Raw genomic sequence first — 111548 nt, 5'->3', positions numbered from 1 at the left:
GGCCCTCCGATACCAGAGAGCCGCGGCCGCAACGGATAGGATTCCGCAACTCACTCGCGCAGAGCTCCGGCGCGCTCGCGAGTCCACACCACTCGGCGAGCCGGATGCGGCGGCGTCGACGGTCGCGATCCAGGGCGCGCCTGAGGACGACGCCCCACGTGGACAGCCCTCGCCTGCTGGGTCCCGCGCCCGGAACATCGGAAAGAAGCTCATCGCGGTCGGCACACTCGCAGTCGCTTCCTCTTTCATGGTCGGCATGACCATCCCCGCGGCGACCATCGAAGCATCCAGAGCCGATACCAACGCACGGTTCTCCTCCACTCAGAACCTGGCGAGCGACGACATCCAGGCCTTCGTGGTGCCCGGGGACACCGCAGCAGTGGACCTTCGTCGGGAGAACGACTACAGCGTCTCATCGGCTCCGCAACTCGCAGCTGCCGCCGGGATCCGCTACTTCAACGGATCACTGCAGTCGGCCCCGGATGCAGACGTCCAGTGGCCGTTCCCCGTCAGCGTTCCCACGTCGTCCAACTTCGGACCTCGATGGGGACGGATGCATGAAGGGGCGGACTTCACGCCAGGGGAGGGCTCTCAGATCCGGGCCATCGCGGGGGGAACGGTGCGCATCGCGACCGAGAACGGCGGAGCTTTCGGGGTGACCGTCTACATCGAGAGCACCGTGGACGGCCAGACGGTGTTCAGTCGGTATGCGCACATGCTGAACGGATCGCTCGGCGTCCGCGAAGGCCAGACCGTCTCGGCGGGGACCGTGGTCGGAAGAGTCGGCAACACCGGCCGCAGCTTCGGTGCGCACCTGCACCTCGAGGTGTCGACGAAGAACGGCAAGCTCGACCCCGTCTCCTGGTTGCAGGAGAAGACGAGTGGATGAGCGGCGGGGTCCTCTCGTCGGTGCCGGCAGCGCGAGAACGGCACAGGAGACACCCCTGACCATACCGGCTCATCCGCGTGCGCCCTTCTCCTCGAGTCTTGTCCTTCTCGTGCTCTTGTCGATGCTGCTGATGCTCGGCGTCGCGTGCGCGACGGTCAGCGCGGCGCCTGTCCCTCCGACGGCGGTCTCAGCCTCCGGCCCCGACCCGACAGCCCACTTCGGAGCAGCCGACGATCCATCCGAGGTGGTCTCCGGGGCATCCGGGAAGGCGGCCACCTCGCCGGGCGAGGGACTGGGCGCCGTTGTGTGCGCGGTCGGAGTCCTCTGCGGTGCCCTGCTTCTCGTTGTCACCGCCCGATGGCGTCGGCCATCGTCGACGAAGGACATCGTGTGGAGGTTCGCCACAATCGCCCCCGTGCTCCCGCGGATAGGTGTCCGGGTGACAGCATCCACCCTGCTGCAACTCCGCGTCTCGCGGACCTGAGTTCCCGCGGTCCCCATCGCGTCGTCAGCACCCCGCCGTCGACGCGCGCCAACTGATCGTCGTCCCGGCGACCGCGCCAGCGCGGGCCGCGATGGCACCCGGCGCCGCAGCGGACTCGTTCTCTCCTTCGCACGTGATGTCGATACGCGTCCGTGAGGCGAGCGACTGTGACGCCCTTCCCACACGCGCACCTGAACAGGAACCTCCATGCACTCCAGATCCGCCGACCCACCGCCCGCCGCGGTCAGTACCTCGCGAGGACGTCGTCGATGTCGCACCGTAGTCGCCGCCATGTCGATGGCTGCTCTCATCGCGCTGGCGGGCTGCGCATCCAATGATTCCCTCTCTCAGCAGTATCGGGACGGCAACGAGAAGGGCTTCATCGCCGGTGACTTCCAAGTCATCGAGATCCCTGAAGCCGAGCGTGGTGAACCGGTCGAGTTCGAAGGCGTCACCGAGACCGAGGAGAACGTGTCGTCCGACGACTACCGAGGCGGGGTCCTCGTGGTGAACTTCTGGTACGCCGCGTGCGGGCCCTGCATCGTCGAGGCGCCGTTCCTCGAACAGGTCTGGCAGGACTACCGCGACGAGGGCGTGGCCTTTCTCGGGGTCAACACCTACGACCAGCCCGCGACTGCGTTGTCGTTCGCGAAGGACAACGGCGTCACCTACCCGAGTGTCATCGACGTGAACGACGGCAAGGTCAAGCTGGCGTTCGTGCAGGTGACGCCGATCCAGGCGACGCCGACGACTCTGGTGCTGGACCGCTCCGGGCGAGTCGCCGCCCGCGTGATCGGTCAGCTGGAAAGCCCGTCGATCCTCGCCACCCTCGTCGACGGCGTGCTCGAGGAGAAGATGCCGTGAGTCCCGGTGCACTCATCGTCGACGGCGCTCTCTGGCTCGCGCTCCCCGTCGCCCTCCTCGCGGGACTCGTCTCCTTCGTCTCCCCATGCGTGCTGCCGCTCGTCCCGGGATATCTCGGGTATCTCGGCGGAACGATCCCGCCCGGCACGGGGAGCCGCAGTCCGGCACGCCGCCGGTTGATGCTGGGGGTCACCTTGTTCATCGCGGGCTTCACCGTGGTCTTCGTGGTGGTGACCATCCTCGGAGGGACATTCGGATTCGTCCTGCTGCGATACGCGGACATCCTCACGCGCGTGTTCGGGGCGATCATCATCGTCATGGGACTCGTCTTCATCGGAGTCTTCAACATCGCCCAGCGATCCGTGCGCCTCCGTCTCGGCAACCGGGCCGGTCTCGTCGGAGCTCCGCTTCTGGGGTTCGCGCTCGGCGTCGGGTGGACGCCCTGCATCGGACCGACACTCGCGGCCATCATCTCGATGTCCTGGAACCTCGGCGACCCGGCACGAGCGGGCCTGCTCGGTCTCGCGTACTCGCTCGGTCTGGGCATCCCCTTCCTGATCCTCGCGGCGGGGTGGGGATGGGCGTCCTCGTCCGTGGCGTTCCTCCGACGCCATGTCCGCGCTCTCAATCTCATCGGTGGAGCGATGCTCATCGCCCTCGGGATCCTCATGGTCTCTGGGGCGTGGACGTCACTCATGTCCCAACTTCAGCAGGTGATCATCAATGTCCCGCTCCCGCTCTGACTCCCACACCGCAAGCGATCCGCTCCGACCAAGCGACCACGCTGAGACCGCCGCTGCGGCGGAGGTGACCAACCCTTCACTCAGCGTCGTCGGATGGCTGCGTTGGGGGTGGACCCAACTGACGAGCATGCGCACCGCACTGCTGCTTCTGCTTCTGCTGGCCATCGCTGCCATCCCGGGCTCTCTGTTCCCGCAGCGCAGCGCAGACCCGAACGGCGTCGTGCAATGGCGGCGGAACAATCCCGAGATGTTTCCTCTGGCAGACGCCCTCGGACTGTTCGACGTCTACATCTCACCGTGGTTCTCCGCCATCCACCTTCTGCTGTTCCTATCGCTGATCGGCTGCGTCATCCCACGCGCGAAGCATCACTATGTCGCGCTGCGCTCGCGTCCCCCGCGGACACCGTCGCGGCTGTCGCGACTTCCCGCCCATCGCGAACTGGTGGTCGCCGCGGACGGTGACGATGCGGAGCGTGTCATCGCCACGGCCTCCGACATGCTGAGCCGGTCCGGCTATCGCGTCGAACGCTACGACCAGCGAGGTTCCTTCTCCGTCTCGGCTGAGCGGGGCTACCTCCGGGAGACGGGCAATCTCGTCTTCCACGTCGCGCTGGTGGGAGTTCTCGTCTCTGTCGCCGTCGGCGGATCATTCGCTTATACCGGTCAGCGCGTCGTCGTCGAAGGAACGACCTTCGTCAACGCTCTCAGTGACTACTCGTCGTTCAACCCGGGGCGTTTCGTCGACGGCGCCGGTCTCGTTCCGTACTCGCTCACGCTCGACGACTTCCGGGTGGCCTATCGACTGCCGGGCACCCCCGGCGCGGGCCAGGCCGAGAACTTCGATGCGCAGGTCACCGTCCGTCAGCCGGGGCAGGAGGACAGCGAGCAGAGCGTGCGGGTGAACTATCCGATCACCGTCGCGAACGACCGCATCTACCTGCTCGGAAACGGGTATGCTCCGACGCTCACTGTGAAGAACGGCGACGGCGACATCGTCTTCAGCGAGTCGCAGCCGTTCCTCCCACAGGACTCGAACATGACGTCGCTGGGCATCATCAAGATCCCGGATGGCTTGCCGAAGCAGATCGGGCTCGTCGGCTTCTTCTACCCCACCCAGGGAACCCTCCCGTCCGGAGCATTCACATCGATCTATCCCGATGTCGTGGACCCGGTACTCACGTTCAACGTCTTCAGCGGCGATCTCGGAATCGACGACGGCACGCCGCGCTCCGTCTACACCCTCGACGTGAGCGGTCTCGACCAGGAGACCGGAGGCGACAGCGGTGTCGAATCGCTGGAGCTCCGTCCCGGGGACACTGTCGACCTCCCGAACGGGTGGGGATCTGTGACCTGGGAGATCGACGAGGAGATGCAACCGGTGAAGCGATTCGCGTCGCTGCAGATTCAACAGGATCCCAGCAGCGGGGGAGTGCTCGTCTTCTCCGTCATCGCGATGGCCGGCTTGTTCGCCGGACTGTTCGTACCACGGCGACGTGTATGGGTGAAAGCGCGCGCAGTGGAAGACGGCGTGCGCGTCGAGTACGCGGGCCTCGCACGAGGGGACGACCCGACGTTGCAGCGCGCCATCGATGAACTCGCACGCCGACACTCGACTTCGGTCGACGCACGACCCGCACCCGCTGACGACACAGACCATTCCCACGACTCCACCGAAAGGACCCCGTCATGACCGATCTCAGCCTTGACGGCATCTCCCTCCTCCTCGTCTGGACGGCGATTGCCACGTACGTTCTCGCCTTCGCGGCGTACACCATCGATCTCGCGCAACGCAGTGCGGTGTCGACCTCTGCGCCGGCGCGAACATTGGTCGCCGCTGGCGGGAACAGAGGCGATTCGCCGGAGCCCGCACCCCCTGCGAGCGCCGGGAGCGACGCGCACTCACCACGCCGGGTCTGGGCCCGGATCGGGACATCGCTGACCGTTCTCGCATTCCTGTTCCACCTCGGTGGAACGCTCGGCCGCGGTATCGCCGCCGAACGTGTTCCCTGGGCCAACATGTACGAGTTCGCGCTCACGGGGACGCTTCTCATCGTCGCCGTCTACCTCGTGGTGCTGCGGTTGTACGACCTGCGTTTCCTCGGAGCCTTCCTTCTCGGCATGATCGTGCTGCTCCTCGGCGGCGCGACACTCGGTTTCTATGTCGAGGTGGCCCCATTGATGGACCCGCTGAAGAGCATCTGGCTCGTGATCCACGTCTTCGTCGCCTCACTCGCCACGGCGTTGTTCGCGCTCGCCTGCGGAGTGTCGGTCACGCAGCTCATGCAGGGTCGTCGTGAGCGCCTTCTGGCGGCCGACTCGGTGATGCGCAAGGCGAAGAAATCCCCCCGCTTCCTCACCACGATCCCCTCGGCGGAGACTCTCGAGACTCTGGCCTACCGGTTCACCATCGTCGGATTCATGTTCTGGAGCTTCACACTCATCGCCGGAGCGATCTGGGCGAACGATTCGTGGGGGCGCTACTGGGGATTCGACGTCAAAGAGGTGTGGACTTTCGTGATCTGGGTTCTCTATGCGGGATACATCCACGCCAGGGCGACTCGGGGATGGCGCGGTTCCAGATCGGCCTGGTTGTCGATCGTCGGATTCGCAGCCGTGCTGTTCAACTTCACGATCGTGAACATCTATTTCCCCGGCCTCCACTCGTATTCCGGGCTCACCTCCTGACAGGCGGGGCCGCGGCGTTCGTCATACGTAGACGCCGCGGTCCTCCATGAAGCGCACCGGGTTCGTGTAGCCGCCGTTGATGTACACCTCGAAGTGCAGGTGGCAGCCGAAGGAACGACCGGTGTCACCGGCGTATGCGATGATCTGCCCGGACTCCACCCACTGGCCACGGCGAACGGCGATCCCGCCGGGCTTGATGTGCGCGTAGCCGGAGCTGACGCCCCCGCCGTGCTGAATGCGCACGTAGTTGCCGTAGTTCCCGTTGGCACCCGCGTAGTCGACCGTCCCCGAGTTGGCGGCGTAGATGGCCGCGCCACATCCGTTCGCCAGGTCGGCGCCATAGTGATAACTCGACGAGCAGCCCCGAGAGCCGCAGATGGGAGTCCGTGGTCCATAACTCGAGCTGCGCGCACCGCCGTGTGGTCGTACCCACCCACCCGATCCGGCCTGACCGCCCCCGCCGCTGCTGCCCCCGCTGTTGGCTGCGGCTTCGGCGGCCTCGCGCTCACGGCGCGCCTTCTCCTCCGCGGCACGCGCAGCGACGCCGGCTTGATACCCCGCGACCGTCTGGGCCGTGGTGTCTTGGAGCGCAGCCAGCTGGGCCTCCAACGTTCCGAGATATGCGGTCTGCTCGTCCAGTGCGGCCTGGGCGGCGTCCGCCGCATCCTGGGCCGCGATCATCTTCTGCTCCGCGACCTGCTGAAGGCGGTCGCGCTCGTCACGCGCGACCGCCGCCTGATCCGAGAGGGACTGAGCCGCGTTCTTGGATGAGATCGCGTCGTCATAGACAGCACGATTGTGTTGCATGAACTTGTCGAGCGTTCCCAGCCGGGACAGGAGTTCATCCGATTCGGCCGCCGAGCCCGAGAAGAAGAGCTGCAGCGCTGTATCGTCACCGCCGTTCCGGTAGAGCTGAGCCGCGAGCTGGCCGGCTTTGCGAGATGCCTCCTCCGCGATCACAGCCTGCTCATCAGCCTGCGCCTGCAGTTCGTCGGCAACGGTGATCGCGCCGAAGTACTCCTGCTGCGCCGTGTAGAACTCATCCGACGTCGCCTGAGCCGCGGCTTGTGTATCAGCGACATTCTGCTTCAACGACTGTATGAGTCCCTGGATGCGTTGAAGCTCAGCGCCCTTCGCTGCCTCGTTGTCTTTGGCGCGCTGCACGTCGTCCCAGGAGGGATACGTGGCGGCGTATGCGGCCGACACACCAGAGCCGATGCCGAAGGCGGCGAGAGCGACGACGCTCATCGCGCCGAGCCCGAAAAGGCTGCGACGGCCGATCGGCCGGTTCCAGAACTGTTCCCTCTCAGCCGCTGTCGGACCACAGCCGCAATCATCGGAAGCAGCCAAGGCGGCACGCTCAGCCTCGTCTGGGGTGGTGCTCATGAACAGCTCGTATCCTCGAGGTCAGCGTCGGGGACGCGTCGGCTGAACGCGTCCGCGACAACGGTCGGAGTGGAGTGGCCCGGGCGTATGGGGTCGATGGTCACGACGCAAAAATACATCAGCGTTCTCTGATGTGTCGCCACGTGGCGGAGTGTCGTCAACATAGACTCTTCACCGTGGAAAGCGGGACAGCGTCGACGGCCGAGAGCATGCTGTCTCCCGTCGACTCCGTTCGATTGTCCGAGATCATTCAGGGCTTCGCTTCGCCCGTGCGTCTACGAATTCTCAGCGCCGTTATGTACTCGCCACTCACGGTCGGTGAGCTGTGCGAAGCTGTGGGAGCTGGCCAGACCGCCGTCTCGAATCACCTCAAACTACTCCGTGAGCTCGGCCTGGTCGCTGGAACTCGCGACGGGCGCAACATCCGGTACGAGCTGTTTAACAGCGATGTATTGCAGCTCCTTGCCGACATGATTTCTCACCTCACCCCGAACTCGACTGACGACTGAGTGCAAAGGACCAGGGGCTGCTGAATCTGTCGGCATGAGATCTGCGGCCGCTCCTCGCGCAGATTGTGACGCGGACTCAGGCTCGCCCCCGATGAGCGAAATGCTCAACTACATCCACCCATGAGCGCGCGACCTGTTCGACGACTGCCAATGTCGCCGCTGTCGCTCGCTGGTCGCGACCCGCGTCGCGGTCGCCGCCGACGAGGTCACGGAATCGCCTGAGAACCGGACGCAAGTCACTGGGCGGAAGATCCACGATCCGCCGGACAGGTGGTCGACCGCTCGCAGCCAGCACGATCTCCCGAGGCTGGTCGATTTGGTCGATGAGCACCCTGCCCCGCTCACCCTGTATCTCACTTGGTCGTCGCGACGCTGTGATCTTGGAGTAGGTGACCTCGGCGATGAATTCCGGGTACGTCAGAAGCGCCGTTCCCACTCCGTCAGCTCCGGTGGGTAGTGAGAAGGTCCGACCGATGGCGTCCGACGGCTCACCGAACAGTCGTATGAGGGCTGCGATGGGATAGACGCCGAGATCTCGCAACGCACCCCCACCGAGCTCCGGGTCGAAGATCGCGGGTTTTTCGCCGGCAAGCACCTTGTCGTACCGGGAGGACCGCTGGCACAGCGCGAATGACACGTGGCGGACCGGCCCGATGACGCTGAGCCACTCCTCGATGAGGTCGAACCCCGGCTCGTAGACGGATCGCATTGCCTCCATCAGCACGAGGTCATGGGCCGACGCCCACTGCGCAAGAGCAACGAAACTCGCGGAGCGGGATACGGCGGGCTTCTCAACAAGGACGTGCTTTCCGGCATCCAGTGCATCGCACACCCACCGCTCGTGCGTGCTGTTCGGTGTGGCGATGTATACGGCGTCGAGACCGCTGTCATCCCACAACTCGCGGGGTGTGGAGACCGCCTTGGCGATGTTGTGCTCTCGGGCGAAGTCTTCAGCGCGTCCCTGGTCTCGCGAAAACGCGGTGCGGACTGAGACACCGCCGACCGCGGCGGCTGCGAGGGCGAGTTCACCGGCGATCCGACTGGTGCCGACAGTTCCGATGGTCAGCAAGAGTTCTCCGGGGCGGTGAGAGGAGCGCGCTTTGATGTCGGAGGCCGCTCCTCCCACCTCGCATTCACTTCGCGACGGCCGCCATCACATCGTCGAGGACCTTTTCGGCGTTCATGGTGCCGAAGTCCGGGGGCGAGATCACGAGCACCGGAACGCCGTCTGGGGCCTTCTTCTGCACGTCATTGAGTGCGAATCGGATCTGTGGGCCGAGCAGGATGGCCGTGGCGGTGTCGATGTGGTCGTCGAGTTCGACGAGGGGAACGGCCAGCACCTCCGTGGCCATCCCGCGGGCGTTCGCCGATTGGGTCAGTTTTACCTGCATGATTCCGGTGCTCATACCTGCGTTGCACACGAGGAGCAGTTTCATCGGGTTGTCCTTTCTCTCAGGCCGTCGTGGTGCCGGCGGTTCGGGCGGTGGGGGCGGCTGCGTCGGGAGCTTCGTTCGCGAGCTCCGCCGCATCGGCGGGGTTCGCCGGCGCGGGATCGTCGTCGGCTTTCTCCTCGGCGACCTTCTGCTTTTCGTAGACCTTGAAGAAGGGATAGTAGATGAGGACGTCGAGGAGGATGAGCCCGACGACGATGAGCGCTGCCTTCCAGTCGAGGGTGGAGAGGAGAGCGCCGACTGGAGATGGCATGTTCCAACCGCCGTCAGCGAACGTGCGGGAGATGAAACCTGATTCCATGAGTGCGTACACGATCCCGCCGTTGATGGGCATGACGAACACGAACGGGAAGAACAGGGTCGGGTTGTACATGAGAGGAAGGCCGAAGATCAACGGTTCGTTGATGTTGAACAGCGCGGGAACGGCGGACAGCCGACCGACCGTCTTGATGTGCTTGGACCTGCTCCACACGGCGAGGAAGGCGAGGCCCAGCGTCGCCCCCGAGCCGCCGATGGCCATGAAGGTCCACCAGAAGGGCTCGGTGAGCACGAATGGCAGGGCGACGGCCGCCGTGCCCGCAGCGAACGCGGCGGAGTTGGCGGCGAGGTTGCTGAGGAAGAACGGGGAGAGCGGTCCGGTGACGACGGTGTCGTGGATGCCGAACCACCACAAGATCATCACGATGAGGGCGAGGATGACAACTGCCCAGATGGTGTCGACGCCATCGATGACCGGCGCCATGAGGATGCTGATGAGATCGGGAAACGGAGCGCCTGAAAGCCATTCTGTGACTGCGGCGACGGCGCCCGCAGCAACGAGCACGATGGTGATGGGGACAAGGGACGCCAGCGATTCGCTGAGCGCCGGCGGGACGCCGTTGCCGCTGAGCTCGATGCGCCCTACGCGCTTGTCGTAGAGGAACCGGTAAAGCTCGAACGCTGCGATGCCGGAGACGATGGCGGTGAACAGGCCCGTGCCGCTGAAGTACTGCGACGCGATCGCTTCTTCCTCGTTCAATCCGACCATGATGAGGAACGTCGCCAGCGCCAGTGCGACAGGGATGAACGTGGTCATCTTGTGGTGACGAGCCAGGTAGAAGGCGAGACCGCCGGCTACATATACCGAGATGGCGCCGATGGTCGTGGCATAGATGACGTTCAACGCCGGGTAGGTGAAGTCGGCGACCGCCTGCCACCCTTGGAAGAACGACCTGCCGAATCCGGGATCGAGAGTGGTGAAGTCCACGGGTGGGCTGATGATGATGAGGGCGAAGCTGCCGATGGTGAAGAAGGGGATCAGGGTCAGAAAAGTGCTCTGGATGACCTTGATGTACTTCTGATTCGCGATCTTGTTCGCCGCCGGGGCGATCCACCTCTCGATGCCGGAGGTGATCCTGTTCATGACGCTCATCTTTGGGCTCCTTGTGAACTGATGTGGTTGGCGTACCAGACGAAGCTGTCCTTGGGGGTCCGCTCCAGGGTGTCGAAATCTACGTGGACGAGGCCGTATCTCTTCTCATAGCCGTTGATCCAGCTGTAGAGGTCCATGGTCGACCACACGAGGTAGCCCTGGACATCGCAACCGGCTCCGATAGCGCGCTGCATCTCGTCGATGAAGCCGCGCAGGTAGTCGATTCGATACGAGTCGTGGATCTCACCGTTCTCAACGACGTCGCGGTAACCGACACCGTTCTCGGTGATGATGACGGGAATGTTGGAGTACCGGTCGCGGAGTTCGACGAGGATCTCGTACATGGCGGCCGGGTAGATCTCCATGCCCCACGGATTCTTCTCCGTTGTCGGGTCCTCGTCCATCTCGAACCAGTCCTTCACCACGACCCGGTTCTCGCCGGACGCATCGCCTGTGTTGTTGGCGCGGAGATCGGTCTCCCCGGTGGTGTACGGCTTGACGAGGAAACGGTCGTAGACGTTGAGACCGAGGAAGTCGATGGTTCCGGACCGCAGGACGGATTCGTCGCCCTCATGGATGAAGGACATGTCTGTGCCATCCGCTTCGATCTTCTCCATGAACTCAGCGGGGAACGCCCCGAGTATCGCCGTGTCATTGACGCAGCGGTTCTGGAACAGATCCGCGAAATGCGCGGCTTGCTCGAATTCCGGCGTGTTCTCGAGAGTGTGGACGGGATAGCTGTCGCTGACCAGTCCTATCCGTCCGGGATAGCCGCCCTCCCGGAAAGCGGTGACCGCTGACGCCGATGCCAGCATCAGGTTGTACATCGCGTGCCAGCGGCGTCCGAGGTCGCGCACGTTCGGGGGGTAGTTGCCGATGGCGTAGGAGCACAGTGTTTCGTAGCCGGGCTCGTTGATCGTCATCCAGTGAGAGACACGGTCGCCGAGAGAGTCGAAGCAGACGGTCGCGTAGCGAGCGAACGCGTCGATGGTGGCGCGATTCTCCCAGCCGCCGGCGGCGAACAAGGTCTGAGGCAGGTCGTAATGATAGAGAGTGACGAGAGGCTCGACGCCGTGAGCAAGGCAGGTGTCGACGACGCGGGAGTAGTGCTCGAGAGCAGCCTCGTTCACATCTCCGGTGCCGTCGGGAACGACACGTGACCACGCGATGGAGAAACGGTACGCGTTCTGGCCACCCTCCGCCATCATGCGGATGTCCTCTTCGTAACGGTGATAGTGGTCGCTGGCGACGTCACCCGTCACAGGGTTGACGTTGTTCAGATCGCTGTGACAGAAGACATCCCAGCTGGACTTCCCCTTGCCGTCCTCGTCCCATGCACCCTCGCACTGATACGCGGCCGTAGCGCTTCCCCACAAGAACCGGGTCACGAGTTCACTCCGTTCGGGACGTTCGGTTCGCCGAGGCCTCCGCGGATTGCAGCGAGCAACGTATCGAGATCCTCCTCGGCCATATCTCCTTCGCAGATCACGTCGACAGCGGTGCCGGGAGTGACACCCAACGTCATGATGGCCAGAACGCTCGCGGCGTTGACCTCGCGGTCGCCGATCGCGAGGCGAGAAGACGAAGACAGCGACTTGGCGACGCGGGCGAGTTCGTTCGCCGGCCGCGCATGCAGTCCGCTCGGGTTGTTGACGACGACGGTGCCGCGCGCCTCCGCGGTCACGCGGACACCCCTGCCGCAGCCACACGGCTGTGAAGCTCGATGAGCTCTCCCGCGAGGTCGTTCATCAGCATCGCGGAGGTCAGGTGATCCTGCGCGTGGACGAGGATGATGTTGATCGGTACGGGATTGCCGAGCGCCTCCTGTTGGATGAGGCCCGTCTGGAGCTTGTGGGCGTCCAGGATCTGTGCCTGAGCGCTGTCCATCAGCTTGCTCGCGCCGTCGAAGTCGCCTTCGCGCGCAGCTCGAATGGCCAGAACGGCCTCCGACTTGGCATTGCCCGCAGTGGCAATGAGCTGGAACGCGACCTCGTAGTCCTCATCCATGATTTGCTCCTTCGATGCGGGGTCCGTCCGCCGCATCGGTCTAGCGTCGCTCTCCGAGCAACCCGTCCTCCAACACATCTACTTCCGTCAACGCGGAAATGGCGGGTGCAGGGGAGGGCGGGCATAGGAGAATCGAGGCATGCGATTGGCACGCCACGAAGCGCTCATAGATATTCTGCGCAGGGCACACGGCCCCGTCTCAGGCCCTGTTCTCGCCCGAGAGCTGGGCGTTTCCTCGCGCACGGTCCGTTCTGATGTGACGTCCGTCAACGCTCTGGCAGGTGCGCCCGTTATCGTTGCGGAACATCGGGGGTATACCCTCGACGGCTCGATTCAGGTGCCGACGCTCGCTCCGGATGACACCGCGACGGGGTCCGATGCACGAATCTTCGCCATCCTCCGCCGCTTGGCTCGATCCCCTCAGGGTGAGAGCGTGCATGAGCTGGCGTCGTCGCTGTTCGTGTCGGAGTCCACCATCGAGGCGGATCTCACGAAGGTACGCCCCCTGGTTCGCGAGTTCGACGTCACGCTGACACGGAACCGGGACATGGTGTCCCTGGCCGGGCGAGAGGTGGACCGGCGTCGATTGGTACGGCAGATGCTCCTTGGGTCGGCTCGCGGGGCGGCGTCTTCGAGTCTGGGGATCGTGATGAGGGAGTTGCGACGCTTCGACCTCGGTGACCTCGGAAAGATCCTTCAAACGAGCCTTGGCGCCGGGGGGATCGTTCTGCATGATTACGCACTTGCAGACCTGACCCTCCACCTCGCCATCGCACTAGATCGTTTCGCCGACGGTCAGACCAGTGAGGTTGAAGTCGGGGACGTCAAGCCGAGCGCTCAGATCCTCGACACGGTCGCCGAGCTGGCCGCACGTCTGCAGGAATCGCTCGGCATAGTTCTGCCTTCGTCGGAGAGGATCGCTTTCGCGGCACTACTCGAGTCGCGCACATACCCGGGGGCGAAGGGGCCCGATGGCGCCGTCGACGAGCACGTCGCTCTCGTACGCACCGTCATCAGCGATCTTTCCTCTCAGTACTTGCTGGACATCCATGACGAAGTCTTCGTCCTGAATTTGAGCATCCATGTGAAGAATCTTCTCGCCCGGGCCCGGACCGGGCACGAGGCGCGAAACCCGCTCGGCCCGGACTTCAAAGAGGGGCACCCGCTTGTCCATGAGCTGGCTGTCTTCGTCGCGAGCCGCATCGAGGAACTTGCGAACGTCACCGTCGGCGAAGAGGAGATTGTCTATCTGGCGTTGCACATCGGAGGATACCTGCAGCGGACCCTGGAAGACGCAGACCAGGTATCGGTAGCCTGCATAATCCCGGAGTATTACGGCTCTCAGGGGCGTTTCTTAGACCGGCTGCGCGTCGACCTGGGAGATACCGCCGCTTCGGTCGAAGCGGTGCCGTTGTCGCGATTGGATGTCCCGGCCTCGATAGGTGCAGATCTCATCGTGTCCGCCGTGCAGCAACTCGAAATCCACGGTGATGTGTCAATCGTCGAGGTGTCCCCGCTCTTGAGTAGATCGGACCTGGATCGGGTCAATGCGGCTGTCCGTGCGACGAGAGACCGCAAGAGCGCCGCCCGTATCCGATGGACATTGTCGGAGCTACTGGATCCGCGGTTGTTCCTGCGAGTGAAGTCGACAACGCGCGACGAAGCGCTCAGGATGATGAGCGAACAGTTGATCTCGCAGCGGATCGCACCTGGGCACTTCCTCGAAGACGTACGCAGCCGAGAGAGACTGTCCTCTACGGCTTTCCATGGCTCCATCGCGGTGCCTCATTCGATGAATATGGACTGCTTCCGCACTGCGATCTCCGTGCTCATCAGTGATGAGCCCATCGTTTGGGGCGAAAGCAACGTTCGCATGGTCGCGCTGTTTGCATTGAGCCCGACTGGCCGGCAAGTCTTCCGAGATGTACTGGATGCGTTCGTTGCTGTACTTGCCGAGCCGTCCCGCATCCAGCGAATAGTGGGTTCGGCCGACAACTACGAGCACTTCGTGGCTGCGGTGCTCGCAGAAACGGAGTGACCCGAGTGACAGGTCGACGGTCGACAGCTCAGACGCTGGTCGCACTCAGTCGCAGCACGGGGCCCGACCCCGCGCAGGGGACCGAGCAAGAGGCTGGCAGTACCGCCCGCATCGACAGAAGTTCCGGGTCGGCGTTTCCTCCGCTGGGGGAGTGGGGCCGTGGGGATTCTCCGAGATCGTGCACGATCCGACGGAGCTCGATTCTCGATCGGGAGAGCGCGTCGCCCGTCCTCATGCACTCGTGGAGGTCACGCGTCCCACTTGCGTTGTGAGAGTAGGCGCAGGCCGTTGAGGGCGACGATGACGGTTGATCCTTCGTGGCCGGCGACGGCGAGGGGGAGTGGGAGTGTTCCCACGAGGTCCCAGGCGATGAGCACTGTGATGAATGTCGCGGCGATGATGAGGTTCGCCACGACATAGCGGTGCGCGCGTCGAGAGATGCGGATGAGCTTCGGGATGGTGTCGAGTTCGTCGCGAACGATCACGACGTCGGCGCTGTCGAGTGCGAGGTCGGCGCCGTGCCCGCCCATCGCCACGCCTGTCGTCGCGGACGCGAGAGCGGGTGCGTCGTTCACGCCGTCACCGACGACCATGACGCGTTCGCCGGCGGTCTCGAGTTCTTGCACGATGCGTGCTTTGCCATCCGGCAGCAGCTCGGAGCGCACGTCGGTGACGCCGGTCGCCGCCGCGACGTGTTCAGCGGTCACGGCGTTGTCTCCAGTCAGCAGGATCGGGCTGGCGCCGGTGACCTCGGTCACGGCTGCCACGGCCCGCGACGCAGCGGGACGGACGGTGTCGACGAGCAGGATCGTGCCGATGAACTGCCTGTCGATGTGCAGGTCGACGGAGGTTCCTACCCTGTCGCGTTGCTGAGTGCTCCGCTCGACCGTGACGGTCGACCCGTCGAGTTCGCCGCTGACGCCCATGCCTGGGGTGGCGCGGAACGCATCCACGGGGGGCAGCTCGAGCGAGCGTTCCGTCGCGGCGCGGACGATGGCGCGGCCAAGCGGGTGCTCGCTGTATCGCTCAACGGCTCCCGCCATGCGGAGCACGTCGGACGCGTCGTAACCGTGCGCGGGGGTGATGTGGGCGACCTCGGGGTCGCCCTCGGTCAGTGTCCCGGTCTTGTCGAACGCGACGAGGCTGGTCCGTCCGAGACCCTCCATGACGGTGGCGGTCTTGACGAGCACACCGTTGCGGCCGGCGGTGGCGAGCGCGGCGAGGAGCGGTGGCATGGTGGAGAGCACGACCGCGCAGGGGGATGCGACGATCATGAAGGTGATCGCCCGCAAGAGCGCCGCCTCGAATCCCTCGCCGAACATCAGAGGGATGGTGAAGACGAGCAGGGTCGCGACCACGACCCCGATGGAGTATCGCTGCTCGACCTTTTCGATGAACAGCTGCGTCTTGGCCTTCGTCTCGGATGCTTCCGCAACCATCGCCACGATGCGCGCGACGACGGACTCGGACGCGGGGCGAGTGACCTCGACCGTGAGCGCGCCGGTGCCGTTCACCGTTCCGGAGAGAACGTCATCACCCATCGAGCGCACGACGGGGATGGATTCCCCGGTGATGGCCTGCTGGTCGACTTCGCTCGTGCCCTCGATGACCCGGCCGTCGGCGCCGACCCGTTCGCCGGGTCGCACAAGAATCCTGTTGCCGGGAACGAGCGCGGACGTGTCGACCACGCTGGTCGATCCGTCCCCAGCGAGCAGGGCGGCCCGTTCGGGAGCGAGGTTCAGCAGAGAGGATACGGAGTCCGCGGTGCGCTGCGTGACGATCGCCTCGAGCGAGCCCGACGTGGCGAAGATGACGATCAGCAGCGCCCCGTCGAACACCTGACCGATCGAGGCGGCAGCGATCGCCGCGACGATCATCAGGAGGTCAACGTCGAGCGTCTTCTCACGCAGTGCTCGCAAGCCGGCCAGGGCTGGTTCCCACCCCCCGGCGACGTAGCAGGCGAGTAGCAGCGCCCACCAGATCGCTGGAGGAGCGCCGAGCAGCTGGCTCACCCACCCTGCAAGGAAGAGCGCCAGCGACAGCGCCGCCCACCTGACCTCGGGGAGGCTTGCACCGGTGACGAGAATCGACGGCGGCTTCGCCGGTGACCGGCCTTGGCGACGGTCCGAGACTTCGGTGAGGGGAGCGCTCACGCCCCCTGCTCCGCGCCGGCGCTCTCGCGCACCGCCTTGGCGTTCGGGTGCGTGCCGTTGTGACCGGGTGTTTCCTCCATCGCGTGCTGCGCCTGGAACACCGCCTCTGAGACCAGTCGGCGCGCATGCTCATCGATCAGGCTGTAGAAGACGGTCGTGCCCTCGCGGCGGGCCCGGACCATCCGCCCCAGGCGAAGTTTCGCGAGATGCTGGGACACGACCGTGGGCGACTTGTCGACGATGTCAGCGATGTGGTTCACCGACAGCTCGCCCGCCCGCAACGCCAGGATGATCCGGATCCGCGTCGCGTCCGCGAGCATCCGGAACACCTCGGCGGCCACATCGACATACCCGCTCCGCTCATCAAATGTGCACGCCTTCTTACCTTCACGCATACGCACATAATACATGGGGGAGGAGAGGCTCGATGGCCTGCAGCGACGGAAATGGTACTCATGTAATCTGACATAATGTGCATTATCGGCGTAACCACGGGAGGCGCGAGAGGAGCGCTTAGATGGGCTCGTCGCGTGAACGGACAGGACGTCGAGATCGACTGGGACACCGCACGCCGCGCCAATCAGCAGAACTGGGACGACCGCGTGCCGCTGCATGAGGTGGCCTACGGACTCGATGCGTTCGACGATCCGTCGCACCTCAGCGACGTCGTCAGCGATGATCTGCCCGTCCTGAGGCGCTTCCTTCCGGACGGAACCCTCGAGGGGCTCGATCTGTGTCATCTGCAGTGCCATATCGGCACCGACACGATCTCGCTGGCGCGCTCAGGAGCCGTCGTGACGGGCGTCGACTTCTCGGCACCCGCGCTGCACACGGCGGCCGCCCTGGCGGATCGGACCGGAGTGTCGGCCACCTGGGTCGAGACGGACGTCCTCGATGCCAGGGCCGCCGTGTCCGGCGACTTCGATGTCGTCTACACGAGCATCGGCACGATCTGCTGGCTCGCCGACCTCGATCGCTGGGCCGCTCAGATCCACGACCTGCTGCGTTCCGGTGGCACGTTCTTCATTCGCGACGGCCATCCTGCGCTGCTCGCGCTCGACGAGGAGGCGCCCGAGCTGACGATCCGCTATCCGTACTTCGGGGACGGTCGCGCGCAGCTCTGGGACGATGACTCCACGTACGCCGGCGACGGGAAGGTCGCTCATCCGCGCACGTACGAGTGGCCGCACCCGCTGTCCGAGATCCTGGGCGCACTGCTGCGCGCGGGCCTGCGTCTGCTGCACGTCGATGAGGGCACGACCCTCCCGTGGCGGTTCAGCCAGCGCATGGTCGAGGTCCCCCGCGGTTTCGCCTGGCCGGAGGCCGAGCGGCACCTCGTTCCGTGCACGTACACGATCGTCGCGCGCAAGGACTGACTACGCCCCGACGTACTCCGCGAGGTGCTCCCCCGTGAGCGTCGACCGCGACGCGACGAGGTCGGCGGGAGCGCCTTCGAAGACCACGCGGCCCCCGTCGTGTCCTGCTCCCGGGCCGATGTCGATGATCCAGTCGGCATGAGCCATCACCGCCTGGTGGTGCTCGATGACGATCACGGTCTTGCCGGATTCGACGAGCCGATCGAGCAGTCCGAGGATGTTCTGCACGTCCGCGAGGTGGAGCCCCGTGGTGGGCTCGTCGAGGACGTAGATGTCGCCCTTCTCCCCCATCTGGATCGCCAGTTTGATGCGCTGGCGCTCTCCGCCCGAGAGCGTGGACAGCGGCTGTCCCAGGGAGAGGTAGCCGAGACCGACGTCCTCGAGGCGCCCCAGGATCGCCGCGGCCGCGGGCAGCTTCGCCTCGCCGTCCGAGAAGAAGACCCTGGCCTCGGACACGGGCAGATCGAGCACCTGGGTGATGTCCTTACCCGCGAGCGTGTACTCCAGCACCGCCGCCTGGAAGCGCTTGCCTCCGCAGTCCTCGCACGGCGTCTCGATCGTGTCCATGAAGCCGAGCTCCGTGACGATGACCCCGGCGCCCTTGCAGGTCGGGCACGCTCCCTCGGAGTTCGCGCTGAACAGCGCGGGCTTCACGCCGTTCGCCTTCGCGAAGGCCTTGCGGATGGGCTCGAGGAGCCCGGTGTAGGTGGCGGGATTGCTGCGACGCGAGCCCTTGATGGCTCCCTGGTCGATCGACACCACACCCTCGCGCTTCGAGACCGACCCGTGGATGAGGGAGCTCTTGCCGGATCCTGCCACGCCCGTCACGACCGTCAGCACTCCCGTCGGGATGTCGACGTCCACGTCCTGCAGATTGTTCGCGGTGGCGCCGCGCACCTCGATCACTCCGGTGCTCTCGCGGACGGATTCCTTCAGCTCGGCGCGATCATCCAGGTGCGCCCCCGTCTTGGTACCGCTCGCCTTCAACCCCTCGAGGGATCCCTCGAAGCAGATCTGTCCGCCGGCGCTCCCTGCGCCGGGGCCCAGGTCCACCACGTGGTCGCCGATCGCGATGGTCTCGGGCTTGTGCTCGACGACGAGCACCGTGTTGCCCTTGTCGCGCAGCTTCAGCAGCAGCGAGTTCATCCGCTGGATGTCGTGGGGGTGCAATCCGATCGTGGGCTCGTCGAAGACGTAGGTGACGTCGGTCAGCGAGGATCCGAGGTGGCGGAGCATCTTGATGCGCTGCGCCTCTCCCCCGGAGAGAGTGCCGGAGGGCCGCTCCAGGCTCAGATAGCCGAGCCCGAGCGTCACGAAGGCGTCGAGGTTGGCGCTCAGCGCCTCGAGCAGCGGCCCGGCGCCGACGAGATCGAGCCCGCGTACCCACTCGGCGAGGTCGGTCACCTGCATCCGGCACGCGTCCGCGATGCTGATGCCGTCGATCTTCGAGGACCGCGCCCCTTCGGTCAGGCGCGTGCCGTCGCACTCCGGGCAGGTGGCGAACGTCGCCACGCGCTCCACGAACGCGCGGACGTGCGGCTGCAGCGCATCGAGATCCTTGGAGAGCATCGCCTTGGTGATCTTCGGGATGAGGCCCTCGTAGGTCATGTTGATCCCCGAGATCTTGACCTTCGTCACCTCGCCGTAGAGGAAGAGGTGGCGCTGCTTGTCGGTGAACTCGGCGATCGGCTTGTCAGCGGGATAGAAGCCCGAGGCCGAGAAGCCCTTCACCATCCATCCGTCCGCGGTGTAGCCGGGAACCATGATCGCCCCCTCGTCGAGCGACTTCGACTCGTCGACGATCTGCGCGAGGTCCAGGTCCGACACCGCTCCCCTGCCTTCGCATCGCGGACACATGCCGCCGAGGTAGATCGCGTCCTTGACGATCTTCTTCTCGCCGCCGGGGCCGGTCATGACCCCGCTGGCCTTCTGGGTGGGGATGTTGAAGGAGAAGGCCGTCGGTCCGCCGATGTACGGCTGACCGAGCTTGCTGAACAGGATGCGGAGCATGGCGTTCGCATCCGTGACGGTCCCGACCGTCGAGCGCGGATTCGCGCCGAGTCGCTCCTGGTCGACGATGATCGCGGTGGTCAGTCCCTCGAGGACGTCCACGTCGGGACGCGGAACGGACGGCATGAACCCCTGCACGAAGGCGCTGTAGGTCTCGTCGATCATGCGCCGCGACTCCGCGGCGATGGTGTCGAAGACCAGCGAGCTCTTCCCGGACCCGGAGACGCCGGTGAACACGGTCAGGCGGCGTTTCGGGATGTCGACGCTGACGTCCTTCAGATTGTTCTCTCGGGCGCCCTGGACGCGGATCAGGTCATGTCCGTCTGCGGCATGGGTCGTCATGGTGGTCCCTCGATTCGGTGGCGGCGGTCTCAGCCGGCCTGGTTGATGCGGAGGAGGTTGCCCGCGGGATCGCGGAATGCGCAGTCGCGCACCCCGTACGGCTGGTCCATCGGCTCCTGTACGACGTCCGCACCCGTCGCGACGAGACGGTCGAACAGCGCGTCGAGGTCGTCGCTGGCGAGAGTGAGAGCGCTGTAGCTGCCCTTGGCGATGAGCTCGAGGATGGTCTGACGCTCAGCATCCGTGAGGCCGGGGTCGGTCGCAGGCGGATGCAGCACGATCGAGGTGTCCGGCTGGCCCTCCGGACCGACGGTCAGCCAGCGCAGGCCGTCGTAGCCGACGTCGTTCCGCACCTCGAAGCCGAGGGCGTCGCGGTAGAAGCCGAGGGCGGCCTCGGCATCCGTGTGCGGGAGGAATGCGTAGTGGATGCTGATCTTCATGGGTTCAGGTTAGGTGCGCGTCGGTGCGGGGTGCTTCTTGATTCCTGATCGGTCGGACGACCTGCTTGGCATGGAAGGACGGGATCCCATCCGTGGTGACTGCGCGTTCACGGTACACGCTGGGTGGGACACCGACCAGTTCCGTGAACCGGGTGCTGAAGGTCCCGAGCGACGAGCAGCCGACGGCGACGCACACCTCGGTGACGCTCAGGTCGCCGCGCCGCAGCAGCGCCATGGCCCTCTCGATACGGCGTGTCATGAGATACGAGTAGGGCGATTCGCCGTAGGCATCGCGGAACCTCCGGCTCAGGTGACCGGCCGACATGTGCACGCCCCTGGCCAGAGCCTCGACATCGAGGGGTTTCGCGTAGTCGCGGTCGATGCGATCACGCACGCGCCGCATGACGACGAGCTCACGCAGTCGAGCGTCGAGGTCCGTGATCACTCCTAAATGGTGACATGGCGGACGGTGTCGTGGTGTGACGGACCACGACGTGGGCACGCGATCCTCCCCCACGGCGACGCTGCGGGGCGCTACTCTGTGCTCATCCCTCACAGGGTGTTCTCAGAAAGGGTCCCAGCCATGTCTGATTCTCTCGCCGCCGAGGCGAAGTCCGTGTTCAAGTCCCTCCGGATCACGCTCGCCGTGTCCGGTGTGATCGCGCTCATCGCAGGCATCGTCCTGCTGGTGTGGCCGGTGAAGTCGGCGGTCATCGTGACCGGCATCTTCGCCACCTACCTCGTGATCGCCGGTCTCGTCTACATCGGGCTCGGCATCTTCTCGCACCGCAAGGGCGGATGGGCGCGCGTCGGCCACATCGTCCTCGGCATCCTGTACATCGTCGCCAGCGTGATCGCCTTCGCGAATCTCGGTGCCGCCGCCGCGACGCTCGCACTGGTGGTGGTGATCTTCATCGGCATCAGCTGGATCGTGGACGGAGTCGTCGCGCTGAGCCTGCTCGGCCAGGACGGCTCTCGCGTCTGGACGCTGCTCTACGCGCTCCTCAGCATCATCGCGGGAATCGTGGTCCTCTTCTCCCCGCTCTACGCCGCAGCCGTGCTGTGGCTGGTGTTCGGCATCTCGCTGGTCGTGCTCGGCATCGTGCAGATCGTGCGCGCCGTGACGATCGGCAAGGACTCCCGGGTCGCCTGACGGCCGTCGCCACGACCGGCTCCCCCGACGCCGGTCGTCCGAGAACGACGAGAGCCCCGTCCGATCAGGACGGGGCTCTCGTCATGCGCGTGCGATCACTCGGCCGCGAACCCGCCGACGTCGCCGACGAGGCGGGTGTTGTCGGCGGGAACGGGCTCGACGGCCGCCTTGGCGACCTCGGCCGCGAACTCGGACACGTTGTAGAGCTTGCCCGCCGACTCGCGACGCTCCGCGATCGCGCCGGGGTTTGCCCGCTCGAGCAGCGTGGCGGTGATGGTGCCCTCGATCATGTCGCCGGACACGACCGTGAATCCGATCCCCTTCTCCGCCAGCCCGGGGATCCGCTCGCGGAGGGCGTCCTCGCCCGCGCGCTTCGACAGCGCGACCGGCTCGTACTCGGGCATCGTCGGAGTGGTGCGGATGAAGTGAGCCTGGTGGCTCGTGACGAACACGACGCGCGAGCCGTCGCCGAGCAGCGGCGTCGCGGCCTCCAGCACGGAGACCTGGGCGTCGCGGTTCAGGGTGAGGGCGTAGTCCGCCGCCATGCCCGACTCCATGCCGCCCGACGCGTTGAGGACGAGGACGTCGAGGCGACCGAACTCGGCCCGGACCGCGTCGAGCATCTCGGCGACGGACGAGGGGTCGGTCAGGTCGGCGCCGACGACGAGCACCCGACGCCCGAGCTCGCGCAGCTGCGTCGCGAGCTTCTCGGCCCTGGGCGCCTTGTTGCGGTAGTTGATGACGACGTCGGCGCCCGCCTCCGCGAGATAGCGGACGGTGTCGGCGCCGATGCCCCTGGACGATCCGGTGACAAGCGCGACCTTGCCGTCGAGAGAACCTGCGGGAAGAACGTCGGTCACGGTGACTCCTCGTGTGCGTGAAGCGCCGTGAGCGCACGGCCGCTCCAGACTATCAATCGGGCGCCGGGGCACCCGGAGCGCGTCTCGGCTGCGTGGTAGGTTGACCGCAAGGAGGCAGCATGAACGACTTCGGCACGTTCGTCCAGTTCATCGACCAGTGGGCCTGGGTCGGGTGGCTGGTCCTCATCGCCCTCTTCCTCGTCATCGAGATGCTGACCCTCGACTTCACGTTCCTGATGCTGAGCTTCGGCAGCGTGGCGGGTCTGGTCACCGACTTCGTCGGCGTCCCCGTCTGGGTCCAGGTGCTGATCGCCGCCGCCGCCGCGGCCCTGTTCATCCTCTTCCTGCGCCCTCCGCTCATCAGACGGCTCCATCGCGGCGAGGATCCCACGAAGTCGAACGTCGACGCGCTGGTGGACCTCCGGGGCATCGCTCTGCAGGACGTCACCCAGATCTCCGGACAGGTGAAGCTGAGCAACGGCGACACCTGGACCGCCCGCACCTCCACACCCGTTCCGATCCCGCAGGGCTCGCCGATCGTCGTCACGACGATCAACGGGGCGACCGCGACCGTCCGTCCCATCAACGACTAGGAGAATCCGTGAACGACTCCTCGTTCATCCCCGCAGCGATCGGCTGGATCCTGGTCATCGCGATCATCATCTTCGTGGTGGTCACGCTGGCCCGATCGATCCGCATCATCCCCCAGGCCACGGCCGGCGTAGTGGAGCGGCTCGGTCGGTATCACAAGACCCTCACGCCCGGCCTCAACATCCTGGTGCCCTTCATCGATCGCCTTCGTCCGCTGATCGACATGCGCGAGCAGGTCGTCTCCTTCCCACCGCAGCCGGTGATCACCGAGGACAACCTCGTCGTGTCGATCGACACGGTCGTCTACTTCCAGGTGACCGACGCCCGTGCCGCGACCTACGAGATCGCCAACTACCTGGGCGCGGTCGAGCAGCTCACGACGACGACGCTCCGCAACGTCGTCGGTGGCCTGAACCTCGAAGAGGCGCTCACCAGTCGCGACAACATCAACGGCCAGCTCCGGGTCGTCCTCGACGAGGCGACGGGCAAGTGGGGCATCCGTGTGGGCCGTGTCGAGCTCAAGGCGATCGACCCGCCCGTCTCCATCCAGGACTCGATGGAGAAGCAGATGCGCGCCGAGCGAGACCGGCGCGCCGCGATCCTCACGGCGGAGGGATCCAAGCAGTCGCAGATCCTCGAGGCCGAGGGACGCCGACAGGCCGAGATCCTCCGCGCAGAAGGCGACAAGCAGGCGGCCGTCCTGCGTGCCCAGGGCGAGGCGGAGGCGATCCAGAACGTCTTCACCGCGATCCACCAGGGGCAGCCGGACGACAAGCTCCTCGCCTACCAGTACCTCCAGATGCTGCCGAAGATCAGCGAGAGCCCGTCCAGCAAGCTGTGGATCGTCCCGAGCGAGCTCACGGAGGCGCTGAAGGGGATCGGCAGCGCCTTCACCCCGAAGCCCGGCCAGACTCCGACGAATCTCCCCGGCGCGTGACGCACCCGTACTTCGAGAAGACGCGACACCCTCGAGTCCTCGCCCATCGCGGTCTGATCACCGCGGCGGGCGAGGACTCGGGCGTCTGGGAGAACTCCGCCGCGGCGTTCGCCGCAGCCCATGCGGCGGGCGTCGAGTACATCGAGACGGACTGCCGGGTGACCGGCGACGGCGACGTGGTGCTGTTCCACGACGCGACACTGGAGCGTCTGACGGGTGATCCACGTGCCGTCACGGAGGTGCGGACGCGCGACCTCGCAGCGATGTTCGCCGATCACGGAGGCCTGCTCACCGTCACCGAGGCGCTGTCGTCGTTCCCCACGGCGCGGTTCAACATCGATGTGAAGACGGATGCCGCCGCAGAGCCGCTCGGTCCGATCCTCGCCGACCATACCCACCGGGTGCTCGTGACGAGCTTCTCGGACGCGAACCGGCGGGCGACCGTCTCAGCCACGCTCCGCGCCGGGGCCGCGATGCGACCGGCGACGTCCGGCGGCACACGGACGATCGCCGCCCTCCGGGCGTACTCCGCCGCCCGCCTCTCCCCCGCTCGCGTGCTGCAGGACATCGACGCGCTGCAGATCCCGGAGAAGAGGGGTGCGCTCCGCGTCCTCACCCCGTCGCTGCTCCGAGCCGCGCACCGGCGCGGCGTGGAGGTGCACGTATGGACCGTGAACGACGAGTCGACCATGCGGCGTCTCGCCGCTCTCGGCGTCGATGGCGTGGTCACCGACAGGGCCGACACCGCCCTCGCCGCCTTCTCTCGCTGAGGTCACCGGCCCGCCCATACGCGTTCGCGCTGGGATTCGGCTGTGAATCATGCCGAGAACGCGCCCGCGTGGATGAAGCGCACAGGCTGGAGCGTTATACCTGACAGCGACGAGAGGACCACACAATGGCAGATCGCAGCCTGCGCGGCATCCGACTCGGCGCCCAGAGCCTACAGAGCGAAGAGGGCGTCGTGTTCATGGAGCGCCGTGAAACCACCTATACCTGTGACACCTGCGGCCACGTCACGAACCTGATGTTCGCGGCCGACGCGGAACCGCCGCAGACGTGGGAGTGCCGTGCTTGCGGCGCGGACGCCCGATTGAACGTCGACGGCCAGGCCGTCACGCTCGACACGGCCGACGAGAAGACGGCCCGCACGCACTGGGACATGCTCATGGAGCGCCGCACCCGTGCCGAGCTCGAGGAGCTCCTCGAGGAGCGCCTCGCGTTCATCCGCGCCCGTCGCGGCGCCGGCGAGGACCCGACTCGGGAGAAGATCGGGGCCTAGCGCCTGCGGCCGCGCAGCCACCCGAAGGCCAGCGCGACCAGACCGCCCCAGAACAGCACCAGTTGGATCCAGGGGCCCAGAACCACTCCCCCGGTGAGGCCGGAGCGCAGCTCGACATCCTCGAGCAACGCTCCGGCCTCTCCTGCGTCCAGACTCGACACAGTCGCGCCATCGGGCCTTATCACCTGGCTGGTTCCCACCGTCGAGATGTTGACGACGCTGCGTCCCGTCTCGATCGCGCGCATCCGCGCGAATGCCAGCTGCTGCAGATTCTCGTCCGTGCCTCGGAAATCCGCGTTGTTCGTCTGGAAGACCAAGACCTCTGCGCCTTCCCCGACGCCGGCGTGGATCACATCGTCGTAGATGACGTCGAAGCAGATCGCGAGACCGACCGCCACTCCGTCGACGTCGATCACGGGGTCGTTGGTCCCCGGCGTGTAATCGCGCTGCAGGAGCCCGATGAGGTCCGGCGCGAGGGCGTTGAAGAACGCCCGATCCGGCACGTATTCGCCGAAGGGCACGGGGTGGCGCTTGTCGTGGCTCTGCTCGGCGAAGCCATCAGCGGTCCAGAGCATCGAGGTGTTGAAGAAGCGGCCGTCTCGCTCGGTCGCGGCGTTGGCGAGCAGCGGAGCATCCATCCGAGCCGCCACCGACGTCATCCGACGCGCGATCCCCTCCGCCTGGAAAGGGTCGTAGTCGAGCGAGCCCTCCGGCCAGACCACGAGATCGACATCCTCTCCGTAGAGCGGAACGGTGGCCGAGGTCTGCGCCTGCACGATCGAGTAGTCCTCGCGCACGTCGAAGTAGCCGCTGGGTCCGTTGCCCTGCACAGCTGCGATGCGCATGGACCCGCTCACGTCCGTGGGGAAGAGCGGCGTCACCACGAGAATCACGGCGACGACCGCCGGTGCGAGCAGCATCGCGGGTCGGCGCCACTCGCGGGTGCGCACCACCTCGATGAGCATCGCGACGAGGAACACCATCAGGAAGCTCAGGCCGCCGATCCCGATCCACGACGTCACCGGAGCGAGCGGGCTCTGCGCCTGGCTCATCGCGAGTCGCGCCCAGGGAAACCCCCCGTAGGGCCACGATCCGACGAACACCTCGCGCCCCACCCACAGCGCCGCGACGACGGCCGGGAGCACCAGCACGCGACCGGCGCGACCGGTCATGGCCCGAGGCAGCCACCGGTAGGCCAGGGTGATCGGGATGAGAGCGATGGCCGTGAGTCCGCCCTCGACGACGCTGAGCGCGGCCCACGGAACCGGTCCCAGGTACCGCGACGTCCAGGAGACGAGCAGACCGAAGAAGAGCACCCCGTAGACGCCGCCGACCAGCAGCGCTCCCCCGGCCCGGCGTCCGATCATCGCGAGCAGGAGCAGAGCCGTCGCAGGGAACGCCAGGATCCAGATCGCGGCTTCGGGGTACGCGAGATCCATCAGGAATGCGGCCGCCGCGGCGCTCAGCACCGCGGCCCAGAGCGGCAGCAGCGGGCGCGTTCGAGCGTCGGTGTCGGACATCGATCCCATCCTCACATCGACGAATAGGCGACGATGCCGCGCCGGACGCCGTCGAGCGCCGTGCGGGCGTTCCGCGCCAGCGCGCCGTCCTCGGCCACGATCGAGAGCTGGTCCAGCAGGTCGATCGTCTGCTTCGCCCATCGCACGAAATCACCGGCGGCCATGTCCGCGTCGACGAGGACGCGATCGAGGGAGCCTCCCCTGGCCCACGCATGCATGGCACCCGCGAGGCCTGCGGCGAGCGGCTCCGTGCCCGGCAGATGATGGTCCTTCTCGAGGTCGTCCAGCTCCGCCCACAGGGTCGTCGTCTTCTCGTACGCCGAGCGGAACGCACCTCGCGGAAGACCCCGCTCGCCCGAGTTCGCCTCGTCCCGTCGCGGCTCGTACACGAGACAGCACGCCATCGCGGCGAGGGAGGGAGCGTCCAGCCCCTTCCACAGGCCCTGGCGCAGCGATTCCGCGACCAGCAGGTCGCGCTCCCCGTAGATGCGGCGCATCGTGCGTCCCGCAGCGGTGAGTCGCGTCTCGTCCCCGTCGCGGTCGAGGTAGTCGAGAGTCTCCAGAACCTCGACGACGCGGTCGAACACGCGCGCCACCGTGCCGGTGCGGTTCTCGATCTGACGGCGGGTGCGGTCGGTCTGACGCTTGAGCTTCCAGTACCTCTCGGCCCAGCGCGCGTGTGCTTCGCGATCAGGGCAGCGGTGGCAGCCGTGCCGCTGCATCCGGTTGCGAAGCGTCTGGATCTGCTTCAGGCGCTTGTCGCGACTGACGCGCGACGCCTGCGCATCTTGTCGGTTCTTCTTCTCGAGGTCGCTGAGCTCTCGGCGGATCGAGGCGTAGTCGAGGAAATCGCCGTGCTCGCAGGCCATCGCGGACGCGTAGCCCTCGAGCGACTCCTCGGCCTCCCGGACCTGGCGGGCGAGACCGACGACGGCGCGGTCCGCCTGGAACTGGGCGAACGACGATTCGAGGATCTGGCGTGCCCGCACCGTGCCGAAGAGATCGATGAGATTCACGGCCATGTTGTAGGTCGGCCGGAAGCTCGAGTTCAGCGGATACGTGCGGCGGGAGGCGAGCGCGGCCACGGCCTGCGGGTCCATGCCCTCCGTCCACTGCACGACGGCGTGCCCCTCGACATCGATGCCGCGGCGCCCGGCACGTCCGGTCAGCTGCGTGTACTCCCCCGACGTGATGGCGACCCGCGCCTCCCCGTTGAACTTCTCCATCTTCTCGAGCACGACGGTGCGCGCCGGCATGTTGATGCCGAGCGCCAGCGTCTCGGTCGCGAACACCACCTTGACCAGCTTCCGCTGGTAGAGCTCCTCGACCACTTCCTTGAACGCGGGCAGCAGTCCGGCGTGGTGCGAGGCCACACCGCGCTCGAGATTGTCCAGCCACTCCCAGTATCCGAGGACGCCGAGGTCCTCGTCCTGCAGCGTGCGCGTGCGATCTTCGACGATCGCGCGGATCTCCGCACGCTCCTCGGTCGAGGTGAGTCGCAGGCCCGATCGTCGCACCTGCTGGACGGCCGCATCGCATCCCACACGACTGAAGATGAAGAAGATGGCCGGGAGGAGATTGGCCCGCTCGAGGAGCTCGATGACGTCGGGACGATCCATGCGCTCGATCCGGCGCACGTTGGCCGACCGTACGGGGCGACGTCCGCCGCGTGGCGGGCGCTGAGCCTGTCGACCGGCGTGGCGGTTGCTGCGATAGGACTGCGCCTCGCGATTGCTGTTGTAGTGCGAGCCGGTGAACGAGCGGATGCGCATCAGCTCCTGGTTCACCTTCGCGGTCGCGAGACCCGCTCGGTCGTCGAAGAGCGGCAGGAGATCGTCGCGCACGAGCACATGCTGCTCGAGCGGCACGGGCCGGATCTCCGAGACGATCACCTCGGTGTCCCCGCGCACCGTGTCGAGCCAGTCGCCGAACTCCTCGGCGTTCGAGACCGTGGCGCTGAGCGAGACGAGCCGGACGTGCTGCGGGAGGTGGATGATGACCTCTTCCCACACGGCGCCGCGGAACCTGTCGGCGAGGTAGTGCACCTCGTCCATGACGACGTAGCGGAGGTCGCGCAGCGCGGCGGAGTCCGCGTAGATCATGTTGCGCAGCACCTCCGTCGTCATCACGACGATGCGGGCGTTGCCGTTGATGTTGGTGTCGCCCGTGAGCAGACCCACGTCGTCCGGTCCGTAGACGTCGACCAGCTCGCGGAACTTCTGATTCGACAGCGCCTTCATCGGCGTCGTGTAGAACGCCTTGTCCCGCGGCGTCTGCATCGCGAGGTGGATCGCGAACTCGCCCACGATGGTCTTCCCCGCACCCGTCGGCGCGGCGACGAGCACGCTGTGACCTCGTTCGAGCGCGTGACAGCCTTCGATCTGGAACGGGTCGAGCTGGAAGCGCTGCTTCTCGGCGAACGCCGCCGTCTCGGGCGTCGTGGCGGCTTCACGTGCGGCGGCGTAGCGCTCCGACGGCGAGCTCACGCGGCACCGGGGACGAGGCCGGCGGCGTCCTCGCGCTTGCGCTTGCGACGGTCGAACAGCATCGACACGAGGGTCGCCGCGAAGTACAGCACGATCATCGACGCCATCAGCAGCAGCATCGAGAACACATCGGCGGGCGGAGTCGTGATCGCGGCGAAGATCGTGCACACCAGGATCGCCACGCGCCATCCCTTGAGGATCTCCCGACCGGAGACGACGCCGGCGAGATTCAGGGCGACGAGGAAGACGGGGAGCACGAAGGCGATGCCCACGACGATCAGGAACTTGAAGACGAAGTCGTAGTAGCTGGAGTAGTCGAAGAACTGGGCCATCCCGGTCGGGACGAAGCCCGCCATGATCTCGATGACGTGCGGCAGCACGAAGAACGCGACGGTGCATCCGCCGAAGAAGAGCGGGATGGCCGCACCGAGGAAGCCCCAGGTGTACTGCGTCTCCTTCTTCGTGAGCCCCGGCATGATGAAGGCCCACACCTGCCAGAGCCAGACGGGTGCGGAGATCAGCAGGCCGATCGCGAAGGCGATGCGCATCCGCAGATCGAAACCGCTCGTCACGGTCGTGAAGTTCAGACCCGTGTACTCACGGCCCTGCTGCTCTGCGATCGTGCGGATCGGAACGGACAGCAGCTCGATGATGGGCTCCGTCACGATGAACGCGATGATCATGCCGACGACCAGAGCGGCTGCGCCGATGAACAGTCGCTTGCGCAACTCGATCAGGTGCGCGCCCAGCGACATCCGCCTGTCGCGGCCCACAGCCTCCTGATCGGCGGAATCCAGAGCCGACACGGATTACGCGGATCGAGGTGGCTGACCCGGGTCGGTGTCGCGGATCGACGCCGTCGTGTCGGGTGCTGCCGTCGACGGTGCGGCCGGTGCGCCCGGTGTCGCCGCGTCGCTGGCGTCGTCGTTCTTCATCGCCTTCATCTCGCCCTTGAACACCCGGGCGGACTGACCGAGGCTCTTCGCCAGCGCAGGCAGCTTCGCAGCACCGAAGAGCAGCAGGATGACGGCGAGGATGATCAGCAGATGTGGCCAACCGAAAGCGCCCATGATTCTCCTTCGTCGTTTTGTAGAGTCTAACCGGCGTCGTCGTGGTCCGGGTCGCGATACAGGGCGAGTCCCGCCGCAGCCCAGTCGCGGGTGGCCGATCGCGCGATCTCCGGGTCGAGGACCTCGAGGGCCCCGCCGAACTTCGCGGCGAGGCGCTTGATGCCGCGCGGATCCGCCAGATGCAGCCGCGCGGTGACGATGCCGTCGGCCACGTCGGCGTTCGCGCCCGTGAGGAAGTCTCCGAGCAGCGGAGCCATGCGCTCGGGGACGCGGACACGCACCTCTCCCTCGTCCTCTGCCACCGAGAACGCCTCGGGCACATGGTCGCCGGCGTGCGTGATCGGGATGTCGGTCAGACGCGGGTCGCTCACGCGGTCGAGGTGGAAGGTGCGCATCGCCCGCCGCATGTGGCACCACCCCTGGAGGTACCACTGCGCGTTCGTGATCAGCACCTGCACGGGGTCGACCGTTCGCGTGGTCGGCTGCGCGTCGGGCGCCTGGTACGTGAACGAGACGGCAACGCCGTCCTGGACGGCCCGCGACACGACCTGACGCACCTCGTCGACGGCGCTCGGCGCGACGACGACCTGCGCCGGGGCGTCCGCCGCCCCGCGGGACAGCTTGGAGATGAGGCCGCTCACCAGGCCCGAGTCCGAGACCGCCGGCACCGCGGCGACCATCTGCAGGCCGGCGAGGAGGGCCGCCGCCTCCCGCGCGGTGAACCGGGGGACCCGACGGAGGGCCACGTCGTTCGTGATCTCGATGACGTCCTCCTCATCGAGGAGATCCCAGTTGATGTCGAAGAGCTCCTGCGGCTGCTGCCAGAATCCGGAGTCGCCGGGGAGGCCGATGACCGTCAGCTTCTCGACCATCTGACGCATCTCGCTGGGCGTCACGCCGAACTCCTCGGCGGCCTCGGAGAGCGACACCTGTCCGTGCTCGAGCAGGTACGGGACGAGCGTCAGGTAGAGCCGCACCCGATCCGCGGCGAGGAGCGGTCTCGTCGATCCGGTCATCTCGGGCCGCCTTCCTCGGAGTGTGTCGCGACGACCGACGTGAGACGGGCCACGACCGCGTCGCGGAGGGCCGCAGGTTCGACCACGCGCACCTCGGGGCCGTACGACGCCAGCTCGTCGGCGAGGATGTGGAGGTCGACGAACGGCACGTGGATGCCCTGCACGGCCGGAGTGGCACGGCGACCGAGACGCAGCGAGGCCTCCGTGCCAGGAGTCACCTCCAGCAGCGCGGAGTTCTGCGCGGCGACGCGCTCGAGTCCGGCGAGGGCTCGCTCGCCCGCTCCGTCGCGAAGCGTCGCCGGGAACGTGCGAGCCGTGATCGCGACATCGCCGACGATCCGGCTGAGCAGGAACATCCGATCGGCATCGAGGTCGATATCGACGCCGAAGACATGCCAGCGCGCCTCGTAGTCCACGAGAGCCAGAGGGCGGATGCTGCGGCGTCGCGGCGCGTCCTCCCCCGGCTTGAGGTAGTCGAAGGAGACGACCCTGCATCGTTCGATCGCGTCCTGGAGCGGGGCGAACGCGGCGTCGCGAGCGGTGATCCGCGGCGCGAACCCGATGATGGGCTCATCGCCGTCGATGCCCAGCGCGCGGATCTTGCGCACACCGGCCTTCGCGTCCCCCGAGGCGGACTCGGCGCTCCAGACGCTGCCGGCGAGCTGGAGGACAGCGAGTTCGGCGGCGGTGAACTCGATGTCCCCGGGCAGATCGTATTCCGCCTGCGGAATGCGATAGCGCGCTTCGCGGAGATCGTTGGGGTCGGCCGGGTCCCCGATCGTCTCCACGGGGACGCCGAGCGCGCGCAGCTCGTCCTTGTCGCGCTCGAACATCTTCTCGAGCGCGTCGGACCGTGCACCGGCATCCGCTCGCTGACGGTATCCCGAGACGTTGTCGAGGATCTGCTGCTTGGTCAGCCCGATCTCCGTGGCCATCAGCGCCACCACGAGATTCGTGAGGCGCTCCTCCGCGGGAATCCGGGCCGCCATCACTGCTCCGGAACCGGAACGATCCCCAGGATGTCGACGACGATCGCGGTCGCGGGGTTGCCCTCCGCGGCGGGGACCACCACGAGCAGCTGCGATCCGACGGTCGCGCCGACGAGCTCCTGGGCGGCCGGGCCGATGTTGGCCTCTGCACCCCACGTGGTGGAGGTCACGGTCTTGTCGTCCCACCCGACGGCGGTGATGTTCGTCACGATCGTCGAGCCCTTCTCGACCTTCGGGCCATCGCCCTCGATCAGCGTCTGCGTGACAGCGGACGTCGGCGCGTCGGCATCGGGGATGATGATTCCCGGCGTCCCGTCGGGTGCCCGCACCACGGTCGGGAGCCCGCGGGCGTCGTTGAACTGCAGAGCCCCCTCCGCCTTCGCGAGGTGCACATCGAGGACGTCGAGCACGGCGACGATGTTCTCGCCGTCCTCCAGCCCGAACGCCTCGACGTTGTTCTCCCCGAAGTCCTCGGGGGTCAGGACGGCGACCACGCGACTGCCGCCCGTCGCGCACTCGAGCACGGTCTCGAGGCCCGGCGACCGCTGCGACCAGTAGTCGATGCTCTGCACTCGGCTGAGGTCGCCGTTGAACTCGGACTCGTACAGCTTCTCGCCGCTGTCGCCGCCGAAGAACGCGATGTCGAGGACCATCGGCTGGAATGCCGAGGTGAGCGGCTCCCCGTCGCCGGTGACGACGTCGGCGAACGCGGTCTCCGATGCCTTGACCGGTCCGAACACCGTCACGTCAGGAGTCTCGCCCAGCTCGCCCTCGACGGTGACGGAGTCCTGGACCGACGACGAATCGGCCGCGCGATCGCACGCCGCGCCATCGAACGTCGGAGCCGAGCTGCATCCGGTCAGAGCGAGGACGGCGAGGCTGAGGGTTGCCAGAACGGCGGACGTTTTACGCACGCGCTCCAGTCTATTCCGTCGTCGCGTCCGATTCGCGCGACGAGGCCGCCAGGCGTGCCCCGTCCGCGGCCTTGGCGGCTTCGCGCGCGCGCTTGCGGAGGTTCTTGTCCGTGATCTCGCGGTCGCCCACGGCACCGGGAGTCCACTGCTCGACGTCCGCGTCGCCGTAGCTGCTCTTCGACGCACGGCGCTTCACCGACGGAGCGATCGTGTCGGGAGCCAGCCGTCGGGCGGTGAGCAGGAATCCGGTGTGCGCGACCATCCGGTGGTCGGGTCGCACGGCGAGCCCCTCGACGTGCCAGCCGCGCACCATGGTCTCCGACGCCTCGGGCTCGGTGAACAGGCCGGTGCCGCGGATGTATTCGGCCACGCGGGACAGCTGCGTGGCCGTCGCGACGTAGCAGAGCACGACGCCGCCCGGCGTCAGCGCCTCGGCGACGGCGTCCATGCACTCCCACGGAGCGAGCATGTCCAGCACGACCCGGTCGACGGTTCCGGCGGCGTACTGCGCGGGCAGCTCCTCCGCGAGGTCCCCCACCACGACCTCCCAGGTCGAGGGAGCCTCCCCGAAGAAGGTCGCGACGTTGGAGCGCGCGACCTCGGCGAACTCCTCGCGGCGCTCGAACGACGTCAGCCGCCCCGCCGGGCCGATCGCGCGGAGCAGCGAGAGCGACAGCGCGCCCGACCCGACACCGGCTTCGACGACGATCGCGCCGGGGAAGATGTCGGCCTGCATGACGATCTGCGCGGCGTCCTTGGGGTAGACGATGGCGGCGCCGCGGGGCATGGACATCGCGAAGTCGCGCAGCAGCGGACGCAGCGCGAGGTACTCGTGTCCCGAGCTGTTGGCGACGACGGACCCGTCGGGGAGCCCCACGAGGTCACGGTGGCGCAGGACGCCGTGGTGCGTGTGGAGCTCGCCGCCCTCTCGGAGCGTGACGGTATGCAGACGGCCCTTCGGACCCGTCAGCTGCACCCGGTCGCCCTCGCGGAACGGACCGCTCGGTCGCTGGGCGGTGGTCGTGGTCATCGGGTGACTCCCGTCATGGCGTTCTTGCGGTCGAACAGGTCGATCAGGTCGGCGGCGCTGCGCCCCTGCAGGGTCGGCCAGAGCTCGTGGGCTCCGACGTCGTCGAGGGACACGATGTGCGGAACACCGAGAGTCACCGCGCCCGAGGCGATGCCGGCTCGCAGACCGGTCGGCGAGTCCTCGATCACGACGGCGTCGGCGATGTCGATGTCGAGGAGCGCCGCCGCGTGCAGGTAGGGCTCGGGATGCGGCTTCGGGTTGACCACGTCGTCGCCGGCGACGACGATGTCGAACGCGTCGAACTCGATCAGGTCCACGACGCCGAGCGCCATGCGTCGGAGGGACATCGTCACGAGACCGGTCGGGATGCCGGCGCTCCGCAGGTCGGCGAGCAGCTCCCTGGCGCCGGGGCGGAACGGCACCCCGCGCGTGCGCAGCGACTCCTGGACTCCGTCCGTGAGGAGGGAGACGATCGCGTCCGCGTCCATGTCGACGCCGGCGTTCTGCAGGATGATCGCGCTGTCGATCAGGCCGTTGCCGACGAGCTGCAGCGCGTCCTCGTCGGTCCACGTGCCGCCGAACGACTCCACCAGCGCCGTCTCCGCCGCCATCCAGTACGGCTCGGTGTCGACGAGGGTTCCATCCATGTCCCAGAGGATCGCGCGGGGCTGTCTGCTCACCGGTCCATGTTAGCCGTGGCTCCGCCCGCCGCCCGCGCGGGCGGACTAGCCTGGAGGGATACCGATACGGAATCCACGAAGGGAGCCCATGATGGATGTTCTCGGTTCGCGCATCGTCATCGCCGCCTTCGATGGCTGGAACGACGCCGGTGAGGCCGCGAGCGGCGCGATCGCCGCCCTGCGTGCGACGTCGGAGTACGACCTCGTGCACTCGATCGACCCGGAGCTCTACTTCGACTATCAGTACACGCGTCCCTCCACGAAGATGGACGCCGAGGGCCGGCGTCAGCTCACCTGGCCGGAGGCGGGTCTCTGGCGCCCGCGCGATCCCGGCCCCGGTCCGGAGTTCTGGGTGCTCACCGGTGTCGAGCCCGCTCGCACATGGCAGGCGTTCGCCTCCGAGTTCATCGACGTCGCCCTGCGCGACGACATCACCGGTCTCGTGACACTCGGCGCCATGCTGTCCGACGTGCCGCACACGCGTCCCATCTCGATCTTCGCGTCGAGTCAGAACGATCAGGTCCGCGAGGCGCACGGTCTCGAGCGCTCGCTGTACGAAGGCCCCGTCGGCATCCTCAGCGTCTTCGAGCACTTCGCCGAGAGCGCCGGCATCCCGACCGCGAGCCTGTGGGCCAGCGTGCCCCACTACGTGGCCTCGGCCACTCCCTCGCCGAAGGTCACTCTCGCTCTGCTCGACCGCCTCGAGGAGCTCACCGGCGTCGACGTGGCCAGGGACCATCTGCGCACCGAGGCCGCGGCCTGGGAGGCCTCGATCGACGCCGCCGCGGCCGACGACGAGGACATGACCGAGTACATCCGTCAGCTGGAGCGCACGCGCGACACGTGGGACTCTCCGGATGCGTCGGGCGATGCGATCGCCCAGGCGTTCGAGCGCTACCTGAAGCGCCGGGGAGACGAGCCGGGCGACCGCAAGCGCTGAGCGGCGCGTCCGCCCGGATCAGGCGGCGATGACCCCGGTGCCCAGCAGGATCAGCAGGACGGTGCCGAGCGCGATCCGGTAGATCACGAACGGCAGGAAGCTTCGCTTCGAGATGAAGTTCATGAAGAACGCGATCACGGCGAGAGCGACGACGAAGGCGACACCGGTCGCGGCGAGCGTGTCGCCGAACGAGAAGAACGATGGCTCGTCCCAGCTCTTGAAGACCTGGTAGAAGCCGCTGCCGAAGACCGCGGGGATGGCGAGGAGGAACGCGTACCGCGCAGCCGCGGCGCGCTCGTAGCCGAGGAACAGACCCATGGTGATCGTGCCGCCCGAGCGCGAGACGCCGGGGATCAGGGCGAGCGCCTGGGCGAACCCGTACGCGACGCCGTGCGGGTAGGTCAGCTGGTCGAGCCGACGGCGCTTCGCTCCGACGTGGTCGGCGACGCCCAGGAGGATGCCGAACACGATGAGCATGATCGCGACGATCCACATGGATCGGAATACGGTCTCGATCTGGTCCTGGAAGAGCAGACCCAGCACGACGATCGGGATGCTGCCGATGATGATCATCCATCCCATGCGCGCGTCCGGGTCGGTGCGCGGCGCCTTGCCCGTGAGCGACCGGAACCACTGCGTGATGATCCGGACGATGTCGCGCCAGAAGAAGACGACGACCGCCGCCTCGGTGCCGATCTGCGTGATCGCGGTGAACGCCGCTCCCGGGTCCTCGCCGGAGGGCAGAAAGGTGCCGAGGATGCGCAGGTGCGCGCTGGACGAGATGGGCAGGAACTCGGTGAGTCCCTGGACCAGGCCGAGGATGAGCGCTTCGAAGAGATGCATGGGGAGAGCCTTCTGAGTAGGAGCCGCGCGACAGAGGAGGGCTCAGTACGTGCGCAGCAGATCGGCCAGCACCCGCTGACCGAAGACAAGCGATTCTACGGGCACGCGCTCATCGACCCCGTGGAACATGCCCGTGAAGTCCAGGTCGGCCGGCAGCCGCAGGGGCGCGAAGCCGTACCCGGTGATGCCCAGAGCAGCGAGCGCCTTGTTGTCCGTGCCCGCCCCGAGCAGGTACGGGATCACGGGGACTCCCGGGTCGTGCCGGCCGAGAGCTCCCACCATCGCCTCGACGAGATCCCCCGCGAAGGGCGTCTCCATCCCGATGTCCCGCACGACCGTCTGGATCTCGATGTCCTCGCCGACGATGCTCTGCAGCTCGGCGAGCACCTCGTCCTCGGTGCCGGGGATGACCCGCACATCGATCAGGGCCTCCGCGCGCTCCGGGATGACGTTGTGCTTGTAGCCGGCGGTCAGCGCCGTGGGGTTCGCGGTCGTGCGGAAGGACGATCGCAGGAACGCCTCGGCGGGACCCGCGGCGGAGGCGAGCGCATCCGGGTCGTCGAGCGATCGCCCGGTGAGGGCGCTCAGCCCCTCGAGCAGCGCCTCGGTCGTCGGAGTCAGCCGGATCGGCCATCGGGTGCGCCCGATGGCCGCCACCGCCTCTGCCAGACGCGTCACCGCATTCTCGTCGTGCAGGCGACTGCCGTGACCGGCGCGTCCCTTCGCGACGAGGCGGATCCAGATGAGCGCCTTCTCCCCCACCTGAAGCAGGTAGGCGCGTCTGTCGTCCACCGTGATGGAGTACCCGCCGACCTCGCTGATCGCCTCGGTCGCGCCGGCGAACCACTCGGGGCGGTCGCGCACGACGAGCGCTGATCCCTCGACGCCGCCGTTCTCCTCGTCTGCGAAGAACGCGACGATCAGGTCGCGCTCCGGCTGCTCTCCCGCCCGGAGGATGTCGGCGATGGCGGTGAGGATCATCGCGTTCATGTTCTTCATGTCGACGGCGCCGCGTCCCCACAGCATCCCGTCCTCGATCAGGCCCGCGAACGGATCCACCGTCCAGTCCTCGGCCATGGCCGGGACGACGTCGAGGTGGCCGTGGACCACGAGCGCCGGCTTGCTGCGATCGCGTCCAGGGATGCGCGCCATGACGTTCGTGCGTCGAGGGACCGGCTCGTAGTACTCGACATCGAGACCGAGGCCCTCGAGGTAGGCGCCGACGTACTCCGCGGCCTCCCGCTCCCCCGTGGCGTTGCCGCCGCCGAAGTTCGACGTGTCGATGCGGATCAGGTCGCTCGCGATGCGGGCGACCTCGGGGGACGAGGGATCGGTCATGGGATCCAGGCTATCGAAGCCGCTCGGCGCGCCCGGGCGACGCCGTCGGTTTCGGGGTGCCCGTCCGCCCGTGCTAATGTAAATCCTCGTTCGGCAACGAACATCCAACACCTGCGCGGGTGGCGGAATGGTAGACGCGCTACGTTGAGGTCGTAGTGCCCGTAAGGGCGTGGGGGTTCAAGTCCCCCCTCGCGCACGAATGGAAAATGGTCTCTGATCAGGAGTTTTATACTCCGGGTCGGGGGCCATTTTCGTTGGAAGTGCTAGAAAAAGTGCTAAGCCTCTGGATGATGTGCCCCGTGCGGGGCCTTGCAACCTCCGGGGATGACTCTCGGCTGCCCGGCGCGGCCTGAGAAGATAGGGGCATGACCGAGGCAGCAACCCGAGCGATCGAGATGGCCGATGCAGGTGAAGTGTTGACTCTGCAGCGGGCCGCTTACGCGACCGAGGCGCAGTTGTACGGCGACCCGTTTCTGCCTCCACTTGTCCAGTCGCTTGAAGAGCTTCGAGACGAACTCACGAGCAGTGACGGACTGGTCGGGGTTGCGAGCGGTCGGATTGTGGCGTCTGTGCGGTGGGTGGTCGACAGCGATGTCGTGCGTATCGGCCGGTTGATCGTCGCGCCCGACCAGCAACGTCAGGGGTGGGGCACCCGGCTGCTGAACCTTGCTGAGCGTGAGGCCGGTGCGAGGACTGCGGAACTGTTCACCGGGCATCTGAGCGAGGGGAACATCCGTCTCTACCAGCGTGAGGGGTATGTCGAGTCTCGCCGCGAGAGGATCAACGACGATCTTGAGTTCGTCTATCTGACGAAACCGCTCCGGTAGCTCTGGGGTCACGTTCCTCGGAGATGGTTGGCGAAGCGGTCTACGGCCGACCTCTGCATGGTCGGGGTGACGTGGGAGTAGATGTTCATCGTCGTGGTGATCGTTGAGTGCCCCAAGCGCTCTTGCACGACTTTGGGGTGCTCGCCGAGTTCGAGTAGCAGGGTCGCGTGGGTGTGACGGAGCCCTTTGATGGTGACGCGGTTCATGGTGTCGTACTTCTTGGTGAGCCAGTTCATGCGGCGATCCCAGCGGCTGGTCATCGCGTCGGGTGAGCGGAGCTTGCCGTCGTCGTCTCCGAAGATGTAGGCGTCGGCCTTGGCGAGGGTGAACGAGAGTTCTGCGCGGGCGACCTTGTAGGAGGCGAGCACTTTCAGGGTGTCTTCGTCCACGTCGATCACGCGGGCGTTGCCGGTCTTCGTGGTCTTGGTCTTCGTCCAGTCGTCGGTATCGACCGCGCGGCGGATGCTGACCCGCATCGTCTTGGTGTTGAGGTCGCTCCATTTCAGGGCGAGGGCTTCGCTTCTGCGCATGCCCGTGTAGGCGATGAGGCGCCACAGCGGGAACAGTTCGTCTTCTCGCTCGTCGCGGTTCCAGGTGAGGAACAGGGTGAGCTGGTCGGCGCTCCAGGTGACGATCTCGGGTTTCTGCGCCCGTACCTCGCTCGTGGTCGGCGGCTTGACGGTGCGCTTCTTCTTTGCCGGGTTCACGGTCAGGTGTCCGTCGTCTATCGCGGCGTCGAGGATCGCTCCGAGCACGACATGCACCTTGTGAACCGAGTTCGCAGAGAGGGGTTTGCCCTTGCCGTAGGTGTCTTTACGGCCGGACTTCTCCAAGTCGCGGTAGTGGCGGGCTATCCTGGTGGCGGTGAGCTTGTCGAGCCGGATCGTGCCGAGCTGGGGCTTGATGTGGTTGCGGATGATCTTCTTGTAGCCCTTGATCGTGGACGCCGCGAGCTTCAACCCTGCCGCCCACTCGTCGGCGTATACACCCACGGTCGGCACCTTGTTCCCGAACTTCTCGTTCTGCTTGCGCTGCTTCAACGCCTCCTGCAAGGCATCGTTCGCCTCGTCGGTGCTCGTGAACCCGGAACGGGTGAGACGGCGCGATCCCATCTCGGGATACTCGGGGTCTTTGAGCACGTAGATCTGGAACCGCCACCGCTTGCCCTTGTCCGTCTGGTATTCCTGGATTGAGCCGGGCTGCCGGGAACGAGATCGACGCTGCTTCTTCTCACCCCCGTCGCCCTGCTCCGGCGCGGACGGCTTCTTAATGGTCATGACAAGCTGCTCCTCGCGGTCGTCGTGCCGGGCTGGTGGGTGTCGGCGTAGTTGTCGATGTAGTCGGCGGCGTTGAACACGCGCCCCTCCGGGTCGAGTTGCACGCCGCGCTCCCGGATGATCCGTGCGCGGGCTTTCGCGGCGTCAAGCCGTTCTTGGTAGGCGGCGATGGTCTTGGGGTGCGCGCTGGGCCTCTCCGGGTCATCCTTGCTCGGGGCGGTCATGCCCGCGAGGGTGGTTTCGAGGTGGTGGATACGGTCGGTGCAGATCACCCATTCCTGCTGCCAGTAGTTGAACAGCCCCTCATCGGTGAGCACGAGTTCGCCGCGCATCCACCGGTCGATCTCCTCCGGCTCGAACTCCTCGGGCACCCCGGTGAGCGTCGTCTGCCCCTCGGGTGGTGTGAGGAGGGCGGCGGGGGTGGTGCGCAGCAGGTACGCGATGACGGTGAGGTCGTCCACGTCTACCCGGCGATCCCCGGCCTCCAGTTTGCTGATCCCCGACGGGGAGAGCTTGCGGCCCGCGGCGGCGATCCCGTCGGAAAGCGTGCGCAAGTCCATGCCGATCGCCTGCCTGGCGGCGCGGATGTTGTTCGCGACGTGCGTGTTCGTGAGTCCTGCGGGGTTGCCCCGCACCCGTTCTGTTTCCATACAAGAAATCTACACTGCGATACTTGACAGCGCAAGACCCGTGGATCTATTCTGGTGGGCACCTTCTCGCGCGTGGATTGGAACGGATGGTGTGATGATGCGGCAGAGCACTCTCGATATGGAAGACCTGCGCAAGCGGCGCAGCCTGGTCATCACCCGCAAGGAAGCCGCCGAAGCGCTCGGCGTCGATCCGCGCACGATCACCACGAGCATCAACGAGGGTACGATCCCGTCGGTGAGGCTTGGCCGTCGGGTCGTGATCCCGCGCGAGAAGTTCCTCGCCCTGTTCGCCGACGACACCCCGGGCCGCGAGTCCTGAACGCCCCCCGGGTGCGGGTGTGCCGATTCGGCACCGCCGTGCCCTGGGCACGGTCAGGGTGCCGCGGTAGACTAAGAGTTCAGGAACGGAGGAACAGCCGATGAGCCAGACCATCCTGACTGCCCCTGCCCCGCAGGCCCGGCCGGACTACACGGGAATCTCCGATGCCATGCTCTACGACATCGCCCGCCACAACGCCTCGGTACTGTCCGCAGGACTGCTGAACCTGGCCCGCAACGCCAAGGACGATGAGGACCGTGGCCACTGGGTTGCCAGGCGTCGCCTCGTAAAGCAGCAGGCGCGCGTGCTGAACCCGGAGGATCGGGCCGAGATCATCGCGCAGAACGAGGTGTGGCGACTCGAGAACCTCGCCCTCCCCGCCGCTGCATGACCGAAACGGTCGGCAGCAGTGCCTGGTTGCGCCGGGTCTTCGAGGAGGAGGCCCGGGATGACCTGTTCGCAGGTCACGCCCCGCAAGAGCAGCCGGTGCTCGTGCTCCTGGGTGGGCAGCCCGCAGCGGGCAAGACCCGCGCCCAGCACGCGATCCTCGCCGAGCACGTCGCGGATGATCTGGTCGAGATCACGGGAGACGACCTCCGCGAGTACCATCCCGACTTTCGGCGGCTCGCGACCCGGGCCCCGTTCGAGATGCCCGCGGCGACCGCTCCCGTCTCCGGCGGCCTGGTGAAGCTCGCTCTGGATCACGCCCTGGAGCGGCGGTACTCGGTGTTGTTGGAAGGCACCTTCCGCGACCCGGGCATGGTCACCGGCACCGCGACCCGGTTCGCGGAAGCCGGATACCGGGTCGAAGTCGTCGCCGTCGCGACCCCGGCTCCGGTGTCGCGGCTGTCGGCCGAGATGCGATCTCTCGGCGACGGCCCGAACGAGCCCGGCCGCTGGACACCGCCCGAAGCACACGAAACCGCCCTCGCCGGGTCGGCCGGGGTGCTCTCCGCTCTTGAAGCGCTCCCGCACATCGCGCGAGTGCGGGTGTTCTCCCGCGAAGCCCAGCTTTTCGACAACCAACGGGATGCCGCCGGGGAATGGGAACGGGAGCCGGCCGCCGCGCACACCCTCCGGCACGAGCAGCAGCGCCCGCTGCCACCCGGCACGGCCGCTCAGTGGTTGAAGGACTACTCATCCGTCTACGCGCGAGCGAAACGCAGACCGGGCTACCTCGGCGCGCAGACTGTCCCGACGTATGCTCGCCTGCAAGACGATGCGGCGCAGATGCTCCGTATCCTCTCCGGCCGGGCGATGGCACCGGAGTTCCTGCTCCACGAGCATCAGCGCCGCCAGCTCGATCTGGAACATCGCCTCCCTTCCGGCACGTTCCCGCCGAGGCCACCCCGCGACCTCGGACAACCGACTACGGGCGAGCGTCACGGTGTCGACCGGCGCGGCCCGAGCCTCGGCAGATGAGGGAACGCGCCCGCAGCCGTTCCACGTGCGAAAGCCTGCTGTTCGCAGCGCAGACCTACAGGCTGAGGCCTGGCCCCGGCCGGTGAGGGGTCGCGGGGTCGTGGGTGCGTGTCGTGTCACGCAGTTGCCGCGCTCGCGCTTCCCGTGCCTCCTTCGCAGCCTTGACAGCGGCGGCGCGGGCGTCGAGGTACTGCCCGGCCTCCGTGGGAGTCATCGCGGTGAGCTTCGCGGCTTCGGCGCGGTCGCGCCGCGCTTTCGCCGCCCAGGTGGCGGCGTCACGGGCTGGCATGTTGAGTTCAGCGCGCACGGGGTCGGTTCTGACGCGCTCGGCCCCGTAGACGAGCGCGGCGAGCCGCTGTCTCGCCCTCCGCTGCTCGGCGTCTACTGTTTGGAGGCGTTCACGTGCGGCGGTCGCGTTCTGGTCAGCTTGGGTGATGCGCGGATCGGTGTCCGTGCGGTGGGCAGCTGCGGCGTCTGCCCACTGCTCGATGTTCCCGGTGTAGAGCGTGCTCGGGTTTCCCCATTCGCGGGTGAGGCGGGCGCGGGCAGCAGTGAGTTGGTGCTGTGCGGTGGCGTGCTCTTTCCGGGCGCTCCGCCGTGCGAACAGCCCCGCTGCCCGCATGCGCTGCCCGGCCCGCTCCTGCGCGTCGGCCAGGCGCAGGACTCCCTGTGCGTCCGTCAAGGCCGCTGCTCGGAGCGGGCCGTGGATGCTCTCGCGCAGCTGCTCAGCAGCCTGGGTCGCCGCCTGCGCGGTGGTTTCGACGTCGGCGCGTTCCTGCTGGTGCTGCGCGCTGAGCCGGTCGAATCGCTCCGCGAACTCCGCGAACCGGGCGGCGCGCTGCTCGGCCTGCTCGGCACGCTCGGTCAAGCGTCCAATCGCCATGCGCACCCGCCGCGCCGGGCCGTCCGCGACGAGGCCTGCGACTGCTTCGGCGGCGCGCTGGGTGGCGTCTTCGAGGCCGCGGTCGGCGCGGTCGCGCTCCATCGCCGCCACGAATTGCGCCCGCGCGTCCGCTTCGCTTCCCGCGGCGACGTGCAGCAGGTTCGTCTCGCGCCCGCGCGTCATGCCGACGTAGACGCTCGCGGCGCTGGCCTGGTCGGTGAGGAGCGTGTGCGACCCGGTGACGGTCGTGCCCTGCACGCCGTAAGAGGTGGCCGCATAGGACAGGTGGGCGTGCTCAGACACATAGTCGGCAGGGAGGCGGACGGTGCGCTGCAGCTTCCGCCCGTTCCCCACCTCGCGCAGGCTCAGCGATCCATCGTCTGCGACGTGCTGCACGATCCACTGCTGCCGGTTCGCGACGCCAATGCTGGTGTTGTTCTTGCGGGTTTGGATAAGGTCACCCGCGCCGATGGGGAGGCCGTCGCTGCCGTCCACGGTCGCCGTGTCGTCGACCTCACCGCACGCGACTCGTTCGTCACGGATACTCGAGTTCACGGTACGGGCCTCGTCGTTCGTACTGACGGCGACCGTTTCGCCGTTGTGCCGGTAGCGGGCGATCTGCTCCCTGGCCTCGTCACTGCTCGCATGGAGGCGCACCAGCCCCAGGGCTGCGAGCTGGTCGAACACCTCGCCGGGGTTCTTCCCGTCGCGCATCCGCAACGTGAGGTCGGCGTAGGCGGGGTCGGTGAAGCGGTGCACCTCGGCCATGTCGAACGTGCGGCCCCGGAGCTGCGCGGCCATATCGAGTACCCCGCCGCGCCCGACTGCGGCGAGCTGCGCGCGATCTCCGACCAGCGCGACCGTCGCCCCGGCTTCGGCGCACACCGTGAGCAGGGCGATTGCGGTGTCTTGGTCGAGCATTCCGGCCTCGTCCACGATCACCCGCTCGCCGCAGGCGAGCCGAGCGTCTTGGGAGGGTCCGCGATAGGTGCGTCCGGTCTCGGGGTCGGTGTCGCCGGGGGTGAGGCGCGTCCATACGCCGTCATCGTTCCAGCGCCATCCGTGCGCGTGCACGAACGCCGCCACGCTCGCGGCGGGTACGCCGAGTTCTTCATGCGCGACCTGCGCGGCGCGCAACGTCGGTGCCACCACCCGCGACGGTCTGCCGCGATGCGCCGCGACTTCAATTGCGACACCCAGCATCGTGGTCTTGCCTGCGCCTGCTGCGCCCTCCACGATCACGAGCGGATCGGGAGATGCGACGGCGGCAGCAGCTTGCTGCTGCCCCGCATCGATACCGCGCGCCTGCGCCGCCTCGCGCACGTCGGGGTGCCGCGGCTCGCGCTTCGGCACTCGTGCGGCGATCAGGTCGCGCAGCTCGGCCTCGGCCTGCACGACGCGCACAGAGGTGAGATGCGCCACATGCTCGGGTGTCGCAGCGCCAGGGGCGAGCACGGAGAAACAATCTTCCAGCGCCAGCCACGTCGCAACGGTGATGAGGTCGCGCAACTCCTGACCGGTTGCGCGCACCCCGGCCTCGGTGATGATCTGCGTGGCGTGCTCCTGCACGGTGTGCCGCGTCCACGCCGAGCTGCCTGCCGCGCAACGGTCAAGTGCGCGCGATGCGATCTGCTGCACCGACAGCTCATCCAGCGCAACCGGCTCGCGGGGCGTGGCCCGTCGCAGGGTCGCGGGGTCGTAGCCGGCCTCTCGGAGTTCGGTGAGCCAGGCTTCTTCTTCGCGCAGGGTCGTGGGCTTCTTCGCAGGCCGCTCGTGCGCCCATGCCTGCGCCATCAACCGCGACGAGACGACCGGCCCCATCGTCTCGCCGGAATGCGCGGCCTCCCATTCGGCTTCGAGGCGTTCCAGGTTCCGGCGCACCTGCTCGCCGCGCTTACTCATCAGGTGGTTATACGGCTCCAGTTCGACCACTTCACCGGTGACGGGATCGAGGGTGAGGCCGTGCCGATCCAGCACCTCCGCAAGCTCAGGATGCGCCGCGATCACCGCGGTGCCGAGGGCTCGGATCGCGCCCTGCTGGCGGAAGACCGCGGCGGTATCGAGCGCCCGCCACTTCCCGGCAGCCCACACCCTCGTCCCGATCTGCATGTGGATGTGCCGGTGCGGGTCACCGGCCCGGGAGGTGCGGTGCGTGATGCCGACCACCTGCATATGCTCGACCGGCATCACCTCCTGCTTGCCGCGTGGGCCGACCCGCGTCACCGAATGCAGCGCCAACCACCGCCGAATCTCCGCCAGCGCATCCTGCTGCGCACGGTCCAACGCCTCAGATACCTCGGGGTGCAGCGCTGCGGCGATCGACAGTGATTTCGGGCCATTGATCGTCATCTCCGCGAATCTGGGCGACCCCAAGCGATCCTGCCCGGCGAGACGTGGCGTGCCCATCCGCTCACCCGTATCCGGGTGGATCCAGTCCACCCACCCGGCGTACTCCTCGTTCGACAGCGGCCGAACCTTCACCGCCGTTCCGCTCGCGTCGAGCACGGCGTACGCGATGCCTGCTCCGTCGCTGAGGTAGTAGTCATCGGCGCGGCTGCGGTCGGCCTCGACATAGCGCATCGCGTCGGCTCCGGTGCCCCGGAACAAGATCACGCCGCCATGCATGAAGCTCACCACCTGATGTTTCTACTATAGAAACTAGTGTATCTACCATGGTAGCATACGTTCATTCAGAAGGAACATTCAGAAGGAACATTCAGAAGGAACATTCAGAAGGAACATTCAGAAGGAACATTCAGATCGAAACCAGGGGTTCATTCAGAAGGAAACCGGGTGTTCGGAGTCGTGGTGTCGGAGGGTTAGGTCAGTTGCAGGGTGGTGATGCAGGTCGGGTCGTCACTGTTCATCGTGGAGATGTCTGCCGTTCCCGCCTGGCCGTCGTATTCCACGGTGAGGGTCGCCGTTGTGCCGCGGGGTACCCAGATGCCGATGAAGCCATTGTCGTAGGTCTGCCGCACCTCGTCGACGAGCACTTCACCGTCATCGCCGGTGAGCGTGACCTGAACCGCAGCATTGGCGAGCTCACCGAGGCAGGTGGTCAGGCTGTGGAAGTAGCAGTCGTGGGTTTGATCTCGGTAGGGGGCGATCGAGATGTATACCTCGTCATCGGGCATCGGCAGCTGTGTTTCGCGTTCTTGGTCATCGGTGAGGACGAGTGCATCCGGCTGCACGGACGCGATCAGATCGGCGGGGCGGTCAGCGACGGGCATCGTGTCGAGCCGTTCGATGACCTGCGCGGCATCGAGGCCGTCCAGGTCGTGTGCCGCCAGGAAGTCGTTGTCGACTGATTGAGTGCCCGCCGAGGGCGAATCAGATTCGGGTGAAGACGTCGTCGTGGAGCATGCGGTGAGAACGAGACCGGAGACGAGCATGACGGTCGCGGCGACAATCAGCTTCCGTCGTCGCGGAGTGGTGAGGTGAGACATGGCGTGATCCTTCGAAGAGTGATGGGGGTTGGCGCCGGGGCTGTCGCCCCGGCGCCAACCGGGATGACCGGTCGATCAGAGGGTGGCGAGGAGGTCTTGCATCTGCTGGATCTCGGTGGTCTGGGCGTCGATGATCGTCTGCGCGAGCTCGACGGCGTCAGGGTTGCTGCCGTCGTCGACTTGCGTCTGGGCCATCTCGACCGCTCCCTCGTGATGGCCGATCATCTGCTCCAGGAACAGCTTCGACGCCTCGGTACCGTCAGCTGATTCGAGGGCGGCGAGATCATCCTCGGTCATCATGCCGTCTCCGTGATCCATCCCGTCCGTCTGGTGCTCTTCGGGGTTCACGCCCCAGGCGTTCAGCCAGCCCTGGAGCTGTTCGATCTCGGGACCCTGGGCGGCTTTGATCGCCTCGGCCAGTTCGACCACCTCGGGGTAGACGCCGTCCTTGGCGAGGACGATGTCGCTCATCTCGATGGCCTGCTCGTGGTGGACGATCATCATCGAGGCGAACATCACGTCCGCATCGTTGACGTCCGCCGCCTGTTCGGACGAGCCGTGATCCATGCCCGGCATCGAGTCTTCCCCGCTTCCGGTCGAGCATCCAGCCAACGTGAGGGCAGCGGAGAGGGCGAGTGCTGCGGTCGCCGCAGTACGAAACTTCATGAGTGTTCTCCAGTATCTACAGTCGCTTCGGTGACGCGGCGCCCGCAAGGGTCGCCGCGTTAGTGAGTGAGTGAGTGAACCGGTAGCTCTGGTGTGCGCCGGTTCATCTCTCGATCACGTGCGACTGATACAGAGAACGTGTAACAACGGCGCCCTGCTCACCTGCCTGTCAATGCCGCGCCACACGAGCAACGGTCGGGGCACGGTACGCATCCACCCCGGAAGGAGCCGCGGCGGTAGCAGGACCAGGAGGACCAGCAGCAGCGCAAGCACGCATGCCATCGCCATACCGAGATGATCGCCAGCACCGCAGTCCGCGCATGAGGCACCGGGATCGCCGAGCGCACCATTGGGCTCGTGATCACCGACCGCGCCGTGATGGGCTGCGCCTGCATCGACGACAGAAGCCGATACGACGGCCGGCGCGTGGGCGGCAGGGGTTCCGTGCAGGTTCAGCGTGTGCATCGCTAGCAGTCCGAAGATGATGGTCGCTACCAGCAGACCTCCGAGCACCACGCACTGGAAGAAGCCCCGGAGGCCCTTCCTGCCGCGCGCTGCTGCCACTGATGCCACGCACCCCAGTTTACGGGCTCCGTGTGGATCGAGTCTGCGCCGGAGCGGTCGGGAGCGACCGAGGCTGCTGGACCCGCGGGGTACTGGACGGGTGGCTGGGCTACCAGACTCAACCCGAATGGAATACCCCAGGGGGGATATGGTTGGAGGTGCAGAAGTGGTTGAGACCGTCAGGAGGACCCGATGCGTTTGTTTGCGATCCGCGACTTCCGGCATCTGTTCAGCGCGCAGATCATCGCATTGTTCGGTACCGGGTTGGCGACCGTCGCTCTCGGCCTGCTGGCCTACGAACTCGCCGGCGCGAGCGCGGGGGCGGTGCTCGCGACGGCGCTGACGATCAAGATGGTCATGTACGTCCTGATCGCTCCGCTGGCGGCGGCCTATGCCGACCGCCTCCCGAGACGGATGTTCCTGACCCTGCTCGATGTGGTGCGCGCGATGGTGGTGCTCGCGTTGCCGTTCGTCACGGAGATCTGGCAGATCTACGTCCTCATCGGTGTCTTGCAAGCAGCCTCCGCGGCATTCACGCCGACATTCCAGGCAGTCATCCCCGATATCGTGCCCGAGGAGTCCGACTACACCCGGGCGCTGTCCGCGTCGCAGGTGGCATACACGATGGAGAGCCTGCTCAGCCCGGTTCTGGCTGCGGTGGCCCTGACGTTCATGACGTTCAACTGGCTATTCGTGGGCACCTCGGTGGGCTTCGTGCTCTCCGCCATCCTGGTGCTCTCCACTCGCATCCCTAACGCTGCCCCGAGTGGGCAGGCGGGCGCCTGGAACCGCGTCACCTCGGGCATGAAGGTCTTCTTCTCCACTCCGCGCCTGCGCGGCGTCATGGCCCTGAATCTGGTGGTCGCCGCAGCCGGATCGATCGTCGTCGTCAACACGGTCAACTACGTTCGAGATCAGCTCGGCGGCACGCAGGCCGACGTCGCCTGGATGCTCGCAGCCTCCGGCGGCGGCACACTGCTGGTCGCGCTGTTCCTGCCACGCGTGCTCGATCGGATCGCCGAGCGGGTCGTCATGATGACCGGTGCCGTCGTGCTGCTTGCCGGCGTGTTGGCTGCCGTAGCGATGACCGCCGCCCAGGCGATCTCCTGGACGATCACGGCACCCATCTGGGTCGCCATCGGAGGCGGCATGGCCTTGATCGTCACGCCCACCGGACGGGTGATTCGCGGCTCGGCTCCCAAGCCCGAACTCCCTGCAGCCTTCGCAGCACAGTTCTCACTGTCCCACCTGGCTTGGCTCGTAACCTACCCGATTGCCGGATGGGTCGGCACAGCGTCCGGATTCACTCTCGCATGGTCGATCCTTGCGGCTCTCGCCATCACCGGCGCCATCGCGGCGCAGATGCTCTGGCCCCGCGAGAAGGGAACGAAGGCCATCGTCGCCGGCACTGACGCAGAAACGGCGACGGGCGACCCGGCGCTCCGTGAGGAGACCGAAGCCGCCGAAGGCACCCTCGCGGCATCCCAGTGCTCCTGCGTGCGCACCGCGTGAGCACGGAGCTGGCGGAAGGGGCATTGGTTCCGGGGATCGCGGCATGATGCTCGATGTGGTGCGGCAATCCGGCCTGTGGATCAGGTGCGGGTCGGCGCGGAAAGCACCTTCACGCTCGACGCGGCGATCGCGGAAAGTGAGGGGTAGCCGTTGATCTCGCACTGCGGGCACGGCGGGAACGACAACAGGCGCGGGGCGCGGGTCCCGCCGGTCTAGGCCGCGGCCGCCTCCGCATACTCCCGAACTCCGAGGCACTGGAGACCCTCGCCTACCGCTTCGCGATACTCGGATTCATCTTCTGTACGTTCACCCTTATCGCCGGGGTGATCTGGGCGAACGAGCCGTGGGGACGCTACTGGGGCTTCGGTTGGCGCCGCACGAAGTCCGCCGGGCTGTCGCTGATCGAGTTCGCCGCGGTGCTGTTCACCTTCGCGATCGTCAACCTCTTCTTCAAAGGCCTGCACGCCTACTCCGGCATCAGCTAAACACCGGGCGACACACCCACATCGAGCCGACAACGGAGCTGCGCGGTGCTGGCCACGACCAGTTACTGGACCGATGCAAGCGGCAATCCGCGCGCCGCTGCTCGAATCGGCGAATTGTCAGTATGTCAGCGTTTACTGTATAGTTCAGTGCATGCTGACTATTGCTTCACGCCTCGACGTCATGAACCGGCTCGGCCGGGCCATGGCAGATCCGACGCGCTCCAAGATTCTAATGACTCTGCTCGACGCCCCGAGTTATCCGGGTGTGCTCTCCCGCGAACTGGAGTTGACGCGCTCGAACGTGTCCAACCATCTTACGTGCCTGCGTGACTGCGGGATCGTGGTCGCGGAGCCTGAGGGGCGACAGACGCGGTATGCGATCGCGGATCCGCACCTTGCCGCGGCGCTCGTCGCGCTGGTGGATGTGACGCTGGCTGTCGATGAGCATGCGCCGTGTGTGGACTCGTCGTGCACGGTGCCGGGCTGCTGCGGTGCGGGGGCGGACGCGTGAGCGCGGCGTGCGGCTGTGAGCACGAGCCTGCCACTGCGGCGGAGGATGAGACCGAAGAGGTGGAGCGGCCCTGGTGGAGGGACCGTGGGATCATGGTGCCGGTCTTCTCCGGTGTCGCGTTCCTGGCTGGTCTGATCCTTGAATGGTCCGGGCTCGAGATCCCGGCGCTCGTACTGTTCTGGATCGGCCTGCTGCTGGGCGCGTCGACGTTCACTCCTGGCGCGATTCGGAAGCTGTTCAAGGGCAAGCTCGGGATCGGGCTGCTGATGACGATCAGCGCGATCGGCGCGGTCATCCTCGGCTATGTGGAGGAGGCCGCTGCTCTGGCGTTCTTGTACTCGATTGCTGAGGCGCTTGAGGACAAGGCGATGGACCGTGCCCGTGGCGGCCTGCGGGCGCTGCTGAAGCTCGTGCCGGAGACGGCGACCGTGCTGCAGAGCGGCGTCTCTGCGCAGGTGCCGGCGAGGGAGTTGACGGTCGGCCAGGTCATGGTGGTCCGCCCGGGCGAACGGATCGCAACCGACGGGATCGTCCGCTCTGGCCGCTCAAGCCTGGACACCTCGGCGATCACCGGGGAGTCGATCCCCGTCGAGGTCGAGCCCGGGGACGCGGTGTCGGCCGGCGCGATTAACAGCTCCGGCGTGCTGGAGGTCGAGGCGACTGCGGCCGGTACCGATAACTCGCTTACGACGATCGTGGAGTTGGTCGAGAAAGCGCAGACGGAGAAGGGCGAGCGTGCGCGTCTCGCGGACCGGATCGCCCGCCCGCTCGTACCCGGTGTGCTGATTCTCGCAGCGCTCGTCGCGATCATTGGGTCACTGCTGGGCGACCCGGAGGTATGGATCACTCGTGCGCTCGTCGTGCTGGTAGCGGCCTCTCCGTGCGCGCTGGCGATCTCGGTGCCGTTGACGGTCGTTGCCGCGATCGGCGCGGCGAGCAAGTTCGGCGTGATCATCAAGTCCGGCGCGGTGTTCGAGCGCTTCGGCACGGTCCGGCACGTCGCGGTCGACAAGACCGGCACCCTGACCCGTAACGAGCCCGCGGTCACCGCGGTCCTCACTGCGAACGGCATTGCCGAGGAGCAGGCGCTGGCTTGGGCGGCGGCTCTGGAGCAGCACAGCACGCATCCCCTTGCGGCGGCGATCACCGCTGCAGCCCCGGGTGTTCCCGTGGCCGCGGATGTGACCGAGCAGGCCGGGCACGGCATCGACGGCACCGTCGATGGCGCTCGTATCACGGTCGGCAGCCCCCGCTGGCTCGACGCCGGCGAGCTCGGCGACCGGGTTGCAGGGCTTGAGGAGCAGGGCATGACTGTCGTGATCGTGCACCGCGACGAGGCACCGGTCGCGGCGATCGGCGTCCGCGACGAGCTGCGTCCGGAAGTCCCCGAGGTGGTCCGCACGCTTGCGGATCAGGGCGTCGGCATGACGATGCTCACCGGGGACAACGCCCGCACCGCTCGTGCGCTGGCTGCGCAGGCCGGGATCGCTGATGTGCGCGCGGAGCTGCGCCCTGAGGACAAGGCGACCGCGATCGGCGAGTTGTCGAAGGCGGGATCGGTCGCGATGATCGGTGACGGCATCAACGACGCCCCGGCCCTGGCGTCCGCGGACATCGGCATCGCGATGGGAGCGACCGGCTCCGATGCGGCGATCGAGTCTGCGGACGTGGCCTTCACGGGTCATGATCTGCGGCTCATCCCGCGGGCGTTCGATCACGCGCGGCGGGGCCGGCGGATCATCAACCAGAACATCATCCTGTCCCTGCTGATCATCACCGCACTGCTCCCGCTCGCGCTCTTCGGGGTCCTGGGGCTCGCGGCTGTCGTCCTGGTCCACGAGGTCGCGGAGGTCATCGTGATCCTCAACGGCCTGCGCGCCGCACGCACCCGCACACCACGAATGGAAAGCTGATGCTCGCAACCATCGGGTCGGCGATCGGCCTGTTCGCGGCGACCAACATCGACGACATCGTCGTGCTCACCGTGCTGTTCCTCGCCTCCAGCCGGGGAAAGCCGCGACCGTGGCAGATCGTCGCAGGCCAGTACCTCGGGTTCATCACACTCGTCGTGATCAGCGTGATCGCCGCGCTCGGTCTCACGATCGTCCCGGACGAATGGGTCGGCTTCCTGGGTCTGATCCCGCTCGGCATCGGCATCTGGACGCTCATTCGCGGCCTGCGCCGTAACGGCGACGACGATGATGACGACTCCAAGATCACCGCGGTCGGACTATGGGGGGTCGCCGGGATCACGATCGCCAACGGGGCCGACAACATCTCCCTCTACACGCCGATCTTCCGCACCAGCTCGCCCGGCGACGTCGCGGTCATGATCGTCGTGTTCCTGATCCTCGTCGCCGTCTGGTGCGCTGCCGGGCGACTGATCGGCACCCACAAGGCCGTCACCGAAACGCTCGAACGTGTCGAGCACTGGCTCGTCCCCGTCGTGTTCATCGGCCTGGGCCTGTTCATCCTCATTGAATCCGGCGTTATCGTCCGTCTCTTCGAGGCCCTCGCATGACCCCGGACACGAATACCGACGTTGAGTCGGCATCGGCGTCGGGAGAGCGTCCGCAGAGAGGACGCTGGCGGCTCACTGCCTGGGCGCTTCTGATCGCAGTGGTCGTCGTCGTGATCGATCAGGGAACGAAAGTGTGGGCCGAGGCCACCCTGTCGGAGCACGAGCGCATCCCGCTGATCGGCGACCTGCTGGGCCTTCAGCTCGCGTACAACCCCGGCGCGGCGTTCTCCTTCGGGGAGAGCTTCACCTGGGTGTTCACTCTCATCGCCGTCGCGGCCACGGCCACCGCGATCGTGTTCGCGTTCCGGGTCCGACGCCCCGGGTGGGCGATCGTGATCGGTGCGCTCGGCGGGTCAGCCGCCTCGCATGCCGGAGACCGGCTCTTCCGCCAACCAGGATTCGCCCAGGGCCACGTCGTGGACTTCCTCGCCTACGGCAACTGGTTCATCGGGAACATCGCCGACATCGTCATCGTCACCGCCGCGATCGCCGGAGCGCTCCTGACGCTTCGCAGCAACGAGAACTGAGAGGACCATCATGGAGATCACACTGCAATACTTCGACGGCTGCCCGAACTGGGAGGTACTCGACCACAGGATCGCCGAAGCACTCCACGGGCGCACCGATGCAAGCATCATCCGTCAACGAGTCGGGACCACGGAGGAAGCAGTTCGTCTCGGGTTTCACGGTTCCCCGACGATCCTCATCGACGGCATCGACCCGTTCGCCGAACCAAGCGCGCCCGTCGGACTCGCCTGCCGCGTCTTCCGGACACCGAACGGGCTTGCCGGGTCACCGACCCTCGAACAGCTGCATGCGGTGTTCTCTGAAGCGCGTAGCTGAGCATCGCGAGTTCCCGGGCCCGCGCAGCTCGGCGTGCGCCCGAAAAAGTGCTAGCGAAAGTGCTAAGCAACCTGTAGCTCGGGGTAGCTCGGTGGAGTTATCCACAGTTCACGTGCTGTAGATCGTTGACTTTATGCGGCAGAACGTCATACCGAGATTCGCGGCGCGAGGGGGTCGAGATCAGTTCAAGTCCCCCTCCGCGCACAGGATGAGCCCCGGAAGATCGTCAGATCCTCCGGGGCTTTCTCGTTCCCCGGGCTCTAGACGGCGCCGACGCCGAACACGAGTCCGAGGACGTACGTGATGGCCGCCGCACCGAATCCGATCGCGAGCTGGCGGAGCGCGCGGCGCAGGGGCGGACCGCCCGAGAGGATGCCGACCATCGCGCCGGTGCTGAGGAGGGCGACGCCGACCAGGACGAGTGCGACGATCACGGCCGTCGCGCCCTGCAGGCCGAAGATCCACGGCAGCACCGGGATGATGGCGCCGGAGGCGAACAGCAGGAAGCTGGAGACGGCCGCCATCCAGTCGCTTCCGACGATGTCGTGATCGTCGGCGGCGTGCACGCGGACCGGACCGGTGGCGGTCCGCTCCACACCGGCGCGCGCCGCCGCGACGATGCGCCGCGCCCTCTCCAGCGCCTCCTCCTGGCCCAGTCCCCGCGCTCGGTAGACGAGGGCCAGCTCGTTCTCGTCGATGTCGAGGTCGGCCGCTGACGCGTCCGCGTCGTCGTTCGCCTCGGTCGCCGCGAGCAGCTCGCGCTGAGAGCGCACGGAGACGAACTCCCCCGCACCCATCGACAGCGCGCCGGCGAGGAGACCGGCGATCCCGCTGAAGAGCACGAAACCCGAGCTCACTCCTGTGGCCCCGATGCCGAGAACGAGGGCGAGGTTGCTGACAAGGCCGTCGTTGGCCCCGAAGACGGCAGCGCGGAAGGAACCCGAGAGCCGGCGACGTCCACGAGCCGCGAGTCCGCGGACCACTTCGTAGTGGACCTTCTCATCGGCGCGCATCGCCGGCGTCGCATACTGCTCCGAGTCGTACGGCGAGCGGGCCTCTGCGGACTGCGCCAGCGCGAGCACGAAGATCGAACCGAAGCGGCCGGCCATCCACCCGAGCAGACGCGATCGCACCCCCGCGCGCGGCAGACGCGTCGGCTCCGCACCGAGCAGGTCGAGCCAGTGCTGCTCGTGGCGGCGCTCGGCGTCGGCCAGGCTGAGCAGGATCTCCCGCTCCTCCCCCGATCGACGTCGGGCGAGGTTCTGATAGACGGTGGCCTCGGCTCGCTCCTCGACGAGATAGCGCGCCCAGCGGCGACGGTCGGCGGCGGTGGGTTCAGCGGCAGCGGGGGCTGTCATTCGTTCTCCTGGGGACGGGCGACCGGGCATCCACCTCGGTCGGGCAACCGTTCAACGCTAGCCTCGGCGGGTCGTCGAAGGCCTGCGGAGAGCAGGATTGCCAGCTTTTCGGGGCTCCGAACGCCCCGCGGCCGCGCCGCGTCTCAGGAGCGGACGCGCTTGCGCAGCACGTCGATCCGCGACTGCAGCTGCGTCACCGTCGCCTGCGCGACAGCGGGGCCGCCGCAGATGCGTCGCAGCTCCGCGTGCACCGCCCCGTGCGGCTCGCCCTTCTGCCGGGCGTACAGGCCCACCAGGCTGTTCAGCAGCTGTCGCTGCTCGCGCAGAGTGCGGTGGAGCGGCGCCGGGAGCGTCGTCGTCTCGGTGGGCGGCGCGGTGGCCTCGCGGGCCTCCCGCAGCCGGGACTGACGCGCCTGACGCTGCATGAGGAGCTCATGCACGTGCTCGGGTTCGAGGAGTCCCGGGAATCCGATGAACTCCTCCTCCTCCGGCGTCCCGGGCTCGGCGAGCTGCCCGAACTCCTGCCCCTCGAAGACCACGCGATCGAAGTGCGCGACGGACGACAGCGCCTGGTAGCTGAACTCCTGCGTCAGCGCGTCGGAGGTCTCCTCCTCGCGGTTCGCGCTCTCGAGCAGGGAGTCCTCGAGGCCGTCGTCGTCCTTCGACTGGCGGTCGAGCGCATGATCGCGCTGCTTGTCCATCTCGTTCGCGAGGCCCATGAGCACCGGCACCTGCGGGAGGAAGACGCTCGCCGCCTCGCCGCGACGGCGCGCCCGCACGAAGCGCCCGATGGCCTGCGCGAAGAACAGCGGAGTCGACGATGACGTGGCGTACACGCCCACCGCCAGTCGCGGCACGTCGACGCCTTCGGACACCATGCGGACGGCGACCATCCATCGCGCATCGCTCGCGCTGAACTTCTCGATGCGCTCGGATGCCGTCGCATCGTCGGACAGCACGACAGTCGGCTGCTGCCCCGTGATGCTGTGCAGGATCTTCGCATAGGCCCGGGCGACGGTCTGGTCGGTGGCGAGGACGAGGCCCCCGGCGTCCGGGACGTGATGACGGATCTCGGTGAGTCGCCGGTCGGCGGCCGACAGCACCGCCGGCATCCACTCCCCTTCGGGGTCCAGCGCCGTGCGCCAGGCCTGCGACGTGACGTCCTTGGTGTTGTCCTGACCGAGATGCGTCTCCAGCTCGTCACCCGACGTCGTCCGCCAGCGCATCTTACCCGCGTACATGTGGAAGAGCACGGGCCGGACGACGCCGTCGGCGAGAGCCCGGCCGTAGCCGTAGTTGTAGTCGGTGCGGGAGATGCGGGCGCCCGACTCGTCGGGGTGGTATTCGACGAACGGGATCGGCGCCGTGTCGCTGCGGAACGGCGTCCCGGAGAGCAGGAGCCGCCTCCGGGCGGGTCCGTACGCGTCGCGGATGGCGTCGCCCCAGCTGAGCGCGTCGCCGCCGTGGTGCACCTCGTCGAGCACGACGAGCGTCTTCGCGTCCTCGGTCAGGTGGCGGTGCACGGATGACTTGGCCGCCACCTGCGCGTACGTCACCACAGCGCCGTGGTAGTGACGTGCGGGAGCCCAGTCGCTGTTGCGGAAGCGCGGATCGAGACGGATGTGCACTCGCGCCGCGGCGTCGGCCCATTGCGTCTTGAGATGCTCCGTCGGCGCGACGACGATGATCCGATCGACCTCCCCCATCCGCATGAGCTCGACGGCCAGGGTCAGCGCGAAGGTCGTCTTGCCTGCGCCCGGGGTGGCGGCGACCAGGAAGTCGCGCTGATCGGCCTGGAAGTACTGCTCGAGCGCCTCCTGCTGCCAGGCGCGCAGCTTGTTCGCGGTTCCCCATGGGGCTCGCTGGGGGAAGGACGGAGAAAGCATCGAGACAACGATAATCGCTGCCGCCGACACCGGGTGCGTCCGACCGCACGGCCGCGCGCGCCGCGCGACCCGGCTGCCGCCCGAGTAGGCTCGGTCACTGCGCCGACCCTTCGCTGTGCGGCGCTCGTTCGTGAAGGAGAGCTGGATGACCGACCAGGATTCGACCCGGACCCCGTACGTCGCCAACGAGACGCCGCACCCGTGGCGGCGGTTCGTGGCGGTCGGAGACTCGTTCACCGAGGGCATCGGAGACCCCGATCCGTCGATCCCCGGCGGGCACCGCGGGTGGGCGGACCGGGTCGCCGAGGTCCTCGCACAGGACGTCGACGACTTCGCCTACGCGAATCTCGCCGTGCGCGGCAAGCTCATCGCCCAGATCGTGCACGACCAGATCGAGCCGGCCGTCGCACTCCGCCCCGACCTGGTCTCGATCTGCGCGGGCGGGAACGACGTGATCCGCCCGGGGACGGACCCCGACGCGATCGCCTCCCAGCTCGAGGACGCCGTGGCGCGCCTCTCCTCGACCGGCGCGGCGGTTCTCCTGTTCACCGGCATCGACACCGGGTTCACCCCGGTGTTCCGCCCCTTCCGCGGCAAGGTCGCGATCTACAACGAGAACGTGCGCGCGATCGCCGACCGTCACGACTGCATCGTCGCCGATCAGTGGGCGCTCAAGGTCGTGCAGGACATGCGCTTCTTCGACGACGACCGGCTGCACTTCAACGCGCTCGGCCACCACGAGGTCGCTCGTATGGTGCTGCGGGCCCTCAACGTCCCGAACGATCTCGAGTCGATGCAGCCCGAGCCCCTGCCTCTGCGCTCCTGGCGCGAAGCGCGGAGCGAGGACCTCGGCTGGGCGCGGGAGCATCTCGTGCCATGGGTGCTGCGCCGCCTGCGCCACCAGTCATCGGGCGATCACATCGCGGCGAAGCGTCCGGAGCCCGCGCCGATCATCTTCCCCGAGCCGCGCTGATCAGCCCCGCTGATCAGCGCTCCGACAGCGCCCACAGGGCCACCGCGGCAGCCGAGGCGACGTTCAGCGAGTCGACGCCGCCGTGCATCGGGATCGTGACCACCGAGTCGGCCCGGGCGAGCGCCTCCGCACTCAGGCCGTAGCCCTCCGACCCCAGCAGGAGGGCGACGCGGTCGGGGCGTTCGCGCGCGTAGGCGCGGAGGGACACCGCCTCGTCCGCGAGCGCGAGTGCGGCGATCCCGACACCCGCGGCCCGCAGCTCGGCGGCCGCGTCGTCCCAGTCGGTGATGCGCGTCCACGGCACCTGGAACACCGTGCCCATGCTGACCCGTACGCTCCGCCGATACAGCGGGTCCGCGCAGCGGGGCGAGACGAGCACGGCATCGGCCCCCAGTCCTGCAGCCGCCCGGAAGGCTGCGCCGACGTTGGTGTGGTCGCCGATGTCCTCGAGGATCAGGATCAGCGACGCGCGGTCGATGATCGACGCGACCGGGGGCAGCGGCGGGCGGTGCATCGACGCGAGGGCGCCCCGGTGGACGGCGAAGCCGGCCACACCCTCGGCGACCTCGTCGGGGACGAGGTACACGGGGACTTCGAGATCCGACATGATCTCCCGGATGCCGTCGAGCCACCGCCGCTGCACCATGACGGCACGCGGGCGGTGCCCGGCCGCGACAGCGCGCGCGATGACCTTCGCCGACTCGGCGATGTAGAGCCCGCCGGCGGACTCGGTCGTGCTCCGCAGGGCGACGTCGGTCAGGCCGCGGAAGTCGTCGAGTCGCGGATCGTCGGCGTCGGTCACTGTCAGGATGTCCACCTGCCCACTCTGCCACCCCCCCCGCCGCGGGATCTCGGCCGTCCCGCACGCCGTAGACTCGATGCAGGGAGGTCCGGTGAGCGATTCGAGTCAGGGCGAGCTGTCGGCCACCGTCGCTCGCACCGCCGAACTCCTCCGGGGACGCCGCATCGCCCTCCTCACGGGTGCGGGCATCTCCACCGATTCCGGCATCCCCGCGTATCGCGGCGAGGGGGCTCGCACACGGGCGGATCCCATGACGATCCAGCGCTACCTCGGCGACGAGGCGGCCAGGCGCCGCTACTGGGTGGGCGGGCACCTGGGGTGGAGGGCGTTCGCCCGGGCAGAGCCGAACCCCGGTCACATCGCACTCGCCGGCATGGAGGCGTCCGGCCTCGTCAGCGGTGTCATCACCCAGAACGTCGACGGCCTGCATCTGCGCGCCGGGAGCTCGCACGTCATCGAGGTGCACGGGACGATGCGCAGGGTGACCTGCCTGCACTGCGGTCAGGTCTTCGATCGCCGTGACATCGCCGCGCAGATCGAGGATCTCAACCCGTGGATCACGGTCCCGGAGAACGTCCGGCTGGGCCCGGACGGCGACGTCCTCCCCGAGTCCACCGACGGCTTCGTCGTCCCGACGTGCACGGTCTGCGGCGGGATGCTCAAGCCCGATGTGGTGTTCTTCGGCGAGTACGTCCCGCAGGACCGCTTCCGGGCCGCGGAATCCCTCCTGCGCTCGAGCGACGCGATGATCGTCGCCGGGTCGTCGCTGGTCGTGAACTCCGGCGTGCGCCTCGTCGAGCGCGCCCGCCGCCGCAGCATCCCGCTCGTCATCATCAACCGAGAGCCGACCCGCGCGGACGTCTGGGCCGATGTCACCATCGCCGCCGGCACCAGCGACGTGCTCCCCGCGATCCAGGAGATCCTGCAATGACCCTGCTCACGCTCGTCCGTCACGGTCAGACCGACTGGAACCTCGCTCGACGCATCCAGGGGTCGACGGACATCCCGCTGAACGACGAGGGACGCGCGGATGCGCGGACGGCGGCCGGGCGGCTCGCCGGATCGGTCCACCATGCGATCTACGCCAGTCCCCTGCTGCGGGCCCGGGAGACGGCGGAGATCATCTCCGCCGAGCTGGGGCTCGAGCCTCCCGTCCTCGTGCCTGACCTCCGTGAGCGGGAGTTCGGCGAGGGCGAGGGTCTGCTCGTCTCCGACTACATCGGGCGCTACGGCGACTGGTCGGCTCCCGTTCCCGGAGCCGAGACGCTCGAAGGCGTCGCCGAACGCGCGCTGAGCGCTCTCGACGAGATCGCCCGGGACTCCCGGCGACGCTCGACGCCCGCTGCGGAGTCCGTGATCGTGGTCGCGCACGGCGGCGTCATCCGCGCCCTGATCGACCACGTCTCCGGGGGCACGCTGCCCCGCATCGGCCAGGTCATCGCCAACGGATCGGCGCACCGCTTCGAGGCCTCGCCCGGATCGCTGCGTCTGCTCGAGCAGACCGTCCTGGTCTGAACGCGCCGCCGGTCACTCGGCGCGGGCGAGCACCGATCGCGCATGGCGCAGCACGGGTTCGTCGATCATCCGCCCCTCGAAGCGGAACACTCCCCGCTCGGTCTCCGAGGCCTGGAGGACCGAGCGCGCCCACTCCACCGTGGACGCGTCCGGTGCGTAGGCCCCGCGGATCACCGGCACCTGGCGCGGATGGATGCACGCGGTGGCAGCGAAGCCCGACGCCGCGGCGTCCTCGGCCTCGCGTCGCAGGCCCTCGACGTCGTCGATGTCGATGTGCACGGCATCGATCGCGGACTTCCCCTGAGCGGCGGCTTCGAGGAGCACGTGCGACCGTGCATGGCGCGCGATGTCGCGGTATCCCCCGTCGGGGAACCGGCTCGACGTCCCGCCGAGGGATGCCACCAGATCCTCCGCGCCCCACATCATGGCGACGACCCGCGGATGCGCCGCGATCCGAGAGGCGGACCGGATGCCGCGGGCAGTCTCGCAGAGTGCGATGACGGAGTAGTCGTCGTCGAACGCGGCGAGGCTCTCGGCGTCGTCGGTCTTCGCGACCATCACCGTGCGGAATCCCGTGCGCGCGAGTGCGGCGAGATCGGCGGCGAAGTCGTCCGTCGAGGAGGCGTTGACCCGCACGACGACACGCGCCGGGTCGAGGTCGGCGGCGACGATGTTCTCCCTCGCCTCTGCCTTCGCCTCCGGCCGGACGGCGTCCTCGAGATCGAGGATGACCGCGTCTGCCTTCTCCAGAGCGCCGCGGAAGCGCTCCGGCCGGTCTGCCGGACAGAACAGCAGAGCCGGTCCGAGCGCCGCGATCATCGCTCGCCTCCCTCGGGGAGGCATCGCACGAGGACCGATCGCGTGGCTGTCGCGACGACGGTGCCGTCCTGATTCCGTCCGGTGTGCCCGATCGTCACGATGCCCTGGCCCGGTCGCGAGGCCGAGAGGCGCTTCTCGATCACGACGCTCTCGGTGTAGAGGGTGTCGCCCGCGAAGACGGGATGCGGGAAGGTGATGTCGCCGAGACCGACCTGAGCCACCAGGGTCCCCTGCGTCAACTGGGCGACGGACGAGCCCACCATGGTCGACAGCGTCCACATCGAGTTGATCAGCCGGGCGGAGAACGGCTCCTGCCCGTCTGCGAACGCCGCGTCGAGGTGAAGCGCCTGCGTGTTCATCGTCAGAGTCGTGAAGAGGACGTTGTCCGCCTCGGTCGCCGTTCGACCGGGGCGATGGACATACCGTGCGTCCGCGTCGAACTCCTCGAAGTAGAGCCCCCGCTGGACGATGTCGTGCCGCTCGGTCATGCTGCCACGCTACCCGGCGAGGCCCAGGGCGCGAGCGATCACCAGCAGCTGGACCTCCGTCGTGCCCTCGCCGATCTCGAGGATCTTCGAGTCGCGGTAGTGACGGGCTACCGGGAACTCGTTCATGAAGCCGTTGCCCCCGAAGATCTGGGTGGCGTCCCTGGCGTTGTCCATCGCGGCCTCGCCCGCCACGAGCTTCGCGATCGCCGCCTGCTCCGCGAACGGACGGCCGCCGTCGCGCAGCCGCGCCGCGTGATGCCACGCGAGCCTCGCCGTGTGCACCCGGGCCCGCATCCTCGCCAGGGTGAACTGCGCGTTCTGCCGCGTGGCGAGGGCGCTGCCGAAGATCGTGCGGCTCTTGGCGTACTCGACGGACGCCTCGAGGCATCCCTCCGCCGCACCGGTCGCCAGCGCGGCGATCGCGATCCGTCCCTCGTCGAGGATGCTGAGGAAGTTGCGGAACCCGCTCCCCCGCGTCCCCAGCAGGTTCGTGAGCGGGACGCGCGCGCCGTCGAAGGTGAGCGGATGCGTGTCGGACGCGTTCCACCCCACCTTGTCGTAGGGCGGCTCGACGGTGAAGCCGGGTGTGCCGTTCGGCACGATGATCGTCGATATCTCCTTTCGCCCCTCCACGACGCCGGTGACCGCGGTCACGGTGACGAACCGCGTGAGCGGGGTGCCGGAGTTGGTGATGAACTGCTTCGTCCCGTCGATCACCCAGTCGTCGCCGTCCTGTCGCGCCGTGGTCCTGGTCGCACCCGCGTCGCTGCCCGCCTCGGGCTCCGTCAGTCCGAACCCCGCGAGCGCGCGACCGGCGAGGAGATCCGGAAGGAGCTCCTCTTTCTGCGCGTCGCTGCCGAAACGGAAGACCGGCATCGCTCCGAGGCTGACTCCTGCTTCGAGGGTGATCGCGATCGACTGGTCGACGCGTCCGAGGGCCTCGATCGCGATGCCCAGCGCCATGTAGTCGCCGCCCTGTCCGCCGTACTCCTCCGGGAAGGGCAGGCCGAAGAGTCCGAGGTCGCCCATCTGGGTCACCACGTCCATCGACAGCGTGTGCGTGCGGTCGGCCTCGTACGCCTGCGGGGCGACGACGCTCTCGGCGAAGTCGCGCACCATCGACGCGAGCTCCCGCTCCTCGTCGGTCAGCTGATCCATCATCCGTTCTCCTCCGTCGTCATCCGCACCACCGCCTGATCCCGTCGGACCTGGTCGCCCACCGCCACCAGGACCCGCACCCTGCCGTCCCGCGGGGCGAGCACCGGGTGCTCCATCTTCATCGCCTCGATCGACACGAGCGGCATCCCGGCGGTGACATCCGTCCCGTCCTGCACATGCACCGCCACGACGCTGCCCGGCATCGGCGCGAGGCCCTCGTGCCCGCCGCCGGCGGCGGCACCGCTCCGGTCGGCGAGGCGCCTCAGCATCCGTCGTCTGCGGTCCAGGGGTCGCAGGCGCACGCTGCTCCCGTCGACGCCGACCCAGACCGCCCCGTCCTCGTCGGTCGCCACGCGACCCCGCGCGGCGACCGACGACGACGGCGCGTCGTGCACCTGCCCGTCGTCCGTCTCGAAGGCCAGCGAGGTGGACTCGCGATCGCTCAGCGTCTGCCAGACCGCGCCGGCGCGCGCAGCCGCGCGCTCGCTCGACCCCGCGGCGCCGGACGCCAGCACGTGGGCGCGGGCCGCGGCCAGTGCAGCGGGAGTGGGCGGTTCGCCGCTCACCGGCAGAAGCGTCTCGATCAGGCCGGTGTCGAGATCGCCGGACACGACGCGCTCGTCGCGGCAGAGGCGCCGGAGGAACGCGATGTTGGTCTCGACTCCCAGCACGACGGTCCGGCTCAGCGCCTCGTCGAGACGCCGCAGCGCGGTCGCCCTGTCGTCCGCGTGCGCGATGACCTTGGCGATCATCGGGTCGTAGAACTCCGTCACGACGGAATCCGTCTCGACCGCCGCGTCCACCCGGACACCCGTCGGCGCGTCGAAGAGCAGCACCCGACCCGTCGAGGGCAGGAATCCCCGTTCGGGCGACTCCGCGTACACGCGCGCCTCCACGGCGTGCCCGTGCAGTCGAGGAGCCGGCGGAAGGTGGTCGCCGGCCGCCACGGCGATCTGCATCGCGACGAGATCGAGGCCGGTGACCTCCTCGGTGACGGGATGCTCGACCTGCAACCGGGTGTTCATCTCGATGAAGAAGAAGTCCTCGGGGCGGTCCGCATCGACCAGGAACTCGACGGTGCCTGCGCCGACGTAGTCGACGCTGCGTGCGGCGTCGACCGCGGCCTCGAGCAGTCGCTCCCTCGTCGCCTCGGGGATGCCGGCCGACGGGGCCTCCTCGATCACCTTCTGATGCCGTCGCTGCAGGGTGCACTCGCGCTCGCCGAGGGCGATGACGGACCCGTGCACGTCTCCGAAGACCTGCACCTCGATGTGACGGGGCCGTCGGATGAGTCTCTCCACGATCACCGCATCGTCGGCGAACGCCGCCGCGGCGATGCGGCGCGCCGATGCGAGGGCTCGGGGCAGGTCCGACGCGTCGTCCACCACCTCCATGCCCTTCCCTCCGCCGCCGGCGCTCGGTTTGATGAGCAGCGGGAATCCGACGGATGCCGCCTCCTCGGCGATCTCGGCGTCAGACAGCCCCCTGGCGTCGAACCCGGGGACGACGGGCACCCCCGACCGCGAGACGTGGTCGCGCGCCCTCGCCTTGTCCCCCATGATCTGCAGGGCCGCGACCGACGGGCCGATGAAGACGATGCCCGCCTCGGCGCAGGCGGTCGCGAGCGACGCGCTCTCGGACAGGAATCCGTATCCCGGGTGGATCGCGCGCGACCCGGTGGAACGTGCCGCCGCGACCACCGCATCCACATCGAGATACGAGGACGATGCGGCCGCGGCGCCGATGCGCACCGCCTGATTTGCTTCCCGCACGTGCGGCGCGTGAGCGTCGGCATCGCTGTAGACCGCGATGCTCCGGATGCCCGAGGCGCGGAGCGTGCGGATGATCCGGCGCGCGATCTCGCCGCGATTCGCGACGAGGACGGTGTCGAGCTGCGTGAGGTCGGTCATGTCCGTCACATCCTGAAGAGGCCGAAGTTCGGATCCGGAAGCGGGCTGCGCGCGACGACGTCCAGCGCCAGACCGAGGAGGTCCCGCGTGTCGGCGGGATCGATGATGCCGTCGTCCCACAGGCGCGCGGTCGCGTAGTACGGCTCGCCCTGGGTCTCGTACTGCGCGCGGATCGGCGCTTCGAACTCCGCCCGCTCCGCGGCGCTCCATCCCCCGCCTTGAGCGGCGAGCTGATCCTCCTTGACGGTGCCGAGCACGGATGCCGCCTGCGCACCGCCCATCACGGAGATGCGGCTCGCCGGCCACGTCCAGAGGAAGCGGGGCGAGTACGCGCGGCCGCACATCGAGTAGTTGCCCGCGCCGAAGGATCCGCCGACGATCACGGTGAGCTTGGGCACCCGGGTGCTGGCCACGGCGGTGACCATCTTCGCGCCGTCCTTCGCGATGCCCCCGGCCTCCGCGTCCGATCCGACCATGAACCCCGTGATGTTCTGCAGGAAGAGCAGCGGGATGCCGCGCTGATCGCAGAGTTCGATGAAGTGCGCCCCCTTGAGCGCCGACTCGCTGAACAGGACACCGTTGTTCGCCACGATCCCGACGGGGTGGCCGTGCAGGCGCGCGAAGCCGGTGACGAGCGTCGTCCCGTACTCGGACTTGAACTCGCGGAACGACTCGGCGTCGATCAGGCGATCGATGACCTCGTGCACGTCGTACGCGGCGTTCACGTCGACCGGCACCACGTCATACAGCGACCCGGTCACCGCCGGCTCGCGTGATTCGAGCACCTCCCATGCCGGCGGGAGCGGCGCGGGCAGCGTCGAGACGATGTCACGCATGATCTCGAGCGCGTGCTCGTCGTCCTCGGCGAGATGGTCGACGACCCCGCTGCGTCGCGCGTGCAGCTCCCCTCCCCCGAGATCCTCCGCCGAGACGATCTCTCCGATCGCCGCTTTGACCAGCGGCGGACCACCGAGGAAGATCGTCCCCTGACCGCGGACGATGATCGTCTCGTCGCTCATCGCCGGCACGTATGCGCCCCCGGCCGTGCAGGAACCGAGCACGGCGGCGAGCTGCGGGATCCCCTGAGCCGACATCCGCGCCTGGTTGAAGAAGATGCGTCCGAAGTGCTCGCGATCGGGGAAGACCTCGTCCTGCTTCGGAAGGAAGGCGCCACCCGAATCGACGAGGTAGAGACAGGGCAGACGGTTCTCGAGGGCGATCTCCTGAGCGCGAAGATGCTTCTTGACCGTGAGGGGGAGATAGGTCCCGCCCTTCACCGTCGCATCGTTGCACACCACCATGACGTGCCGTCCGTGCACGAGCCCGATGCCCGCGATGACCCCGGCGCCCGGCACCTCTCCCCCGTACAGACCGTCTGCCGCGAGAGGTGCGACCTCGACGAACGGACTGCCCTCATCGAGCAGACGGGCCACGCGGTCCCGCGGCAGGAGCTTGCCGCGGGCGACGTGCCGCTGCCGAGAGGCCTCTGATCCCCCGCGGGCTGCCGCGGCCAGCCGCTCGCGCAGCTCGGTCGCCAGGGTGTCCTGGGTGACGGGCATCGTGTGTCCTCCTCGACCCACGGGGCGTGCCGGATGCTCTGGCGCGCGCGATGCTTCTTCGGTTAGTGTTCACTAACCCGAGCATTCAGGTTAGCGAGGATTAACTGAGATGACAACCCCTGCCACGTCGCGCGATCGGGCGAAGGCGGAGCGCACCGACGCGATCCTCCGCGAGGCCGCGCGCCTGTTCGCGGAGCGCGGCTACAACGGCGTCAGCCTGGAGGACATCGGCGCGGCGGTCGGCGTGTCGGGGCCCGCGGTCTACCGGCACTTCGCGGGCAAGCAGGCTCTGCTCGGCGCGGTCCTGGTCCAGGTCAGCGAAGACCTCGTCAGCGGCGGGACGAGGGTCGCCGCCGCGGATTCCGCGGAGAGGTCGATGCGAGCGCTGATCGAGTTCCACGTCGGATTCGCCCTCGGGCACGCGGACGTGATCCGCGTGCACGACCGCGAGGTCGCCCAGCTCGCGGCAGGCGACCACGCCGAGGTCCGGCGACTGCAGCGCGCGTACATCGATCTGTGGATGGAGACCCTCGCGCCCCTGGTCGACGCCGACGCCGACGAGCTGCGTCTCCGGGTGCAGGCGTGCTTCGGCCTGATCAACTCGACCCCGCACAGCACGCGCGCGGCCTCCCGTGGCCGCTCCGCCACCGCGACGGTGCTCGTCGCGATGGCGGAGTCGGCGCTCCGGGCGTCTACCTGAGCAGCATCGCCCGGCCGGGTTCCTGGAGGATGTCGGCGACATCCTTCAGGAAGCGAGCGCCCTCCGCGCCGTCCACCACGCGATGGTCGAACGACAGGCTGAGCGTGAGCACGTCCCGCAGCGCGATCTCTCCCCGGTGTTCCCAGGGTTGACGACGGATCGCTCCGACAGCGAGGATCCCCGACTGCCCCGGGGGCAGGATCGGTGTGCCGGCGTCGACCCCGAACACGCCGATGTTCGAGAGGGAGAACGTCCCTCCGAGCAGATCCGCCGGAGGGGTCCGGCCCGCTCGCGCCGTCGTGGCGAGCACGGCCAGTGCGTCCGCGAGCCCCGTCAGCGTCAGCGCCTCGGCGTCGCGGATGATCGGGACGATGAGTCCGCGCTCCGTCGCCGCGGCGATGCCGAGGTCGACGAAGTCGTGCTGGACGATCTCCCCCGCCGCGTCGTCCCACCTCGAGTTGAGCCCTGGCGTACGGGCGAGGGCCAGACAGACGGCCTTCGCGACGACCGCGAGCGGTCCGATGCGGTGCTCTCCGAGAGCGCGGTCGGCGCGGAGCGATGCCAGGAGCTCGGTCGTCGCCGTGACGTCGACCGTGTGGAAGACCGTGACGTGCGGTGCGGTGAAGGCGCTCTCGACCATGGCTGCGGCGGTGTGCTTGCGTACGCCGCGCACCGGGATGCGGACCTCGCGTCGGTCTCCGCCGGGATCGACGATCCGCGGTTCCGGATTCGCGACCGCCTCCGCACCCGGCACGACGGTGCCGACGCGTGCAGCGTAGTCGTCGACGTCCGCCCGGGTGATGACCCTGTCGCCCACCTCGGCCGCGACGAGCACGAGATCGACTCCGAGCCGCTTCGCGTGGGCGCGGACCGGCGGAGTGGACCTCGGTCGCTCGACGACCACCTCGGTGCTGGGGGCCGGAGCGGCGTCGTGCGGAGCCGCCTCCAGCACAGCGGTGTCCAGCGGGCTCGTGGTCGCAGGGCTGCCGACGGCTGCCCGTCTGCTGCGCCGCTGCGGTCTCCCCTGCGCCGAGGGGGCGGCGCCGTAGCCGACGAGGTTCGGCTGGGCGGCTTCGCCTCCCGAGACCGCCGCGCTCGTCGCCGGATCGTCGTCCGATCCGGCCACGTCGAACGCGATCAGCGGTGCCCCCACCGCCACCGTGTCTCCGGCTCCGGCGTGCAGGGTCGAGACGATGCCGTCGTACGGGGACGGCAGCTCGACGACGGCTTTCGCCGTCTCGACCTCCGCGAGGGTCTGGTTCAGCGTGACCGTGTCTCCGGGCGCCACGAGCCATTGCACGACCTCCGCCTCGGTGAGTCCCTCGCCGAGGTCGGGAAGACGGAACTCGGCGATCATGCGTCTGCTCCCGTCAGGCTGTTCGGACGGTCCAGCACGCGGTCGACCGCGTCCAGCATGCGGTCGAGATCCGGGAGGTGGAACTTCTCGAGCTTCGCCGGCGGGTAGGGGATGTCGTGTCCGGTGACGCGCAGCGGTGCGGCCTCGAGGTACTCGAAGCAGCGCTCCGTGACGCTCGCGATGACCTCGGCGGCGACACCGGCTTCGCGCGAAGCCTCGTGTGCGACCACCACACGCCCGGTCTTCCGCACAGAGGCCGCCACCGAGTCGTAGTCGACGGGCGAGAGCGACCGGAGATCGATGACCTCGAGCGACACGCCCTCGTCCGCGGCGGCCTCCGCCGCGTCGAGCGCGGTCGCGACCATCGCGCCGTACGTGATCAGCGTCGCGTCGGTGCCGGTGCGCATGACCCGGGCCAGTCCCATCGGCGGAGAGTCCGCGAGCGCCGTGTCGAGGTCGACCTCGCCCTTGTGGTGGTACAGACGCTTGGGTTCGAAGAAGATGACCGGATCGTCCGATGCGACGGCCTGACGCAGGCTGCGGTACGCGTCCTCCGGGTTCGATACGGCGATGACACGGAGACCCGCGGTGTGCACGAAGTAGGCCTCCGGGGACTCGGAGTGGTGTTCGGCCGCGCCGATGCCTCCGGCCCACGGTATCCGGATGGTGATCGGCATCCGCACTCGTCCCTGCGTGCGGTAGTGCAGCTTCGCGACCTGCGCGACGATCTGGTCGAACGCGGGATAGACGAAGCCGTCGAACTGGATCTCGACGACGGGACGGTACCCGCGGAACGCGAGGCCGACGGCGGTGCCGACGATACCGGACTCCGCGAGAGGCGTGTCGATCACGCGGGTCGGCCCGAACTCGTCGAGCAGGCCGTCCGTGATGCGGAAGACGCCGCCGAGCCTGCCGATGTCCTCACCGAGGAGGACGACCTTATCGTCATCGCGCATGGCCTGTCTCAGGCCCGCTCCGAGCGCCTTGCCGAGGGTGAGCTGCGCCATCGTCAGACCTCCCCGTCGAACGACGCCAGGTAGGCGGCGTACTCCGAGCGCTGCCGCTCCAGCCCCGAGTGCGGCTCGGCGTACACACCGTCGAAGACCGCCAACGGGGGCCGCGTCACCATCCCGAGACATTCGGCGCGCATCTCGCGGGCCATGGCGTCGGCGGCCGCCTCGGCCTCGGCGAGCTGATCGTCGCTGAGCTCCCCGAGTGCGCGCAGATGCGCCTCCACGCGAGCGATCGGATCCCTGCCCCGCCATTTCTCGAGCTCGTCGTCGCTGCGGTAGCGAGTGGGGTCGTCGGCGGTGGTGTGCGGTCCCATCCGGTACGTGACGGCCTCGATGTACGCCGGCCCGTTGCCGGAGCGCGCGTGCTCCAGCGCCCACCGCATGGAGGCGACGCAGGCGAGCACGTCGTTGCCGTCCACGCGCATGCTCGGGATCCCGAACCCGGGCGCGCGTCCGGCGATGGGGTACTGCGACTGCACGGACACCGGCTCCGAGATGGCCCAGTGATTGTTCTGGCAGACGAACACGACGGGCGCGCGGTACGAGGAGGCGAAGATCATCGCCTCGTTGACGTCGCCCTGACTCGTGGCGCCGTCGCCGAAGTACGTCACGGCCACCTCGTCGGCGCCGTCGTGACGGATGCCCAGCGCGTAGCCGACGGCGTGGAGCGTCTGAGCGCCGATGATGATCTGCAGCGGGGCCACGCGGAGCGACTCGGGGTCGTGACCGGCGCCTTCCTCTCCGCGCCACATCCTGACGAAGTCGGCGGGCGCCGCTCCACGCGCGTAGATGACACCGGTCTCGCGATAACTGGGGAAGACGAAGTCCTGAGCCAGGAGCGCGCGGGCGGTGCCGATCTGCGTCGCCTCCTGACCCCGGCACGGAGCCCACAGTCCGAGCTGCCCCTGCCGCTGCAGCGCCACACCCTCGGCGTCGATGCGCCGCAGGACCACCATGTCCCGATGCAGCGCGCGGATGTCCTCCGCGCTGAGGTCGGCGATGTAGCGGTCGAGATCGTGGTTCGCGATCCGGGTCCCGTCGGGCTGGAGGATCCGCTCGGCGAGCTCGAGGTCCTGCTCCGTATCGGAGATCGGAGTGATCTGGGGTGACATCGGTGTCCTCCTCGTTCGTGGCCGCCCTCGTGAGGCTCCGCACGTGACCGTCGGCGTCATCGCCGGCGTGATCCGAGCGTACGTCCGCTCAGCACCTCGCTCAAGCAATGAACCGAGGCTTGAGCATGTTGCCAAATCCCGGGATATTCCACCCTGCTACTCTTTGGCACTATGGCCGGACTTGACCGCATCGATCTGGAACTGCTCGCCGCGCTCGCCGATGACCCGCGCATCACGATCGTGGCGCTGGCCGAGAATCTCGGGCTCTCGCGCAACACCATCCAGGCGCGGATGAGCCGCCTCGAGCAGACCGGCATCTTCCTGTCCTACGAGCGCTCGTTCTCCACCGATGTGCTCGGGTTCCCGCTGCAGGCCTTCGTGAGCATCGGCGTGCGTCAGACGGAGCTGCCCCGGATCATCAACGAGCTGGCCCGCATCCCCGAGATCGTGCAGGCGCACGGCCTCAGCGGATCGATCGACCTCCTCGCCCGCGTGGCATGCCGGGACGCCAGGCATCTCTTCGACACCGACGCGCGCATCCTGTCGATCGAGGGCGTCGAGCGCACGGAGACGTCACTCGCGATGGGAGAGGTGATCCCGTTCCGCGTGGCGGGGCTCATCGGTCTCGCGCGACGGGAATCCTGAGGAACCGACGGATCGCCCCGGCCGCCTCTGCCGGGGTCTCGTAGTGGATCAGGTGGCCGACGTCGGCGATCTCCACGAGCGACGCGTCCGGGAAACGGGTGGCGAGCTCGCGCTCCACCTCGATCGGGGTGATGTCGTCGCGCTGGGCGGCGACGAGGAGCGTGGGGACGTCGATCGATGCGGCGAACTGGCTCACGTCGTTCGACACGCTCGCCACGAAGGCGTCGCGGAGCACATCGCGATCCGCGAACCGCGAGAAGTAGGTGTCGTGCTGGTCGTGGATGAAGCGGCGCACCTGCCGGTCGGAGGTCTTGGCCATCGCGATGCTCATCACCCGCACGATGAGACCGTTGCGCAGCAGCGCAGTGCCCGCGGTCTCCGGGAGGCGTGCACCCAGGGCGTAGTACAGGACCGCGAGGCGGGTCATGACGCCCTTCGGCCCCTCGAGCGCCGGCGCTCCGATCGGGTTGATCAGGATGAGCCGCGGGGTGCGGAGTCCGGACGCGACGGCGGCGGACGCGACGATCGAGCCGAAGGAATGGCCGAGGACGACCGCCCCCGGGGCCACCGCCGCCGCGAACTCGGTGAGCCAGGCGCTGTACTCGTCCAGATCGTACGTCCGCCCCGCGACAGGGGCGCTCTCGCCGAAGCCAGGAAGGTCGGGGGCGATGACCCGGAGTTCGGGGAGGAAGGCGAGCACCGACTCGAGACCGTGATGCTCGCCTCGGAATCCGTGGACGGCGATCACCGTGGTCTCGGCGTCCGCGGGCCCGTAGGTCCAGTACGCCGTCAGGGCTCCCCGCACCTCGACCTCGGAGCGGACCACCGGCAGACGGCGCAGACGGTCGGCGTACGGCGAGGGAACGGTCATCCGCCCAGTCTACGAGTGGCGGGATGCGGGACAGCCGTGCGCCTGTCCGGCGATGTCCGAGGTCGGCCCTAGCGTGAGGGCATGCAGCCAGCGCCCGCCCTTCCGGACTGGGTGACGCGCGTCGGCGTCTTCGATCTCGAGACCACAGGGGTCGACGTCCATCACGACAGAGTCGTCACCGCGCACGTGGGTCTGCTCGACGAGCACGGTCGCGAGATCGCGGCCCGCGACTGGTTCGCCGATCCCGGCATCGACATCCCCGACGGAGCGACCGCGGTGCACGGGATCACGACGGCGCAGGCACGGCGATACGGTCGCCCGGTCCGCGAGGTCGTCGCCGAGGTCACCTCGGCATTGCGCTCCCTGCTCTCGCAGGGGGTCCCGATCGTCGCGTACAACGCGTCCTACGACTTCTCGCTCCTCGCGAACGAGGCTCGGCGACACGGGGTGCCGCCCCTCGACGATCCGTCTCCGGTCATCGACCCCCTTGTCATCGACAAGGCTTACGATAGATACCGGCCTGGAAAGCGCACGCTCCAGGTCGTCGCCGCCCTCTATGCCGTGAGTCTCGAAGACGCTCACGAAGCAGCTGCGGACGCGGTGGCCGCAGGACGAGTCGCCCAGGCTCTCGCCCGTCAGTTCGCTCTCCCCGAGACACCGACGGAACTGCACACCCGTCAGATCGCCTGGGCCCGCGCCCAGGCGGCGAGCCTGACGGAGTACTTCATCAGGATCGGACGCCTCGATCCCGACGACCGGCTGGACGGAACCTGGCCGGTGAGACCGACACGCCACGACGAGAGAAGGTAGACCCGGATGCAGTTCCGAACCCGCGACGTCTCCCTCGTGGAATCCACGTGGAAGCAGTTCGTGCCGTCGGCGGTCCTCCATGACGTCGATCCGCAGCGCTTCCTGTTCGACTGGCACTCGGGCGAGCTGGGCGCCGCGAGCCTCGTGCGCTACGATCTCGCCGCCGAGGTGCGCTCGACCGCGGAGCCGCACGAGCAGTTCCTCGCGTGCCGTGTCTCCGGACCCGATGTGCGCATCTGGTCCGATCGCGACGATCTCGATCCCACCCACCCGTGGATGTCCGACGGTCCGCGCGTGCACGCCCAGTGGTCGCGCGGCGCGCGCGTGACCGCGCTGGTCTTCGACCGCGACGTGCTGCAGCAGCTCGCGAGGCAGTTCACCGGCGACGACACGCTCGCTCTGCACGCCTCGGAGCTCGGCCCGAAGAGCGATGCGGCCGCAGCATCGTGGAACCGCATGTTCGCCTACCTCGAGGCGAGCGCCGCGGCTCTCGACGACGACGACGTCACGGTCCGTGCTGAGCTCGGACGACACGCTGCGGCGATGACGCTCTCGACCTTCACGACGTCGATCGAGCAGTCCAGGCACCGCCCCGCGCAGTCCTCTCCGGCGCCGGCGACCGTGAGGAAGGCGCTCGACTTCATCGCCGAGAACGCTCATCGACCGATCACGGTCGACGACGTCGCGGCGGCTGTGCACATGTCGACACGCGGGCTCCAGTACGCGTTCCGGCGCGCGATCGACATGACGCCCGCGGAATGCCTCCGACGTGCGCGTCTGGACGGGGCGCATCGGGACCTGCGCTCGGGGGCTCCGGCCACCGTCGCCGCGATCGCTCGTCGCTGGGGCTTCTCGCATCCGTCGCGATTCGCCGTGGCCTACCGTGAGGCCTTCGGCGTGCTCCCATCGGTGACCGCCGGGGCGCATCGTCGATGACACCAAGCGCATGATCTCTTCGCATCCGTCGCGCGTCGGGCCGTTGCGGAACGGCCGGTCTCCGGTGCGCACGTAGATTCCGAGGTATGGGTTCTCTCTACTACGGCGCCTCGGAACCGATCCAGATCGACGACCGGGCTCTCGCACATCTGAAGGTCGTCGTCGCCACGAAGCTCCGCCGCAACGAGAGCTTCACGCTGTCGTGGAGACACCCCGACGGACAGCAGCAGGGTCGATCGACGATCTGGCTGCACCCCTCCATCCCGCTGCGCTTCGTGTTCCAGGAACCCGAGACCCCGGAGCTCAGCAGACGCTGGATCGAGGAGCTGGCGCACACGGCCAACTCGAGCGGCGGGATCACGCTCATCGAGGAGCATCTCGAGGTCGCGGAACCCGCCGACGAAGCGTGACGGCCGCAGTACGGTAGGGCGGGCGGGACTTGAACCCGCGATCGTTGGGTTATGAGCCCACTGCCTTAACCAGCTTGGCCACCGCCCCGTGCGCTCCAGCCTATCGGGGACTCGGGGTCACATCGGCGTCGCGGACGCGTGGGTCGAGAGGTGCGCGAGGTAGATCTCGGCGTTGCGGAGCAGTCCGTCGCGCTCCTCGTCGCTGAGGGACCGGCGCACCTTCGCCGGCACTCCCGCCACCAGACTTCCGTCCGGGATCACCGCGCCACCCAGTACCACCGCCCCGCCGGCGACGAGACAGCCCGAGCCGACCACCGCTCCGCTCAGCACGACGGCGCCCATCCCGATCAGCGAGCCGTCGCCGATCGAGCAGCCGTGCACGACCGCGTTGTGCCCGATCGAGACCCTCGCGCCGACCCGCACGGGGTGGTCGACGTCCACGTGCACCGACACGTTGTCCTGCACGTTGCTCCCCTCGCCGATGACGATCGCGGCGGAGTCGCCGCGCAGGACCGCGTTGTACCAGACGCTCGCTCCGCTCGCCAGGGCGACGTCGCCGATGATGCGCGCTCCGTCCGCGACGAAGGCCTCGGCGTCGATCGACGGAGCCGTGCCGGGGAGTGCGAGAACGGATGCTCCGGGTGCGATGCTCATGAGGTGAGACTACCCTCACATCCCCGTTCTCCCGCGTGATTACGCGGGACTAAGCCGAGCCTTCGCTTGCTTGCGGAATGTCTCAGGCTGAGTAGCGTTGTCTCCATCAGACACGCAGACGACAACTCCGGAGGAGTCAAGATGAGCAAGGCAACCACCGTTTCCACCACCGCGAGCGACCCGACCGTGGCAGCCGCTGCCGCCCAGTTCCTCTCCCCCGTCGTCCTCGGCCTGCAGGCACTCACCGTGAACGGCAAGCAGGCCCACTGGCACGTCCGCGGAGCCAACTTCGTCGGCGTGCACGAGCTGCTCGACACGATCGTCGAGCACGCGGGCGACTTCGCCGACACGGCAGCGGAGCGGATCGTCGCTCTCGGCCTCCCGATCGACGCGCGCGTCAGCTCGGTCGCCGCCAAGGGAAGCTCGACGTCCGTCCCCGCCGGCTTCACCCAGTCGGACGAGCTCGTCCGTGCGGTCATCGCCGACATCGACGCGATCCTCGTCGACGCGAAGGCCGCCATCGACGGCCTCGACGAGGTCGACCTCACCAGCCAGGACGTCGCGATCGAGATCGTCCGGGGTCTCGAGAAGGACCGCTGGTTCCTGGTCTCGCACGTCGCCGCCTGACGCATCCGTCGCACGAAGGGCACCGGGGAGACCCGGTGCCCTTCGTCATGCTCGGAGCACTCACGCCGCGTGGGTCACCCGGCCGTCGAGGAGCGTGGCGATGATCGGCATCCGACGCAGCTCCGCGCCGGACGAGGTCAGCGGATCGAAGCCGGTGATCGCGATGTCCGCCGGCTGACCGGGCCGGAGTGCGGTCCGCGCGCTCGCGCGCAGGGCCTGGCCGACCGTCAGGCGCTCCTCGGGGTGCCAGGCTGCACGGTCGTCGTCGGTGCGCGACACGGCGGCGGCGATCGCCTGCCACGGGTCCAGGGGCGCCACGGGAGCATCCGAGCCGAACCGCAGCTCGACGTCGGCGTCACGCAGCGCCGCGAGCGGATAGCCGATGGACGTCTGCTCCGCCCACAGCCGGGCGACGATGTCGCGATCGTCGAGCGCGTGCTGCGGCTGCACGCTGGCGACGACGCCCAGCCGCGCGAAGCGTGCCAGGTCGCTGTGCCGCACGAGCTGGGCGTGCTCGACGGACCCGGTCGCGCCGGTCGCGGTGAACGCGTCGAGCGCGGCGGTGACCGCACGATCGCCGATGGCGTGCACCGCCGCCGTCAGCCCCGCGGCGGTGGCGGTCGTGAGGAGCTCGGTGAGCTCCTCCGGCGGCACGGTGAGCACGCCGTAGTTCCCGGGGTCTCCCGCGTACGGGTGCGAGCACGCCGCGGTGCGCGTCCCGAGCGAACCGTCGCTGATGATCTTGAGGGAACCCACACGGATCAGTCCGCGGCCGGCCTCGGGGACATCGCCGATCTCCCGCAGCTCGCCGGAGCGGAGCCCCTCCTCGATCGCGCGCCGCAGGTCGAACGGGTAGATGGAGAACTCCACCCGATGCGACGCGAAACCGGCGTCGACGCGCCGAGGCCAGGCATCCGCGTTCCACGCCATGTCGAAGTCGACGACACCCGTCACACCCCTCATCGCCGCACGCTCGCCCGCCGCGGCGACGGCGGCGTCCCCCCGGGAGACGTCGACGGCGTTGAGCCGACGCGAGATCTCGAAGGCGTCCTCCTCGCGCAGCACGCCGTCCGGACTCTCGAAGCCCTCGAGGCGCAGCGCGGCGGAGTTGAGCCAGGTGCTGTGCACGTCGGCGTTGATGAGGTAGGTCGGCGTCGAGCCGGTCATCCGATCGATCACCTCGAGCGTGGGCTCGTCGGCCCAGGTCGCGTCGCGATAGCCGGCGCCGACCCTGCGGCCGTCGGGAAGCGGCGCGGATGCTGCGGCCATGGCTGCCGCCTCCGCCGCGGACGAGGCCGCTCCCAGCGCGACGCGCTCCGCGGCCAGCGCCCATTGCACCGTGTGCACGTGGTTGTCCCAGAGCCCCGGGACCGCCCAGGCCCCCGCCGCGTCGATGACCTCGCCCCGCGTCGGCAGGGCGCCGGTGGGCGCGATGTCGGCGATGCGCCCGCCGTCGATGAGGATGTCCACGGGTTCGTCGTCCACGAGGAACTCCCGTCCCTCCCCCGCGACGCGCACGGCGGTGACCGTGCTGATCGAGGAGCCGACGCCCGTCACGACGCGGTCCCCCCGCGCGCGTTCTGAGCGCGCCGCATCTCCGCGGCGAGGGCCGGCTGCGCGAAGGGGCCGTCGGCCTCCAGCGCGGCGATCACGGTCTCCACGACCTCGGGCGGCCGGTTCTGGCTCAGCTTCCGCTTCGCGACGACGCGGGTGGGCGTGAGCCGGAATCCGACGGTCCCGTTCGCGAGACGGGCGACGAACGCCGGATCGTTGGGTCGCTCCCACATGCGCCGCGGCTCCGGCATACTGCCCTCGAAGCGATCCACGAGCCGGTCGAGGACGACGAGGTTCTCCTCCTCGCTGAGGACCTCCGGCACGCCCGAGAGATGGACGGCGATGTAGTTCCAGGTCGGCACGGCGGGGACGTCTCCATACCAGCCCGGTGAGATGTACCCGTGCGGTCCCTGGAACACGACGAGCAGCTCGCCGCCCCCCAGGCCGTGGATGAGGTCGTCGGGACGGCCCACGTGGCCGACCACCGTCAGATCGTCGCGGTCGACGTCGAGGAGAACCGCGTAGTGCGAGGAGACGAGGCCCTCCGCGCCGACGCTGACGATCGTGGCCCACGGATTCGCTTCGATGACGCGGCGCATCTCGTCGACATCGGCGAGTGCGAAGCTGGGATTCTGGCGCATCCTCCCAGCCTATGACCGGGCGCTCACGCCTGGCAGCGGGGACACCAGTAGAGCTTGCGCGCGCCGATCTCCTCGAGCGCGATCTCGGTGCCGCACACGCGACAGGGCAGCCCCGCGCGATGGTAGACCCAGTGCCGATCGTCGCGACTCGCCATCGCGGCCCGGTATCGCTCCGGCGACAGGTCGTCCATCGTCATCATCTGACCGGTCTCGACGCCGATCGCGAGCAGACGGACCCAGTCGTGCCAGAGCGCGCGCACGACGTCCTCGGGGACGTCCCGCCCCGGCGTGTGCGGGTTGAGACGCTGTCGGAACAGCATCTCGGCACGGTAGACGTTGCCGATGCCGCTGACCACGGCCTGGTCCATGAGGAGCAGCGCGATCACGGTCGGCTTCTTCCGCACGGCACGGACGAACCGCTCCTCGTTCTGCACGGGATCGCCGACCAGCGGGTCGGGTCCGAGCTTCGCGACGGTCGCCAGCATCTCGTCGGGGGTCTGCAGCACGCACGCGGTGGGACCGCGCAGGTCGGCGGCGGTGATGTCGGTCATGAGTCGCAGGCGCACCTGGCCGACGACGGGCGGCGGCCACTCGGTCCCCTCGTCGTCGAGGCCCTTCGTCTGCTCCGACATCCGCACGTGCACGCGGGCCCGCCGCGGCGCCCCGATCGACGAGAGCGAGTTCTCCCCTGCATCGTCGAGGATGGCGTCGTCCTCGGCATCGACCTCGTCGAGGACCGTGCCGCGCTGGTTCGTCTGTCCCATGCGACCGTTCGACGAAGCGATGGTCGGATCGACGAGGATCTCCCCCGCGAAGTCCCACGCCCCGTACAGGCCGAGGTGGACCCGGAGCCAGACGTCGCCCTCCGCTTCGAGGAACATCTGCTTGCCCACGGCCTGGACGCTGACCGCCTCGCGGCCGTCCAGGACCGCCGCACCCTCGGCGAAGCGACCCTGCGGGCTCGATGCTCGCATCGCCTTCCCGACGAAGTTGCGGTCGAACTGCCGGGCGATGCGATGGACGGAGTGGCCCTCGGGCATGTCAGGCCCGCGGATCCGGGAGCAGCGAGCCGTCGCGCTCGAAGTCGGCGATCTGTCCGATGCGACGGACGTGGCGTTCGTCGTGAGAGAACGGTGTCGCGATGAACGTGTCGATGAAGGAGATGACCTCCTCGAACGTATGCTGACGCGCGCCGATCGAGATCACGTTCGCGTCGTTGTGCTCCCGGGCGAGCTCCGCCGTCGAGGTGTTCCAGACGAGTGCGGCTCGCGCGCCTTCGACCTTGTTGGCCGCGATCTGCTCGCCGTTGCCCGATCCACCGAAGACCACGCCGAGCGTGTCCACTCCGGCCGCCTGGTCGGCGACGACGGCTTGCGCGGCGCGGATGCAGAACGCGGGGTAGTCGTCGAGCGCGTCGTACTCGACCGGACCGTGGTCGACGACCTCGTGCCCCGCGCCGCGCAGATGATCCTGCAGCTGCGTGGAGAAGTCGAGACCCGCGTGATCGGTGGCGATGTGGATGCGCATGGCTCCCATCCTAGGAGCGCGGACGCCTCATCACGGTGCGACGCCGGCGGCAGCCGGCTTGAACCCCGCGCGCACGTTCTCGCAGCAGCCGGGGCGGCACACGTCGAACCCGCCGGGAAGCGACGTGACGTGCGGACGCTCCTCGTTGGGACGACCTTCGAGACGCTCCTCGATCAGATCGACGATGCCCGCGACGAACGACGCGGCGACACCGGGAGTCGGGGTCCGCGTGAAGGCCAGGCCCGCCTCCTCGGCGGCCTCGGCGGCCTCGGTGTCGAGGTCCCAGAGCACCTCCATGTGGTCGCTCATGAATCCGACGGGCACCACGGCGACCGCCTTGCGGCCCCGCGCGGGCAGTTCGCCGATGACGTCGCACACGTCGGGCTCGAGCCACGGCTGCGATGCAGGACCGGATCGCGACTGGTAGACGAGCTCCCACGAGACCTCGGCGGCCGCCGGGACCGTCGCCCGGACGCGATCCATGACCCAGGCCGCCACGGCGAGATGCTGCGCCGCGTAGGCACCGCCCTCGCCCCAGTCGATGTCGCGGGCGCCGGAGCGCTCGGCGTCGGCGGTCGGGATGCTGTGGGTGGAGAAGAGGATCTGGATGTCCGCCGCGGCGATGCCGTCGGCGAGGAAGGCCTCGACGGCGTCACGCACTCCGGTCTCGAACGACTCGACGAAGCCGGGGTGGTCGTAGAACGGGCGGATCTTGTCGATCGTCACGGTCTCGCCGAGGCCCGTCTCCTCCAGAACCCTGGCGAAGTCCTCGCGATACTGGCGGCAGCTGGAGAACGAGCTGTAGGCACTCGTCGCGAACGCGAGGAGCGTGCGGTGTCCCTGGTCGGCCGCCTCGGTCACGACCTCCTCGAGATAGGGGCTCCAGTTGCGGTTTCCCCAGTAGACGGGGAGGTCGATGCCGCGTCGTGCGAGCTCACCCTCGAGCGCCTCCTTCAGAATGCGGTTCTGACCGTTGATCGGGCTCACTCCGCCGAAGTGACGGTAGTGGTGGGCCACCTCCTCGAGGCGCTCGTCGGGGATGCCGCGGCCGCGCGTGACGTTGCGGAGGAACGGGATGACGTCCTCCTGCCCCTCGGGTCCGCCGAAGCCGGCGAGGAGGATGCCGTCGTACGCCGTCGGAGTGCTCACGAACGGGGCCCCGCTCGCGGCGGCGGCAGAGGCAAAGGGGACGATGTTCGGCTCGATCGCAGTCACTCCCCCATCCTTTCATCTTCCTGACGTGAGACAGGCCGTCGTGCTGGCGTAGGCTGTCATGGTTGCCGTGGGCGCCAACTGCGCTGGGTTGCGGCAGCATCCCCTCACCCCTGGGAGTACAGCTGTGCCTGGAGAGAACCTCACCCGCATCGAAGCGCAGGAGCGCCGCGACGTCGTCGACACCCAGTCCTACGAGGTCTCGCTCGACCTGACCAAGGGCGCGGAGGTCTTCGGATCCCGCAGCGTCGTGCGCTTCACCGCGACGCCGGAGAGCTTCACCTTCATCGACCTCATCGCCCGCGAGGTGCGCGAGATCTCGCTCAACGGGGAGCAGCTCGATCCTGACGAGGTCTTCGCCGACTCCCGCATCGCGCTCGCCGGCCTGCAGGCCGAGAACGTGCTCGTCGTCGACGCGGACTGCCTCTACACCAACACGGGCGAGGGCCTCCACCGTTTCGTCGATCCCGTCGACGGCGAGGTGTACCTCTATTCCCAGTTCGAGGTGCCCGACTCCCGGCGCGTGTTCGCGGTCTTCGAGCAGCCCGACCTGAAGGCCACCTTCCAGTTCACGGTCACCGCCCCCGCGACGTGGAAGGTCGTCTCGAACTCCCCCACCCCCGAGCCCATCGTCCACGACGACCCCTCGGTCGCGACGTGGGGATTCGAGCCGACCCCACGCATCTCGTCGTACATCACGGCCCTCGTCGCGGGCCCCTACGAGTCCACGTTCTCGGAGCTCACCAGCGCCTCCGGTCGCGTGATCCCGCTCGGCGTCTACGGCCGCAAGAGCCTGTGGCAGCACCTCGACGCCGACTACATCTTCGACAAGACGCGCGAGGGCTTCGCGTACTACGAGTCGAAGTTCGGCGTCCCCTACCCGTTCGCCAAGTACGACCAGCTGTTCGTCCCCGAGTTCAACGCCGGGGCCATGGAGAACGCCGGCGCGGTCACGTTCACCGAGACCTACGTGTTCCGCAGCAAGGTGACCGATGCCGTCAAGGAGCGCCGGGTCGTCACGATCCTGCACGAGCTGGCCCACATGTGGTTCGGCGACCTGGTCACCATGAAGTGGTGGAACGACCTCTGGCTGAACGAGTCCTTCGCGGAGTGGGCGTCGACGATCGCGACCGCCGAGGCCACCGAGTGGACCGAGGCCTGGACGACGTTCAACGCGATGGAGAAGACCTGGGCCTACCGTCAGGATCAGCTCCCTTCGACCCACCCGATCACGGCCGTCATCAACGACCTCGAGGACGTGCAGGTCAACTTCGACGGCATCACGTACGCCAAGGGCGGATCGGTCCTCAAGCAGCTCGCCGCCTGGGTCGGCATCGAGGCGTTCTTCGCCGGTGTCTCCCAGTACTTCCAGAAGCACTCCTGGGGCAACACGGAGCTCAGCGACCTCCTCGTCGAGCTCGAGGCCACCAGCGGCCGCGACCTCGGCACGTGGTCGAAGAAGTGGCTGGAGACCGCAGGCGTGAACACGCTGGAGCCGGTCGTGGCCGAGGACTCCCAGGGCATCATCACGCGGTTCGCGGTGACCCAGACCGCACCGGCCGACTACCCGACGATCCGACCGCACCGCCTCGGCATCGGCTTCTACTCGCTGCAGGACGGATCGCTCGTGCGCAGTCACTACGCCGAGGTCGACGTCGACGGCGACCGCACGGAGATCCCGGAGCTGCACGGCATCGCGCGCCCCGACCTCATCCTGCTCAACGACAACGACCTCGCGTACGCCAAGATCCGTCTGGACGAGCGCTCCCTGGCGACCGCCATCGCTCACCTCGCCGACATCAGCGACCCGCTCGCCCGCTCGCTCGTGTGGGGCGCCGCCTGGGACCAGACGCGCGACGCGGAGAGCGCGGCGTCGGACTACATCGACCTCGTGCTCGGCAACATCGGCCGCGAGACCGAGTCGACGACGGTGCGCACGACGCTCGCGCAGCTCCGCACGGCGGCCACCCTGTACGTCGCCCCCGACGAGCGCCTCGCAGCGCGCCAGAAGGTCGCGGACGGGCTGTGGACGCTCGCCGAGAGCGCCCAGTCCGGCAGCGACAGCCAGCTGCAGTTCGTCACGGCGTTCGCCGGCTCCCTCGTCACCCCCGAGCATGCGGGCATCGTCGGGCGTCTGCGGTCCGGAGAGGAGACCCTGCCCGGACTCGAGATCGATGCGGACCTGAACTGGCAGCTGCTCGTCGGCCTGGCGACGATCGGTGCGACAGATGCCGCGAGCATCGACGCCGCTCTTGCGGCGGACAACACCGCGAAGGGCGGCGAGTTCGCCGCGCAGGCGCGTGCGGCGCTGCCCGATCCGGCATCGAAGAAGGCCGCATGGGCCTCGCTCGTCGAGCGCGACGATGCGCCGAACACCGTCGTGCGGTCGGCGGCGCTCGGCTTCGTGCATCCTGCCGGCGTCGAGTCCCTGCGGGACTTCGTCCCCGCGTACTTCGACATGCTCCTGCCCGTCTGGGAGTCGCGCACCTACCAGATCGCGCAGTATCTGATCGTCGGCCTCTTCCCCACGGCGCTCGCGGACGTCGCCCTGCGCGACGCCACGCGCGCGTGGCTCTCCGCGAACCAGGAGGCCGCCCCCGCACTGCGTCGTCTCGTTCTCGAGAACCTCGCCGACGTCGAGCGCGCCCTCGCCGCGCAGGCGCGCGACGCGGAGGACTGACCCTCCGCGTACGGCACGACCTGATCGGGCCTCTGCACGGTGCGTCCAGCCCGCGCAGAGGCCCGATCGCTAGTCTGGAGGGGATGATGACGATGCCCCTCCAAGCGCCCGATGGTCCCGACGAGTTCACCGCTGCGGTGTCTGCCTGGTGGGCCGGCGCGCTGCAGATCCTGATGGATGTCGGACTGCAGATCCTCGGTGTCGTCGCCATCATCGTCGGGTGCATCCTCATCGCGCTCGTGCTGCGCGTGGTGATCCGCCGCGTCGTGCATCGCATCGTCGACAGCGCCAAGAACAAGGCGGACGTCGACGACACGCAGGCTCTCGAGCGCTCTCCTCTGGCGGACATGCGACTCGTGCAGCGCACGAGGACACTGGGCACGATCCTGCAGAACATCGTCAACGTGATGCTCGTGGTCATCGCGATCGTCCTGGTGGTCAACCATCTGGCGCCCACGCTCCTCGGCTCCCTGACCCTGCTGACCGCAGCCGTCGGCGCCGGTCTCGGTTTCGGCGCCCAGAACATCGTCAAGGACGTCCTGAACGGCATGTTCATCGTCGCCGAGGACCAGATCGGCATCGGCGACGTCGTCGACCTCGGCCTCGCGACCGGCGTGGTGGAGTACGTGAGCGTGCGCATCACGCAGGTCAGGGACGTGAACGGCACGCTCTGGTACGTGCGCAACGGCGAGGTCACCCGCATCGGCAACATGTCGCAGGGCTGGGCCCGCGCGATCATCGACATCGGCGTTCCTCTCGACTCCGATCTCGAGCAGGTCGAGCACACCATGCTGGAGATCGCGCAGACTCTCGCGAAGGACCCCAAGTGGCGCACGCGCATCATCGAGAAGCCCGAGCTCTGGGGACTCGAATCCATCGGCGGTGAGGCTCTCGTGGTGCGCATCGTCATCAAGACGAGGGCGAATGCGAAGGACGACGTGGCGCAGGAGCTGCGCCGTCGTCTGCGCGCAGCGCTCCTCGAGAAGGAGATCGGGCTGCCCAGCATGGAGACGGTGATCCCGACGGGGCTCGACGGCGCTCGACGCGTGCGCGGTGCGAACCCGCCCAAGACGCGGCCGAATGCGGTGACCGGCGTACCTGTGATCCCCGACCGGGGCATCTGGCGGCGCAAGAAGACGAATGACGACGGGAGCAGCCAGAAGTGACGTTCTACGACGAGGTCGGCGGACGCGAGACGTTCGCGCGGATCGTCTCGGTGTTCTACCGCGAGGTCGCGCTCGACCCGGTGCTGAAGCCGATGTACCCCGAAGAGGACCTCGGACCGGCCGAGGAGCGGCTGCTGCTCTTCCTCGAGCAGTACTGGGGCGGGCCCACGACCTACGGAGAGACTCGAGGACACCCCCGTCTCCGCATGCGCCACATGCCCTTCCACGTCGATCCCGACGCCAGGGACCGTTGGCTCCGTCACATGCGCACGGCCGTGGACGAGGCGGAGTTGTCGCCCCTGCACGAATCCACGCTGTGGGACTACCTCGAGCGCGCGGCGTATGCCATGGTGAACACATTCGAGCCGTCCGGAATCGGCGCCCCCGCTGACGGACGCCCCCAGTTCGAGAACCGCTCACGTCAGGAATCAACGGAGACCTCATGACGAACACGCCCCTGTCTGCCGACGTTCTGGTCATCGGATGGGGGCTGGCCGGGCTCGTCGCCGCCGGCGAGGCGCTCGACGCCGGTCGTCGGGTCGTCCTCGTCGATCAGGAGCCGCGGACGAATCTCGGCGGTCAGGCGTGGTGGTCGTTCGGCGGGCTCTTCCTCATCGACTCTCCCGAGCAGCGCCGCCTGGGGATCCGCGACTCGCTCGCACTGGCGACTCAGGACTGGTTCGGCACTGCGGGGTTCGACCGCGAGGAGGACCACTGGCCGCGACGCTGGGCGGAGGCCTACCTGAACTTCGCCGCGGGCGAGAAGCGCTCGTGGCTGCACGCCCGCGGCATGCGATTCTTCCCCGTCGTCGGGTGGGCGGAACGCGGCGGGTACGGGGCGCTCGGTCCCGGGAACTCCGTTCCGCGGTTCCACATCACCTGGGGCACCGGACCCGGAGTGGTCGCGCCGTTCGCCGCCGCCGTCGAACAGGGCGAGCGCGACGGTCGGCTGACGATCCTGGCACGACACCGGGTGACCGAGCTCGTCACGTCCGACGGAGCCGTCACCGGTGCACGGGGAGAGATCCTCGCGTCCAGCGGCGCCGTCCGCGGCGAGGCGTCGCCGCGCGAGGTGATCGGCGACTTCGACATCGCCGCGGGCGCCACGGTCGTCTGCTCCGGCGGTATCGGAGGCAACCACGAGCTCGTGCGGAGCGCCTGGCCGGCGTCGCTCGGCACCCCACCGGCGCGAATGCTCAGCGGCGTCCCCGCGTATGTCGACGGGTCCATGCTCGCGGTGTCCGAGGCCGCGGGCGCACGGGTGATCAACGGCGACAGGATGTGGCATTATGTCGAAGGCATCAAGAACTGGAACCCGGTGTGGCCGGCACATGGCATCCGCATCCTCCCCGGTCCGTCCTCGCTCTGGCTCGACGCCACCGGTCGCCGGCTGCCCGTCCCTCTGTTCCCCGGGTTCGATACGCTGGGCACGCTCGCCCACCTGCGTTCCACGGGGCACGACCACTCGTGGTTCGTGACCTCCCGCCAGATCGTGGAGAAGGAGTTCGCCCTCTCGGGCAGCGAGCAGAATCCCGACCTCACCGGGAAGGACGTCGGCCTCCTGGTGCGGTCGCGTCTCGCCAAGGGGCCGACCGGACCCGTCCAGTCCTTCCTCGACGAGGGCGAGGACTTCATCGTGGAGAACGACCTCGAGTCGCTGCTGGAGCAGATGAAGGCGCACGCCGGCGGGGAGGCTCTCGACATCGAGCAGGCGCGACGCGAGATCGTGGCGCGGGACCGCGAGATGGACAACGACTTCACGAAGGACGCTCAGATCGGCATGCTCCGATCGATGCGCGCCTACCGCGGAGACCGGCTGATCCGCACCGCCGCACCGCATCGGCTGCAGGATCCCGCCGCGGGTCCGCTGATCGCCGTGCAGCTGCACGTGCTCACCCGGAAGTCGCTCGGCGGAATCACCACCGATCTCGACGGTCGCGCCCTCGATGCGAGCGGACGCCCCATCGCCGGCCTCTTCGCCGCCGGTGAGGCGAGTGGATTCGGCGGAGGCGGCGTGCACGGATACCGGGCGCTGGAGGGCACCTTCCTCGGCGGCTGCCTGTTCTCCGGCCGCCAGACCGGCCGGGCGGCCGCACGCTGACGACGTGCGCCTCGACGTCGCGGACGGACACGACCGCCGCGGGTCGTCAGGGGGATCCCGTGCCTCTGACCGCGGTCAGGCCGGTGGCCATCGGACCGCGAGTGAGCACGTGCCCGCGCCGGAACGCCAGACGGGACCATCGGCCGGATCGCGTGATGACCACGTCCTCTTCGCCGGAGATGAAGCCGAAGGCGTCCGCCGCGAAGGCCACTCCCCTGGGCAGGCCCGCGAGGTCCTCGTCCGGCTCGCCCCAGACGGATGCCCGCAGCGCGCGGACCGCCTCCTCCCCCGAGCCGATCCCCGCACCGCGCGCCACGGCGCTGATGCCCCATTGGGCGCGCTGCGCGACGACGGATGCCGGTACCGTGGCGGTCGCCTCCCATCGACCACGGGGAGGCGCGACACCGGCCCATGCCGGCGAAAGGCCCGTGTCGGGGAGATCGAGAGTCCGCGGATCGTCGGTCGCCGCCAGCGACGCCACCACGACGTCGCATTCGAGCTCCGGATCGGCGTGGACGATCCTCATCGCGAGCACCGTCGGAGTGTGATCGAAGAGGCCCTGCGGCGCGAGAGCCGCCGCGGTGAGGGCCAGGACGCCGCCGGCTGCCTGCAGCCGCACGCCCTCGTCCGTGATCCGGGCCGCCCGCCCGACGAACGTGAGGACGTCTCTGGTCGTGTCGTCGTCGGCGAGGAGGAGCTGATGGGGCACGCCCTCTAAACTATCAACGCCGCATCAACCGCAGTCGCGGGAAGGAAGTCATGACCGCCGACGAACACGCGATCCGCACTGTCGAACAGCTCCTGGAGGTCCTCGACCTCGACTCGACGCAGGCGAGGACGACCGAGGACATCTTCACGGGTTCCTCCCATCCGATGCCGTCCGGTCGCATCTACGGCGGACAGGTGCTCGCACAGAGCCTGCTCGCCGCCGAGCGCACGCTCCCCGAAGACCGGGCGGTCCACTCGATGCACGGATACTTCCTCCGCCCCGGGGATGCGAGTCAGGGGATCACCATCGCGGTGGATCGCATCCACGACGGACGCTCGTTCTCCACGCGTCGCTCGCAGGCGTATCAGAACGGGGTCCCGATCTTCTCGATGATCGCGTCGTTCCAGGACGAGGATCCGGGGCTCGAGCATGCGACGCCGATGCCCGAGGGGGTGCCGTCGCCCGACTCGCTGCTCCCCGATGAGCAGCGGGTCGACGGTCTGCCGGCGGGCACCGCCCGGATGCTCAGCGACCGTGCGGCGGACATCCGCCACGTGGAGGGGCCGCTGTTCCTTCCGAGCGACGATGCTCGCGTGCCCCAGCAGGGCGTCTGGATGCGGATGCGCGCTCCTCTTCCCGACGATCAGCGGATCCACCGGGCGGCGCTGGCATACCTCAGCGACATGACGATCCAGGAGTCGATCCTCCGCGCTCACGGCGTGTACTGGGCGCTGCCAGGACTCAAGGTCGCGAGCCTCGATCACGCGATGTGGTGGCATCGACCCGCTCGCGTGGACGAGTGGCTCCTGTATCTGCAGGAGTCCCCGAACGCCCGTGGCGGGAGAGGGCTCGCTCAGGGCCGCATCTACTCCGAGACCGGGGATCTCGTCGCCTCCGTGGCCCAGGAGATCATGGTACGCGTTCCCGCCTCGGACTGAGTCGGGCGCCTGCAGTCCTGGTTCCGGAAGCGCCCGGACGCAGGGATCAGCGGTGGGCGTACTCGATCGAGGGGCCGACGAACGGCGCCCACGCGTCGCGCATCTCCTGCGTGAGACGTGTGGGCGTGCCCGATCCGGCATCGACGAGCACGATGATCGCCGTGGAGCGCGCATAGAGTGTGCGAGGCTCCGCCGCGGGATCGTTGTGGACCTCGTAGCAGACCTCGACGCTCGAGCCGCCGAGCTTGCCGAACCACATCTGCACCTCGAGCGGGCGGCGCTGGTACGGCACCGGAGCGAGGTACTCGATCTCCTGACGAGCGATGAGGGTCAGCACGCCCTCGTCGATCCCCGAGTCGAGGACCGCTGTGGACGGCGCCTCCTCGCCGGGTCCCGCACGCCAGAAAGCGCGCACGCGCGCCTCCTCGAGCAGCTTCAGCATCGAGGTGTTGTTGACGTGGTTGAACGCATCCAGATCGCCCCAGCGGAGGTGGATCGGGATGTGCAGCCGGGACCCGGTCGAGTCGGTCTCGCTCATCCGAGGTCAGTCGCGGGTCAGCTTGCGGTGGGTGGACCGGTGCGGCTTGGCGGCATCCGGACCCAGGCGCTCGATCTTGTTCTCCTCGTAGGCCTCGAAGTTGCCCTCGAACCAGTACCACTGGTCGGGGTTCTCGTCGGTGCCCTCGTACGCGAGGATGTGCGTCGCGATGCGGTCGAGGAACCACCGGTCGTGGGTGATCACGACGGCGCAGCCCGGGAACTCGAGCAGGGCGTTCTCCAGGGAGCTGAGCGTCTCGACGTCGAGGTCGTTGGTCGGCTCGTCGAGGAGGAGGAGGTTGCCGCCCTCCTTCAGGGTGAGGGCGAGGTTCAGACGGTTGCGCTCACCGCCCGAGAGGACGCCGGCCTTCTTCTGCTGGTCCGGGCCCTTGAACCCGAACTTGGAGACGTAGGCTCGCGACGGGATCTCGGTCTTCCCGACGGTGATGAAGTCGAGGCCGTCGGAGACGACCTCCCACAGCGTCTTGTTCGGGTCGATGTTCGACCGCGACTGGTCGACGTAGCTGATCTTGACGGTCTCGCCGATCTTGAGGTCACCGCCGTCGAGCGGCTCGAGTCCGACGATGGTCTTGAACAGCGTCGTCTTTCCCACGCCGTTGGGGCCGATGACGCCGACGATGCCGTTCGGCGGAAGGCTGAAGCTCAGGCCGTCGATGAGCGACCGTCCGTCGAAGCCCTTCTGCAGCTTCTTGGCCTCGATGACGACACTGCCGAGACGGGGCCCAGCGGGGATCTGGATCTCCTCGAAGTCGAGCTTCCTCGTCCGCTCCGCCTCCGCCGCCATTTCCTCGTACCGGGCGAGACGCGCCTTGGACTTGGTCTGACGCCCCTTGGCGCTCGAGCGCACCCACTCGAGCTCGTCCTTGAGACGCTTCGCGAGCTTCGCGTCCTTCTTCCCCTGGATCTCGAGACGCTCGCCCTTCTTCTCGAGGTACGTCGAGTAGTTGCCCTCGTACCCGATCAGCCGGCCGCGGTCGACCTCGGCGATCCACTCGGCGACGTGGTCGAGGAAGTATCGGTCGTGGGTGATCGCGATGACCGCGCCCTTGTAGGCCTGCAGATGCTGCTCGAGCCACAGCACGCTCTCGGCGTCGAGGTGGTTGGTCGGCTCGTCGAGGAGCAGCAGGTCGGGCTTCTGGAGCAGCAGCTTGGCGAGAGCCACGCGGCGCTTCTCACCACCGGAGAGCGGTGCGATGGCGGCATCCGCCGGGGGCGTGCGCAGCGCGTCCATGGCCTGCTCGAGCTGGGAGTCGAGGTCCCATCCGTCGGCGGCGTCGATCTCCTCCTGCAGGGTGCCCATCTCAGCGAGCAGTGCATCGAAGTCGGCGTCCGGATCGGCCATCGCCAGCGAGATCTCGTTGAAGCGGTCGACCTTGGCCTTGATCGCGATGCCGTCCTGGATGTTCTCGATCACGGTCTTCGACTCGTCGAGCTCGGGCTCCTGCATCAGGATCCCGACCGAGAAGCCCGGCGTGAGCTTGGCCTCGCCGTTCGACGGCGTGTCCAAGCCCGCCATGATCTTGAGGATCGTGGACTTGCCCGCGCCGTTCGGACCGACCATGCCGATCTTCGCGCCCGGGAGGAACGACATCGTCACATCGTCGAGGATGAGCTTCTCGCCCACCGCCTTGCGTGCACGAACCATCGAGTAGATGTACTCAGCCACCGAAAACCGCTCCTTCTGTTGGCATCGAAGATCGACACTCCAGCCTACCGGCCATCATGGTGCCGACCTGCGTGCGGGCTGATCCTCCGTGCAGAGGTGGGCGCCGGCACTCACCAGTCGATCGCGCGTGTCGTCCCCACGAGACACCGACCCTCGGCCAGCTGCGGCAGAACGGCGGTCACCGGTTCGCCTGTCGACGGCCCGACCTGTCCCACCAGGCAGTCCGCGTCGCCCCACCGCACCGAGAACTGAAGGCTCTCCACCGGATTGCCGACGGTCGTCGCGTCCTGAGTGACCTGCATCGCGGCTCGATCGAAACCCGCAGCGGTGAGTGCGTCGACGTACGCTCGTCCCGAGCCGCGCTGATCCGACGCCCACACGGCCGCCGTCACGGCGGCGAAGAGAGGCAGATTGTCCTCCGCGCTGCCGTCCGCCACATACGCCGGTCCCTCGGGAGTCGGGGGCGCGGTCGGGCTGGGCCGGACCGGATCGTCCGAAGGCTCGGGCGTGGTCATCGGACTGCACGACGCGAGCGAGAGGGCCAGCGCGGCGCCGCCGAGAACGGCGACGGCCGCCTGCGAGACGGAGGCGGACGGTCGTCGAAGCACGACACGAGTCTATGTCCCCGCCGCGTCTCCCCCGGCTGCCGCGGCCGCCGTGACCGTCGAAGGGCTGCCGCTCCCGGCCGCATTCAGTCGGTCTCGGCCCAGCCGTCCGACGCCGAACCGGCGCCGACACTCAGCTCCGAGTCCTGGTCCGAGATCGCGGCTTGGAACGCCTCGTCGAAATCCTCCACCCGTCCGTCCGCGCGGGAGCCGGTGGACACCCACGGCGTCTCGATGACGCGATCCCCCTCCGGTGCCGACCGCCGAGCATCCGGTGCGGGCGCCGCCCCCTCCGGGGACGACGTGCTCCGCGGCGCGTGCTCCGTCGCGGCGGATCGGGAGTTGCGTCGGTAGGCCGTCGTGCCCCAGCGGAGATCGTGGCCGATCGCATCCGCGTCGATGTCGACGCTCGTCCCCTGTCTGCCGTTGTTCTCCCAGGCTCGGATCTTCACCTTGCCGGTGACGATCACGCTGTCCCCTGCGCGGATCGACGCCTTCGCATTCTCACCGAGCTGCCGGAACGCCGCCACCGAGTACCAGTTGGTCACCACGTCCACCCAGGTCTGGGTCGACTCGTCGAACCGACGATGCGTGCTGGCCACCCGGAAGTTGGTCACCGCGACGCCGTTCGCGGTCCGCCCCTGGGTGGGGTCGGTCGCCACGTTCCCCACGATCGTGATGATGTCGTACATGATCTCTCCTCTTCACGCCGGGACGGACCCGGATCAGGACAGCCTGCGCCACCGCGACCGCGTCGGCAGGGGCGCGGACCGGCCGTTGTGCACAACCGGATGACTTCTTCTCCTGTGCGGGGCGAGTTGCGCCCGGGCCCCCGGACACGCCCGGGGCGAATGTCGGTGGTCGGTCGTATGTTCGAATCCGGAAGGAGAAAGACATGTCCGCGAACCTGATCACCTCATCACCCGAGTTGCCGCTCGCGACTCCTCGGCTGTCCTCGCCGCGCGAGCACCTCGTCCGGGCCTCGGCGCACCTGTGGCGGGTGCAGGACGGGGCAGGACGGATTCTCGGGCATCTGCGCATCGTCCCCGACCCGCTCGGTCTCCGGTACCGAGCGGAGCGACTGCACCTCGCCACCGGCGACTTCTGGCTCGTCGGCGACTTCTGGAGGCCCGACGACGCCGTTGCCGCCCTGCGGAACGGCTGACGACGGGATGCGCATCGAGTGCCCCCGGCAGGATTCGAACCTGCGACCAAGAGATTAGAAGGCTCCTGCTCTATCCCCTGAGCTACGGAGGCGGCAGGACTACCGTACCGCCCCCGGCCCGATGTCGGCGCCGTCGATAGGATGACGTCATGGTATCTGCGTCAGAGAACGACCGTCTCGTCTGGATCGACTGCGAGATGACGGGCCTCGATCTCGCCGTCGATGAGCTCGTCGAGATCGCGGTCGTGATCACCGACTTCGAGCTCCGGCCCGTCGATCCGGGATTCCAGGTCGTCATCCGACCCAGCGATGCGGCTCTCGCGAACATGAACGACTTCGTGACGAAGATGCACGAGACGTCGGGACTGATCACGGAGATCCCGGAAGGCCTCAGCCTGGCGGAGGCGGAGGCGCAGACCCTCGCCTACATCAAGCGGTTCGCTCCGGTCGAGCGCAGATCGCCCCTCGCAGGCAACACGATCGGAACGGATCGGATGTTCCTCGCGAAGTACATGCCTCAGGTCGACCAGTGGCTGCACTATCGCAACGTCGACGTGTCGAGCATCAAGGAGCTCTCGCGCCGGTGGTACCCCCGCGTCTTCTTTCAGGCTCCCACGAAGGACGGAGGGCATCGAGCACTCGCCGACATCCTCGAGTCGATTCGTGAGCTCCGCTATTACCGCGAGGCCGTGTTCGTCGACGAGCCCGGACCGTCCAGCGACGACGCGCGGGAGATCGCCACGCGCACCGTGTCGGAGTTCACCCCGAACATGTAATAGACTCATCTGGTTGCCAACTCCGGTTGGCACATGGTGGGTATAGCTCAGCTGGTAGAGCGCTGGCTTGTGGTGCCGGATGTCGCGGGTTCGAGTCCCGTTACTCACCCCACAGCAAGAAGGTCCGAGTCGCACGACTCGGACCTTCTTCGGTTTCCGATGCCGTGATCTCTCAGGCGGGCGGATCCCTCGTCATGGCCAACGGCCGGCGGGCTCTAGGATTGCGGAGTGTCGCTCGCAGTCTGGTTCTCGCTTCTGACCGCCTGTGTCGTGATCAGCTTCACGCCAGGCGCCGGTGCGATCAACACGATGTCGAACTCGCTCTCCCAGGGCTGGCGCAGATCCATCTGGGGCATCATCGGCCAGCAGCTCGCACTGATCGTGCACGTCGTCATCGTCGCCGCGGGTGTGGGCCTCCTCGTGTCGCGCTCCGAGCTGCTGTTCAACGTCATCCGGTACGCGGGAGCGGCGTACCTCGTCTACCTCGGCATCCGATTGATCCTGACCAGGCCGACAGCGCTCGCGGCCGGCGAGGAGCCCGACGCGACCGCCTTCGAAGGGCACTGGTCGATGATCCGCCGGGGCTTCTGGGTCAACCTCCTCAATCCGAAGGCCATCGTCTTCTTCCTCGCCTTCATCCCCCAGTTCATCCGCCTCGACGAGCCGCAGCTCCCTCAGTACCTGACATTGATCGTCACGGTGATGATCGTGGACGTGCTCGTCATGTGGGGCTTCTTCGCCGCCGCCGCGCGTCCGTTCCGGCGGTACACCCGCACAGCGCGCGGTCAGCGGGTGCTGAACACGGTCTTCGGCCTGCTGTTCATCGGCGTCGCCGGTCTGCTTCTGCTGCTGCACTGATCGCTGCGCCTCGCCGGCTCGGCAATAGGCTGGTGACGATGGAGATGGAAGCAACGGCATTCGAGGAGCTCGTCGTCGACGAGCTCGATCAGCTGCCCGATGACATGGTCGAAGGTCTCGACAACGTCGTGTTCGTCGTCGAGGACCGTCCGGAGGACGGCAGTCTCGACCTTCTCGGCCTGTACGACGGATTGGCGCTGACAGAACGCACCCAGTACGGCATGGGCGAGCTGCCCGACCGCATCGTGGTCTACCGCGAGCCCCACCTTCTCCAGTGCGAGACCGTCGATGAGCTGCGGGACGAAGTCCACACGACGCTCGTGCACGAGATCGCGCACTTCTACGGCATCGATGACGAGCAGCTGCACGAGCTGGGCTGGGCATGACCCCGCTCGCGACACCCGACCTCGATGTCGACGAGTCGCTCGATCTGTCCGCGGCACCCCTCGAGCCGTGGGAGGTCGTGGTGTGGAACGACCCCGTGAATTTGATGAGCTACGTCGTGCGCGTTTTCCGCACGTACTTCGGCTACTCCGTCGAGCGAGCCACGCAGCTGATGCTCGCCGTGCACCACGAGGGGCGCGCCGTCGTCGCCACGGGACCCCGCGAGACGATGGAGGTGCATGCGCAGGCAATGCACGACTACGGACTGTGGGCGACGGTGAGGAAGGTCGCGGGATGACGGATGACAGCGTCGGCCTTCGGATGGCCAGGATCGAAGCCGCACAGCTGCTGCAGCTGGTGGAGGACTTCCGCGATCTCATCGCGGCGCGCGATCGCACAGACCCCGCCATCGCGCGCCTGACCCCTGACGCATACCCCGACGACGAGTCCGCGTCACGAGCCTTCGCAGACGCGACCAGAGACGACCTGCTCGCCCGGCGAGCCGTCGACGCCGATGTCGTCAGGACCTCCCTGGGCGGCCTGCGCGCAGACATCGGCGCACTGTCGCCTGCGCAGGCGGGCGCCGAGCACGTGATCTCCCTCCGCCCCGCGGAGGTCGACTCGTGGATCCGAACGCTCGCTGCGCTACGCCTCGTGGTCGCCGCACGCCTCGGGATCGCCGACGACGACGCCTATGACTCCGACGATCCGCGTTACGGGATCTACGACTGGCTCGGATACCGACTCGAGGTCGTCATCCAGGCGGCCGACGCCCTGCTCTGAGGCTTCACGGGATGTCGACGACTCGCGTCGCGAGCGACCTCGGATCGTCTCTGGCGATGTGCCGCTGCTCCTGACGAGCCCACCGGTCCCAGTGCGGACGGTACGTCTCGCCGTCCCGGGCCAGCGCACGCGCCTTGCGCCCGGCTTCCGCCGACTCCACCCAGATGCGCACGTCGGCCATCCGCGAGGTCGTCGGCGTCAGGATGCCGCTCCCCTCCACGATGAGACCCAGGGCCGGGTCCACGGCATGGCTCTCCGCCTCGGTGCGTCGGTCCCAGTCCCAGCGCTGCCAGGTGCCCACGAGTCCGCGTCCGTGCGGCCGGAGGATGCCGTCGACGGCTCGGATCACGCCCTCGTCCAGACCGTCCCACCCGGGATACAGCGAGTCGAGGGCGATCAGCTGGACACGTCCCCCGATCGGCCAGTGACCGGCGAGGGCACGCGCGAGAGTCGTCTTGCCGGCTCCGCTCCGTCCGTCGATGACGACCACCGGATTGGATGCCGCGACCGCCCTGATGTCCGCGACGATCGCCGGCACAGCTCGCGCGAGCGCCGCTGCTACCGGATCGTCACTTCTTGAGTGCACGGATGATGCGCGTGAGTGCCCGTCCGGTGACCCACACGAAGGGCACCGCGACGATCAGCAGAGTGACGATGTTGGGCTCGAAGCGGAGGCCCTCCTCGCGACGGACGTAGACGCCCACGGGAATCGACACACCGCCTCCGCCGCCGCCCTCGGCACCGTCTCCGCTGCCTCCGCCGAAGCCGGAGTAGGTGAAGGCGACCGGTGTGATGCTGACGCCGTCGACGTCCTGCGGCTCGCCGTACGCGCTCTTCACGCCGAACGAGGCGGCCTGCTTTCCGAGTTCCAGTGCGATGTTGGGCATGTGACCACGCTAGCCGACGCGGGCCCGCACCGCGGCGTCAATCGACGCCGTGCGCCTTCGGATGCTGAGCCGCACCGCGGCCGGCCCCTCGTCCGAGGTGACGCGCGCGGGTGATCGTGGACGAGCCGAACCGAGCCACAGCGTCGTCGACGGCTCCTTCCACACGGCGCCAGTCCTCGTCGTCGTCCCAGAGCCCGAGAGCGCCGCCGCCCGCCGGCCTCAGATTCTCGGCACGGACGCCGATCAGCCGCACGGGGTCTCGACGTTCGATCTGCTCGAACAGCGTCTGCGCCGCCTCCCCGATGCGCTGACCGACCGCGGTGGGGTCCGGCAGCGTCTGAGATCTGGTCAGGGTGCGGAAATCGTCGAAACGGACCTTGATGGAGACCGTCGCGGTCTCCCATTCCGCTCTGCGGAGGCGGGACGCGACGCGATCTGCCAGCCGCAGCAGCTCGGCGCGCAGGAACGTCCGGTCGGCGATGTCGGTGTCGAAGGTCTCCTCATGACCGATGCTCTTCTCCACGCGCTCCGTCTCGACTTCGCGCGCATCCTCACCGCGCGCCAGCTGCACGAGGCGCGCGCTGAGCGCGGGCCCCACGGCGCGCGCGAGCATCTCCGCAGAGCTCTCCCTGATGTCGCGGACGGTGCGGATGCCGCGGGCCTCCAGCGCCTCCGCCGCCTTGGGACCCACTCCCCACATCGCCCGGACGGGCCTGGGATCGAGGAACGCCTGCGTGTCCCTGGCCCCGACCACGAGCATCCCGTCGGGCTTCGCGATGGTCGATGCCATCTTCGCGACGTGCTTCGTGGCGGCGACCCCCACGCTACACGTGATGCCCACCTCCTCGAGCACTCGGGCACGGACGAGCCGCGCGATCTGCGCAGGGCTCCCCCACAGTCGCCTGACTCCCTGCACGTCGAGGAACGCCTCGTCCACCGACAGGGGCTCGACGAAAGGCGTGAACGACTCGAAGATCGCCATCACCTTGCGGGAGACAGCCTGATAGCGATCGAAACGGGGTGGGACGATGCGTGCGGACGGGCAGAGGCGCATTGCCTGGGACACCGGCATCGCGGCCCTCACCCCGTACCGTCTCGCCTCGTAGGACGCACTGGAGACGACCGAGCGCCCCTCGGGCGCCCCGATGATCAGCGGGAGACCGCGCAGACTCGGGTCGTCGAGGACCGCGACGGCGGCATAGAAGGCATCCATGTCGACGTGGAGGATGCGCGTGCCGGCGTCGTCGACGTCGGCGTCAGAGACGATTCTTCCTCTGCCGTCGCCGTGTCCCATGAGCCCATTGTCCCCCGGACCCCTGACACGGGGCCCGAGGGACGAAGAGGATTACTGCGCCGCGCGCTCGAGGACGAGCTCACGGACGCGGGCGGCGTCAGCCTGGCCCTTCATGGCCTTCATCACGGCGCCGATCACCGCACCGGCGGCCTGCACCTTGCCGTCCTTGATCCTCGCGAGCACATCGGGCTGGGCCGCGAGTGCGTCGTCGATCGCCGCGATGAGCGCGCCGTCGTCGGACACGACCGCGAGTCCACGACCGTCGACGACCTCCTGCGGAGTGCCCTCCCCGGCGATGACGCCTTCGAGGACCTGACGCGCGAGCTTGTCAGTCAGGGTGCCGGCATCGACGAGCTGCTGGAGCGCCGCGACGTTGGCGGGGCTCACGAGATCGACGGCGTCCTTCTCCTGCGCGTTCGCCAGACGCGTGATCTCACCCGTCCACCACTTGCGCGCCGCTGCGGGAGTCGCGCCGGCGGCGATGGTCTCCTCGACGACATCGAGCAGACCGCCGTTGCGCACGTCCTGGAACTCGAGGTCGGTGAAGCCCCACTCGGCCATCAGACGACGACGGCGAGCCACCGGGAGCTCCGGGAGCTCGGCGCGGAGCTCCTCGATCAGCGCAGCCGCAGGCTCCACCGGCAGAAGATCGGGCTCCGGGAAGTAGCGGTAGTCGTCGGCATCCGACTTCGGGCGCCCGGGCGAGGTCGTCCCGGTGTCCTCGTGCCAGTGACGCGTCTCCTGCGTGATGGTGCCGCCGTCCGCGAGGATCTGCGCCTGGCGCTGGATCTCGTAGCGGACCGCGCGCTCGACCGAGCGCATCGAGTTGACGTTCTTGGTCTCGGTGCGGGTGCCCAGCTTCTCCTGGCCGCGCGGACGGAGCGAGACGTTCGCGTCGCATCGCAGGTTGCCCCGCTCGAGACGCGCCTCCGAGATGCCGAGACTGCGCACGATGTCGCGGATGGTGGCGACGTAGGCCTTCGCGACGTCCGGCGCCCGGTGCTCGGTGCCGAAGATGGTCTTGGTGACGATCTCCACGAGCGGGACGCCGGCGCGGTTGTAGTCGACGAGCGAGTACTCGGCCCCCTGGATCCGTCCGGTCGCCCCGCCCATGTGGGTGAGCTTCCCGGCGTCCTCCTCCATGTGGGCGCGCTCGATCGGGATCTGCACGATCGTGCCGTCCTCGAGCTCGACCTCGACCGAGCCTTCGAAGGCGATCGGCTCGTCGTACTGCGAGATCTGGTAGTTCTTTCCGAGATCCGGGTAGAAGTAGTTCTTGCGCGCGAACCGGCTGGACTCCGCGATCGAGCAGCCCAGCGCGAGGCCAAGGCTGATCGAGGACCGGATCGCCGTCTCGTTCACGACCGGCAGCGATCCCGGCAGACCGAGGTCGACCGGGGCGATCAGCGTGTTCGGCTCGGCCGCGTGGAACGCCTCGTTCGCCGGGTTCGGCGCATCCGAGAACATCTTGGTGTTCGTGTTGAGCTCGACATGCACCTCGAACCCGAGGACGGGCTCGAACAGCTCGAGCGCCTTGTCGAAGTCCATGAGCTTGGCGGTGGCCATCAGCGGGTCCCTTCCACGAGCTGGGGCGCGCGCGACAGCAGCGGGGCTCCCCACGAGTCGAGCAGCACGGCCTCGAGGGCCGCACCGACCTTGTACAGACGGGCGTCCTCGCGCGCGGGCGCGACGAACTGGATGCCGACGGGCAGCCCGTCCTCGGAGGCCAGGCCGCTCGGGATGGAGATGCCGGGCACCCCCGCCAGGTTCACGGGGATGGTGGTGATGTCGTTGAGGTACATCTGGAGCGGGTCGTCGACCTTCTCGCCGATCCGGAACGCCGTCGTGGGGGCGGACGGGGTCGCGATCACGTCGACGTCGGCGAAGGCGTTCGCGAAGTCCTGCTGGATCAGCGTGCGCACCTTCTGCGCGCTGCCGTAGTACGCGTCGTAGTAGCCCGCGGACAGGGCGTACGTGCCGAGGATGATGCGACGCTTGACCTCGTCGCCGAAGCCGGCGTCGCGCGTGGCGGACATCACGTCCTCCACGGTCGCGCCGCCGTCGGGGGTGACGCGCATCCCGAACCGGACCGAGTCGAACTTGGCGAGGTTGCTGGACGCCTCGGCGGGCAGGATCAGGTAGTACGCGGCGACTCCGTACTCGAAGTGCGGCGCGCCGACCTCGACGATCTCGGCCCCCTGAGCCTCCATGAGCGCCAACGCGCTGCGGAACGACTCGGCGACGCCCGGCTGGAAGCCGCTGTCGGGCAGCTCGCGGATGACTCCGACCCTGAGGCCCTTGAGCACGTCTCCCCTGGCGCCCTCCCTGGCCGCCTCGGCGAAGGACGGCCAGGCGTCCCGCAGGGAGGTGGAGTCCTTCGGGTCGTGTCCGCCAATCGCGTCGTGCAGCAGTCCGGCGTCGAGCACCGTGCGAGTGACCGGACCCACTTGGTCGAGACTCGATGCGAGCGCGATGGCGCCGTAGCGGCTCACGCCTCCGTAGGTCGGCTTGACGCCGACGGTGCCGGTGACATGTGCGGGCTGGCGGATGGATCCGCCGGTGTCCGATCCCAGGGCGAGCGGCGCCTCGAAGGCCGCGACAGCCGCCGCCGATCCTCCGCCGGAGCCGCCGGGGATGCGGTCGAGGTCCCACGGGTTGCGGGTGGGACCGTACGCGGAGTGCTCCGTCGAGGATCCCATGGCGAACTCGTCCATGTTGGTCTTGCCGAGCGGGATGAGTCCGGCCGCTCGCGATCGCGCCACGACGGTCGCATCGTACGGCGACCGGTACCCCTCGAGGATGCGCGAGCCGCTCGTGGTGGGCTGATCGGTCGTGACGAGCACGTCCTTGATGGCGAGCGGCACACCGGCGATCGGCCCCAGCTCGTCGCCCGCCGCGCGACGCGCGTCGACAGCCGCAGCGGCCTCGAGCGCGCCGTCGTTGACGTGCAGGAAGGCGTGCACGTCTCCGTCGACGGCCGCGATGCGGTCGAGATGGGCCTGCGTCGCCTCGACGCTGGAGATCTCGCGGGAGGCGAGCTTGTCGGCGAGCTCGGCCGCCGTCAGTCGGATGATGTCGCTCACTGCTCTTCTCCCAGGATCGCGGTGACGCGGAACCGGCCGTCCGCCTGGTCCGGCGCGTTCTGGAGGACCTGCTCGTGGGTGAGGGTCTCCCCCACGACATCGGGTCGGAAGACGTTGCTCAGCGGGATCGGGTGGCTGGTCGCGACGACGTCGGCCGTCGCGACCGCGGACACCTTCGCGATGTTGTCGACGATGGCGTCGAGCTGGCCCGTGAGCCGCGTCACCTCGTCGTCGTTCAGCTGGATGCGCGCGAGCACGCCGAGATGGCGCACAAGATCAGGGGTGATTTCAGACACACGGCAAGTCTACTCAGCGCGCCCGACGTCGCCCGCAGCCTGATGACCGACGCCCCTATGCTGGGCACGTGAGCACCTATCAGCCGCCCCGCCCCTGGGTCGCCAGCTATGCAGACGGCGTGCCGGAGGACCTCGCCCCCGTGACCGGTTCGCTGATCGACATCGTCGCGGCGTCGGCCCGCGACTACCCGAACGCCCCGGCGTTGCAGTTCTTCGGGCGCGAGACGACGTATGAGGAGCTGCAGGCGGCGATCGATCGCGCCGCTGCCGGACTCCGGGATCTGGGTGTGCGCGCCGGCGACCCCGTCGCCATCGTCCTCCCGAACTGCCCGCAGCACATCGTCGCCTTCTACGCCGTGCTGCGTCTCGGCGCCGTCGTGGTCGAGCACAATCCGCTGTACACCCCTCGCGAGCTGCGCAAGCAGTTCGAGGATCACGGCGCGAAGCACGCGATCGTCTGGAACAAGGTCGTCTCGACCGTCCAGGGATTCCCCGCCGATCTCGCAGTGACGAACCTCGTCTCGGTCGACGTCACGCGGGCCATGCCCTTCCTCACTCGGGTGGCTCTTCGTCTGCCTGTCGCGAAGGCCCGAACCTCCCGGGCCGCTCTGACGGAACGGGTGCGGGGCACCGTGACCTGGGATTCGCTCGTATCCGCCGAGCCGATCGCCGCGTCGCATCCGCGGCCGCAGACCGACGACCTGGCCATCATCCAATACACGTCGGGCACGACCGGAACGCCGAAGGGCGCGGCGCTCACGCACCGCAATCTGCTCGCCAACGCCGCGCAGGCGCGCGCCTGGGTGCCGTCGATCATCCGTGGACAGGGCTGTGTGGTGTACGCAGTGCTGCCGATGTTCCACGCCTACGGCCTGACCCTGTGTCTCACCTTCGCGATGTCGATGGGCGCGCGGCTGGTGCTCTTCCCGAAGTTCGACCCGGACCTCGTGCTCGACGTCATGAAGAAGCACCCGGCGACGTTCCTCCCCCTGGTTCCGCCGATCGCCGACCGCCTGCTCGCGGCGTCGAAGACGAAGGGCGTGTCGCTCGACGGCATCGAGGTCGCGATCTCGGGCGCGATGGCGCTTCCGCACGAACTCGTGGTGCCGTTCGAGGCCGCGACCAACGGATTCCTCGTCGAGGGCTACGGGCTCAGCGAGTGCTCCCCGGTCCTGATGGCGAACCCGGTGGCGGACAACCGGGTGCCGGGAACCGTCGGGCTCCCGCTCCCGGGTACCGAGTGCCGCGTCGTCGACCCGGAGAACCCGACCGTCGACGTGCCTGCCGGGGCAGCGGGCGAGCTCGTCGTCCGCGGACCGCAGGTCTTCTCCGGCTACTACGGGAAGCCCGAGGAGACGGAGGCGGTGTTCGCCGACGGATGGTTCCGGACCGGAGACATCGTCACCATCGACGACGCGGGCTTCGTCCGCATCGTCGACCGCATCAAGGAGCTCATCATCACCGGCGGCTTCAACGTCGCACCGACCGAGGTCGAGAGCGCACTGCGCCAGCATCCCCAGGTGTCCGATGCGGCCGTCGTCGGACTTCCCAGCGACCACTCCGGAGAGGAGGTCGTCGCGGCGATCGTCGTCGACGGCGGCACAGACGTCGACGTGGAGGCGATCCGCGAGTACGCGCGCGGCATCCTCACCCCGTACAAGGTGCCGCGGCGCATCTTCGTCGTGGACGAGCTGCCGACGTCGCTCATCGGCAAGGTGCTGCGTCGTCAGGTGAAGGAGAAGCTGCTGGCCCTCACCAGCGGCTCCTGAGGGCGCCCTCACAGGCGACGGGAGCGGCGGCGCGCTACCCTTGGTCAGTGACTCCTGAAGACGCTGCGACCATCGACGCCCCCGCGACCCCCGGATTCGAGGAGCTCGGCATCACGGGCGCCGTCCTCAAGGCGATCAGGGATCTCGGCTACGAGACGCCGTCGCCCATCCAGGCGGCGACCATCCCGACGCTTCTCTCCGGTCGTGACGTCGTCGGCATGGCGCAGACGGGCACGGGCAAGACCGCGGCCTTCGCGCTGCCGGTGCTGGAGCGACTCGACGTCGCGCAGAAGACACCCCAGGCACTGGTGCTGGCACCGACCCGCGAGCTGGCCCTCCAGGTGTGCGAGGCCTTCGAGTCGTACGCGTCTCGCATGAAGGGCGTGCACGTCCTCCCCGTCTACGGCGGTCAGGGATACGGCGTGCAGCTGTCGGCGCTCCGTCGCGGCGTGCACGTCATCGTCGGAACGCCCGGCCGGATCATGGATCACCTCGCCAAGGGCACCCTGGATCTGTCGCAGCTGCAGTACCTCGTGCTCGACGAAGCCGACGAGATGCTCAAGATGGGCTTCGCTGAGGACGTCGAGCAGATCCTCGCGCAGACCCCCGAGGAGAAGCAGGTCGCGCTGTTCTCCGCCACGATGCCGCCGCAGATCCGTCGCCTCGCGCAGAAGTACCTGCGCGAGCCCGAAGAGATCAGCATCAAGTCGAAGACCGCCACCGGCACGAACATCACCCAGCGCTACCTCGTGGTGTCGTACGCGCAGAAGGTCGATGCGCTCACCCGCATCCTCGAGGTCGAGAACTTCGACGGCATGATCGTGTTCGTCCGCACCAAGAACGAGACCGAGACGCTCGCCGAGAAGCTCCGCGCTCGCGGGTACTCCGCAGCGGCCATCAACGGCGACGTGCCGCAGGTGCAGCGCGAGCGCAGCGTCAACCAGCTGAAGGACGGCAAGCTCGACATCCTCGTCGCCACGGATGTCGCCGCGCGCGGGCTCGACGTCGAGCGGATCAGCCACGTCGTCAACTTCGACATCCCTACCGACACCGAGTCGTACGTGCACCGCATCGGACGCACGGGGCGCGCCGGCCGGTCGGGCGACGCGATCAGCTTCATCACCCCCCGTGAGCGCTACCTGCTCAAGCACATCGAGAAGGCGACGCGCCAGCAGCCGACGCAGATGCAGCTGCCGAGCACCGAGGATGTGAACACCACCCGTCTCGCCCGCTTCGACGACGCGATCACCACGGCCCTCGGCGACGGATCGCGCATCGAGAAGTTCCGCGACATCATCGCGCATTACGTGCGCAACCACGACGTGCCCGAGGCCGATGTCGCCGCAGCCCTCGCCGTGGTGGCGCAGGGGGACACGCCTCTTCTGCTCGATCCCGCCGACGATGCGCTGGCGAAGGCCGTGGAGCACGACAACAGGCCGCCGCGCGAGCGCACGACCCGTGAGCCGCGTGAGCCCCGTACCGAACGCCGCGGGCGCGGCGACTACTCGGCGTATCGCATCGAGGTGGGTCGCCGTCACCGCGTCGAACCTCGACAGATCGTCGGCGCCCTCGCCAACGAGGGCGGTCTCGGGCGCGACGACTTCGGCGCGATCAACATCCGTCCGGACTTCTCGATCGTCGAGCTGCCCGCGAACCTCGATTCCGGCGTCCTCGAGAAGCTCCGCGACACGCGCATCTCGGGTCGTCTGATCGAGATCAAGCCGGACAGGGGGCCGGGCGCTCGTCGCAGCGGCGGACCGCGCGACGGCGGCTACGAGCGACGCGATCGGGATGACCGACCGAGGCAGGACCGCTTCGACCGGTCGTCTCGGGACGACCGTCAGGGCCGCGACGACAAGCCGTTCCGCAAGCCGCGACACAAGAACTGAAGCGGAGCCCGGCGGACACGACTCGCCGGGCAGCGCGTCCACCGGTCACTCTCTCGCCGGAGCCTCCGGCACAGCGAGGAGACGACCGTGTCGCCTCACTCGAGCGCGTCCGGCCCCTCTGTCACGAGCAGGTGGAACTGCGCCGCGTCGAGGATCCGGATGCCCAGCTCCTCCGCCTTCGCCAGCTTCGATCCGGCACCCGGCCCTGCGGCGACGTAGTCGGTCTTCTTGGACACGCTCGACGCGGCCTTGCCGCCGGCCTTGATGATCGCCTCCTGTGCGCCGTCGCGGGTGTATCCGTCGAGCGACCCGGTCGCGACCACGGTGAGGCCGTCGAGCACGCCCCCCTCGGTCACGGCGGCACCGGGCCCGGGGTGACCGGGGGTGGCCCAGCGCACGCCCGCTTCCGTCCAGCGGCGCACGATCTCCTGATGCCAATCGACCTCGAACCACGCGAGGAGCGAGTCGGCGATGATTCCGCCGACGCCTTCGACCGCCGCGAGCTCGTCGCGGGATGCGGCGCGGATCGCGTCCAGCGAGCCGAACCAGTGCGCGAGGGCGCGCGCGGCGACGGGCCCGACGTGGCGGATGTTCAACGAGACGAGCAGCCGCCACAGATCCTTCGTCTTGGCCTTCTCGAGCTCCGCCAGCAGCGTCAGCGCCTGCGAGGACGGCTGCGGCCCCTCGAGGCCGGACTTCTTCTCGGCGGCCGTCGGATTGCGACGGAACGGTGCGCGCGTCTTGACCAGTCCGTCGTCGTCCTCCTTCGGGAGGCCGGTCTCGGCGTCGCGCACGAACAGCTCGATCGGCACGATCTCGTCGAGCGTCAGCGCGAACAGGCCGGCCTCGGTCTCGAGCGGCGGCACCGACGGCGACGTCGGCTGGGTCAGGGCCGCGGCGGTGACCTCGCCGAGCGCCTCGACGTCGAGAGCGCCCCGGGATCCGATGTGCTCCACGCGTCCGCGCACCTGGGCGGGGCAGGACCGCGCGTTCGGGCACCGCAGGTCGATGTCGCCCTCCTTCATCGGCCTCAGCGGCGTGCCGCATTCCGGGCACGCCTCGGGCATGACGAACTCCCGTTCGGAGCCGTCCCGTCGCTCGACCACGGGTCCGAGGACTTCGGGGATCACGTCGCCCGCCTTGCGGAGCACGACGGTGTCGCCGATGAGCACTCCCTTGGCCTTCACGACGTCCTTGTTGTGCAGCGTCGCCTGACGCACGACGGATCCGGCGACGTGCGCCGGCGCCATGACGGCGAACGGCGTGGCGCGGCCGGTGCGTCCGACGGACACGACGATGTCGAGGAGCGTCGTCTGCACCTCCTCCGGCGGATACTTGTACGCGATCGCCCAGCGAGGGGCGCGACTCGTCGCGCCGAGCTCGTCGTGCAGCGAGAGCTCGTCGACCTTCACGACGATGCCGTCGAGCTCGTGCTCGATGTCATGCCGGTGCTCGCCGAAGTGCTCGACGAAAGCGACGACCTCGTCGATAGTCGTGCACACGCGGGTGTGCGGGCTCGTGGGCAGTCCCCACTCCGCGAGCTGCTCGTAGACCTGGCTCTGCGCCGCCACCGGCGGATCCTGCCAGGCTCCGATGCCATGGACGTACAGCGCGAGCGACTCGATCCGGAGCATGCCGGCCTCGAGCTCGAGGCCGTTCTTCTTGTCGATCTGCTGCCTCAGGCCGCCGCTGGCCGCATTGCGCGGATTGGCGAACGACGGGAACCGTCTGGCTGCGGCCGCGCGCGCCTTCTCGTCGTCGAACGGCTTCTTCGCGCCCGCGCGCGCCTCCCAGCGGGCGAGCGCGTCGGCGTACGCCCGATCGCGGAAGTCCGCCTGCGCCGCGTTCAGACGCTCGAAGGCGGCGACCGGGATGAAGACCTCGCCCCGCACCTCGACGATCGGGGGGTGTCCGGAGCCGGAGAGCTCCAGGGGGATCTCGGGGAGGCGCAGTGCGTTCTCCGTCACGATCTCGCCCACTCGCCCATCGCCACGGGTCGCAGCCGACGTGAGACGGCCGTTCTCGTAGCGCAGGTTGATGGCGAGGCCGTCGATCTTCAACTCGGTGAGCCACTCGACGTCACGACCGGCGGCCGCCCGCGTCTTCGCCGCCCACTCGCGCAGCTCGTCGACGGAGAAGACGTTGTCGAGGCTCAGCATCCGCTCGGCGTGCTCGATCGTCGCGAGGCCCGTCGCCTCCGCCGCCCCGACCATCTGCGTCGGGGAGTCCTGGCCCTGCAGCTCGGGATGGAGCCGCTCGAGCTCTTCCAGCCGATGCATCCACCCGTCGTAGGTGGAGTCGTCGACGAGCGACGTGTCGCGACCGTAGTACGCGTCCTTCGCCTCGAGGATGCGGACCGTCAGTCGGTCGGCCTCGGTTCGGGCGTCTTGCAGCGAGATGTTCTCCGGCACCTCGCCAGTCTACGAGCGGGCGCCGACATCGCGCGGAGCCTAGACGTCGACGGGAACGGCCGATACCGTGCGGTCGATCGTGAACTGACCGAGCACGCGCGTGCCGATGTAGAGCACGGCTGTCTGGCCGGGTGCGACGCCGTCGAGGGGCTCGTCCGGGATCACCGTGACGCCGTCCGTCGAGACGGACGCGCGTGCCGTCACGGGCTCCGAGTGGGCGCGGATCTGCACGTGGCAGTCGAACTCCTGCGCGGTGGGCGCGGCCCCTGCCCAGCTGAAGCGCGCACCCGCGATCTCGCGGATGGCCAGAGCCTCCTTCGGACCCACCACGACCGTGTTCGAGACCGGACGCACCTCGAGGACGAATCGCGGCTTGCCGTCCGCCGCGGGCACGCCGAGCTTCAGCCCGCGCCGCTGTCCGACGGTGAACGCGTGCGCGCCCTCGTGCGAGCCGACGACGGAACCGGCGCGGTCGACGATGTCGCCGGTCTCGGTGCCGACCTTCTCGGCGAGCCATCCCCTCGTATCCCCGTCCGGGATGAAGCAGATGTCATGGCTGTCCGGCTTCTGGGCGACCGTGAGCCCGCGGTCCGCCGCCTCGGCGCGCACCACGGCCTTCGACGGCGTGGTCCCCAAGGGGAAGTACGTGTGCGCGAGCTGCTCGGCCGTGAGCACTCCGAGGACGTAGGACTGGTCCTTGGCGTTGTCGGCGGCCCGGTGCAGCTCGAGGCCCGCCGGCGTATCGATCAGCGTGGCGTAATGCCCGGTGCAGACGGCGTCGAAGCCGAGCTCGATCGCCCGCTCCAGCAGAGCGGCGAACTTGATCTTCTCGTTGCACCGCATGCAGGGGTTCGGAGTCCGACCCGCCTGATACTCCGATACGAAGTCGGCGATGACATCCTCGCGGAAGCGCTCTGAGAAGTCCCAGACGTAGAAGGGGATGCCGAGGAGATCCGCAGCCCGGCGGGCGTCCAGCGCATCCTCGATCGTGCAGCATCCGCGGCTGCCCGTGCGCAGCGTGCCCCCCGCGCGGGACAGGGCCAGATGCACGCCGACGACGTCGTGCCCGTCCTCGACCGCGCGGGCTGCCGCGACGGCGGAGTCCACTCCACCGCTCATGGCCGCGAGAATCCTCATGCGACCAGTCTACGAGCGCGTGCCTGTGCCAGCCCCGGATGCCCGCTCGAAGGCGTCGGCGATGGCGGCCAGCACGGCGTCGACGTCCGCATCCGACGAGCTGCGGCCCAGCGTGAAGCGGAGCACGCTGCGCGCCTCCTGCTCGGTGCGTCCCATCGCCATCACGACGTGCGAGGGTTCTGCGACTCCGGCCTGGCAGGCCGATCCGGTCGAGGCGGCGACTCCGGCCATGTCGAGGAGGAAGAGGAGGCTCTCCCCCACCGCGCCGGGGAAGAGCAGGTGCGCGTTGCCGGGCAGCCGGTGCTCGGGATCGCCCAGGAGCTCGGCCGCGGGGACCCGCGAGCGGATGCCGTCGACGAGCCGATCCCGAAGCGCGCTCAGACGTCGTCCCTCGGACTCGCGCTCGTCTGCGGCGATCTCGAGGGCGGTGGCGAACGCGGCCGCGCCCGCGACATCCTGCGTCCCCGCCCGCAGACCTCTCTGCTGGGCGCCGCCGTGCAGCAGTGCCGTCACTGCGGCCGACCTCGCCGTCACGAGCGCCCCCACTCCCACGGGTGCGCCGACCTTGTGACCCGCGACGCTCATCGCGACCAGACCCACCCCGGGCTCCGCGCGTCCTCTCAGCCGCCGGAACGACAGAGGAAGGTGGCCGAGCGCCGCGACCGCGTCGAGATGGAGCGGCACGCCGGTCTCCGCCGCCGCCTCGGACAGGGCCGCCGCGTCGTTCACGGTCCCGACCTCGTTGTTGGCGACGAGCGCGGTGGCCACGGCGGCGCCGGGAAGCCGCCGGGCGAACTCCGCGACCGGGATCCCTCCTGTCGCGGTCAGCCCGACGGGCCGCAGCTCTGCACCGTCCTTCACGAGCGCCTCGACCGTGTCCATCGTGGCGTGGTGCTCCCCGTCCGGCATCACGATCGCGTCGGCTCCCGTCGCACGGGCCCGCCACGATCCCTGCAGGGCGAGATTGATCGACTCGGTCCCACCGGACGTGAAGACGACCTCGATCGGGTCGCAGTCCAGAACGGCGGCCACGCGCTCGCGCGACTCCTCGAGCAGGCGACGCGCGTCCTGACCCGCGCCGTGCGTGGACGACGCGTTGCCGACGACGTCGCTCGCCCTGAGCCATGCGTCCCGAGCCTCCGGACGGAGGGGCGTGGTGGCCGCATGATCGAGATAGTGCCGCATGCTTCCATGCTCCCGCATTTCCACGTCGCCGAGGTCGCTCGGACGGCGCACGCCGGGTCGGACGGCGTGCCGGCAGGTGGAACTGAGTGCGAGCTGTCCTGACACCCGGGCACAGCGCTCTATGGTGTACTCATGCCCGAGACCCGAGACACCACCGCACCCGGCGGTTCTGCCCTCGACGACCTCGGCGTCCGTCTGCACGACGGCGTCGGAACACTCCGCGTCTGGTCCCAGAACGCGTCCTCCGTGGAGCTCGTCGTGTTCGACGCGACCGACCTCGACTGGGCCACCGACGAGGTGGGCCTCGAGCGCCTCCCGGGCGGTGTCTGGGAGGTCACGACCCCACTGCTGCAGCCGGGCACCAGATACGCGATCCGCGTCGGCGGCCCTCATGGTCCCGGGAACACGTTCAACCCGGAGACGCTGCTGCTCGACCCCTACGCCCGCGGACTCGCCCAGGGCGACGGGTACGAGGAGTGGCGCTCGGTCGTGATCGTCGACGGGTTCGACTGGGGCGAATCCAGGAAGCCGCGCATCCCTCTCGACCGGACAGTGATCTACGAAGGGCATCTCAAGGGGCTGACCAAGCGTCAGCCCGACGTCCCGCCGGCTCTGCACGGGACGTACGCGGGTCTCGCCCACCCCGCCATGATCGAGTACTTCCGCTCGCTCGGCATCACCTCCATCGAGCTGCTCCCGGTGCACGCGTTCGTCCCGGAACCCCGCCTCCTCGAGCGCGGCCTGACCAACTACTGGGGATACAACACCCTCAACTTCTTCACGCCGCACACCGCGTACGCGACCGAGGAGGCCCGCAAGCTCGGGCCCGAGGCGGTCCTCGCCGAGTTCAAGGGCATGGTGCGCCTGCTGCACGAGGCGGGTCTCGAGGTCATCCTCGACGTCGTCTACAACCACACCTCCGAGGAGGGCATCGGCGGCCCTCGGTCGAGCCTCCGCGGCATCGACAACGCGAGCTACTACCGCCAGGACGCTTCCGGCGCGTACATCGACACCACCGGATGCGGCAACACCCTGAACACCTCGATCGACGCCGGCGCGCGTCTCGTGCTCGACTCCCTGCGCTACTGGGCCCAGGAGATGCAGATCGACGGGTTCCGGTTCGACCTCGCCACCGCGATCGCCCGGGACGCCTCGCACACCTACTCCCCCGAGCATCCGCTGCTCGCTGCGATCGCCGAGGACCCCGTCCTCGCCGACACGAAGCTGATCGCGGAGCCCTGGGACGTCGGCCTGGGCGGCTGGCAGACCGGCAACTTCCCGACCGGATGGCACGAGTGGAACGATCGCTACCGCGACCGCGTGCGGAACTTCTGGCTCAGCGACATCGACTACGCGCGCCGCGCGTCCGCGCCGGTGGGCATCGGCGGCTTCGCGACCCGGCTCGCGGGGTCGTCGAACACCTTCGCCGACGAGCGCGGGCCGCTGGCGAGCATCAACTTCGTCACGGCGCACGACGGCTTCACCCTCCACGATCTGGTCTCCTACGACGTCAAGCACAACGAGGCGAACGGCGAGCACAATCGCGACGGCGCCGACACGAATCGCGCCTTCAACCATGGGATCGAGGGGCCGACCGACGACCCGTCCGTGCTCGCGGCCCGGCGGAAGGCCATGCGCAATCTGCTCGGCACGCTGCTGCTGTCGGCCGGGATCCCGATGCTGACGGCCGGCGACGAGGTCGGGCGGACGCAGCGCGGCAACAACAACGCCTACGCGCAGGATTCGGCGCTGACCTGGCTGAGCTGGGACGACGAGCCGTGGCAGGAGGATCTGCGAGCCCACGTCGCTCGCCTGACGCGGCTGCGCGAGGAGAATCCCGCGCTGCGCCCGAGCAGATACGCCCGGCTCGGCGAGCACATCCCCAACGCGTCGGTGATGGACTGGTTCGACCAGAACGGCGAGACCATGGAGAGCGACCAGTGGACGGATCCGGGGAACCGGACTCTGCAGTACGTCGCCGCCTCCACTCCCGACCGTGAGCCGGCGAACCGCATCCTGCTGATCGTCCACGGGACCGAGTCGCCGATCGACGTCCGGCTCCCCGAGCAGCTGGAGGATGCCACCCGATTCGTGTCCCTGTGGTCGAGCGCCGACGAGCGCCCGTCGGAGGACGCCGAGGTGTTCTCCCCCGGCGAGGTGCTGCCGATCAGCGGCACGTCGATGCGCCTCTTCCGGGTGGAATGACCCGCGGCGCGCCGGGCTCCGGCTCGCTACCCGCGCTGACCGGCTCGGGGTACATTCGGGATGTGGCCGCACGTACGAGTACCCGCCCCCAGGCTCTCCGGAGCCC

The 111548-nt window shown here is 68.3% G+C and carries 109 protein-coding genes, 4 tRNA genes and 1 pseudogene; 50 read left to right on the top strand and 64 right to left on the bottom strand.

What is annotated here, in order from left to right; genetic code table 11:
* Positions 1 to 256: 256 nt before the first annotated feature.
* The 5 genes from A4X16_RS06550 (at position 257) to ccsB (ending at position 5665) form a co-directional block, all read left to right on the top strand.
* Complete coding sequence (locus A4X16_RS06550) at positions 257 to 889, top strand: M23 family metallopeptidase (protein ID WP_197491788.1); 633 nt, start codon at positions 257 to 259, stop codon at positions 887 to 889.
* A gap of 781 nt (positions 890 to 1670) precedes the next feature.
* A complete protein-coding gene (locus A4X16_RS06545; protein ID WP_082914342.1) occupies positions 1671 to 2237 on the top strand; it encodes a TlpA disulfide reductase family protein in 567 nt (188 codons plus the stop codon).
* Positions 2234 to 2980 (top strand): cytochrome c biogenesis CcdA family protein, encoded by a 747-nt coding sequence (locus A4X16_RS06540; protein WP_067118158.1) that lies wholly within the window; start codon positions 2234 to 2236, stop codon positions 2978 to 2980. The genes A4X16_RS06545 and A4X16_RS06540 overlap by 4 nt, the downstream gene beginning before the upstream one ends.
* Entirely contained in the window at positions 2961 to 4670 is a 1710-nt protein-coding gene (gene resB / locus A4X16_RS06535; RefSeq protein ID WP_067118155.1) for a cytochrome c biogenesis protein ResB, read from the top strand. The genes A4X16_RS06540 and resB overlap by 20 nt, the downstream gene beginning before the upstream one ends.
* Positions 4667 to 5665, top strand: coding sequence for a c-type cytochrome biogenesis protein CcsB (gene ccsB / locus A4X16_RS06530; protein WP_067118152.1), 999 nt, complete (start codon positions 4667 to 4669; stop codon positions 5663 to 5665). Before resB ends, ccsB begins: the two co-directional genes overlap by 4 nt.
* A 21-nt stretch (positions 5666 to 5686) precedes the next feature.
* Here the strand turns inward: ccsB and A4X16_RS06525 are convergent, their stop codons facing one another.
* A complete protein-coding gene (locus A4X16_RS06525) occupies positions 5687 to 7051 on the bottom strand; it encodes a M23 family metallopeptidase (RefSeq protein WP_067118149.1) in 1365 nt (454 codons plus the stop codon).
* Positions 7052 to 7227: 176 nt separating this feature from the next.
* Between A4X16_RS06525 and A4X16_RS06520 the strand changes: the two genes are divergently transcribed.
* Positions 7228 to 7560 carry an ArsR/SmtB family transcription factor gene (locus A4X16_RS06520; protein ID WP_231880289.1) on the top strand — a complete coding sequence of 111 codons (333 nt, stop codon included), beginning with the start codon at positions 7228 to 7230 and terminating at the stop codon, positions 7558 to 7560.
* Between the two features lie 76 nt (positions 7561 to 7636).
* Here the strand turns inward: A4X16_RS06520 and A4X16_RS06515 are convergent, their stop codons facing one another.
* The 6 genes from A4X16_RS06515 to A4X16_RS06490 all read right to left on the bottom strand — a co-directional run bounded on the left by A4X16_RS06515 (position 7637) and on the right by A4X16_RS06490 (position 12429).
* Positions 7637 to 8629 (bottom strand): Gfo/Idh/MocA family protein, encoded by a 993-nt coding sequence (locus A4X16_RS06515; protein ID WP_067118144.1) that lies wholly within the window; start codon positions 8627 to 8629, stop codon positions 7637 to 7639.
* A gap of 64 nt (positions 8630 to 8693) precedes the next feature.
* Positions 8694 to 8996 carry a PTS sugar transporter subunit IIB gene (locus A4X16_RS06510; RefSeq protein ID WP_067118141.1) on the bottom strand — a complete coding sequence of 101 codons (303 nt, stop codon included), beginning with the start codon at positions 8994 to 8996 and terminating at the stop codon, positions 8694 to 8696.
* Positions 8997 to 9012: 16 nt separating this feature from the next.
* Positions 9013 to 10422, bottom strand: a complete 1410-nt coding sequence (locus A4X16_RS06505) for a PTS sugar transporter subunit IIC (protein ID WP_067118138.1) — start codon at positions 10420 to 10422, stop codon at positions 9013 to 9015.
* On the bottom strand, positions 10419 to 11810 hold the full coding sequence (locus A4X16_RS06500; RefSeq protein WP_067118135.1) for a glycoside hydrolase family 1 protein: 1392 nt from the start codon (positions 11808 to 11810) through the stop codon (positions 10419 to 10421). Before A4X16_RS06500 ends, A4X16_RS06505 begins: the two co-directional genes overlap by 4 nt.
* Positions 11807 to 12106: an HPr family phosphocarrier protein gene (locus A4X16_RS06495; RefSeq protein WP_067118132.1), complete on the bottom strand. Its 300-nt coding sequence runs from the start codon at positions 12104 to 12106 to the stop codon at positions 11807 to 11809. Before A4X16_RS06495 ends, A4X16_RS06500 begins: the two co-directional genes overlap by 4 nt.
* Positions 12103 to 12429 carry a PTS lactose/cellobiose transporter subunit IIA gene (locus tag A4X16_RS06490; protein ID WP_082914327.1) on the bottom strand — a complete coding sequence of 109 codons (327 nt, stop codon included), beginning with the start codon at positions 12427 to 12429 and terminating at the stop codon, positions 12103 to 12105. The genes A4X16_RS06495 and A4X16_RS06490 overlap by 4 nt, the downstream gene beginning before the upstream one ends.
* 139 nt (positions 12430 to 12568) lie before the next feature.
* Here A4X16_RS06490 and A4X16_RS06485 point away from each other — a divergent pair, with 139 nt between their 5' ends.
* Positions 12569 to 14467 (top strand): BglG family transcription antiterminator, encoded by a 1899-nt coding sequence (locus A4X16_RS06485; protein WP_082914326.1) that lies wholly within the window; start codon positions 12569 to 12571, stop codon positions 14465 to 14467.
* 248 nt (positions 14468 to 14715) lie between these two features.
* Here the strand turns inward: A4X16_RS06485 and A4X16_RS06480 are convergent, their stop codons facing one another.
* Together A4X16_RS06480 and A4X16_RS06475 are read right to left on the bottom strand one after the other, a co-directional pair.
* Entirely contained in the window at positions 14716 to 16620 is a 1905-nt protein-coding gene (locus A4X16_RS06480; RefSeq protein ID WP_067118126.1) for a heavy metal translocating P-type ATPase, read from the bottom strand.
* On the bottom strand, positions 16617 to 17015 hold the full coding sequence (locus tag A4X16_RS06475; RefSeq protein ID WP_067118462.1) for an ArsR/SmtB family transcription factor: 399 nt from the start codon (positions 17013 to 17015) through the stop codon (positions 16617 to 16619). The genes A4X16_RS06480 and A4X16_RS06475 overlap by 4 nt, the downstream gene beginning before the upstream one ends.
* Before the next feature lie 135 nt (positions 17016 to 17150).
* On the opposite strand from A4X16_RS06475, the gene A4X16_RS06470 reads away from it, so the two are divergent.
* Complete coding sequence (locus A4X16_RS06470; RefSeq protein ID WP_067118123.1) at positions 17151 to 17996, top strand: class I SAM-dependent methyltransferase; 846 nt, start codon at positions 17151 to 17153, stop codon at positions 17994 to 17996.
* Here A4X16_RS06470 and A4X16_RS06465 read toward each other — a convergent pair whose 3' ends face one another.
* Genes A4X16_RS06465 through A4X16_RS06455 form a run of 3 tightly spaced genes read right to left on the bottom strand, consistent with a single transcriptional unit; the run spans position 17997 to position 21191 of the window.
* Positions 17997 to 20348 carry an ATP-binding cassette domain-containing protein gene (locus A4X16_RS06465; protein ID WP_067118120.1) on the bottom strand — a complete coding sequence of 784 codons (2352 nt, stop codon included), beginning with the start codon at positions 20346 to 20348 and terminating at the stop codon, positions 17997 to 17999.
* Between the two features lie 29 nt (positions 20349 to 20377).
* Positions 20378 to 20788 (bottom strand): VOC family protein, encoded by a 411-nt coding sequence (locus tag A4X16_RS06460; protein WP_067118117.1) that lies wholly within the window; start codon positions 20786 to 20788, stop codon positions 20378 to 20380.
* 4 nt (positions 20789 to 20792) lie between these two features.
* On the bottom strand, positions 20793 to 21191 hold the full coding sequence (locus A4X16_RS06455; protein ID WP_067118459.1) for a helix-turn-helix transcriptional regulator: 399 nt from the start codon (positions 21189 to 21191) through the stop codon (positions 20793 to 20795).
* Positions 21192 to 21371: 180 nt separating this feature from the next.
* On the opposite strand from A4X16_RS06455, the gene A4X16_RS06450 reads away from it, so the two are divergent.
* Positions 21372 to 21941 carry an HdeD family acid-resistance protein gene (locus A4X16_RS06450; RefSeq protein ID WP_067118114.1) on the top strand — a complete coding sequence of 190 codons (570 nt, stop codon included), beginning with the start codon at positions 21372 to 21374 and terminating at the stop codon, positions 21939 to 21941.
* Positions 21942 to 22036: 95 nt separating this feature from the next.
* Here the strand turns inward: A4X16_RS06450 and A4X16_RS06445 are convergent, their stop codons facing one another.
* On the bottom strand, positions 22037 to 22801 hold the full coding sequence (locus A4X16_RS06445; protein ID WP_067118111.1) for an SDR family oxidoreductase: 765 nt from the start codon (positions 22799 to 22801) through the stop codon (positions 22037 to 22039).
* Positions 22802 to 22920: 119 nt separating this feature from the next.
* Between A4X16_RS06445 and A4X16_RS06440 the strand changes: the two genes are divergently transcribed.
* The 4 genes from A4X16_RS06440 (at position 22921) to A4X16_RS06425 (ending at position 25608) form a co-directional block, all read left to right on the top strand.
* A complete protein-coding gene (locus tag A4X16_RS06440; protein WP_067118108.1) occupies positions 22921 to 23394 on the top strand; it encodes an NfeD family protein in 474 nt (157 codons plus the stop codon).
* 8 nt (positions 23395 to 23402) lie between these two features.
* Positions 23403 to 24329, top strand: a complete 927-nt coding sequence (locus tag A4X16_RS06435) for an SPFH domain-containing protein (RefSeq protein WP_067118105.1) — start codon at positions 23403 to 23405, stop codon at positions 24327 to 24329.
* Entirely contained in the window at positions 24326 to 25099 is a 774-nt protein-coding gene (locus A4X16_RS06430) for a glycerophosphodiester phosphodiesterase family protein (RefSeq protein WP_067118101.1), read from the top strand. Before A4X16_RS06435 ends, A4X16_RS06430 begins: the two co-directional genes overlap by 4 nt.
* Before the next feature lie 125 nt (positions 25100 to 25224).
* Positions 25225 to 25608: an RNA polymerase-binding protein RbpA gene (locus tag A4X16_RS06425; RefSeq protein ID WP_067118098.1), complete on the top strand. Its 384-nt coding sequence runs from the start codon at positions 25225 to 25227 to the stop codon at positions 25606 to 25608.
* Here the strand turns inward: A4X16_RS06425 and lnt are convergent.
* Genes lnt through A4X16_RS06380 form a run of 9 tightly spaced genes read right to left on the bottom strand, consistent with a single transcriptional unit; the run spans position 25605 to position 35280 of the window.
* A complete protein-coding gene (lnt, locus tag A4X16_RS06420) occupies positions 25605 to 27128 on the bottom strand; it encodes an apolipoprotein N-acyltransferase (protein WP_067118456.1) in 1524 nt (507 codons plus the stop codon). The two genes, A4X16_RS06425 and lnt, sit on opposite strands and share 4 nt — an antisense overlap.
* An 11-nt stretch (positions 27129 to 27139) precedes the next feature.
* Positions 27140 to 29614 carry a DEAD/DEAH box helicase gene (locus A4X16_RS06415; protein WP_067118095.1) on the bottom strand — a complete coding sequence of 825 codons (2475 nt, stop codon included), beginning with the start codon at positions 29612 to 29614 and terminating at the stop codon, positions 27140 to 27142.
* Entirely contained in the window at positions 29611 to 30369 is a 759-nt protein-coding gene (gene tatC / locus A4X16_RS06410) for a twin-arginine translocase subunit TatC (protein ID WP_067118092.1), read from the bottom strand. The genes A4X16_RS06415 and tatC overlap by 4 nt, the downstream gene beginning before the upstream one ends.
* 54 nt (positions 30370 to 30423) lie before the next feature.
* Positions 30424 to 30684 carry a Sec-independent protein translocase subunit TatA gene (gene tatA, locus A4X16_RS06405; RefSeq protein ID WP_067118088.1) on the bottom strand — a complete coding sequence of 87 codons (261 nt, stop codon included), beginning with the start codon at positions 30682 to 30684 and terminating at the stop codon, positions 30424 to 30426.
* 26 nt (positions 30685 to 30710) lie between these two features.
* Positions 30711 to 31700, bottom strand: a complete 990-nt coding sequence (locus A4X16_RS06400; protein WP_067118085.1) for a helix-turn-helix transcriptional regulator — start codon at positions 31698 to 31700, stop codon at positions 30711 to 30713.
* On the bottom strand, positions 31697 to 32689 hold the full coding sequence (locus A4X16_RS06395; RefSeq protein ID WP_067118082.1) for a helix-turn-helix transcriptional regulator: 993 nt from the start codon (positions 32687 to 32689) through the stop codon (positions 31697 to 31699). The genes A4X16_RS06400 and A4X16_RS06395 overlap by 4 nt, the downstream gene beginning before the upstream one ends.
* Positions 32689 to 33603: a hypothetical protein gene (locus A4X16_RS06390; RefSeq protein WP_067118079.1), complete on the bottom strand. Its 915-nt coding sequence runs from the start codon at positions 33601 to 33603 to the stop codon at positions 32689 to 32691. The genes A4X16_RS06395 and A4X16_RS06390 overlap by 1 nt, the downstream gene beginning before the upstream one ends.
* A gap of 10 nt (positions 33604 to 33613) precedes the next feature.
* On the bottom strand, positions 33614 to 34633 hold the full coding sequence (locus tag A4X16_RS06385; protein WP_067118076.1) for a tRNA (adenine-N1)-methyltransferase: 1020 nt from the start codon (positions 34631 to 34633) through the stop codon (positions 33614 to 33616).
* Positions 34630 to 35280, bottom strand: coding sequence for an HAD family hydrolase (locus A4X16_RS06380; RefSeq protein ID WP_067118453.1), 651 nt, complete (start codon positions 35278 to 35280; stop codon positions 34630 to 34632). The genes A4X16_RS06385 and A4X16_RS06380 overlap by 4 nt, the downstream gene beginning before the upstream one ends.
* A gap of 124 nt (positions 35281 to 35404) precedes the next feature.
* Between A4X16_RS06380 and A4X16_RS06375 the strand changes: the two genes are divergently transcribed.
* Positions 35405 to 36253: a PAC2 family protein gene (locus A4X16_RS06375; protein ID WP_067118073.1), complete on the top strand. Its 849-nt coding sequence runs from the start codon at positions 35405 to 35407 to the stop codon at positions 36251 to 36253.
* An 18-nt stretch (positions 36254 to 36271) separates the two neighbouring features.
* Here the strand turns inward: A4X16_RS06375 and A4X16_RS06370 are convergent, their stop codons facing one another.
* Positions 36272 to 37096, bottom strand: coding sequence for an undecaprenyl-diphosphate phosphatase (locus A4X16_RS06370; RefSeq protein WP_067118070.1), 825 nt, complete (start codon positions 37094 to 37096; stop codon positions 36272 to 36274).
* A gap of 42 nt (positions 37097 to 37138) precedes the next feature.
* Positions 37139 to 38434, bottom strand: a complete 1296-nt coding sequence (locus A4X16_RS06365; RefSeq protein ID WP_067118067.1) for a M20/M25/M40 family metallo-hydrolase — start codon at positions 38432 to 38434, stop codon at positions 37139 to 37141.
* A 113-nt stretch (positions 38435 to 38547) separates the two neighbouring features.
* On the opposite strand from A4X16_RS06365, the gene A4X16_RS06360 reads away from it, so the two are divergent.
* Together A4X16_RS06360 and A4X16_RS06355 are read left to right on the top strand one after the other, a co-directional pair.
* Positions 38548 to 38630 (top strand) — tRNA-Leu (locus A4X16_RS06360).
* 169 nt (positions 38631 to 38799) lie between these two features.
* The gene (locus tag A4X16_RS06355; protein WP_046747995.1) at positions 38800 to 39261 is read left to right on the top strand and encodes a GNAT family N-acetyltransferase; all 462 of its coding nucleotides are present in this window, start codon (positions 38800 to 38802) and stop codon (positions 39259 to 39261) included.
* Between the two features lie 8 nt (positions 39262 to 39269).
* On the opposite strand, the gene A4X16_RS06350 is transcribed toward A4X16_RS06355, so the two are convergent.
* Together A4X16_RS06350 and A4X16_RS06345 are read right to left on the bottom strand one after the other, a co-directional pair.
* The gene (locus tag A4X16_RS06350; RefSeq protein WP_067118064.1) at positions 39270 to 40538 is read right to left on the bottom strand and encodes a tyrosine-type recombinase/integrase; all 1269 of its coding nucleotides are present in this window, start codon (positions 40536 to 40538) and stop codon (positions 39270 to 39272) included.
* On the bottom strand, positions 40535 to 41098 hold the full coding sequence (locus A4X16_RS06345) for a hypothetical protein (protein ID WP_157560001.1): 564 nt from the start codon (positions 41096 to 41098) through the stop codon (positions 40535 to 40537). The genes A4X16_RS06350 and A4X16_RS06345 overlap by 4 nt, the downstream gene beginning before the upstream one ends.
* On the opposite strand from A4X16_RS06345, the gene A4X16_RS18050 reads away from it, so the two are divergent.
* The 3 genes from A4X16_RS18050 to A4X16_RS06330 all read left to right on the top strand — a co-directional run bounded on the left by A4X16_RS18050 (position 41097) and on the right by A4X16_RS06330 (position 42929).
* Entirely contained in the window at positions 41097 to 41507 is a 411-nt protein-coding gene (locus A4X16_RS18050; RefSeq protein WP_197491786.1) for a helix-turn-helix domain-containing protein, read from the top strand. The two genes, A4X16_RS06345 and A4X16_RS18050, sit on opposite strands and share 2 nt — an antisense overlap.
* A gap of 100 nt (positions 41508 to 41607) precedes the next feature.
* Positions 41608 to 41898: a hypothetical protein gene (locus tag A4X16_RS06335; protein ID WP_046747997.1), complete on the top strand. Its 291-nt coding sequence runs from the start codon at positions 41608 to 41610 to the stop codon at positions 41896 to 41898.
* Positions 41895 to 42929, top strand: coding sequence for a zeta toxin family protein (locus A4X16_RS06330; RefSeq protein ID WP_046747998.1), 1035 nt, complete (start codon positions 41895 to 41897; stop codon positions 42927 to 42929). The genes A4X16_RS06335 and A4X16_RS06330 overlap by 4 nt, the downstream gene beginning before the upstream one ends.
* A 55-nt stretch (positions 42930 to 42984) precedes the next feature.
* Here the strand turns inward: A4X16_RS06330 and mobF are convergent, their stop codons facing one another.
* From mobF to A4X16_RS06310, 4 genes are all read right to left on the bottom strand, one after another.
* Complete coding sequence (mobF, locus tag A4X16_RS06325; protein WP_067118450.1) at positions 42985 to 46437, bottom strand: MobF family relaxase; 3453 nt, start codon at positions 46435 to 46437, stop codon at positions 42985 to 42987.
* Between the two features lie 194 nt (positions 46438 to 46631).
* Complete coding sequence (locus A4X16_RS06320; RefSeq protein WP_067118058.1) at positions 46632 to 47258, bottom strand: CueP family metal-binding protein; 627 nt, start codon at positions 47256 to 47258, stop codon at positions 46632 to 46634.
* 75 nt (positions 47259 to 47333) lie between these two features.
* Complete coding sequence (locus tag A4X16_RS06315; RefSeq protein ID WP_067118055.1) at positions 47334 to 47924, bottom strand: DUF305 domain-containing protein; 591 nt, start codon at positions 47922 to 47924, stop codon at positions 47334 to 47336.
* Between the two features lie 114 nt (positions 47925 to 48038).
* Positions 48039 to 48497, bottom strand: a complete 459-nt coding sequence (locus A4X16_RS06310; protein WP_230977764.1) for a DUF6153 family protein — start codon at positions 48495 to 48497, stop codon at positions 48039 to 48041.
* A gap of 183 nt (positions 48498 to 48680) precedes the next feature.
* Between A4X16_RS06310 and A4X16_RS06305 the strand changes: the two genes are divergently transcribed.
* The 7 genes and pseudogenes from A4X16_RS06305 (at position 48681) to A4X16_RS06280 (ending at position 54360) form a co-directional block, all read left to right on the top strand.
* Positions 48681 to 50000 carry an MFS transporter gene (locus A4X16_RS06305; protein ID WP_067118052.1) on the top strand — a complete coding sequence of 440 codons (1320 nt, stop codon included), beginning with the start codon at positions 48681 to 48683 and terminating at the stop codon, positions 49998 to 50000.
* A 140-nt stretch (positions 50001 to 50140) separates the two neighbouring features.
* A pseudogene (ccsA, locus tag A4X16_RS17445) lies at positions 50141 to 50485 on the top strand (cytochrome c biogenesis protein CcsA); the annotation flags it as partial.
* Between the two features lie 151 nt (positions 50486 to 50636).
* On the top strand, positions 50637 to 50996 hold the full coding sequence (gene cmtR / locus A4X16_RS06300) for a Cd(II)/Pb(II)-sensing metalloregulatory transcriptional regulator CmtR (RefSeq protein ID WP_067118444.1): 360 nt from the start codon (positions 50637 to 50639) through the stop codon (positions 50994 to 50996).
* On the top strand, positions 50993 to 52909 hold the full coding sequence (locus tag A4X16_RS06295) for a heavy metal translocating P-type ATPase (protein WP_067118447.1): 1917 nt from the start codon (positions 50993 to 50995) through the stop codon (positions 52907 to 52909). Before cmtR ends, A4X16_RS06295 begins: the two co-directional genes overlap by 4 nt.
* Positions 52909 to 53517, top strand: a complete 609-nt coding sequence (locus A4X16_RS06290) for a cadmium resistance transporter (protein ID WP_036297875.1) — start codon at positions 52909 to 52911, stop codon at positions 53515 to 53517. Before A4X16_RS06295 ends, A4X16_RS06290 begins: the two co-directional genes overlap by 1 nt.
* The gene (locus A4X16_RS06285; protein ID WP_067118048.1) at positions 53514 to 54044 is read left to right on the top strand and encodes a signal peptidase II; all 531 of its coding nucleotides are present in this window, start codon (positions 53514 to 53516) and stop codon (positions 54042 to 54044) included. The genes A4X16_RS06290 and A4X16_RS06285 overlap by 4 nt, the downstream gene beginning before the upstream one ends.
* Before the next feature lie 10 nt (positions 54045 to 54054).
* The gene (locus tag A4X16_RS06280) at positions 54055 to 54360 is read left to right on the top strand and encodes an alkylmercury lyase (protein WP_046748005.1); all 306 of its coding nucleotides are present in this window, start codon (positions 54055 to 54057) and stop codon (positions 54358 to 54360) included.
* A 260-nt stretch (positions 54361 to 54620) separates the two neighbouring features.
* On the opposite strand, the gene A4X16_RS06275 is transcribed toward A4X16_RS06280, so the two are convergent.
* Both A4X16_RS06275 and A4X16_RS06270 read right to left on the bottom strand, forming a co-directional pair.
* A complete protein-coding gene (locus A4X16_RS06275; RefSeq protein ID WP_067118045.1) occupies positions 54621 to 55718 on the bottom strand; it encodes a VIT1/CCC1 transporter family protein in 1098 nt (365 codons plus the stop codon).
* Between the two features lie 143 nt (positions 55719 to 55861).
* Positions 55862 to 57604: a DEAD/DEAH box helicase gene (locus A4X16_RS06270; RefSeq protein WP_067118042.1), complete on the bottom strand. Its 1743-nt coding sequence runs from the start codon at positions 57602 to 57604 to the stop codon at positions 55862 to 55864.
* 145 nt (positions 57605 to 57749) lie between these two features.
* Between A4X16_RS06270 and A4X16_RS06265 the strand changes: the two genes are divergently transcribed.
* A complete protein-coding gene (locus A4X16_RS06265; protein ID WP_067118038.1) occupies positions 57750 to 58577 on the top strand; it encodes an SGNH/GDSL hydrolase family protein in 828 nt (275 codons plus the stop codon).
* A 13-nt stretch (positions 58578 to 58590) separates the two neighbouring features.
* On the opposite strand, the gene A4X16_RS06260 is transcribed toward A4X16_RS06265, so the two are convergent.
* The gene (locus tag A4X16_RS06260; protein WP_067118035.1) at positions 58591 to 59394 is read right to left on the bottom strand and encodes a TrmH family RNA methyltransferase; all 804 of its coding nucleotides are present in this window, start codon (positions 59392 to 59394) and stop codon (positions 58591 to 58593) included.
* 61 nt (positions 59395 to 59455) lie between these two features.
* On the opposite strand from A4X16_RS06260, the gene A4X16_RS06255 reads away from it, so the two are divergent.
* Positions 59456 to 60310: a Sir2 family NAD-dependent protein deacetylase gene (locus A4X16_RS06255; protein WP_067118032.1), complete on the top strand. Its 855-nt coding sequence runs from the start codon at positions 59456 to 59458 to the stop codon at positions 60308 to 60310.
* Positions 60307 to 60894: a histidine phosphatase family protein gene (locus A4X16_RS06250; protein ID WP_067118029.1), complete on the top strand. Its 588-nt coding sequence runs from the start codon at positions 60307 to 60309 to the stop codon at positions 60892 to 60894. The genes A4X16_RS06255 and A4X16_RS06250 overlap by 4 nt, the downstream gene beginning before the upstream one ends.
* Positions 60895 to 60906: 12 nt before the next feature.
* On the opposite strand, the gene A4X16_RS06245 is transcribed toward A4X16_RS06250, so the two are convergent.
* The 5 genes from A4X16_RS06245 to A4X16_RS06225 are packed head-to-tail and all read right to left on the bottom strand — an operon-like array spanning position 60907 to position 66828.
* The gene (locus tag A4X16_RS06245; RefSeq protein ID WP_067118026.1) at positions 60907 to 61713 is read right to left on the bottom strand and encodes an HpcH/HpaI aldolase/citrate lyase family protein; all 807 of its coding nucleotides are present in this window, start codon (positions 61711 to 61713) and stop codon (positions 60907 to 60909) included.
* On the bottom strand, positions 61710 to 62201 hold the full coding sequence (locus A4X16_RS06240; RefSeq protein WP_067118023.1) for a MaoC family dehydratase: 492 nt from the start codon (positions 62199 to 62201) through the stop codon (positions 61710 to 61712). The genes A4X16_RS06245 and A4X16_RS06240 overlap by 4 nt, the downstream gene beginning before the upstream one ends.
* 9 nt (positions 62202 to 62210) lie before the next feature.
* Positions 62211 to 63359, bottom strand: coding sequence for an acyl-CoA dehydrogenase family protein (locus A4X16_RS06235; RefSeq protein ID WP_082914323.1), 1149 nt, complete (start codon positions 63357 to 63359; stop codon positions 62211 to 62213).
* Positions 63359 to 65269 (bottom strand): acetyl/propionyl/methylcrotonyl-CoA carboxylase subunit alpha, encoded by a 1911-nt coding sequence (locus A4X16_RS06230; protein WP_067118017.1) that lies wholly within the window; start codon positions 65267 to 65269, stop codon positions 63359 to 63361. The genes A4X16_RS06235 and A4X16_RS06230 overlap by 1 nt, the downstream gene beginning before the upstream one ends.
* Positions 65270 to 65274: 5 nt before the next feature.
* On the bottom strand, positions 65275 to 66828 hold the full coding sequence (locus A4X16_RS06225; protein ID WP_067118015.1) for a carboxyl transferase domain-containing protein: 1554 nt from the start codon (positions 66826 to 66828) through the stop codon (positions 65275 to 65277).
* 109 nt (positions 66829 to 66937) lie between these two features.
* On the opposite strand from A4X16_RS06225, the gene A4X16_RS06220 reads away from it, so the two are divergent.
* Positions 66938 to 67528, top strand: a complete 591-nt coding sequence (locus tag A4X16_RS06220) for a TetR/AcrR family transcriptional regulator (protein WP_067118012.1) — start codon at positions 66938 to 66940, stop codon at positions 67526 to 67528.
* Here the strand turns inward: A4X16_RS06220 and A4X16_RS06215 are convergent.
* Genes A4X16_RS06215 through pdhA form a run of 3 tightly spaced genes read right to left on the bottom strand, consistent with a single transcriptional unit; the run spans position 67521 to position 71010 of the window.
* Positions 67521 to 68885 carry a dihydrolipoamide acetyltransferase family protein gene (locus A4X16_RS06215; protein ID WP_067118009.1) on the bottom strand — a complete coding sequence of 455 codons (1365 nt, stop codon included), beginning with the start codon at positions 68883 to 68885 and terminating at the stop codon, positions 67521 to 67523. The genes A4X16_RS06220 and A4X16_RS06215 overlap by 8 nt on opposite strands.
* Positions 68882 to 69892 carry an alpha-ketoacid dehydrogenase subunit beta gene (locus tag A4X16_RS06210; RefSeq protein ID WP_067118006.1) on the bottom strand — a complete coding sequence of 337 codons (1011 nt, stop codon included), beginning with the start codon at positions 69890 to 69892 and terminating at the stop codon, positions 68882 to 68884. Before A4X16_RS06210 ends, A4X16_RS06215 begins: the two co-directional genes overlap by 4 nt.
* Positions 69893 to 69894: 2 nt before the next feature.
* Complete coding sequence (gene pdhA, locus A4X16_RS06205) at positions 69895 to 71010, bottom strand: pyruvate dehydrogenase (acetyl-transferring) E1 component subunit alpha (RefSeq protein WP_067118003.1); 1116 nt, start codon at positions 71008 to 71010, stop codon at positions 69895 to 69897.
* Positions 71011 to 71181: 171 nt separating this feature from the next.
* On the opposite strand from pdhA, the gene A4X16_RS06200 reads away from it, so the two are divergent.
* On the top strand, positions 71182 to 71655 hold the full coding sequence (locus A4X16_RS06200; RefSeq protein WP_067118000.1) for an Lrp/AsnC family transcriptional regulator: 474 nt from the start codon (positions 71182 to 71184) through the stop codon (positions 71653 to 71655).
* On the opposite strand, the gene A4X16_RS06195 is transcribed toward A4X16_RS06200, so the two are convergent.
* Positions 71627 to 72526 (bottom strand): alpha/beta fold hydrolase, encoded by a 900-nt coding sequence (locus tag A4X16_RS06195; RefSeq protein WP_067117997.1) that lies wholly within the window; start codon positions 72524 to 72526, stop codon positions 71627 to 71629. The genes A4X16_RS06200 and A4X16_RS06195 overlap by 29 nt on opposite strands.
* An 81-nt stretch (positions 72527 to 72607) precedes the next feature.
* On the opposite strand from A4X16_RS06195, the gene A4X16_RS06190 reads away from it, so the two are divergent.
* The 3 genes from A4X16_RS06190 (at position 72608) to A4X16_RS06180 (ending at position 74682) form a co-directional block, all read left to right on the top strand.
* Entirely contained in the window at positions 72608 to 73336 is a 729-nt protein-coding gene (locus A4X16_RS06190) for an exonuclease domain-containing protein (RefSeq protein ID WP_067117994.1), read from the top strand.
* 6 nt (positions 73337 to 73342) lie between these two features.
* A complete protein-coding gene (locus tag A4X16_RS06185; protein WP_067117991.1) occupies positions 73343 to 74272 on the top strand; it encodes a helix-turn-helix transcriptional regulator in 930 nt (309 codons plus the stop codon).
* 86 nt (positions 74273 to 74358) lie between these two features.
* Positions 74359 to 74682 (top strand): DUF7882 family protein, encoded by a 324-nt coding sequence (locus A4X16_RS06180; protein ID WP_067117988.1) that lies wholly within the window; start codon positions 74359 to 74361, stop codon positions 74680 to 74682.
* Between the two features lie 14 nt (positions 74683 to 74696).
* On the opposite strand, the gene A4X16_RS06175 is transcribed toward A4X16_RS06180, so the two are convergent.
* Positions 74697 to 74770: transfer RNA gene (locus A4X16_RS06175), tRNA-Ile, on the bottom strand.
* Between the two features lie 29 nt (positions 74771 to 74799).
* On the bottom strand, positions 74800 to 75336 hold the full coding sequence (locus tag A4X16_RS06170) for a gamma carbonic anhydrase family protein (protein ID WP_067117985.1): 537 nt from the start codon (positions 75334 to 75336) through the stop codon (positions 74800 to 74802).
* 141 nt (positions 75337 to 75477) lie between these two features.
* Here A4X16_RS06170 and A4X16_RS06165 point away from each other — a divergent pair, with 141 nt between their 5' ends.
* Positions 75478 to 75963 (top strand): Dps family protein, encoded by a 486-nt coding sequence (locus tag A4X16_RS06165; protein ID WP_067117982.1) that lies wholly within the window; start codon positions 75478 to 75480, stop codon positions 75961 to 75963.
* Positions 75964 to 76023: 60 nt separating this feature from the next.
* Here A4X16_RS06165 and A4X16_RS06160 read toward each other — a convergent pair whose 3' ends face one another.
* The 5 genes from A4X16_RS06160 to A4X16_RS06140 are packed head-to-tail and all read right to left on the bottom strand — an operon-like array spanning position 76024 to position 80900.
* A complete protein-coding gene (locus A4X16_RS06160) occupies positions 76024 to 77520 on the bottom strand; it encodes an amidohydrolase (protein WP_067117979.1) in 1497 nt (498 codons plus the stop codon).
* On the bottom strand, positions 77517 to 78158 hold the full coding sequence (locus tag A4X16_RS06155; protein WP_067117976.1) for an FMN-binding negative transcriptional regulator: 642 nt from the start codon (positions 78156 to 78158) through the stop codon (positions 77517 to 77519). Before A4X16_RS06155 ends, A4X16_RS06160 begins: the two co-directional genes overlap by 4 nt.
* 23 nt (positions 78159 to 78181) lie before the next feature.
* Positions 78182 to 79198 carry an Fpg/Nei family DNA glycosylase gene (locus tag A4X16_RS06150; RefSeq protein ID WP_067117973.1) on the bottom strand — a complete coding sequence of 339 codons (1017 nt, stop codon included), beginning with the start codon at positions 79196 to 79198 and terminating at the stop codon, positions 78182 to 78184.
* A 1-nt stretch (position 79199) separates the two neighbouring features.
* Positions 79200 to 79685 (bottom strand): ribose-5-phosphate isomerase, encoded by a 486-nt coding sequence (locus tag A4X16_RS06145; protein ID WP_067117970.1) that lies wholly within the window; start codon positions 79683 to 79685, stop codon positions 79200 to 79202.
* A 30-nt stretch (positions 79686 to 79715) separates the two neighbouring features.
* Positions 79716 to 80900 (bottom strand): ferrochelatase, encoded by a 1185-nt coding sequence (locus A4X16_RS06140; RefSeq protein WP_067117967.1) that lies wholly within the window; start codon positions 80898 to 80900, stop codon positions 79716 to 79718.
* A 124-nt stretch (positions 80901 to 81024) separates the two neighbouring features.
* Between A4X16_RS06140 and pepN the strand changes: the two genes are divergently transcribed.
* The 4 genes from pepN to A4X16_RS06120 all read left to right on the top strand — a co-directional run bounded on the left by pepN (position 81025) and on the right by A4X16_RS06120 (position 86844).
* Positions 81025 to 83577, top strand: a complete 2553-nt coding sequence (pepN, locus tag A4X16_RS06135; protein ID WP_067117965.1) for an aminopeptidase N — start codon at positions 81025 to 81027, stop codon at positions 83575 to 83577.
* An 86-nt stretch (positions 83578 to 83663) separates the two neighbouring features.
* Positions 83664 to 84743 (top strand): mechanosensitive ion channel family protein, encoded by a 1080-nt coding sequence (locus A4X16_RS06130; protein WP_067118439.1) that lies wholly within the window; start codon positions 83664 to 83666, stop codon positions 84741 to 84743.
* The gene (locus A4X16_RS06125; protein WP_067117962.1) at positions 84740 to 85189 is read left to right on the top strand and encodes a globin; all 450 of its coding nucleotides are present in this window, start codon (positions 84740 to 84742) and stop codon (positions 85187 to 85189) included. Before A4X16_RS06130 ends, A4X16_RS06125 begins: the two co-directional genes overlap by 4 nt.
* Positions 85186 to 86844, top strand: coding sequence for an FAD-binding dehydrogenase (locus tag A4X16_RS06120; RefSeq protein ID WP_067117959.1), 1659 nt, complete (start codon positions 85186 to 85188; stop codon positions 86842 to 86844). Before A4X16_RS06125 ends, A4X16_RS06120 begins: the two co-directional genes overlap by 4 nt.
* 46 nt (positions 86845 to 86890) lie before the next feature.
* Here A4X16_RS06120 and A4X16_RS06115 read toward each other — a convergent pair whose 3' ends face one another.
* Complete coding sequence (locus A4X16_RS06115) at positions 86891 to 87553, bottom strand: hypothetical protein (protein ID WP_067117956.1); 663 nt, start codon at positions 87551 to 87553, stop codon at positions 86891 to 86893.
* A gap of 50 nt (positions 87554 to 87603) precedes the next feature.
* Between A4X16_RS06115 and A4X16_RS06110 the strand changes: the two genes are divergently transcribed.
* Positions 87604 to 88491: an acyl-CoA thioesterase gene (locus A4X16_RS06110; RefSeq protein ID WP_067117953.1), complete on the top strand. Its 888-nt coding sequence runs from the start codon at positions 87604 to 87606 to the stop codon at positions 88489 to 88491.
* Between the two features lie 46 nt (positions 88492 to 88537).
* Here A4X16_RS06110 and A4X16_RS06105 read toward each other — a convergent pair whose 3' ends face one another.
* The 4 genes from A4X16_RS06105 to ssb all read right to left on the bottom strand — a co-directional run bounded on the left by A4X16_RS06105 (position 88538) and on the right by ssb (position 92012).
* Positions 88538 to 89029, bottom strand: coding sequence for an acyl-CoA thioesterase (locus A4X16_RS06105; protein WP_067117950.1), 492 nt, complete (start codon positions 89027 to 89029; stop codon positions 88538 to 88540).
* A 6-nt stretch (positions 89030 to 89035) separates the two neighbouring features.
* Positions 89036 to 90715, bottom strand: coding sequence for an energy-dependent translational throttle protein EttA (gene ettA / locus A4X16_RS06100; RefSeq protein WP_067117947.1), 1680 nt, complete (start codon positions 90713 to 90715; stop codon positions 89036 to 89038).
* A gap of 110 nt (positions 90716 to 90825) precedes the next feature.
* Positions 90826 to 91323: a DUF6993 domain-containing protein gene (locus A4X16_RS18045; RefSeq protein WP_067117944.1), complete on the bottom strand. Its 498-nt coding sequence runs from the start codon at positions 91321 to 91323 to the stop codon at positions 90826 to 90828.
* 83 nt (positions 91324 to 91406) lie between these two features.
* The gene (gene ssb, locus A4X16_RS17435) at positions 91407 to 92012 is read right to left on the bottom strand and encodes a single-stranded DNA-binding protein (RefSeq protein WP_082914322.1); all 606 of its coding nucleotides are present in this window, start codon (positions 92010 to 92012) and stop codon (positions 91407 to 91409) included.
* Positions 92013 to 92215: 203 nt separating this feature from the next.
* On the opposite strand from ssb, the gene A4X16_RS06085 reads away from it, so the two are divergent.
* Positions 92216 to 92485 (top strand): hypothetical protein, encoded by a 270-nt coding sequence (locus A4X16_RS06085; protein ID WP_067117941.1) that lies wholly within the window; start codon positions 92216 to 92218, stop codon positions 92483 to 92485.
* Between the two features lie 19 nt (positions 92486 to 92504).
* On the opposite strand, the gene A4X16_RS06080 is transcribed toward A4X16_RS06085, so the two are convergent.
* Positions 92505 to 92577: transfer RNA gene (locus tag A4X16_RS06080), tRNA-Arg, on the bottom strand.
* 57 nt (positions 92578 to 92634) lie between these two features.
* Here A4X16_RS06080 and orn point away from each other — a divergent pair.
* From orn to A4X16_RS06050, 6 genes are all read left to right on the top strand, one after another.
* Positions 92635 to 93261: an oligoribonuclease gene (orn, locus tag A4X16_RS06075; RefSeq protein WP_067117938.1), complete on the top strand. Its 627-nt coding sequence runs from the start codon at positions 92635 to 92637 to the stop codon at positions 93259 to 93261.
* A 36-nt stretch (positions 93262 to 93297) separates the two neighbouring features.
* Positions 93298 to 93373, top strand: a tRNA-His gene (locus A4X16_RS06070).
* A gap of 116 nt (positions 93374 to 93489) precedes the next feature.
* Complete coding sequence (locus A4X16_RS06065; protein ID WP_067117935.1) at positions 93490 to 94119, top strand: LysE family transporter; 630 nt, start codon at positions 93490 to 93492, stop codon at positions 94117 to 94119.
* Between the two features lie 38 nt (positions 94120 to 94157).
* Complete coding sequence (locus A4X16_RS06060; RefSeq protein ID WP_067118436.1) at positions 94158 to 94505, top strand: metallopeptidase family protein; 348 nt, start codon at positions 94158 to 94160, stop codon at positions 94503 to 94505.
* Entirely contained in the window at positions 94502 to 94801 is a 300-nt protein-coding gene (gene clpS, locus A4X16_RS06055) for an ATP-dependent Clp protease adapter ClpS (protein WP_067117932.1), read from the top strand. The genes A4X16_RS06060 and clpS overlap by 4 nt, the downstream gene beginning before the upstream one ends.
* Positions 94798 to 95286, top strand: a complete 489-nt coding sequence (locus tag A4X16_RS06050; RefSeq protein WP_067117929.1) for a DUF2017 family protein — start codon at positions 94798 to 94800, stop codon at positions 95284 to 95286. Before clpS ends, A4X16_RS06050 begins: the two co-directional genes overlap by 4 nt.
* 4 nt (positions 95287 to 95290) lie before the next feature.
* Here A4X16_RS06050 and A4X16_RS06045 read toward each other — a convergent pair whose 3' ends face one another.
* From A4X16_RS06045 to gatC, 6 genes are read right to left on the bottom strand one after another with little or no spacing between them, the layout of a single operon-like run.
* Positions 95291 to 95824, bottom strand: a complete 534-nt coding sequence (locus A4X16_RS06045) for a hypothetical protein (RefSeq protein WP_331709742.1) — start codon at positions 95822 to 95824, stop codon at positions 95291 to 95293.
* 31 nt (positions 95825 to 95855) lie between these two features.
* A complete protein-coding gene (locus A4X16_RS06040; RefSeq protein WP_067117926.1) occupies positions 95856 to 96173 on the bottom strand; it encodes a hypothetical protein in 318 nt (105 codons plus the stop codon).
* Between the two features lie 37 nt (positions 96174 to 96210).
* On the bottom strand, positions 96211 to 97467 hold the full coding sequence (gene dinB / locus A4X16_RS06035) for a DNA polymerase IV (RefSeq protein WP_067117923.1): 1257 nt from the start codon (positions 97465 to 97467) through the stop codon (positions 96211 to 96213).
* Between the two features lie 51 nt (positions 97468 to 97518).
* Positions 97519 to 99033 (bottom strand): Asp-tRNA(Asn)/Glu-tRNA(Gln) amidotransferase subunit GatB, encoded by a 1515-nt coding sequence (gatB, locus tag A4X16_RS06030; RefSeq protein ID WP_067117920.1) that lies wholly within the window; start codon positions 99031 to 99033, stop codon positions 97519 to 97521.
* Complete coding sequence (gatA, locus tag A4X16_RS06025) at positions 99033 to 100550, bottom strand: Asp-tRNA(Asn)/Glu-tRNA(Gln) amidotransferase subunit GatA (RefSeq protein ID WP_067117917.1); 1518 nt, start codon at positions 100548 to 100550, stop codon at positions 99033 to 99035. The genes gatB and gatA overlap by 1 nt, the downstream gene beginning before the upstream one ends.
* Positions 100547 to 100846 carry an Asp-tRNA(Asn)/Glu-tRNA(Gln) amidotransferase subunit GatC gene (gatC, locus tag A4X16_RS06020; protein ID WP_082914319.1) on the bottom strand — a complete coding sequence of 100 codons (300 nt, stop codon included), beginning with the start codon at positions 100844 to 100846 and terminating at the stop codon, positions 100547 to 100549. The genes gatA and gatC overlap by 4 nt, the downstream gene beginning before the upstream one ends.
* 68 nt (positions 100847 to 100914) lie before the next feature.
* Between gatC and A4X16_RS06015 the strand changes: the two genes are divergently transcribed.
* Together A4X16_RS06015 and A4X16_RS06010 are read left to right on the top strand one after the other, a co-directional pair.
* On the top strand, positions 100915 to 102615 hold the full coding sequence (locus tag A4X16_RS06015; RefSeq protein ID WP_067117911.1) for a long-chain-fatty-acid--CoA ligase: 1701 nt from the start codon (positions 100915 to 100917) through the stop codon (positions 102613 to 102615).
* Between the two features lie 47 nt (positions 102616 to 102662).
* Complete coding sequence (locus tag A4X16_RS06010) at positions 102663 to 104504, top strand: DEAD/DEAH box helicase (RefSeq protein ID WP_067117908.1); 1842 nt, start codon at positions 102663 to 102665, stop codon at positions 104502 to 104504.
* A 95-nt stretch (positions 104505 to 104599) separates the two neighbouring features.
* Here the strand turns inward: A4X16_RS06010 and ligA are convergent, their stop codons facing one another.
* Genes ligA through A4X16_RS05995 form a run of 3 tightly spaced genes read right to left on the bottom strand, consistent with a single transcriptional unit; the run spans position 104600 to position 109237 of the window.
* Positions 104600 to 106915, bottom strand: a complete 2316-nt coding sequence (gene ligA / locus A4X16_RS06005) for an NAD-dependent DNA ligase LigA (protein WP_067117904.1) — start codon at positions 106913 to 106915, stop codon at positions 104600 to 104602.
* 39 nt (positions 106916 to 106954) lie between these two features.
* Entirely contained in the window at positions 106955 to 108052 is a 1098-nt protein-coding gene (mnmA, locus tag A4X16_RS06000; RefSeq protein ID WP_082914318.1) for a tRNA 2-thiouridine(34) synthase MnmA, read from the bottom strand.
* A 9-nt stretch (positions 108053 to 108061) separates the two neighbouring features.
* Complete coding sequence (locus A4X16_RS05995) at positions 108062 to 109237, bottom strand: cysteine desulfurase family protein (RefSeq protein ID WP_067117898.1); 1176 nt, start codon at positions 109235 to 109237, stop codon at positions 108062 to 108064.
* Between the two features lie 132 nt (positions 109238 to 109369).
* On the opposite strand from A4X16_RS05995, the gene glgX reads away from it, so the two are divergent.
* Entirely contained in the window at positions 109370 to 111442 is a 2073-nt protein-coding gene (gene glgX / locus A4X16_RS05990; protein WP_067117895.1) for a glycogen debranching protein GlgX, read from the top strand.
* Positions 111443 to 111548: the final 106 nt, after the last annotated feature.

The organism is Microbacterium sp. H83, from assembly GCF_001650405.1.
Taxonomy (GTDB): domain Bacteria; phylum Actinomycetota; class Actinomycetes; order Actinomycetales; family Microbacteriaceae; genus Microbacterium.
This window is presented reverse-complemented; position numbering and strand designations above follow the sequence as displayed.

What these genes read in the sequence shown, in the direction of transcription:
- A4X16_RS06215 (WP_067118009.1), bottom strand. Translation starts at nt 68,885, where the DNA reads ATGATCGCCGAGTTCCGTCTTCCCGACCTCGGCGAGGGACTCACCGAG.
- A4X16_RS06265 (WP_067118038.1), top strand. Translation starts at nt 57,750, where the DNA reads ATGACCGACCAGGATTCGACCCGGACCCCGTACGTCGCCAACGAGACG.
- A4X16_RS06085 (WP_067117941.1), top strand. Translation starts at nt 92,216, where the DNA reads ATGTCCGCGAACCTGATCACCTCATCACCCGAGTTGCCGCTCGCGACT.
- A4X16_RS06455 (WP_067118459.1), bottom strand. Translation starts at nt 21,191, where the DNA reads ATGCGGCGCGTGCGTGATCGCATCGACCGCGACTACGCGAAACCCCTC.
- A4X16_RS06370 (WP_067118070.1), bottom strand. Translation starts at nt 37,096, where the DNA reads ATGCATCTCTTCGAAGCGCTCATCCTCGGCCTGGTCCAGGGACTCACC.
- lnt (WP_067118456.1), bottom strand. Translation starts at nt 27,128, where the DNA reads ATGTCCGACACCGACGCTCGAACGCGCCCGCTGCTGCCGCTCTGGGCC.
- A4X16_RS06165 (WP_067117982.1), top strand. Translation starts at nt 75,478, where the DNA reads ATGAGCAAGGCAACCACCGTTTCCACCACCGCGAGCGACCCGACCGTG.
- A4X16_RS05995 (WP_067117898.1), bottom strand. Translation starts at nt 109,237, where the DNA reads ATGCGGCACTATCTCGATCATGCGGCCACCACGCCCCTCCGTCCGGAG.
- A4X16_RS06475 (WP_067118462.1), bottom strand. Translation starts at nt 17,015, where the DNA reads ATGCGTGAAGGTAAGAAGGCGTGCACATTTGATGAGCGGAGCGGGTAT.
- A4X16_RS06365 (WP_067118067.1), bottom strand. Translation starts at nt 38,434, where the DNA reads ATGACCGATCCCTCGTCCCCCGAGGTCGCCCGCATCGCGAGCGACCTG.
- gatB (WP_067117920.1), bottom strand. Translation starts at nt 99,033, where the DNA reads ATGGCCACCGCCAAGCTCATGGACTTCGACAAGGCGCTCGAGCTGTTC.
- A4X16_RS06120 (WP_067117959.1), top strand. Translation starts at nt 85,186, where the DNA reads ATGACGAACACGCCCCTGTCTGCCGACGTTCTGGTCATCGGATGGGGG.
- A4X16_RS06130 (WP_067118439.1), top strand. Translation starts at nt 83,664, where the DNA reads ATGACGATGCCCCTCCAAGCGCCCGATGGTCCCGACGAGTTCACCGCT.
- cmtR (WP_067118444.1), top strand. Translation starts at nt 50,637, where the DNA reads ATGCTGACTATTGCTTCACGCCTCGACGTCATGAACCGGCTCGGCCGG.
- A4X16_RS06250 (WP_067118029.1), top strand. Translation starts at nt 60,307, where the DNA reads ATGACCCTGCTCACGCTCGTCCGTCACGGTCAGACCGACTGGAACCTC.
- A4X16_RS06335 (WP_046747997.1), top strand. Translation starts at nt 41,608, where the DNA reads ATGAGCCAGACCATCCTGACTGCCCCTGCCCCGCAGGCCCGGCCGGAC.
- A4X16_RS06395 (WP_067118082.1), bottom strand. Translation starts at nt 32,689, where the DNA reads ATGGCGGCCCGGATTCCCGCGGAGGAGCGCCTCACGAATCTCGTGGTG.
- A4X16_RS06170 (WP_067117985.1), bottom strand. Translation starts at nt 75,336, where the DNA reads ATGAGCATCGCACCCGGAGCATCCGTTCTCGCACTCCCCGGCACGGCT.
- A4X16_RS06060 (WP_067118436.1), top strand. Translation starts at nt 94,158, where the DNA reads ATGGAGATGGAAGCAACGGCATTCGAGGAGCTCGTCGTCGACGAGCTC.
- A4X16_RS06355 (WP_046747995.1), top strand. Translation starts at nt 38,800, where the DNA reads ATGACCGAGGCAGCAACCCGAGCGATCGAGATGGCCGATGCAGGTGAA.
- A4X16_RS06305 (WP_067118052.1), top strand. Translation starts at nt 48,681, where the DNA reads ATGCGTTTGTTTGCGATCCGCGACTTCCGGCATCTGTTCAGCGCGCAG.
- orn (WP_067117938.1), top strand. Translation starts at nt 92,635, where the DNA reads ATGGTATCTGCGTCAGAGAACGACCGTCTCGTCTGGATCGACTGCGAG.
- A4X16_RS06190 (WP_067117994.1), top strand. Translation starts at nt 72,608, where the DNA reads ATGCAGCCAGCGCCCGCCCTTCCGGACTGGGTGACGCGCGTCGGCGTC.
- A4X16_RS06195 (WP_067117997.1), bottom strand. Translation starts at nt 72,526, where the DNA reads ATGACCGTTCCCTCGCCGTACGCCGACCGTCTGCGCCGTCTGCCGGTG.
- resB (WP_067118155.1), top strand. Translation starts at nt 2,961, where the DNA reads ATGTCCCGCTCCCGCTCTGACTCCCACACCGCAAGCGATCCGCTCCGA.
- A4X16_RS06345 (WP_157560001.1), bottom strand. Translation starts at nt 41,098, where the DNA reads ATGGACTTGCGCACGCTTTCCGACGGGATCGCCGCCGCGGGCCGCAAG.
- A4X16_RS06550 (WP_197491788.1), top strand. Translation starts at nt 257, where the DNA reads ATGACCATCCCCGCGGCGACCATCGAAGCATCCAGAGCCGATACCAAC.
- mnmA (WP_082914318.1), bottom strand. Translation starts at nt 108,052, where the DNA reads ATGAGGATTCTCGCGGCCATGAGCGGTGGAGTGGACTCCGCCGTCGCG.
- A4X16_RS06110 (WP_067117953.1), top strand. Translation starts at nt 87,604, where the DNA reads ATGACCGCCGACGAACACGCGATCCGCACTGTCGAACAGCTCCTGGAG.
- A4X16_RS06050 (WP_067117929.1), top strand. Translation starts at nt 94,798, where the DNA reads ATGACGGATGACAGCGTCGGCCTTCGGATGGCCAGGATCGAAGCCGCA.
- A4X16_RS06315 (WP_067118055.1), bottom strand. Translation starts at nt 47,924, where the DNA reads ATGAAGTTTCGTACTGCGGCGACCGCAGCACTCGCCCTCTCCGCTGCC.
- A4X16_RS06425 (WP_067118098.1), top strand. Translation starts at nt 25,225, where the DNA reads ATGGCAGATCGCAGCCTGCGCGGCATCCGACTCGGCGCCCAGAGCCTA.
- A4X16_RS06040 (WP_067117926.1), bottom strand. Translation starts at nt 96,173, where the DNA reads ATGCCCAACATCGCACTGGAACTCGGAAAGCAGGCCGCCTCGTTCGGC.
- A4X16_RS06285 (WP_067118048.1), top strand. Translation starts at nt 53,514, where the DNA reads ATGACCCCGGACACGAATACCGACGTTGAGTCGGCATCGGCGTCGGGA.
- A4X16_RS06200 (WP_067118000.1), top strand. Translation starts at nt 71,182, where the DNA reads ATGGCCGGACTTGACCGCATCGATCTGGAACTGCTCGCCGCGCTCGCC.
- A4X16_RS06485 (WP_082914326.1), top strand. Translation starts at nt 12,569, where the DNA reads ATGCGATTGGCACGCCACGAAGCGCTCATAGATATTCTGCGCAGGGCA.
- A4X16_RS06510 (WP_067118141.1), bottom strand. Translation starts at nt 8,996, where the DNA reads ATGAAACTGCTCCTCGTGTGCAACGCAGGTATGAGCACCGGAATCATG.
- ccsB (WP_067118152.1), top strand. Translation starts at nt 4,667, where the DNA reads ATGACCGATCTCAGCCTTGACGGCATCTCCCTCCTCCTCGTCTGGACG.
- A4X16_RS06525 (WP_067118149.1), bottom strand. Translation starts at nt 7,051, where the DNA reads ATGAGCACCACCCCAGACGAGGCTGAGCGTGCCGCCTTGGCTGCTTCC.
- A4X16_RS06320 (WP_067118058.1), bottom strand. Translation starts at nt 47,258, where the DNA reads ATGTCTCACCTCACCACTCCGCGACGACGGAAGCTGATTGTCGCCGCG.
- A4X16_RS06105 (WP_067117950.1), bottom strand. Translation starts at nt 89,029, where the DNA reads ATGAGCGAGACCGACTCGACCGGGTCCCGGCTGCACATCCCGATCCAC.
- tatC (WP_067118092.1), bottom strand. Translation starts at nt 30,369, where the DNA reads ATGTCGCTGGGCGCGCACCTGATCGAGTTGCGCAAGCGACTGTTCATC.
- A4X16_RS06400 (WP_067118085.1), bottom strand. Translation starts at nt 31,700, where the DNA reads ATGACCGGATCGACGAGACCGCTCCTCGCCGCGGATCGGGTGCGGCTC.
- A4X16_RS06460 (WP_067118117.1), bottom strand. Translation starts at nt 20,788, where the DNA reads ATGAAGATCAGCATCCACTACGCATTCCTCCCGCACACGGATGCCGAG.
- A4X16_RS06255 (WP_067118032.1), top strand. Translation starts at nt 59,456, where the DNA reads ATGCAGGGAGGTCCGGTGAGCGATTCGAGTCAGGGCGAGCTGTCGGCC.
- A4X16_RS06490 (WP_082914327.1), bottom strand. Translation starts at nt 12,429, where the DNA reads ATGGATGAGGACTACGAGGTCGCGTTCCAGCTCATTGCCACTGCGGGC.
- A4X16_RS06240 (WP_067118023.1), bottom strand. Translation starts at nt 62,201, where the DNA reads ATGACCGAGCGGCACGACATCGTCCAGCGGGGGCTCTACTTCGAGGAG.
- A4X16_RS06145 (WP_067117970.1), bottom strand. Translation starts at nt 79,685, where the DNA reads ATGCGCATCCACATCGCCACCGATCACGCGGGTCTCGACTTCTCCACG.
- A4X16_RS06220 (WP_067118012.1), top strand. Translation starts at nt 66,938, where the DNA reads ATGACAACCCCTGCCACGTCGCGCGATCGGGCGAAGGCGGAGCGCACC.
- A4X16_RS06180 (WP_067117988.1), top strand. Translation starts at nt 74,359, where the DNA reads ATGGGTTCTCTCTACTACGGCGCCTCGGAACCGATCCAGATCGACGAC.
- A4X16_RS06450 (WP_067118114.1), top strand. Translation starts at nt 21,372, where the DNA reads ATGTCTGATTCTCTCGCCGCCGAGGCGAAGTCCGTGTTCAAGTCCCTC.
- A4X16_RS06465 (WP_067118120.1), bottom strand. Translation starts at nt 20,348, where the DNA reads ATGACGACCCATGCCGCAGACGGACATGACCTGATCCGCGTCCAGGGC.
- A4X16_RS06350 (WP_067118064.1), bottom strand. Translation starts at nt 40,538, where the DNA reads ATGACCATTAAGAAGCCGTCCGCGCCGGAGCAGGGCGACGGGGGTGAG.
- A4X16_RS06375 (WP_067118073.1), top strand. Translation starts at nt 35,405, where the DNA reads ATGGATGTTCTCGGTTCGCGCATCGTCATCGCCGCCTTCGATGGCTGG.
- glgX (WP_067117895.1), top strand. Translation starts at nt 109,370, where the DNA reads ATGCCCGAGACCCGAGACACCACCGCACCCGGCGGTTCTGCCCTCGAC.
- A4X16_RS06385 (WP_067118076.1), bottom strand. Translation starts at nt 34,633, where the DNA reads ATGACCACGACCACCGCCCAGCGACCGAGCGGTCCGTTCCGCGAGGGC.
- dinB (WP_067117923.1), bottom strand. Translation starts at nt 97,467, where the DNA reads ATGGGACACGGCGACGGCAGAGGAAGAATCGTCTCTGACGCCGACGTC.
- A4X16_RS06155 (WP_067117976.1), bottom strand. Translation starts at nt 78,158, where the DNA reads ATGCGCCAGAATCCCAGCTTCGCACTCGCCGATGTCGACGAGATGCGC.
- A4X16_RS06235 (WP_082914323.1), bottom strand. Translation starts at nt 63,359, where the DNA reads ATGGATCAGCTGACCGACGAGGAGCGGGAGCTCGCGTCGATGGTGCGC.
- A4X16_RS06280 (WP_046748005.1), top strand. Translation starts at nt 54,055, where the DNA reads ATGGAGATCACACTGCAATACTTCGACGGCTGCCCGAACTGGGAGGTA.
- A4X16_RS06150 (WP_067117973.1), bottom strand. Translation starts at nt 79,198, where the DNA reads ATGCCCGAGGGCCACTCCGTCCATCGCATCGCCCGGCAGTTCGACCGC.
- A4X16_RS06505 (WP_067118138.1), bottom strand. Translation starts at nt 10,422, where the DNA reads ATGAGCGTCATGAACAGGATCACCTCCGGCATCGAGAGGTGGATCGCC.
- A4X16_RS06330 (WP_046747998.1), top strand. Translation starts at nt 41,895, where the DNA reads ATGACCGAAACGGTCGGCAGCAGTGCCTGGTTGCGCCGGGTCTTCGAG.
- A4X16_RS06440 (WP_067118108.1), top strand. Translation starts at nt 22,921, where the DNA reads ATGAACGACTTCGGCACGTTCGTCCAGTTCATCGACCAGTGGGCCTGG.
- ssb (WP_082914322.1), bottom strand. Translation starts at nt 92,012, where the DNA reads ATGTACGACATCATCACGATCGTGGGGAACGTGGCGACCGACCCCACC.
- A4X16_RS06545 (WP_082914342.1), top strand. Translation starts at nt 1,671, where the DNA reads ATGGCTGCTCTCATCGCGCTGGCGGGCTGCGCATCCAATGATTCCCTC.
- A4X16_RS06185 (WP_067117991.1), top strand. Translation starts at nt 73,343, where the DNA reads ATGCAGTTCCGAACCCGCGACGTCTCCCTCGTGGAATCCACGTGGAAG.
- A4X16_RS18050 (WP_197491786.1), top strand. Translation starts at nt 41,097, where the DNA reads ATGCCGATCGCCTGCCTGGCGGCGCGGATGTTGTTCGCGACGTGCGTG.
- A4X16_RS06225 (WP_067118015.1), bottom strand. Translation starts at nt 66,828, where the DNA reads ATGCCCGTCACCCAGGACACCCTGGCGACCGAGCTGCGCGAGCGGCTG.
- A4X16_RS06380 (WP_067118453.1), bottom strand. Translation starts at nt 35,280, where the DNA reads ATGGATGGAACCCTCGTCGACACCGAGCCGTACTGGATGGCGGCGGAG.
- mobF (WP_067118450.1), bottom strand. Translation starts at nt 46,437, where the DNA reads ATGCATGGCGGCGTGATCTTGTTCCGGGGCACCGGAGCCGACGCGATG.
- A4X16_RS06275 (WP_067118045.1), bottom strand. Translation starts at nt 55,718, where the DNA reads ATGACAGCCCCCGCTGCCGCTGAACCCACCGCCGCCGACCGTCGCCGC.
- tatA (WP_067118088.1), bottom strand. Translation starts at nt 30,684, where the DNA reads ATGGGCGCTTTCGGTTGGCCACATCTGCTGATCATCCTCGCCGTCATC.
- pdhA (WP_067118003.1), bottom strand. Translation starts at nt 71,010, where the DNA reads ATGTCACCCCAGATCACTCCGATCTCCGATACGGAGCAGGACCTCGAG.
- A4X16_RS06245 (WP_067118026.1), bottom strand. Translation starts at nt 61,713, where the DNA reads ATGATCGCGGCGCTCGGACCGGCTCTGCTGTTCTGTCCGGCAGACCGG.
- A4X16_RS06290 (WP_036297875.1), top strand. Translation starts at nt 52,909, where the DNA reads ATGCTCGCAACCATCGGGTCGGCGATCGGCCTGTTCGCGGCGACCAAC.
- A4X16_RS06210 (WP_067118006.1), bottom strand. Translation starts at nt 69,892, where the DNA reads ATGGCGCAGCTCACCCTCGGCAAGGCGCTCGGAGCGGGCCTGAGACAG.
- A4X16_RS06270 (WP_067118042.1), bottom strand. Translation starts at nt 57,604, where the DNA reads ATGCTTTCTCCGTCCTTCCCCCAGCGAGCCCCATGGGGAACCGCGAAC.
- A4X16_RS06230 (WP_067118017.1), bottom strand. Translation starts at nt 65,269, where the DNA reads ATGACCGACCTCACGCAGCTCGACACCGTCCTCGTCGCGAATCGCGGC.
- clpS (WP_067117932.1), top strand. Translation starts at nt 94,502, where the DNA reads ATGACCCCGCTCGCGACACCCGACCTCGATGTCGACGAGTCGCTCGAT.